The organism is Tsukamurella sp. NPDC003166, assembly GCF_040611135.1.
GTDB lineage: Bacteria > Actinomycetota > Actinomycetes > Mycobacteriales > Mycobacteriaceae > Tsukamurella.
In genome coordinates this window covers 1-113,389 of sequence record NZ_JBEXNL010000006.1, presented here as the reverse complement: position 1 = coordinate 113,389, position 113,389 = coordinate 1, and the positions used below count along the sequence as shown (strand labels likewise).

At 70.6% G+C, this 113,389-nt stretch carries 110 protein-coding genes, 1 pseudogene and 1 riboswitch (1 of these 112 cut by a window edge); of the genes and pseudogenes, 83 read left to right on the top strand and 28 right to left on the bottom strand.

The genetic code is table 11. From position 1 onward, the window contains the following. From ABZX10_RS09560 to ABZX10_RS09505, 12 genes are all read left to right on the top strand, one after another. On the top strand, positions 1–85 hold the 3' end of the coding sequence (locus tag ABZX10_RS09560) for an FtsQ-type POTRA domain-containing protein (protein WP_355537858.1). It extends 620 nt beyond the left edge of the window; only the last 85 of its 705 coding nucleotides appear in the window; its start codon lies off the left edge, out of view; its stop codon occupies positions 83–85. Positions 86–264: 179 nt separating this feature from the next. After that, positions 265–1,428: a cell division protein FtsZ gene (gene ftsZ / locus ABZX10_RS09555; protein WP_355537855.1), complete on the top strand. Its 1,164-nt coding sequence runs from the start codon at positions 265–267 to the stop codon at positions 1,426–1,428. 70 nt (positions 1,429–1,498) lie between these two features. Further along, positions 1,499–2,248 carry a peptidoglycan editing factor PgeF gene (pgeF, locus tag ABZX10_RS09550; RefSeq protein WP_355537852.1) on the top strand — a complete coding sequence of 250 codons (750 nt, stop codon included), beginning with the start codon at positions 1,499–1,501 and terminating at the stop codon, positions 2,246–2,248. A gap of 156 nt (positions 2,249–2,404) precedes the next feature. Next, complete coding sequence (locus ABZX10_RS09545; RefSeq protein ID WP_355537849.1) at positions 2,405–3,082, top strand: cell division protein SepF; 678 nt, start codon at positions 2,405–2,407, stop codon at positions 3,080–3,082. A gap of 22 nt (positions 3,083–3,104) precedes the next feature. Then, entirely contained in the window at positions 3,105–3,395 is a 291-nt protein-coding gene (locus ABZX10_RS09540; RefSeq protein WP_355537846.1) for a YggT family protein, read from the top strand. Between the two features lie 163 nt (positions 3,396–3,558). Then, positions 3,559–4,389, top strand: coding sequence for a DivIVA domain-containing protein (locus ABZX10_RS09535; RefSeq protein ID WP_355537843.1), 831 nt, complete (start codon positions 3,559–3,561; stop codon positions 4,387–4,389). Between the two features lie 34 nt (positions 4,390–4,423). Continuing rightward, on the top strand, positions 4,424–5,062 hold the full coding sequence (locus tag ABZX10_RS09530) for a hypothetical protein (RefSeq protein ID WP_355537840.1): 639 nt from the start codon (positions 4,424–4,426) through the stop codon (positions 5,060–5,062). Between the two features lie 237 nt (positions 5,063–5,299). After that, entirely contained in the window at positions 5,300–8,464 is a 3,165-nt protein-coding gene (gene ileS, locus ABZX10_RS09525) for an isoleucine--tRNA ligase (protein WP_355537837.1), read from the top strand. Positions 8,465–8,515: 51 nt separating this feature from the next. Further along, entirely contained in the window at positions 8,516–8,767 is a 252-nt protein-coding gene (locus ABZX10_RS09520; RefSeq protein WP_355537834.1) for a type II toxin-antitoxin system prevent-host-death family antitoxin, read from the top strand. Then, positions 8,764–9,156, top strand: a complete 393-nt coding sequence (locus ABZX10_RS09515) for a PIN domain-containing protein (protein ID WP_355537831.1) — start codon at positions 8,764–8,766, stop codon at positions 9,154–9,156. The genes ABZX10_RS09520 and ABZX10_RS09515 overlap by 4 nt, the downstream gene beginning before the upstream one ends. A 3-nt stretch (positions 9,157–9,159) precedes the next feature. Next, positions 9,160–10,539: a DNA polymerase IV gene (locus ABZX10_RS09510; protein ID WP_355537828.1), complete on the top strand. Its 1,380-nt coding sequence runs from the start codon at positions 9,160–9,162 to the stop codon at positions 10,537–10,539. A 246-nt stretch (positions 10,540–10,785) separates the two neighbouring features. Then, a complete protein-coding gene (locus ABZX10_RS09505) occupies positions 10,786–11,328 on the top strand; it encodes a DUF4190 domain-containing protein (protein WP_355537825.1) in 543 nt (180 codons plus the stop codon). A 27-nt stretch (positions 11,329–11,355) separates the two neighbouring features. On the opposite strand, the gene ABZX10_RS09500 is transcribed toward ABZX10_RS09505, so the two are convergent. Together ABZX10_RS09500 and ABZX10_RS09495 are read right to left on the bottom strand one after the other, a co-directional pair. Then, positions 11,356–12,984 (bottom strand): DUF222 domain-containing protein, encoded by a 1,629-nt coding sequence (locus ABZX10_RS09500; protein WP_355537822.1) that lies wholly within the window; start codon positions 12,982–12,984, stop codon positions 11,356–11,358. 108 nt (positions 12,985–13,092) lie between these two features. Continuing rightward, complete coding sequence (locus ABZX10_RS09495) at positions 13,093–13,485, bottom strand: SRPBCC family protein (RefSeq protein WP_355537819.1); 393 nt, start codon at positions 13,483–13,485, stop codon at positions 13,093–13,095. A 65-nt stretch (positions 13,486–13,550) separates the two neighbouring features. Here ABZX10_RS09495 and ABZX10_RS09490 point away from each other — a divergent pair, with 65 nt between their 5' ends. Further along, the gene (locus ABZX10_RS09490) at positions 13,551–14,714 is read left to right on the top strand and encodes a CoA transferase (protein WP_355537816.1); all 1,164 of its coding nucleotides are present in this window, start codon (positions 13,551–13,553) and stop codon (positions 14,712–14,714) included. Continuing rightward, a complete protein-coding gene (locus tag ABZX10_RS09485; protein ID WP_355537813.1) occupies positions 14,711–15,883 on the top strand; it encodes an acyl-CoA dehydrogenase family protein in 1,173 nt (390 codons plus the stop codon). Before ABZX10_RS09490 ends, ABZX10_RS09485 begins: the two co-directional genes overlap by 4 nt. Before the next feature lie 70 nt (positions 15,884–15,953). Here ABZX10_RS09485 and ABZX10_RS09480 read toward each other — a convergent pair whose 3' ends face one another. Then, on the bottom strand, positions 15,954–16,898 hold the full coding sequence (locus ABZX10_RS09480; protein WP_355537810.1) for an asparaginase: 945 nt from the start codon (positions 16,896–16,898) through the stop codon (positions 15,954–15,956). Between the two features lie 103 nt (positions 16,899–17,001). Between ABZX10_RS09480 and ABZX10_RS09475 the strand changes: the two genes are divergently transcribed. Next, complete coding sequence (locus ABZX10_RS09475; RefSeq protein ID WP_355537807.1) at positions 17,002–17,499, top strand: hypothetical protein; 498 nt, start codon at positions 17,002–17,004, stop codon at positions 17,497–17,499. Between the two features lie 39 nt (positions 17,500–17,538). Here ABZX10_RS09475 and ABZX10_RS09470 read toward each other — a convergent pair whose 3' ends face one another. Next, complete coding sequence (locus ABZX10_RS09470; protein ID WP_355537804.1) at positions 17,539–18,549, bottom strand: hypothetical protein; 1,011 nt, start codon at positions 18,547–18,549, stop codon at positions 17,539–17,541. Here ABZX10_RS09470 and lspA point away from each other — a divergent pair. The 12 genes from lspA to ABZX10_RS09410 all read left to right on the top strand — a co-directional run bounded on the left by lspA (position 18,548) and on the right by ABZX10_RS09410 (position 33,477). Beyond that, entirely contained in the window at positions 18,548–19,126 is a 579-nt protein-coding gene (lspA, locus tag ABZX10_RS09465) for a signal peptidase II (RefSeq protein ID WP_355537801.1), read from the top strand. The two genes, ABZX10_RS09470 and lspA, sit on opposite strands and share 2 nt — an antisense overlap. Continuing rightward, complete coding sequence (locus tag ABZX10_RS09460; protein ID WP_355537798.1) at positions 19,119–20,045, top strand: RluA family pseudouridine synthase; 927 nt, start codon at positions 19,119–19,121, stop codon at positions 20,043–20,045. The genes lspA and ABZX10_RS09460 overlap by 8 nt, the downstream gene beginning before the upstream one ends. Continuing rightward, a complete protein-coding gene (locus ABZX10_RS09455; RefSeq protein WP_355537795.1) occupies positions 20,042–20,695 on the top strand; it encodes a hypothetical protein in 654 nt (217 codons plus the stop codon). The genes ABZX10_RS09460 and ABZX10_RS09455 overlap by 4 nt, the downstream gene beginning before the upstream one ends. Before the next feature lie 83 nt (positions 20,696–20,778). After that, positions 20,779–22,146, top strand: coding sequence for a DUF1731 domain-containing protein (locus ABZX10_RS09450; protein ID WP_355537792.1), 1,368 nt, complete (start codon positions 20,779–20,781; stop codon positions 22,144–22,146). A gap of 79 nt (positions 22,147–22,225) precedes the next feature. Continuing rightward, complete coding sequence (locus ABZX10_RS09445; protein ID WP_355537789.1) at positions 22,226–22,858, top strand: TetR/AcrR family transcriptional regulator; 633 nt, start codon at positions 22,226–22,228, stop codon at positions 22,856–22,858. Further along, a complete protein-coding gene (locus ABZX10_RS09440) occupies positions 22,855–24,585 on the top strand; it encodes an ABC transporter ATP-binding protein (protein WP_355537786.1) in 1,731 nt (576 codons plus the stop codon). The genes ABZX10_RS09445 and ABZX10_RS09440 overlap by 4 nt, the downstream gene beginning before the upstream one ends. A gap of 32 nt (positions 24,586–24,617) precedes the next feature. Then, a complete protein-coding gene (locus tag ABZX10_RS09435; protein ID WP_355538223.1) occupies positions 24,618–26,411 on the top strand; it encodes an ABC transporter ATP-binding protein in 1,794 nt (597 codons plus the stop codon). A gap of 274 nt (positions 26,412–26,685) precedes the next feature. Then, positions 26,686–27,750 (top strand): IS110 family transposase, encoded by a 1,065-nt coding sequence (locus ABZX10_RS09430; protein ID WP_355537783.1) that lies wholly within the window; start codon positions 26,686–26,688, stop codon positions 27,748–27,750. A gap of 115 nt (positions 27,751–27,865) precedes the next feature. Then, the gene (locus ABZX10_RS09425) at positions 27,866–29,122 is read left to right on the top strand and encodes a protein kinase (protein WP_355537780.1); all 1,257 of its coding nucleotides are present in this window, start codon (positions 27,866–27,868) and stop codon (positions 29,120–29,122) included. A 78-nt stretch (positions 29,123–29,200) separates the two neighbouring features. Next, a complete protein-coding gene (gene dnaE, locus ABZX10_RS09420) occupies positions 29,201–32,764 on the top strand; it encodes a DNA polymerase III subunit alpha (RefSeq protein WP_355537777.1) in 3,564 nt (1,187 codons plus the stop codon). Positions 32,765–32,803: 39 nt separating this feature from the next. Next, positions 32,804–33,046 carry a CopG family transcriptional regulator gene (locus ABZX10_RS09415; protein WP_355537774.1) on the top strand — a complete coding sequence of 81 codons (243 nt, stop codon included), beginning with the start codon at positions 32,804–32,806 and terminating at the stop codon, positions 33,044–33,046. Then, positions 33,043–33,477: a PIN domain-containing protein gene (locus ABZX10_RS09410; protein ID WP_355537771.1), complete on the top strand. Its 435-nt coding sequence runs from the start codon at positions 33,043–33,045 to the stop codon at positions 33,475–33,477. Before ABZX10_RS09415 ends, ABZX10_RS09410 begins: the two co-directional genes overlap by 4 nt. A gap of 5 nt (positions 33,478–33,482) precedes the next feature. Here the strand turns inward: ABZX10_RS09410 and ABZX10_RS09405 are convergent, their stop codons facing one another. Continuing rightward, positions 33,483–33,734, bottom strand: a complete 252-nt coding sequence (locus ABZX10_RS09405) for a hypothetical protein (protein ID WP_355537768.1) — start codon at positions 33,732–33,734, stop codon at positions 33,483–33,485. A 71-nt stretch (positions 33,735–33,805) separates the two neighbouring features. On the opposite strand from ABZX10_RS09405, the gene aroC reads away from it, so the two are divergent. From aroC to ABZX10_RS09385, 4 genes are read left to right on the top strand one after another with little or no spacing between them, the layout of a single operon-like run. Further along, on the top strand, positions 33,806–35,020 hold the full coding sequence (gene aroC / locus ABZX10_RS09400) for a chorismate synthase (protein ID WP_355538220.1): 1,215 nt from the start codon (positions 33,806–33,808) through the stop codon (positions 35,018–35,020). After that, entirely contained in the window at positions 35,020–35,637 is a 618-nt protein-coding gene (locus ABZX10_RS09395) for a shikimate kinase (protein WP_355537765.1), read from the top strand. Before aroC ends, ABZX10_RS09395 begins: the two co-directional genes overlap by 1 nt. Before the next feature lie 3 nt (positions 35,638–35,640). Beyond that, positions 35,641–36,753 carry a 3-dehydroquinate synthase gene (gene aroB, locus ABZX10_RS09390; RefSeq protein ID WP_355537762.1) on the top strand — a complete coding sequence of 371 codons (1,113 nt, stop codon included), beginning with the start codon at positions 35,641–35,643 and terminating at the stop codon, positions 36,751–36,753. Positions 36,754–36,786: 33 nt separating this feature from the next. Further along, positions 36,787–37,278: a hypothetical protein gene (locus ABZX10_RS09385; RefSeq protein WP_355537759.1), complete on the top strand. Its 492-nt coding sequence runs from the start codon at positions 36,787–36,789 to the stop codon at positions 37,276–37,278. Positions 37,279–37,282: 4 nt separating this feature from the next. Here the strand turns inward: ABZX10_RS09385 and ABZX10_RS09380 are convergent, their stop codons facing one another. After that, on the bottom strand, positions 37,283–37,948 hold the full coding sequence (locus tag ABZX10_RS09380; protein ID WP_355537756.1) for a TetR/AcrR family transcriptional regulator: 666 nt from the start codon (positions 37,946–37,948) through the stop codon (positions 37,283–37,285). A 109-nt stretch (positions 37,949–38,057) separates the two neighbouring features. On the opposite strand from ABZX10_RS09380, the gene ABZX10_RS09375 reads away from it, so the two are divergent. Genes ABZX10_RS09375 through nusB form a run of 5 tightly spaced genes read left to right on the top strand, consistent with a single transcriptional unit; the run spans position 38,058 to position 41,312 of the window. Then, positions 38,058–38,510 carry a nitroreductase/quinone reductase family protein gene (locus ABZX10_RS09375; protein ID WP_355537753.1) on the top strand — a complete coding sequence of 151 codons (453 nt, stop codon included), beginning with the start codon at positions 38,058–38,060 and terminating at the stop codon, positions 38,508–38,510. Between the two features lie 41 nt (positions 38,511–38,551). Then, a complete protein-coding gene (locus tag ABZX10_RS09370) occupies positions 38,552–39,088 on the top strand; it encodes a YceI family protein (RefSeq protein WP_355537750.1) in 537 nt (178 codons plus the stop codon). A 35-nt stretch (positions 39,089–39,123) separates the two neighbouring features. Further along, positions 39,124–40,224, top strand: coding sequence for an aminopeptidase P family protein (locus ABZX10_RS09365; RefSeq protein ID WP_355537747.1), 1,101 nt, complete (start codon positions 39,124–39,126; stop codon positions 40,222–40,224). Between the two features lie 14 nt (positions 40,225–40,238). Beyond that, on the top strand, positions 40,239–40,802 hold the full coding sequence (gene efp, locus ABZX10_RS09360) for an elongation factor P (RefSeq protein ID WP_355537744.1): 564 nt from the start codon (positions 40,239–40,241) through the stop codon (positions 40,800–40,802). Beyond that, positions 40,803–41,312 (top strand): transcription antitermination factor NusB, encoded by a 510-nt coding sequence (gene nusB, locus ABZX10_RS09355; protein ID WP_355537741.1) that lies wholly within the window; start codon positions 40,803–40,805, stop codon positions 41,310–41,312. It begins immediately after the preceding gene. 5 nt (positions 41,313–41,317) lie between these two features. Here nusB and ABZX10_RS09350 read toward each other — a convergent pair whose 3' ends face one another. Beyond that, the gene (locus ABZX10_RS09350) at positions 41,318–43,282 is read right to left on the bottom strand and encodes an FAD-dependent oxidoreductase (protein WP_355537738.1); all 1,965 of its coding nucleotides are present in this window, start codon (positions 43,280–43,282) and stop codon (positions 41,318–41,320) included. Between the two features lie 102 nt (positions 43,283–43,384). On the opposite strand from ABZX10_RS09350, the gene pyrR reads away from it, so the two are divergent. From pyrR to ABZX10_RS09275, 15 genes are all read left to right on the top strand, one after another. Beyond that, on the top strand, positions 43,385–43,972 hold the full coding sequence (gene pyrR, locus ABZX10_RS09345; protein WP_355537735.1) for a bifunctional pyr operon transcriptional regulator/uracil phosphoribosyltransferase PyrR: 588 nt from the start codon (positions 43,385–43,387) through the stop codon (positions 43,970–43,972). Next, on the top strand, positions 43,969–44,925 hold the full coding sequence (locus ABZX10_RS09340) for an aspartate carbamoyltransferase catalytic subunit (protein WP_355537732.1): 957 nt from the start codon (positions 43,969–43,971) through the stop codon (positions 44,923–44,925). Before pyrR ends, ABZX10_RS09340 begins: the two co-directional genes overlap by 4 nt. A gap of 52 nt (positions 44,926–44,977) precedes the next feature. Further along, a complete protein-coding gene (locus ABZX10_RS09335; RefSeq protein WP_355537728.1) occupies positions 44,978–46,291 on the top strand; it encodes a dihydroorotase in 1,314 nt (437 codons plus the stop codon). A gap of 62 nt (positions 46,292–46,353) precedes the next feature. Beyond that, on the top strand, positions 46,354–46,782 hold the full coding sequence (locus ABZX10_RS09330; RefSeq protein WP_355538217.1) for a transporter: 429 nt from the start codon (positions 46,354–46,356) through the stop codon (positions 46,780–46,782). Then, positions 46,779–47,915 carry a glutamine-hydrolyzing carbamoyl-phosphate synthase small subunit gene (carA, locus tag ABZX10_RS09325; RefSeq protein WP_355537725.1) on the top strand — a complete coding sequence of 379 codons (1,137 nt, stop codon included), beginning with the start codon at positions 46,779–46,781 and terminating at the stop codon, positions 47,913–47,915. Before ABZX10_RS09330 ends, carA begins: the two co-directional genes overlap by 4 nt. Beyond that, positions 47,915–51,244: a carbamoyl-phosphate synthase large subunit gene (gene carB, locus ABZX10_RS09320; RefSeq protein ID WP_355537722.1), complete on the top strand. Its 3,330-nt coding sequence runs from the start codon at positions 47,915–47,917 to the stop codon at positions 51,242–51,244. Before carA ends, carB begins: the two co-directional genes overlap by 1 nt. Then, positions 51,241–52,035: an orotidine-5'-phosphate decarboxylase gene (pyrF, locus tag ABZX10_RS09315; RefSeq protein WP_355537719.1), complete on the top strand. Its 795-nt coding sequence runs from the start codon at positions 51,241–51,243 to the stop codon at positions 52,033–52,035. Before carB ends, pyrF begins: the two co-directional genes overlap by 4 nt. 24 nt (positions 52,036–52,059) lie before the next feature. After that, positions 52,060–52,542 (top strand): cation:proton antiporter regulatory subunit, encoded by a 483-nt coding sequence (locus ABZX10_RS09310; protein WP_355537717.1) that lies wholly within the window; start codon positions 52,060–52,062, stop codon positions 52,540–52,542. Next, complete coding sequence (locus ABZX10_RS09305) at positions 52,539–53,750, top strand: cation:proton antiporter (RefSeq protein ID WP_355537714.1); 1,212 nt, start codon at positions 52,539–52,541, stop codon at positions 53,748–53,750. The genes ABZX10_RS09310 and ABZX10_RS09305 overlap by 4 nt, the downstream gene beginning before the upstream one ends. Positions 53,751–54,065: 315 nt before the next feature. Further along, complete coding sequence (gene mihF, locus ABZX10_RS09300) at positions 54,066–54,380, top strand: integration host factor, actinobacterial type (protein ID WP_068569137.1); 315 nt, start codon at positions 54,066–54,068, stop codon at positions 54,378–54,380. A gap of 7 nt (positions 54,381–54,387) precedes the next feature. Further along, positions 54,388–54,984: a guanylate kinase gene (gene gmk, locus ABZX10_RS09295; protein WP_355537710.1), complete on the top strand. Its 597-nt coding sequence runs from the start codon at positions 54,388–54,390 to the stop codon at positions 54,982–54,984. Positions 54,985–55,032: 48 nt separating this feature from the next. Further along, on the top strand, positions 55,033–55,305 hold the full coding sequence (gene rpoZ / locus ABZX10_RS09290) for a DNA-directed RNA polymerase subunit omega (protein WP_068520856.1): 273 nt from the start codon (positions 55,033–55,035) through the stop codon (positions 55,303–55,305). 12 nt (positions 55,306–55,317) lie between these two features. Continuing rightward, complete coding sequence (gene coaBC, locus ABZX10_RS09285; RefSeq protein ID WP_355537705.1) at positions 55,318–56,556, top strand: bifunctional phosphopantothenoylcysteine decarboxylase/phosphopantothenate--cysteine ligase CoaBC; 1,239 nt, start codon at positions 55,318–55,320, stop codon at positions 56,554–56,556. Between the two features lie 43 nt (positions 56,557–56,599). Further along, complete coding sequence (gene metK / locus ABZX10_RS09280; protein ID WP_355537702.1) at positions 56,600–57,823, top strand: methionine adenosyltransferase; 1,224 nt, start codon at positions 56,600–56,602, stop codon at positions 57,821–57,823. Positions 57,824–57,837: 14 nt separating this feature from the next. Next, positions 57,838–59,829, top strand: coding sequence for a primosomal protein N' (locus tag ABZX10_RS09275; RefSeq protein ID WP_355537699.1), 1,992 nt, complete (start codon positions 57,838–57,840; stop codon positions 59,827–59,829). Positions 59,830–59,838: 9 nt separating this feature from the next. On the opposite strand, the gene ABZX10_RS09270 is transcribed toward ABZX10_RS09275, so the two are convergent. Continuing rightward, positions 59,839–60,516 (bottom strand): TetR family transcriptional regulator, encoded by a 678-nt coding sequence (locus tag ABZX10_RS09270; protein WP_355537696.1) that lies wholly within the window; start codon positions 60,514–60,516, stop codon positions 59,839–59,841. Positions 60,517–60,579: 63 nt separating this feature from the next. On the opposite strand from ABZX10_RS09270, the gene ABZX10_RS09265 reads away from it, so the two are divergent. Then, complete coding sequence (locus ABZX10_RS09265; RefSeq protein ID WP_355537693.1) at positions 60,580–61,152, top strand: ester cyclase; 573 nt, start codon at positions 60,580–60,582, stop codon at positions 61,150–61,152. 19 nt (positions 61,153–61,171) lie between these two features. Then, positions 61,172–62,992, top strand: a complete 1,821-nt coding sequence (locus ABZX10_RS09260; protein ID WP_355537690.1) for a neutral/alkaline non-lysosomal ceramidase N-terminal domain-containing protein — start codon at positions 61,172–61,174, stop codon at positions 62,990–62,992. A 9-nt stretch (positions 62,993–63,001) separates the two neighbouring features. Here ABZX10_RS09260 and ABZX10_RS09255 read toward each other — a convergent pair whose 3' ends face one another. From ABZX10_RS09255 to pdhA, 3 genes are read right to left on the bottom strand one after another with little or no spacing between them, the layout of a single operon-like run. Further along, the gene (locus ABZX10_RS09255) at positions 63,002–64,312 is read right to left on the bottom strand and encodes a dihydrolipoamide acetyltransferase family protein (RefSeq protein WP_355537687.1); all 1,311 of its coding nucleotides are present in this window, start codon (positions 64,310–64,312) and stop codon (positions 63,002–63,004) included. Further along, positions 64,309–65,313 carry an alpha-ketoacid dehydrogenase subunit beta gene (locus tag ABZX10_RS09250; protein WP_355537684.1) on the bottom strand — a complete coding sequence of 335 codons (1,005 nt, stop codon included), beginning with the start codon at positions 65,311–65,313 and terminating at the stop codon, positions 64,309–64,311. Before ABZX10_RS09250 ends, ABZX10_RS09255 begins: the two co-directional genes overlap by 4 nt. A gap of 3 nt (positions 65,314–65,316) precedes the next feature. Further along, positions 65,317–66,441, bottom strand: a complete 1,125-nt coding sequence (pdhA, locus tag ABZX10_RS09245) for a pyruvate dehydrogenase (acetyl-transferring) E1 component subunit alpha (RefSeq protein ID WP_355537681.1) — start codon at positions 66,439–66,441, stop codon at positions 65,317–65,319. A gap of 151 nt (positions 66,442–66,592) precedes the next feature. Between pdhA and ABZX10_RS09240 the strand changes: the two genes are divergently transcribed. Beyond that, positions 66,593–67,081 (top strand): Lrp/AsnC family transcriptional regulator, encoded by a 489-nt coding sequence (locus tag ABZX10_RS09240; RefSeq protein ID WP_355537678.1) that lies wholly within the window; start codon positions 66,593–66,595, stop codon positions 67,079–67,081. A gap of 116 nt (positions 67,082–67,197) precedes the next feature. Here ABZX10_RS09240 and gdhA read toward each other — a convergent pair whose 3' ends face one another. Beyond that, a complete protein-coding gene (gene gdhA / locus ABZX10_RS09235) occupies positions 67,198–68,541 on the bottom strand; it encodes an NADP-specific glutamate dehydrogenase (protein WP_355537675.1) in 1,344 nt (447 codons plus the stop codon). A 52-nt stretch (positions 68,542–68,593) separates the two neighbouring features. Continuing rightward, the gene (locus ABZX10_RS09230) at positions 68,594–69,652 is read right to left on the bottom strand and encodes an alpha/beta hydrolase (protein ID WP_355537672.1); all 1,059 of its coding nucleotides are present in this window, start codon (positions 69,650–69,652) and stop codon (positions 68,594–68,596) included. 149 nt (positions 69,653–69,801) lie between these two features. Between ABZX10_RS09230 and def the strand changes: the two genes are divergently transcribed. From def to ABZX10_RS09215, 3 genes are read left to right on the top strand one after another with little or no spacing between them, the layout of a single operon-like run. After that, on the top strand, positions 69,802–70,341 hold the full coding sequence (def, locus tag ABZX10_RS09225) for a peptide deformylase (RefSeq protein ID WP_355537669.1): 540 nt from the start codon (positions 69,802–69,804) through the stop codon (positions 70,339–70,341). Next, positions 70,341–71,276 carry a methionyl-tRNA formyltransferase gene (locus ABZX10_RS09220; protein WP_355537666.1) on the top strand — a complete coding sequence of 312 codons (936 nt, stop codon included), beginning with the start codon at positions 70,341–70,343 and terminating at the stop codon, positions 71,274–71,276. The genes def and ABZX10_RS09220 overlap by 1 nt, the downstream gene beginning before the upstream one ends. Continuing rightward, positions 71,273–72,631, top strand: coding sequence for a transcription antitermination factor NusB (locus ABZX10_RS09215; protein ID WP_355537663.1), 1,359 nt, complete (start codon positions 71,273–71,275; stop codon positions 72,629–72,631). Before ABZX10_RS09220 ends, ABZX10_RS09215 begins: the two co-directional genes overlap by 4 nt. 15 nt (positions 72,632–72,646) lie before the next feature. On the opposite strand, the gene ABZX10_RS09210 is transcribed toward ABZX10_RS09215, so the two are convergent. Both ABZX10_RS09210 and ABZX10_RS09205 read right to left on the bottom strand, forming a co-directional pair. Then, the gene (locus tag ABZX10_RS09210; protein WP_355537660.1) at positions 72,647–73,573 is read right to left on the bottom strand and encodes a DUF559 domain-containing protein; all 927 of its coding nucleotides are present in this window, start codon (positions 73,571–73,573) and stop codon (positions 72,647–72,649) included. A 118-nt stretch (positions 73,574–73,691) separates the two neighbouring features. Further along, complete coding sequence (locus tag ABZX10_RS09205) at positions 73,692–74,615, bottom strand: hypothetical protein (protein ID WP_355537657.1); 924 nt, start codon at positions 74,613–74,615, stop codon at positions 73,692–73,694. Positions 74,616–74,817: 202 nt separating this feature from the next. On the opposite strand from ABZX10_RS09205, the gene rpe reads away from it, so the two are divergent. From rpe to ABZX10_RS09175, 6 genes are all read left to right on the top strand, one after another. Continuing rightward, positions 74,818–75,495, top strand: coding sequence for a ribulose-phosphate 3-epimerase (rpe, locus tag ABZX10_RS09200; RefSeq protein ID WP_355537654.1), 678 nt, complete (start codon positions 74,818–74,820; stop codon positions 75,493–75,495). Positions 75,496–75,497: 2 nt separating this feature from the next. After that, positions 75,498–76,484 carry a bifunctional diaminohydroxyphosphoribosylaminopyrimidine deaminase/5-amino-6-(5-phosphoribosylamino)uracil reductase RibD gene (gene ribD / locus ABZX10_RS09195; protein ID WP_355537651.1) on the top strand — a complete coding sequence of 329 codons (987 nt, stop codon included), beginning with the start codon at positions 75,498–75,500 and terminating at the stop codon, positions 76,482–76,484. Positions 76,485–76,546: 62 nt separating this feature from the next. Continuing rightward, positions 76,547–76,705, top strand: a riboswitch (FMN riboswitch). A 55-nt stretch (positions 76,706–76,760) separates the two neighbouring features. Next, positions 76,761–77,393: a riboflavin synthase gene (locus ABZX10_RS09190; protein ID WP_355537648.1), complete on the top strand. Its 633-nt coding sequence runs from the start codon at positions 76,761–76,763 to the stop codon at positions 77,391–77,393. A gap of 2 nt (positions 77,394–77,395) precedes the next feature. Continuing rightward, positions 77,396–78,643: a bifunctional 3,4-dihydroxy-2-butanone-4-phosphate synthase/GTP cyclohydrolase II gene (locus ABZX10_RS09185; protein WP_355537645.1), complete on the top strand. Its 1,248-nt coding sequence runs from the start codon at positions 77,396–77,398 to the stop codon at positions 78,641–78,643. Further along, the gene (ribH, locus tag ABZX10_RS09180) at positions 78,640–79,119 is read left to right on the top strand and encodes a 6,7-dimethyl-8-ribityllumazine synthase (protein WP_355537642.1); all 480 of its coding nucleotides are present in this window, start codon (positions 78,640–78,642) and stop codon (positions 79,117–79,119) included. The genes ABZX10_RS09185 and ribH overlap by 4 nt, the downstream gene beginning before the upstream one ends. After that, positions 79,116–79,562 carry a 6,7-dimethyl-8-ribityllumazine synthase gene (locus tag ABZX10_RS09175; RefSeq protein WP_355537639.1) on the top strand — a complete coding sequence of 149 codons (447 nt, stop codon included), beginning with the start codon at positions 79,116–79,118 and terminating at the stop codon, positions 79,560–79,562. The genes ribH and ABZX10_RS09175 overlap by 4 nt, the downstream gene beginning before the upstream one ends. Before the next feature lie 9 nt (positions 79,563–79,571). On the opposite strand, the gene ABZX10_RS09170 is transcribed toward ABZX10_RS09175, so the two are convergent. After that, the gene (locus ABZX10_RS09170; protein WP_355537636.1) at positions 79,572–80,546 is read right to left on the bottom strand and encodes a histone-like nucleoid-structuring protein Lsr2; all 975 of its coding nucleotides are present in this window, start codon (positions 80,544–80,546) and stop codon (positions 79,572–79,574) included. 63 nt (positions 80,547–80,609) lie between these two features. On the opposite strand from ABZX10_RS09170, the gene ABZX10_RS09165 reads away from it, so the two are divergent. Beyond that, a complete protein-coding gene (locus tag ABZX10_RS09165; RefSeq protein WP_355537633.1) occupies positions 80,610–81,062 on the top strand; it encodes a PH domain-containing protein in 453 nt (150 codons plus the stop codon). Positions 81,063–81,066: 4 nt separating this feature from the next. Here the strand turns inward: ABZX10_RS09165 and ABZX10_RS09160 are convergent, their stop codons facing one another. From ABZX10_RS09160 to ABZX10_RS09120, 9 genes are all read right to left on the bottom strand, one after another. Then, positions 81,067–82,554 carry an aldehyde dehydrogenase family protein gene (locus tag ABZX10_RS09160; protein ID WP_355537630.1) on the bottom strand — a complete coding sequence of 496 codons (1,488 nt, stop codon included), beginning with the start codon at positions 82,552–82,554 and terminating at the stop codon, positions 81,067–81,069. After that, on the bottom strand, positions 82,551–84,131 hold the full coding sequence (locus ABZX10_RS09155; RefSeq protein ID WP_355537627.1) for a GMC family oxidoreductase N-terminal domain-containing protein: 1,581 nt from the start codon (positions 84,129–84,131) through the stop codon (positions 82,551–82,553). Before ABZX10_RS09155 ends, ABZX10_RS09160 begins: the two co-directional genes overlap by 4 nt. Positions 84,132–84,269: 138 nt before the next feature. Then, positions 84,270–85,733, bottom strand: coding sequence for an oligopeptide:H+ symporter (locus ABZX10_RS09150; RefSeq protein ID WP_355537624.1), 1,464 nt, complete (start codon positions 85,731–85,733; stop codon positions 84,270–84,272). A 37-nt stretch (positions 85,734–85,770) separates the two neighbouring features. Further along, positions 85,771–86,778: a hypothetical protein gene (locus ABZX10_RS09145; RefSeq protein WP_355537621.1), complete on the bottom strand. Its 1,008-nt coding sequence runs from the start codon at positions 86,776–86,778 to the stop codon at positions 85,771–85,773. A 38-nt stretch (positions 86,779–86,816) separates the two neighbouring features. After that, positions 86,817–87,413, bottom strand: a complete 597-nt coding sequence (locus ABZX10_RS09140) for an AAA family ATPase (protein WP_355537618.1) — start codon at positions 87,411–87,413, stop codon at positions 86,817–86,819. Continuing rightward, positions 87,410–87,793, bottom strand: a complete 384-nt coding sequence (locus tag ABZX10_RS09135) for a hypothetical protein (protein WP_355537615.1) — start codon at positions 87,791–87,793, stop codon at positions 87,410–87,412. The genes ABZX10_RS09140 and ABZX10_RS09135 overlap by 4 nt, the downstream gene beginning before the upstream one ends. Before the next feature lie 96 nt (positions 87,794–87,889). Next, positions 87,890–88,531 carry a DUF4352 domain-containing protein gene (locus ABZX10_RS09130; protein WP_355537612.1) on the bottom strand — a complete coding sequence of 214 codons (642 nt, stop codon included), beginning with the start codon at positions 88,529–88,531 and terminating at the stop codon, positions 87,890–87,892. A 259-nt stretch (positions 88,532–88,790) separates the two neighbouring features. After that, a complete protein-coding gene (locus tag ABZX10_RS09125) occupies positions 88,791–89,237 on the bottom strand; it encodes an NADAR family protein (RefSeq protein WP_355537609.1) in 447 nt (148 codons plus the stop codon). 4 nt (positions 89,238–89,241) lie between these two features. Next, on the bottom strand, positions 89,242–89,574 hold the full coding sequence (locus ABZX10_RS09120) for a hypothetical protein (protein ID WP_355537606.1): 333 nt from the start codon (positions 89,572–89,574) through the stop codon (positions 89,242–89,244). Positions 89,575–89,763: 189 nt separating this feature from the next. Here ABZX10_RS09120 and ABZX10_RS09115 point away from each other — a divergent pair, with 189 nt between their 5' ends. The 11 genes from ABZX10_RS09115 (at position 89,764) to ABZX10_RS09065 (ending at position 103,341) form a co-directional block, all read left to right on the top strand. After that, entirely contained in the window at positions 89,764–91,635 is a 1,872-nt protein-coding gene (locus tag ABZX10_RS09115; protein ID WP_355537603.1) for a DUF2075 domain-containing protein, read from the top strand. A gap of 77 nt (positions 91,636–91,712) precedes the next feature. Then, positions 91,713–92,669, top strand: a complete 957-nt coding sequence (locus ABZX10_RS09110) for an HNH endonuclease signature motif containing protein (protein ID WP_355537600.1) — start codon at positions 91,713–91,715, stop codon at positions 92,667–92,669. 84 nt (positions 92,670–92,753) lie between these two features. Next, entirely contained in the window at positions 92,754–93,113 is a 360-nt protein-coding gene (locus ABZX10_RS09105) for a hypothetical protein (RefSeq protein WP_355537597.1), read from the top strand. A 99-nt stretch (positions 93,114–93,212) separates the two neighbouring features. Further along, positions 93,213–94,871, top strand: a complete 1,659-nt coding sequence (locus ABZX10_RS09100) for a long-chain fatty acid--CoA ligase (RefSeq protein WP_355537594.1) — start codon at positions 93,213–93,215, stop codon at positions 94,869–94,871. A 59-nt stretch (positions 94,872–94,930) separates the two neighbouring features. Then, positions 94,931–96,100: a hypothetical protein gene (locus ABZX10_RS09095; protein ID WP_355537591.1), complete on the top strand. Its 1,170-nt coding sequence runs from the start codon at positions 94,931–94,933 to the stop codon at positions 96,098–96,100. A 52-nt stretch (positions 96,101–96,152) separates the two neighbouring features. Then, the gene (locus ABZX10_RS09090; protein ID WP_355537588.1) at positions 96,153–96,470 is read left to right on the top strand and encodes a hypothetical protein; all 318 of its coding nucleotides are present in this window, start codon (positions 96,153–96,155) and stop codon (positions 96,468–96,470) included. Between the two features lie 87 nt (positions 96,471–96,557). Beyond that, positions 96,558–98,552 (top strand): excinuclease ABC subunit UvrC, encoded by a 1,995-nt coding sequence (gene uvrC / locus ABZX10_RS09085; protein WP_355537585.1) that lies wholly within the window; start codon positions 96,558–96,560, stop codon positions 98,550–98,552. Next, positions 98,549–99,616, top strand: coding sequence for an SLC13 family permease (locus ABZX10_RS09080; protein WP_355537582.1), 1,068 nt, complete (start codon positions 98,549–98,551; stop codon positions 99,614–99,616). Before uvrC ends, ABZX10_RS09080 begins: the two co-directional genes overlap by 4 nt. A 112-nt stretch (positions 99,617–99,728) precedes the next feature. Continuing rightward, on the top strand, positions 99,729–100,769 hold the full coding sequence (locus ABZX10_RS09075) for an iron ABC transporter substrate-binding protein (protein WP_355538214.1): 1,041 nt from the start codon (positions 99,729–99,731) through the stop codon (positions 100,767–100,769). A 44-nt stretch (positions 100,770–100,813) separates the two neighbouring features. Continuing rightward, positions 100,814–102,295 (top strand): iron ABC transporter permease, encoded by a 1,482-nt coding sequence (locus ABZX10_RS09070; protein ID WP_355537579.1) that lies wholly within the window; start codon positions 100,814–100,816, stop codon positions 102,293–102,295. After that, positions 102,292–103,341: an ABC transporter ATP-binding protein gene (locus ABZX10_RS09065; RefSeq protein ID WP_355537576.1), complete on the top strand. Its 1,050-nt coding sequence runs from the start codon at positions 102,292–102,294 to the stop codon at positions 103,339–103,341. The genes ABZX10_RS09070 and ABZX10_RS09065 overlap by 4 nt, the downstream gene beginning before the upstream one ends. A 3-nt stretch (positions 103,342–103,344) precedes the next feature. Here ABZX10_RS09065 and ggt read toward each other — a convergent pair whose 3' ends face one another. Then, positions 103,345–105,318, bottom strand: a complete 1,974-nt coding sequence (gene ggt / locus ABZX10_RS09060) for a gamma-glutamyltransferase (protein ID WP_355537572.1) — start codon at positions 105,316–105,318, stop codon at positions 103,345–103,347. A 94-nt stretch (positions 105,319–105,412) separates the two neighbouring features. Then, on the bottom strand, positions 105,413–105,886 hold the full coding sequence (locus ABZX10_RS09055) for a M15 family metallopeptidase (protein ID WP_355537569.1): 474 nt from the start codon (positions 105,884–105,886) through the stop codon (positions 105,413–105,415). 76 nt (positions 105,887–105,962) lie between these two features. On the opposite strand from ABZX10_RS09055, the gene rapZ reads away from it, so the two are divergent. From rapZ to ABZX10_RS09015, 8 genes are all read left to right on the top strand, one after another. Then, on the top strand, positions 105,963–106,868 hold the full coding sequence (gene rapZ, locus ABZX10_RS09050; protein WP_355538211.1) for an RNase adapter RapZ: 906 nt from the start codon (positions 105,963–105,965) through the stop codon (positions 106,866–106,868). Continuing rightward, the gene (yvcK, locus tag ABZX10_RS09045) at positions 106,865–107,812 is read left to right on the top strand and encodes a uridine diphosphate-N-acetylglucosamine-binding protein YvcK (RefSeq protein WP_355537566.1); all 948 of its coding nucleotides are present in this window, start codon (positions 106,865–106,867) and stop codon (positions 107,810–107,812) included. Before rapZ ends, yvcK begins: the two co-directional genes overlap by 4 nt. 177 nt (positions 107,813–107,989) lie before the next feature. Continuing rightward, positions 107,990–108,973, top strand: coding sequence for a DNA-binding protein WhiA (whiA, locus tag ABZX10_RS09040; RefSeq protein ID WP_355537562.1), 984 nt, complete (start codon positions 107,990–107,992; stop codon positions 108,971–108,973). Between the two features lie 115 nt (positions 108,974–109,088). Then, positions 109,089–110,105, top strand: a complete 1,017-nt coding sequence (gap, locus tag ABZX10_RS09035; RefSeq protein ID WP_355537559.1) for a type I glyceraldehyde-3-phosphate dehydrogenase — start codon at positions 109,089–109,091, stop codon at positions 110,103–110,105. Beyond that, positions 110,105–111,337, top strand: a complete 1,233-nt coding sequence (locus tag ABZX10_RS09030) for a phosphoglycerate kinase (RefSeq protein ID WP_355537556.1) — start codon at positions 110,105–110,107, stop codon at positions 111,335–111,337. The genes gap and ABZX10_RS09030 overlap by 1 nt, the downstream gene beginning before the upstream one ends. Before the next feature lie 2 nt (positions 111,338–111,339). After that, entirely contained in the window at positions 111,340–112,122 is a 783-nt protein-coding gene (tpiA, locus tag ABZX10_RS09025) for a triose-phosphate isomerase (protein ID WP_355537553.1), read from the top strand. Positions 112,123–112,190: 68 nt separating this feature from the next. Beyond that, the gene (secG, locus tag ABZX10_RS09020) at positions 112,191–112,427 is read left to right on the top strand and encodes a preprotein translocase subunit SecG (protein WP_355538208.1); all 237 of its coding nucleotides are present in this window, start codon (positions 112,191–112,193) and stop codon (positions 112,425–112,427) included. A 131-nt stretch (positions 112,428–112,558) separates the two neighbouring features. After that, the gene (locus ABZX10_RS09015) at positions 112,559–113,002 is read left to right on the top strand and encodes a limonene-1,2-epoxide hydrolase family protein (protein WP_355537550.1); all 444 of its coding nucleotides are present in this window, start codon (positions 112,559–112,561) and stop codon (positions 113,000–113,002) included. 47 nt (positions 113,003–113,049) lie between these two features. Here ABZX10_RS09015 and ABZX10_RS09010 read toward each other — a convergent pair. After that, a pseudogene (locus tag ABZX10_RS09010) lies at positions 113,050–113,389 on the bottom strand (hypothetical protein); the annotation flags it as partial.

Here is a 113,389-nt window from a genome sequence, read left to right as displayed (position 1 = left end):
CAAGACCGCGGCGCTGCGCATGGTGCTCACCCGCCCCGGGCACGAGTTCACCGTGATCGATCCGGACATGCCGACCACCCGCTGAGTGTGCTCTTCCGCTCACCGAGAACGTTTTTCCCCGACACGCCCGCGCGGTTACGAGTCAACTGCCGTACCGCCCTCTACCTTGGTTTCAGACCAGCTACTTGACATAACTTTAAGCCTTCTGTTGAGGTTTAGGGTTCGTCTCGAAGCACAGACTTCACACCCAGGGGAAGGCGAAACATGACCGCCGCGCACAACTACCTCGCCGTCATCAAGGTCGTCGGCATCGGCGGCGGCGGCGTCAACGCCGTCAACCGCATGATCGAGCAGGGGCTCAAGGGCGTCGAGTTCATCGCGATCAACACCGACGCCCAGGCGCTCATCATGAGCGACGCCGACGTCAAGCTCGACGTGGGTCGCGACTCCACCCGCGGCCTCGGCGCCGGCGCCGATCCCGAGGTGGGCCGCAAGGCCGCCGAGGACGCCAAGGACGAGATCGAGGAGCTCCTCAAGGGCGCCGATATGGTCTTCGTCACTGCGGGCGAGGGCGGCGGCACCGGCACCGGCGGCGCGCCCGTCGTCGCGAGCATCGCCCGCAAGCTGGGCGCGCTCACCGTCGGTGTCGTGACCCGGCCCTTCACCTTCGAGGGGGCGCGCCGCGGGAAGCAGGCCGAGACCGGTATCACGTCGCTGCGCGAGTCGTGCGACACGCTCATCGTGATCCCGAACGACCGGCTGCTGCAGCTCGGCGATGTCAACGTCTCCGCGCTCGACGCGTTCAAGAGTGCCGACGAGGTGCTCCTCAACGGCGTTCAGGGCATCACCGACCTGATCACCACGCCGGGCCTGATCAACGTCGACTTCGCGGACGTCAAGAGCGTCATGTCGGGTGCGGGTAGCGCCCTCATGGGCATCGGCTCGGCGCGCGGCGAGGGGCGCGCCCTCAAGGCGGCCGAGGCCGCGGTGAACTCGCCGCTGCTGGAGACCTCGATGGAGGGCGCGCACGGCGTGCTCATGTCCATCGCGGGCGGCAGCGATCTCGGCCTGTTCGAGATCAACGAGGCCGCATCGCTGGTGCAGGGCGCCTCGCACGAGGACGCGAACATCATCTTCGGCACCGTCATCGACGACAACCTGGGCGACGAGGTGCGGATCACCGTCATCGCCGCGGGCTTCGACGGCGGGGCTCCGGCGCGCCGCCCCGTGACCCGCATCGGCGGACAGCACACGGCCCCCGAGCAGCCGGCTGCCGCCGAGCCGGAGGACGCGCGCCGGGGCAACCCGTTCGGTGCCCGTCCGGCCCGCGCCAACGACCCGTTCTCGGCGACCCCCGGGGGCCGCGAGTCCCGTTCGGACGACGACTTCGACCTCGACGTCCCGTCGTTCCTGCAGAACCGGCGCTGACCGGCCGCGTGACCACCGCCACTGACGGCGCTCCCGGTTCGTCCGGGGGCGCCGTCAGTAGTCTTGGGACATGACTGATCCCGCGAACACTCCTGTCGCCACGAATCGGGTCCGCCGGGTGACCACCACCCGCGCCGGGGGCGCTTCGAAGGCCCCGTACGACTCCTTCAACCTCGGTGACCACGTCGGCGACGATCCTGCGGCCGTCGCGCTGAACCGGCTCCGCCTCGAGCGCGAGATCGGTGTCGCCCCGGGGCACGTGGTGTGGATGGAGCAGATCCACAGCCGCACCGTCACCGTCGTCGACGGTCCGCGGGCCGAGCCGGTCGAGGCGACCGACGCGATCGTGACGACGGTGCCCGGGCTGGCCCTGGCGGTGCTCACCGCGGACTGCGTGCCGGTCCTGCTTTCCGACGACGAGGCGGGCGTACTGGCGGCCGTGCACGCGGGGCGTGTGGGCGCGCGGATCGGCATCGTGCCGAGGGCCGTCGAGGCGATGGTGGAGCTGGGCGCGCGGCCGGAGCGGATCGGTGCCTTCCTCGGGCCGGCCGCGAGCGGCGCGAGCTACGAGGTGCCCGCCGCAATGGCGGCCGACGTCGAGGCGCACCTACCCGGGAGCCGCTGCCGCACGGACAAGGGGACTGCCGGGCTGGACCTGCGCGCAGGGATCCGGCGTCAGCTGCAGGGGCTCGGGGTGAGCGCCGTCGCGCAGGATCCGCGCGACACGATCTCGGATCCCACCTTGTTCTCGCACCGGCGCGGCGCCCCCACGGGGCGCCTGGCATCGGTGATCTGGATCGACGAGAACGGCGGGTCCTGAGGTCGGCGATGCGGCGACGAATCACATCGATGGAATTCGGATCGGCGTGTGTGCGTGTCGGAACCGCGATTCGCGCGTGCAGCCCACTAATCTCACTTCCATAACGACAGTCACAACCGTCACACCAGCCCATGCAGGCGCCGAGGAAGGGCAAAGATGAGCACTCTGCACAAGGTCAAGGCGTACTTCGGCATGGTTCCGCTGGATGCGTACGACGACGGATACGTCGACGAGGGCACGCCGCAGCCGCGCGGCCGTCGCGGCCTCGACGACGAGTTCGACGACTACCGCTCGGACTACCGCGGCGACCGCGGCTACGCGTACGACGGCCGTCGCGCCGACGATTACGACGGCTACCAGCCGACGTACGACGAGGGCTACGCCGGCCGCGGCGCCGCGTACGACGACTACGACCGCGGTTACCGTGAGCCCGCCCGCGCCGAGGCTCGGCTGCCGCGCCTCGAGCCGCTGCGGGACAGCTCGCGCTCCATCTCGACGTCCACCCGGGGCGCGCTGGCGATGGACACCCGTGCCGACGTGCTGAGCCAGGAGAACCCGATGTCCCGCATCACCACGCTGCGTCCCACCTCGTACGAGGAGGCGCGCACGATCGGTGAGCGGTTCCGCGACGGCATCCCGGTGATCATGGATCTGACGGCCATGGACAACGCCGACGCCAAGCGTCTCGTCGACTTCGCGGCCGGCCTGACCTTCGCGCTGCACGGCTCCTTCGACCGCATCACCACCAAGGTGTTCATGCTGGCCACCGCCGATGTGGACGTGACGGCCGAGGACCGGGCGCGGATCGCGGAGACCGGCTTCTACAACCGCTGACGGATTCGGGCAGACTGTACCGGTGCAAGCATTCTGGCTCGTCGTCCTCATCCTCCTCTCGGTCTTCTGGGGCCTCCTGACCGTTCGCCTGGTGATCGAGTTGGTGAAGTCCTTCGCCCGGGAGTGGTTCCCGAAGGGGATCGTGGCGATCGTGCTCGAAGGGGTGTTCACCGTCACGGATCCGCCGCTGAAGGCGCTCCGGAAGATCATTCCGACGGTGCCGCTCGGCCAGGTCCGGCTCGATCTGGCCTTCATCGTCCTGTTTCTCCTGGTGGCGATCGCGCAGAGCGTGGTCGGCAGCCTGGCCGCGTAGACGTCGACAGAGCCATCAGTGCATGATGAATCGGACATTTCATCGCGTGATTGTTGGGTGATGAGGAACAAACGGGTCTGGTGTGACAGGATGTGCACTAGTTACAGTGTTGGTCCGAGTGACTTGAGATCTGTCGAGCAGCCGAATTGAGGGGAAACGACCTATGAAGCTGACACCCGCCGATGTGCGGAACGTGGCGTTCAGCAAGCCGCCGATCGGAAAGCGCGGCTACAACGAGGACGAGGTGGATCAGTTCCTCGATCTGGTCGAGACCGAGCTCGCTCGGCTGATCGACGAGAACAACGATCTGCAGCAGCGCAACTCCGAGCTGGAGCGCGAGCTCGGCGAGGCCCGCGCCGGTGGCGGCGAGCAGCCGTCGGCCGGCAACACGGTCGCCTTCGCCGCGCCCGCTGCGAACACCCCGGCCGTGCAGGAGCCCGTCGCTCCCGTCGCCGCGGCCGCTACGCCGGCCACCACCGAGGAGGCGCACGTGCGCGCCGCCAAGGTGCTCGGCCTCGCGCAGGAGACCGCCGATCGCCTCACGAACAACTCGCGCTCCGAGGCGGAGAAGCTCGTCTCGGATGCGCGTGCCCAGTCGGAATCCATGGTCGCCGACGCGCGCCAGAAGGCCGACGCCATGGTGGCCGACGCGCGCCAGCGCTCGGACGCCCTGCTCGCCGACGCGCAGACGCGGTCGGAGAACCAGCTGCGCCAGGCGCAGGAGCGCTCCGACTCGCTGCAGGCCGAGGCAGAGCAGAAGCACACCGAGATCATGACCACCATCAACCAGCAGCGCACCGTGCTGGAGGGTCGGATCGAGCAGCTCAAGACCTACGAGCGCGAGTACCGCACGCGCCTCAAGACCTACCTCGAAGGTCAGCTCGAGGAGCTGCAGTCGCTGCGCAGCGCCGCCCCGGTCGATCACGGCCAGGGTCGCGGTGGCGACTTCAATGATCCCGGCAACGCGGCCGGCGGCAACCAGCAGTACAAGTAGGGCTGGGACCGGCCGGTACTAAGGCGGAGTTCTCATGCTGCTAGCCGCTCTGGGGGCGACGGTCATCGGGTTCATCCTGCTGATCGTCGCCCTGATCACGGCCAACCTCTGGCTCGCCATCGCGTGCGTGGTGGTGTCGGTGATCGGCGTCGTCCTCCTGCTCGGCGACGTCCTCACCTACCGTCGCGGCGAACGGGACAAGGCTGACAAGGCCTCCGGCGAGGCATCCGGCAAGCGTCGCGGTACAGCGTCCGACGGGGGCTGGAGCCCGGGGGACCGGGCCGCGGATGACACGGACGACGCCGAGGGCCCAGTGGTGGCGACCGCACCGGCCGCGAGCGCATCGGACGATTCCGAGGCCGCGGAACCGGTGGACGACGCGGCGCGAGAGGCCGGCACCGTCGGGCACGAGGAGTTCGGGCGGCACGACGGCCCGGACGACGATGCGCGTCCGACGGCACAGTTCGCGGTGGGGCCGCTCAGCGGGCCCACCGGGTGGGAGCACGAGTCGCCCGCCGACACCGACGACGAGAGCACCCGCGGGCTGTTCGCGCCCGGGAAGTACGACCCGGACATGACCGACCAGATCCCGCAGATCCGGATCGATCAGGCGTGGGGCACCGAGTGGACGCCGCCCCAGCAGCCGGAGTCGGACGATCCCGACAAGAAATGATCTTGCACGATTCGCTATCCTCAGCGGTAGCACTGCGTTGATCCGGCCATCACCGGGGAGCATCCGGAAGAACGGGCGCACGCCCCAGTAGAACCGGACGGGTGGGCCCGTCACAGCCCTGTTGAAGTGGCGTGGCCCCGGAGAAATCGGGGAGGCGCAAGCGGGGTGGTACCGCGGAGCTCGGCCACAGGCCGGGAGTCGTCCCCGTGCTGGTAGTAGACGGCACGAGGAGTCACGATGAGTGAGAAGCGCCCCTATCCGCTGGTCGACATGACCCGCGACGACGACGCCCCCGCGAAGGCGGGCACCCCGTCGTTCCCCGACCTCGAGGAGCGCGTCCTCGCGTACTGGTCGGAGAACGACACCTTCCGGAAGTCGATCGCGAACCGCGACGGCGCGGACGAGTTCGTCTTCTACGACGGTCCGCCCTTCGCCAACGGCCTGCCGCACTACGGCCACCTCCTGACCGGGTACGTCAAGGACCTCGTCCCGCGCTACCAGACGATGCGCGGCAAGAAGGTCGACCGCCGGTTCGGCTGGGACACCCACGGGCTGCCCGCCGAGCTGGAGGCCGAGCGTCAGCTCGGGATCAAGGACAAGTCCGAGATCGAGACCATGGGCGTGGCGAAGTTCAACGACTACTGCCGCACCTCGGTGCTGCAGTACACGGAGGAGTGGCGCCAGTACGTCACCCGCCAGGCCCGCTGGGTGGACTTCGACAACGACTACAAGACGCTCGACCTGGACTTCATGGAGTCCGTGATGTGGGCGTTCAAGACCCTCCACGACAAGGGCTTGATCTACCAGGGCTACCGCGTGCTGCCGTACTCCTGGTACGAGCAGACGCCGCTGTCGAACCAGGAGTCCAAGCTCGACGACGCCTACAAGATGCGGCAGGACCCGGCGGTCACCGTCGGGATGCCGCTGCGCACCAAGGGCACCTCCCTGGAGGAGCTCGACGGTGTCGAGGCGCTGATCTGGACCACCACGCCGTGGACGCTGCCGTCCAACCTCGCGATCGCCGTGCATCCCGACCTGGACTACGTGCACGTCACCGGCCTCGACGGGAAGGACTACCTGCTGGCCGAGGCGCGGCTGGGCCACTACGCCCGCGAGCTGGGCGAATCGCCGGAGATCAAGGGCCGGTACAAGGGCCGCCAGCTGGAGTACGCGACCTACGAGCCGCCGTTCGACTTCTTCGCCGGCCACCCGAAGGCGCACGTCACGCTGCTCGCCGACTACGTGACCACCGATTCCGGCACGGGCGTGGTGCACCTCGCGCCCGCCTTCGGTGAGGAGGACATGGACCTCGCCACCGGCAAGTACGGCATCGAGGTCGTGCAGCCGCTGGACCCGGGCGGCAAGTTCACCTCCGCGGTGCCGCCGTACGAGGGCCTCCAGGTCTTCGACGCGAACCCGGTGATCGCCAAGGATCTCAAGGCCAAGGGCCGGCTGTTGCGCCACGAGACCATCGAGCACAGCTACCCGCACTCCTGGCGCTCGGGCCAGCCGCTGATCTACATGGCGGTGCCGTCCTGGTTCGTCGAGGTCACCAAGATCATCCCGCGCATGCTGGAGCTGAACCAGGACATCACCTGGAACCCCGCGCACATCCGCGACGGCCAGTTCGGCAAGTGGGTCGAGGGCGCGCGCGACTGGAACATCAGCCGCAACCGCTACTGGGGCGCCCCGATCCCGGTGTGGGTGTCCGACGATCCCGCGTACCCCCGTGTCGACGTCTACGGCTCGCTGGACGAGCTGGAGCGCGACTTCGGTGTGCGCCCGACGAACCTGCACCGCCCGTACATCGACGAGCTGACCCGGCCGAATCCGGACGATCCCCGGTCGCCGGAGGACGGGCAGTCGACCATGCGCCGCGTTCCCGAGGTGCTGGACTGCTGGTTCGAGTCGGGCTCCATGCCCTTCGCGCAGGTGCACTACCCGTTCGAGAACCGGGACTGGTTCGACACGCACTTCCCGGGCGATTTCATCGTCGAGTACAACGGGCAGACCAAGGGCTGGTTCTACAACCTGCACGTGCTGGCGACGGCGCTGTTCGATTCCGCCGCGTTCCGCACGGTCGCGGCGCACGGCATCGTGCTCGGCCACGACGGTCTCAAGATGTCCAAGTCCAAGCGGAACTACCCGGACGTCAACGAGGTGTTCAACCGCGACGGCTCCGACGCCATGCGCTGGTTCCTCATGGCCTCGCCCATCCTGCGCGGCGGCAACCTCGTGGTCACGGAGCAGGGCATCCGGGACGGCGTGCGGCAGACGCTGCTGCCCCTGTGGAACGCGTACTCGTTCCTGCAGCTGTACGCGGAGAAGCCGGCGGTGTGGCGCACGGACTCGCAGGACGTGCTGGATCGGTACATCCTCGCGAAGCTCGCACAGACCCGCGACGCCATGACCGAGGCGCTCGACACCTGCAGCATCGCGGACGCCTGCGAGGAGCTGCGCCTGTTCGTCGACGCGCTGACCAACTGGTACGTGCGCCGCTCGCGGGCGCGGTTCTGGGACGGTTCGGACGACGGTGCCTTCGACACGCTGTACACCGTTCTGGAGACCACGTGCCGGCTCGCGGCACCGCTGCTCCCGATGGCCACCGAGGCGATGTGGCGCGGCCTCACGGGCGGCGAGTCGGTGCACCTGACCGACTGGCCGTCGGCGTCGGACCTGCCCGCCGATCCCGAGTTGGTCGCCGCGATGGACGAGGTCCGGGACGTGTGCTCCGTCGCCTCGTCGGTGCGCAAGGCGAACAAGCTGCGCGTGCGCCTGCCGCTGCACTCGCTGACCGTCGCCGGTCCCGACGCGGAGAAGCTCGCTCCCTTCGCCTCGATCATCGCCGACGAGGTCAACGTCCGGGAGGTCACCGTCTCGCCCGACGCCGATCAGTACGGGCGGGTCGAGATCGCGGTCAACGCCCGCGCGGCGGGCCCGCGCCTGGGCAAGGACGTGCAGACGGTGATCAAGGCCGTGAAGTCCGGCGACTACACCGTTTCCGACGGTGTGGTGACGGCCGCCGGGATCGCGCTGCAGGACGGCGAGTACACCCGCAAGCTGGTCGCCGCCGCGCCGGACTCCACCGCCGAACTGCCCGACGGTGCCGGGCTCGTCGTGCTCGACCTGTCGGTCGACGCCGAGCTCGAGGCCGAGGGGTGGGCCAAGGACCGCATCCGCGAGCTGCAGGAGGCCCGACGGTCCGCCGGGCTCGACGTGAGCGACCGGATCGCCCTGGTCCTCGACGTGCCCGAGGAACACCGTGCGGCCGCCGAGCAGCACCGGGACCTCATCGCGGGTGAGGTGCTGGCCACGTCGCTGGAGTTCGCTTCCCTGGACGGTGCTGCGCCCGACAGTGTGGATCTGGGCGATGGTGTCCGAGGCCGGCTCACCAAGGTCTGACCTGCGAAAACGCTTGTCGCCCACTGTAGCGATCTGCGCTACAGTGGGCTCATGGCTCGGGTGATCGCGCAACGCGAGTTGCGCAACGACAACGCGGCGGTGATGAAGTCCGTCGAGGCGGGGGAGTCCTTCGTGGTCACCCGGAACGGGACTCCGGTCGCCGAGCTGCGCCCCGTCGCCTCCGGGCGGCGGATGTTCGTGCGCCGAGCGGAGCTGCGGGAAGCGCTCGGCGGCGGCGTGCACATCGACGCCGCGGCCTTCCGGGCCGATGTGGATTCCCTGGCCGATCAGGAGCCGTGGTGACCGCTCCCGGTCTGCTGGACACGTCCGTGCTGATCGCGATGCCGGAGGTGATCGACGCGATGCCGGAGGTCACTGCGATCGCGGCGATCACGGCGGCCGAGCTCGCTGCTGCTCCGCATCTCACATCGGACCCGATGGAGGCCGCGCGCCGGCAGCTCCGGCTGCAGGAGGTGACTGCGGTGTTCGAGCCGATCCCGTTCGACGCCACTGCAGCAGCGAGTTACGGGCTGGTCGCCGCAGCCGCGTTCCGTCGCGGGCGAGCGCCTCGTCGCCGTCTCGCCGACCTGCTGATCGCCGCGACCGCGCACGCGCACGGGCTGGACGTCTACACGCGGAATCCGGACGACTTCGCGGGGCTCGACGACCTTCTGCGCGTCGTCGCGGTGTAGTCCGTGACCGACGACCGCAGCCACCGCTGGGTGCTCCACTTCGACATGGACGCCTTCTTCGCGTCCTGCGAGCAGCTGACCCGGCCCACCCTGCGCGGGCGTCCCGTGCTCGTGGGCGGGCTCGGTGGCCGCGGCGTGGTCGCCGGCTGCTCGTACGAGGCGCGCGTCTTCGGTGCGCGCTCGGCGATGCCGATGCACCAGGCGCGCCGGCTCGTCGGTGCGTCCGCCGTCGTGCTGCCGCCGCGCGGGGCGCTGTACGGGACGGTCAGTCGGCGCGTCTTCGGAGCCGTGCGCGGGCTGATCCCGGTCGTCGAGACGCTGTCCTTCGACGAGGCCTTCGGCGAACCCGCCGAGCTCGCCGGGGCGTCCTCGTCGGAGGTGGTGGCCTTCGCGGAGGAACTGCGCGCCCGGATCCTGGCGGAGACGGGGCTCGTCGCCTCCGTCGGCGCGGGGGCCGGCAAGCAGGCCGCGAAGATCGCTTCCGGGCTCGCGAAGCCCGACGGGGTGTCCGTCATCCCGCCCGCCGCGCAGGAGTCGATGCTGTACCCGCTGCCCGTCCGCAAGCTCTGGGGGATCGGCCCGGTGGCGGGGGAGCGGCTGTCCCGCTTGGGGATCGACACGATCGGTCAGTTCGCCGCGATGAGCGAGGTCGAGGTGGTCTCGGTGCTGGGCGCCACGCTGGGCCCGGCGTTGCACCGGCTCGCGCGGGGCGAGGACGATCGGCCCGTGGCGGTGAACGGCGAGGCGAAGTCGATCAGCGCCGAGCACACCCTCGAGACCGACGTGACCACGATGAACGCCCTCCGCCGCGAGATCGACCGCAGCGCCGAGCACGCGCTGCGCCGGCTGCGGCGCGACGGGCGCGGGGCGCGCACCGTCGTGCTCAAGCTGAAGCGGTCGGACATGTCCCTGCTCACCCGGAGTGCCACGCTGCCGTCCGCCACCACCGACGGTGCCGTGCTCACCGCGACCGCCCAGCGCCTCGCCCTCGACCCCATGGAGATCGGCGGCCTGCGGCTCGTCGGCGTCGGCTTCTCGGGGCTGAGCAGCGTCGAGCAGTTCACTCTGTTCGGCGAGGAGGGCGACGGTGCCCCCGACGTCGCCGAGGTCGGTGCCACTGCTCCGGAGCCCGACGTCGAGGAGCCGGATGCCGTCATCGGCTGGCGCCCGGGCATGGACGTGCGGCACCCCGAGTTCGGCCACGGTTGGGTGCAGGGCGCCGGGCACGGCGTGCTGTCGGTGCGGTTCGAGACGCGCACCTCCGGCCCGGGCCGCATGCGCAGTTTCCAGGCCGACGATGCACTGCTCCGCGAGGCTGATCCGCTCGACTCCCTCGACTGGCCCGCCGAGCACCTGCGCGCCGCGGACGGCGAGGACGACTGAGTCCTCGCGGTTGCGCGGCGTTCCCGCGGCAGCCATTCGTTCCCGCGACACTGAGACCTTTCCGCGCGCACCGCGATCCGCTCGTGCGACTGTCAGCACTTCCTGCGATCGCCATGACGATCGCGGGAGCAGCACGGTGTAGCGGGAGTGTCGTCTGATCGGAGGATTCGACGGCGAAACCTTGCGGAAGGGGTGGGGGGCTGTTCACGATTGCGGCACGACAAATCTGCTGAAGGAGAAGTGACTGTGTCGGATACGGCCGCCCAGGTGGGTCGACCGCTGTGGCTCAAGATTCTGCTCGTCGTAGTCGGTGGGCTGGTCGTGGGCGCTGTCGGAGATGTATTCGGGGGAGCTCTGCTTGGATTGGCGAGCCTGCTGATCCTAGTCATCGGCATCCCGGTGGTCATCGTGCGCCACACGCCGGGCGACAGGGTGGCCGTGCCCAAAGGGCCCGCCCACATCGGCTTCACAGACGATGGGCAGCCGATCTATCCGGTGGTGGGATACACGGCGGACGGCGCAGCGGTGACAGCCGACCGCGCGCAGGGAGTCACTGCGCTTGCCGGGCAGACGAATTCGCTCGCGATCGCCGCGCTGGTCTTGGCGTTCGTGTTCTCGCCCGCCGGGATCATCATGGGGCACATCGCTCGCGGGCAGATCCGCCGCAGCGGAGAGGCCGGCGACGGCATGGCGCTCGCGGCGCTCATCATCGGGTACGTGTCCCTCGCGATCTCGATCGCGGTCATCATCGCGGCGATCGCGGCGGTGGGCTCAGCCGGAGGCTTCTGACGCGCACAGTGATCCGGGCGCGCTGAGTCACGCGGCGTGGGCGTCCGGACAGCTGGTCTGCCACGCGGTCTCGGCGTCGTGTTCGGCGAGGAGGGCTTCGAGGATCGGCGGGCCGTGCGGTCCGTCGAGAATGGCGGCGATGTCCTCGTACGTGGTGCCGACGGCGTCGTAATACTGCTGGCGGAGGTCCTCGCGGCGCCAGTGGTCGATGAACTGGGCGCGGCGCTGCTTCCAGCGTTCGACGGCGGCGCGGTGCAGTTCGTCCGCGTGGTGCGTGTGGTTCACGCGATATGCGCGGTTCGGATCGCGGGTGCGTCGCCACCCGGTGCGTCCCGCGTAGTCACCGTCGCTGCCGAGCCCGTCTCGGAGGGTGATGGTCTCCCAGCCGGGGCGGTGATCGCGCTCGGCGGGCGGGACGACCTTCCCGTGATGTGCGTCGCAGACGAGTGTGAGGGTTGTGATGTCGGTCTTGCCGCCTTCGGCCCAGTCGGTCACGTGATGCACCTGGCAGCGCGTCGCCGGTGCGTCGCAGCCGGGCGCGGAGCAGCCGCGTTCGGACCCGTACAGGGCGATGCGCTGATCCGCAGACGCGAGGCGCTTGGTCCGGCCGAGGAACAGGGGCCGGTTCTGGAGGTCCAGGAGCAGTACGTATCGGGGATTGATTCCCATGAGGTTGATGGCGTCGGGGACGGGCATCCGGCCGCCGGTGGCTGTGGTGGCGATACCTGTCTCGGATTCGAGTTGGTCGAGGCGCAGGGTGATGATCGGTTGGCAGGGTACGCCGCGGTGCGAGCCCAGAGCGCCGGATCCGAGGGCGATGCCGAGGGCGTGTTGGAGGGCGTCGTGGCAGCGCTGCGCGGTGGTGCGCTGGTCGTGTTTCGCGGCTTCCCGGACGGCGTCGGCGTCATCGGGGTCGATGGGTGCATCGTGATCGTCGGGGTTGAGGACGCCGGGGCGCGCGAACTTCTCCATGATCGTCTCGAGCAGGGCGCGGCAGGTGGGGTCCACTGCGCCGCTGAGGCCGGACATCAGATCGTCGCCCTGTTTTCCGAGGTGCAGTTCGCGCTTGCGGGCGATGGCGTCGTGGTCGGGTTCGGCACCGTCGGGGTCGATGAGGTCCAGAGCATGCTTGCCCGCCTTCGCCAGGCTCTCCGGTGTCATCGTGGTGGCGGCGGTGACGAGGATGTCTTCGAGGACTTCGATTCCGGGGTCGAGGGTGCGTTTGCCCGCCTCGTGCAGGATCCGGTCGATGACCGCGGCGTGACGTTCGGACACCAGGCCGTCCCGCTGCGCCTGGGCGAGCAGCGGGTAGGAGGGTTCGGGGCTGAAACCGCGCTCGCGGCGGGGGACGCGAGAACGTGCGCCGTGGATCCGGTCGCGGGCTTCGCCGCCGCCGAGGTGCAGTTGCTGCTGCAGGAGTTCCTTGAGGCCGGTGTAGCCGAGTTCATCCGGTACCCGATGTTCCACGCTGGCCTGCGCGATCCGGTTCTGCGCGTACGGGACCTTCCGGGCGGCGGTCTCCAGCCGCAGAAGAGCGTCGAGGGTCTGCTGGGAGGACAGCATCACGGGGTCCGCTCCGGCGAGCATCTCCGCGGCTGATTCGAACGCTTCGAGGGCTGCGTGATAGTCAACTGCTGTGCTGGTCAGCGTGGTCATTGCGCCCCCCTCTTCTCGCCTCCTATTGTACGCGCTGAATCGAACGCGAGCCACCGAATGGAACTATTGTTCTATGTTGGCTATCTGGCGGTGCGCAGTGATTCTCGGTCAGTGAGTCAGCAGATCTCGCAGGCGCTCGAGGTCGGCCCGGACCGTCGCGCAGTCTCGTTCGAACTCTGCGTCGCTCGCGCCGAGCCGCCGGACGGTGAACAGCACCTCGGCCCCGTCGGGGTGGGTGAGCACGCGCAGGGGGTTGTTCACGACGGTGCCGTCGGGCAGCGTGACATCATGGTCGAGCACGCCGAACGGATTGTCCGGCGCGAACCGCACCCGGACCTCGCCCATCGGGGAGTCGGTGAGGAGATCGTCGCCGTCGCGGCGCACGCCGGTCGCGAGGCCTGCGGCCCACGCGACCAGGTTCTCGGGATCGCGCGCGAACTCGTAGACCTCCTCGGCGGGCCGACGGATCACGACGCTGATGTGGCGGGACTCCTCAGTCATCGTTCCACGGTAGTCCCGCCCGGAGCGGGACGGCGGTGGCGTTATCGTGCAGGCATGGGGAATCGATGACTGTGGCACCGATACTCGACGGCATCATGGTCGCGGATTTCAGCCGCGTGCTCGCAGGCCCGCTGGCCACGGTGATGCTGGCGGATCTGGGCGCGGACGTGATCAAGGTCGAGCGACCGGGCGTGGGCGACGACACCCGCCGGTGGGGCCCGCCGTGGACCGCGTCGACGAGCGCGTACTTCGAGTCGGCGAACCGCTCGAAGCGCAGCGTCGAGCTCGACCTGGACGATCCGGACGACCGCGCCGCCGCTCGGGAACTGGTGCGCCGCGCCGACATCCTCGTCGAGAACTTCCGCTCCGGGGCCCTGGGCGACAAGGGATTCGGCTACGACGAGCTCGCGGCGCTCAACCCGCGCCTCGTCTACTGCTCGGTGACCGGATTCGGGTCCGACGGTGGCGCAGCGCTGCCCGGTTACGACTTCCTGGTGCAGGCCGTGGGCGGCCTCATGAGCATCACGGGAGATCCCGACGGCGACCCGATGAAGGTCGGCGTCGCGCTGGTCGACGTGCTCACCGCGAAAGACGCCGTCGCAGGGATACTGGCCGCCCTCTACGAACGCGAACGGTCGGGACTCGGGCAACACGTCGAGGTCAATCTTCTGTCTTCCCTGCTCGGTTCACTCGCGAACCAGGGCGCGAACTTCCTCGCGACGGGTCAGTCGCCGTCGCGGTTGGGCAACACGCACCCGTCCATCACGCCCTACGAGACCCTGCGCTGCCGCGACGGGCTGCTGGCCGTGGCGTGCGGGAACGACGGCCAGTTCGCTCGGCTCGCGGCCGCCGTCGGGGCCGCCGGACTGGCGCACGACCCCCGGTTCGCCACCAACCCGGAGCGCGTGCGCCACCGCGCGGACCTGCGCCGCGCGCTGGAGGAGCGCCTCGCAGACGAGGACGCCGAGGAGTGGGTGGGCCGGCTGACCGCCGCCGGAGTACCGGCCGGCACCGTCGGCGACATCGCGTCCGGCTTCGCGCTCGCCGAACGGCTCGGACTCGCCCCGCGGATCCCGGTGGGCGGCGGCGCGATCGACCAGGTGCGCAACCCGATCGGTTTCTCACGCACGCCCGTCACCGACTACCGCCGGCCCCCGACCCTCGGCGAACACAACGACGCCGTCCGCACAGAACTGCACACCCCCGACGAGAGCAGGAACCACTCATGAGCACGCCCGCACCCCTCGACCTGGCCGGCATCGACGACCTGCTGTCCGACGACGAGAAGGCCGTGCGCGCGTCCGTGCGGCAGGCCTGCACCGAGCGCGTCCTGCCCCATGTAGCGGACTGGTTCGAGGCCGGCGCGATCGACGACCCGCGGGCCCTCATGCGCGATCTCGGCTCGCTGGGCGTGCTGGGCATGCACCTCGAGGGCTACGGCTGCGCGGGCATGTCCGCCAGCCACTACGGCCTCGCCTGCCTCGAGCTGGAGGCGGTGGATTCCGGGCTGCGCTCAATGGTCTCGGTGCAGGGATCGCTCGCCATGTTCGCCATCTGGCGCTGGGCGAGTGAGGAGATCAAGCAGCAGTGGCTGCCGCGCATGGCGGCCGGCGACGCGATTGGCTGCTTCGGTCTCACCGAACCCGACCACGGCTCGGACCCCGCGAACATGCGCACCCGGGCCCGCCGCGACGGCGACGACTGGGTGCTCACGGGCCGGAAGATGTGGATCACCAACGGATCCATCGCCGACGTCGCCGTCGTTTGGGCGCAGACCGACGAGGGGATCCGCGGCTTCGTCGTCCCGACGGACACGCCCGGCTTCTCCGCGCCCGAGATCAAGCACAAGCTCTCGCTGCGCGCCTCGGTCACCAGCGAGCTCGTCCTCGACGACGTCCGCGTGCCGGACACGTTCGCCTTCCCGGAGGTCCGGGGCCTGCGCGGGCCGCTGAGCTGCCTCAACGAGGCGCGCTACGGCATCATCTGGGGCTCGCTCGGCGCGGCGCGCTCTTCCCTCGAGGCGGCGCTGAGCTACTCGATCCAGCGCGAGCAGTTCGGCCGTCCGCTCGCGGGATTCCAACTGACGCAGCAGAAGCTGGCGGACATGAACCTCGAGTACACGAAGGGACTGCTCCTGGCGCTGCACCTCGGCCGCCGCAAGGATGCGGGCACGCTGCACCCGTCGCAGGTCAGCCTCGGCAAGCTGAACAACGTCCGCGAGGCCCTGGAGATCTGCCGCACGGCGCGAACGATCCTGGGCGCCAACGGCATCTCCCTGGAGTTCCCGGTGATCCGGCACATGAACAACCTGGAGTCCGTGCTCACCTACGAGGGCACCGTCGAGATGCACACCCTCGTCATCGGCCAGGCGATGACCGGGGTCCCCGCCTTCCGCTGACCCGCGCTGGCCCGCACGTCCGACGGTGCGCCGGCCCGCAGGTCCGCAGGTCCGCAGGTCCGACGGCCGGCTACCGGCCCAGGTACGCCTCTATCCACCGCGGACCGACGCCGGCGGCCAACAATGCCAGGAGCACGATCCGGGCCTGCCCGGGGCGCAACCGCCGGGAGAGGATCGCGCCGGCGGACACCATGTCCGCAGCGCCGCCTCCGCCTCCGTACGCCGCGTCGACCGGTCCGGCGACTATCCGCGTTGACACCACGACGACGACCCCGCCGTCGATCGCGCGGCGCACGGCGTCGGCGAGCTCCACCGTCGTGTTGCCGCTGCCGGTGCCGACCAGCACGATCCCCCGGGCGCCCGCGGCGACGGCGGCGTCGACCAGGGCACCGTCGGCCCCCGGATAGGAGGCGACGACGTCGACCCGGACGTCCGCGATCGGCGCGTTCTTGGCCAGCAGTCGGTGCGGCGCCGTCCCGGCCAGCTTTGCGACGGGCAGGCCGCCCGAGAAGGGCTGGGGCGCCGTCGTCGAGACCTTCGCGAGCCCGCGCACCGTCTGCACCTCCCCGGCGAAGGACAGCAGCACCCCGAGCCCGCGGTACGCGGGGTCGGCGGCCACGGCGATCGCGCCCGCGAGGTTCGCCGGGCCGTCGGCGTCCGGCGAGTCGGCGGGGTGCTGGGCCCCCGTGAACACCACGGGCCGCGGGTCGGCGTGCGCGAGGTCGACCAGGAGCGAGGTCTCCTCCATGGTGTCGGTGCCGTGGGTCACCACCACGCCGGCCACGTCGGGCGAGGACAGCGCCTCTGTGACGGCCGCGCGGATGGCGTCGAGCTGGTCCAGCGTCAGCGCCGACGAGTCGGCCCGGACCACGTCGCGCACCGTCACGGTGACACCGGCGACCTCCCCGGCCGACCCGAGCAGGTCCGCGCCGGAGTCGGCGGCGACCGCGGCGCCGGAGTCGTCGTGGCGGCTGGCGATGGTGCCGCCGGTCGCGAGCACGATCACGTCAGGCATGCGTGCAGCATCGCACGCTCCGCGCAGGGCGCGGCGCCGGACCGCGCATCGTTTGGCATAGTGGAGGCGGCGAAGCAGCGGCCGAACGGAGGTGAACTTCTCGATGCGCGGACGGGTCTTCATGGCCCCCGTCGCGGTACTCCTGGGCCTGGCCTGCGGTGCGTGCGGCGGGCAGAACGCCGAATCACGGTCGAGCGGACCGTCGGTCGCGTCGGTCGAGGTGACCGAGGCACCGTCGACCACGCCGGACCGCGCACCGTCGACCCAGCAGCTGGAGGAGATGCTCTCCCGCGCGATCGACCCGAAGGTGCCGCTGGAGCAGAAGATCCTGCTGGTCCAGGGCGCCACGACCGCAGACGGCCCGCTGTTCGACGAGCTCGTCAAGCTCCGGACCGACAATCCCACCGTCAGCTGGCACATCAGCAAGCCGGTGCTGGAGCAGCCGGGCGTCGCCAAGGCGCAGTTCTCCGTGCTCATGGGCGGTACCAACCAGCTGGCCTACGCCACGCTCGTCTTCGACGACGGCCGGTGGAAGCTGCAGAAGTCCTACGCCTGCCAGATGATCATGCAGGTCGGGCGCGACTCGCCCTCCTGCCACTGACCTCCCCGACGCCGCGCCGTCCGACGTCGGGCTCGGCGACTACTTCGGGTCGAAGCGGTACACGCTGCCCGTCCGCTGGACGAGCTTCTTCGCGGGGTCGTCGCCCACCAGCGTCCGGCCGCCCTGCAGCTGCACCCCGCCCGTGCCGAACGCGCGGGCCGGATCGAGCCGGACCGTGCCGTTGCCCTCGGACGTGTAGCTCTCGACGGTCAGCGTGGTGCCGCTGCCCGGAACCCGGAACACCGAATCGTCGGGCGACTCGTCCACCTTCGCGGTGAGCTCGGGTCGCTCGATGGTGCCGCCCAGCGTCACGGTCATGGTCTGGGTCAGGTTGCTGTCGGCGCGGATGCTCCTCGTCGCGGTCCAGGTGGCGCCGATCCCCACCGGTTCCGCGGGGAGCGGGACGAGGCGCAGGAAGGTCTGCAGCAGCGCCTGCTCGAACGCGGACTGCGCGTCGGCGGACACCCCGGGCGGCGCCGCGATGACGAACGAGCGCACCTCGCCGGTCGGCGCGAACCGCACCCGCCCGACGGTGCCGGCCTCGACCTCGAGGGCCTTGGTCGTCGCGGGGTCGGTGGAGGTCGGGGCTCCGAAGAAGACGTAGACGTCGAGCGGGTCGCCGCACGTGGGCTGCACGACCATCGGCAGCGTCACGTCGCGGTTACCGCCGGAGGGCTGCTCGCCGGACACCTGGGACACCTGCAGCGAATTCGTGAACAGCGCGTACTGGGCGACGGCCGTCGGACGCACCGTCAGCGCGCTCTGCGCGCCCGTGCCGGCCCCGCCGAGCACGACCTTCGCCTGCGGAACGTCGACGGTGACCGCCGTCCCCGGCAGCGTCGGCGGTGTGTTCGTGCACCCGGCGGTCGTGGCGGGCGCGGCGACCGACTGCCGGGCAGCGGCGGACGACGACGCCGCGCCGCCCCCGGAATCGGTACCACCGCACCCCGCCAACGCGGCGCCCAGCGCCACCGTCGAGGTCAACACCACTGGGACCAGCCGCAACCGTCTGCCATGCACACCGCCACCGTAGTGGATGATGGAGGGCATGGATTCTCCCGCAACCGCACGCCCGAGCTGGTATCGGAACCCGCGCATCCTGTTGGCGGTGGTCGCGGTCGCAGTGCTGCTCATCGATCTCGGCGCCAAGACCTGGGTCGTGCGGAACATGAGCTACGGCGAGAAGATCGAGGTCCTGGGGCCCTTCAGCCTGATCTTCGTCAAGAACCCCGGCGCAGCCTTCTCGATGGCCACCGGCTACACCTGGATCCTCACGATCATCGCGGTGTGCGTCGTGGTGTGGATCGTGCGGATGGGGGGCAAGCTCACCTCGATCCCGTGGGCCATCGGCCTCGGACTGGTCCTGGGCGGCGCCCTCGGCAACCTCACCGACCGGATCTTCCGCGCGCCCGGCGTCTTCCGCGGCCACGTCATCGACTTCTTCTCCGTCGGCGACTGGTTCCCGGTGTTCAACACCGCCGATTCGGCGATCAGCTGCGCCGCGGTGCTGCTGATCGCGCTCACCCTGTTCGGCAAGGACCCCTACGAGGGCTTCGGTCAGAAGCAGCCCAAGGACGACGACGCCGCCGAGCCGGTCGCGCACAGCGAGGAGGCCCGCGATGCGTGAGTCCCGCACCATGCCCGTTCCCGACGGCCTCGACGGGCTCCGGGTCGACGCCGGCGTCGCCCGCCTGCTGGGCCTCTCGCGCTCCGTCGTCACGGATCTCGTCGTCGAGGGCTCCGTCACGCTCGACGGTGCCGTGGTCGGCAAGTCCGACAAGCTCCGCGCCGGCGCGCTCCTCGACGTGACTCTGCCGGAGCCCGCGCGGCCGCTGGAGATCGTGGCCGAGCCGGTCCCCGGCATGACCATCATCTACTCGGACGACGACATCGTCGTCGTCGACAAGCCCGTGGGCGTCGCCGCGCACGCGTCCGTCGGCTGGACGGGTCCGACGGTGATCGGGGGCCTCGCCGCCGCCGGCTTCCGGATCTCCACCTCGGGCGCGCCCGAGCGGCAGGGGATCGTGCACCGCCTCGACGTGGGCACGTCCGGCGTGATGGTCGTGGCCGTGTCCGAGCGCGCGTACACGGTGCTCAAGCGGGCGTTCAAGCAGCGCACCGTCGACAAGCGCTACCACGCGCTGGTGCAGGGCCACCCCGACCCGATGTCGGGCACCATCGACGCGCCGATCGGCCGGCACCGCAGCTCCGACTGGAAGTTCGCGGTCACCAAGGACGGCAAGCCGTCGATCACGCACTACGACACGATCGAGGCCTTCCAGGCCGCGACGCTGCTCGACGTGCACCTCGAGACGGGGCGCACGCACCAGATCCGGGTGCACTTCGCGGCGCTGCACCACCCGTGCTGCGGCGACCAGACCTACGGCTCGGATCCGGTGCTCGCGAAGAAGCTGGGGCTCGACCGGCAGTGGCTGCACGCCCGCACCCTGGGCTTCACCCACCCCACCAAGGGGGAGTACGTGGAGTTCACCTCGCCCTACCCGGACGACCTGCAGCACGCCCTGGACGTCCTGCGCGACGCGTGATCAGGTCGCTGACCGGCTGGGCCGCGCTGGTCGCGGTCGCGCTGGGTCTTGCGTTCTGGCTCGGCTCCGCCACGCCGGTGCGGGTCGCCCGGCTCGACGGCGAGCGGCTCGGCCCGCAGTCCGGCCAATCCGTGGCCGAGTACCTGGGGCAGGCGCGTGCGTCGCTGGCGGCGGCCCCGGCGGGCGAGCGCCGCTGGGCGCTGGTCTCGCCGGCCGCGCCGTGGTCCGCCGACGACGTGTGGACTCGGCTCGGCTCACTCGACCGGATCGGCCGGGTGCTCGTGCGCGTGTCGATCCCGGGCGTCGCGACCCCCACGGCGACCGTGCCGCCCGGCCAGAGTGCCGAGGGCGTCGCCGCGGTGCCGGAGCTCGCGGCCCTCGCCATGCCAGGGCTCGCCGCGCCGGGGCCGCGCGGCGTCGCAGTGGCCCGCGTGAGCGCCGCGCGCCTGCGGGCCGGCGTTCCCGCCGTCGTCGGCGTGGCGGTGCTCGGCTCGGGCGACGCACTGCGCGCGGTAGCGGGGCGTCCCGGGGTCCGGTCCGTGCAGGTCATGCCGGACGACGGTGCCCGGTTCGGCCTCTCCGCCCTCCTGCCGTCCTCTACCGACCTCGCGACCCCCGGCCCCGACGATCGTCCGGTACCCCGGGCGTGAGTCATGCGATCCATCTCACGATGTGAGAGTTCTCTCCGTGATCGTGCAGGGAATCCGCGCTGTGGCGAACTAGCGTCGGAGGCATGTCAACCGTGCATCGCACCCGAGGATTCATCGCCCTTCCGGCGCAGGCGCTGTGGGACGTGCTCGTCGACCTCGAGCGTCTCCCGCGCTGGCAGCCCTTCGTCGTCTCGGCGTCGCTGCGCGACCCGGTCGCGCTCGGCGCTCGTCTCGACTGGATGCCCGACCTGCACGGCTCCTGGATCCACCGCCGGTTCGCACCGCCTGCGACGGTGACGGAGTTCGCGCCGGGGCGCGCGCTCGCGATCACGCAGGAGGAGCCGGCCGGCACCACGACCCTCCGCTGGACGCTGACCCCGCAGGACGGCGGCACCGTCGTCGAGCAGACCGTGACGGCGGACGGTGCCTCCGGGCCGCTCTTCGACCGCCTGGTGGCGCGGAGGTTCGCCGCCGACGCGGATACGAGCCTCGCGCGTCTCGCGATCCTCGCGGGGCCGCCGCGGACCGAGGACCCGCTCAACGTGGTCATCGCGGGCGGCACCGGCGCGCTCGGGCGGCGGATCGCGGCCGACCTGGTGCGCCGCGGCCACGCCGTCACGATCCTCACTCGCTCGATCCGCGCCGATGTCCCGTACCCGCAGGTCACGTGGGATGGGCGCACCGTAGGCGCGTGGGCCGCGGTACTGGAGGCGCCGAACACCGCCGTCATCAACCTCGCCGGCAAGCTCGTGGACTGCCGCCCGACCGCCGCGAACATCGCCGCGCTCACGGCGAGCCGCGTCGACGCCACGCGCGCCCTGGTCGAGGCGGCCCGGGGCCGCGGCGTCGCGCGCTGGGTGCAGGCGAGCACGACCGCGATCTGGAGTGACGCGGGGGAGCGGTGGTGCACCGAGGACACTCCGCTGCCCGAGCCTGGCCTGCCGCAGATGACCGGCGTCGCGCGCCCGTGGGAGGACGCCGCCGCCGACGCGGAGACCGCACACCTGACCGTTCTGCGGACCTCGATCGTGCTGGACACCGACTCGCCCGCGATGGCGAAGATGGTCGGCGTCACGAAGGCCTTCCTCGGCGGCAGCCTCGGCGACGGACGACAGTGGTTCAGCTGGATCCACCGCGACGACTGGCTCGCGATCGTCCGTTCGGGCCTCGGGATCGAGCCGGGGGTCGACCTGCCCGACGGGGTGGTCGTCGCCGCAGCGCCGTACCCCGTCCGCAACGCCGACCTCATGGCCGCGCTCCGCCGCCACCTGCGGCGGCCGCCCGCGCCGCCCACGCCCGCCCCGATGCTCGCGCTCGGCGCGATCGGGATGCGCAGCGACCCCGCCCTCGGCCTGACGGGTCGGCACGCCACCTCGACGGTGCTCCCCGCCGCCGGATTCGTCTTCCGGCACCCGCATCTCGACGGCGCACTGTCCGACCTGCTGGGCTGAATCGGGACGGATCGGACACCGGTTCGCGCTGCGCGAAAACCAGTTGTGAGTGGGCGCTCACTTCTGTAACCTCACAGTCGTGCACGCGGCTAACGGCTCTCGGACGCGCGCGCCGCATCTGCCCCAGGACGAGCGGCGTGCGGCGCTCATCGATGCGACGCGGGACGCGCTGCTCGAGCACGGCACCGTCCCCACCACCAAACAGATCGCCGCGGCCGCGGGCGTCGCGGAGGGCACGATCTTCCGCGTCTTCGAGTCCAAGGAGGCGCTGCTGGACGCGGTCGTGCGTGAGTCCTTCGTGATAGGCGACCTGTTCGACCGGATCGACGCGATCGACCCGGTGCTTCCGCTGCGCGAGCGGCTGTACCTGTTCGTCGAGGTCCTGCAGAGCAGATTCCAGCAGATGTTCGGACTGATGGCCGCGCTCGGCATGGTCTCGCCGCCCCACGTGCAGGACGAGGGCTCGCGACGCCGTGCGCAGGAGGAGGGGCCTGCGCTGGTGGAGCGTCTGGCCGGAGTGATCGGCGATGACGCCGACCAGCTCAGCGTCCCGCCGCACGAGGCGATCCATCTGCTGCGACTGCTCACCTTCTCCGGCAGCCACCCCCACATCAGCCACGGGGACGTGCTCTCGCCCCGCAGCATCGTCGACGTCCTGCTCGACGGAATCTCAGCCACCTCAGCCCCCGCCGCCGGAAGGACCACTCCGTGACCCTGATCCGCCTCGTCGCCGCGCACCTGCGGCACCGGCCCTGGCTGCTCGCGGTGGCCGTGTTCCAACTCGTCAGCGTCATCGCGAACCTGGTGCTGCCCAGTATCAACGCGAAGATCATCGACCTCGGCGTCACGCCCGGCGACACCGGCTACATCTGGCGCATGGGCGCGATCATGCTGGGGATCACCCTGATCCAGATGATCGCGGCGGGCGGTGCCACCTATTTCGCCGCCCGCAGCTCCATGGCCTTCGGCCGGGACACCCGACGTTCCCTGTTCGGCGCGGTCAGCCGGTTCTCGGGACGCGAGGTGTCGAAATTCGGTGCGGCGTCCCTGATCACGCGCACCACTAACGACGTTCAGCAGGTGCAGCTGCTGGTCCTGATGTCGCTGTCGATGATGATCCAGGCGCCCTTCATGGCGGTCGGCGGCGTCTTCATGGCCATCCGGGAGGAGGCGGGTCTGGCCTGGCTGATGGTCGTGGCCGTGCCGGTGCTCGGCGCCGTTCTCGGCGTGGTGATCGCGAAGATGATCCCCGGCTTCCGGCTCGTTCAGACCCGGCTCGATGCCGTGAACCGTGTTCTCCGGGAACAGCTCACGGGCGTCCGCGTGATCCGGGCCTTCGTCCGTGAGCCCGTCGAGCTCGACCGGTTCGACGATGCCAACACCGCGCTCACGGACGCCTCGGTGCGGGTGATGCGGCTGATGGCGATCATGTTCCCGTGGGTGATGCTGGTGCTCAACCTGTCCACGGTCGCGGTCTGGTGGTTCGGCGCGCATCTCATCGCAGACGGTTCCGCGCAGATCGGCTCCGTGACCGCCTACATGCAATACATGATGCAGATCCTCATGTCGGTGATGATGGCCACGTTCATGGTGATGATGGTTCCGCGCGCCTCCGTCGCCGCGGACCGCATCACCGACGTGCTGTCCACGCCGCCCACCGTCGCACCGCCGGAGCACCCGGATCCGCTGCCGGCCATCACCGGCACCGTCGAACTCGACCAGGTCACGATGTGCTATCCGGGCGCGGCGCAGCCCGTGCTGCGCGACGTGGATCTGACTGCGCGACCGGGGGAGACGGTGGCGATCATCGGGTCGACCGGCTCCGGCAAGACCACCCTGATCAACCTGCTGGCACGGTTGTTCGACGCCACCGGCGGCGCGGTCCGCTACGACGGCGTGGACGTCCGCGAGCTGCGGTCGGATGCGCTGTGGGGCCATGTCGGCCTCGTGCCGCAGCGCGCCTACCTGTTCAGCGGCACCGTCGCCTCGAACCTGCGGTTCGGCAATCCCGACGCGACCGACGACGACCTCGCGGAGGCGCTGCGGATCGCGCAGGCCGCCGACTTCGTCGCGGAGCTCGGCGGTCTCGACGCACCGATCGCGCAGGGCGGCACCAATGTCTCGGGCGGGCAGCGCCAACGGCTCGCGATCGCCCGCGCGCTCGTCGCGAAACCCGCGATATACCTGTTCGACGACAGCTTCTCGGCGCTCGACCTGACGACCGACGCGAAGCTGCGCGCGGCCCTGCGGCCCTACACCCGCGACGCGACCGTCTTCATCGTGGCGCAACGCATCTCGACCATCGCGGGCGCGGATCAGATCATCGTTCTCGAGGACGGCGCGGTCGTCGGCCACGGCACGCACGCCGAGCTCCTCGAGACCTGCCCGACCTATCAGGAGATAGCCGGCAGCCAGGCGACGGCGGGGAGTGCGGCATGACGCGACCGGGAGGGCGGACGGCGGCCGCCGCGATGGCGGGGGCGCCCAACCAGAAAGCCATGACCTTCTGGCCGTCGCTGAGACGGCTGCTGGGGCGGATGCGCGAACAGCGCGCCGCGATGACGGCGGCGATCGTGCTCTCGGTCGGCTCGGTCACCGCCGCCGTGCTCGCACCCAAGGTGGTGGGCACGGCCGTCGACGCGATCTACGACGGCTTCCGCTCGCAACTGCGGCACGGACCGGGCATCGACTTCCACCGCGTGGGAACGATCCTGGTCTGGGTGATCGTGCTGTTCGTGGCGAGCGCGGCCCTCCAGTACGTGCAGGGCTACCTCCTCAACGGGGCCGTGCAGCGGGTCATGTACGCGCTCCGCCGCGAGGTGGAGGAGAAGCTGAACCGGCTGCCGCTGAGCTACTTCGACGGACAACCCCGCGGTGAGCTGCTCTCGCGGGTGACCAACGACATCGACAACCTCGGCCAGTCGTTGACCCAGGCGCTGAGCCAGCTCATCGTCTCCGCGTTCACGGTGATCGGCGTGCTCGTCATGATGCTCGTCGTCTCGCCGCTGTTGACGGCCGTCGCCGTCGTCGTGATCCCGTTGATCGTGGTCTTCGCGGGCCAGATCATGAAGCGCAGCCAGAAGCACTTCGTGGCGCAGTGGAAGTCCACGGGCTCGCTCAACGCCCAGGTGGAGGAGGCCTTCACCGGACACGATCTGGTCACCGTCTACGGCCGTGGGGGCGCGCTGGAGGAGCGCTTCGCCGCCGAGAACGACGCCCTGATGCACGCGAGCTACCGCGCGCAGTTCCTCTCCGGCCTCGTGATGCCGATCAGCATGTTCGTCGGCAACCTGCAGTACGTGGCCGTGTGCGTGGTCGGTGGTCTGCGGGTCGCCGGCGGCGGGATGAGCCTCGGCGATGTCATCGCCTTCATCCAGTACTCCCGCCAGTTCACCCAGCCCGTGACGCAGATGGCGTCGATGGTGAACATGCTCCAGTCGGGCGTCGCCTCCGCCGAACGGGTCTTCTCGATCCTCGACGCGGAGGAGCAGGTCGCCGACCGGCCGGGCGCGCTGCCGGAGCCCACGCGCGGCCGCGTCGCCTTCGAGGACGTCTCCTTCGGCTACCGGCCCGGCGAACCGCTCATCGAGGGCATGAACCTCGTCGCGGAGCCCGGGCGGACCGTCGCGATCGTCGGGCACACGGGCGCCGGCAAGACGACCCTGGTCAACCTGATCATGCGGTTCTACGAGCTCAGCGGCGGGCGGATCACGATCGACGGCGTCGATATCGCCGAGGTGGAGCGGGCCGATCTCCGTCGCAGGATGGGCATGGTGCTGCAGGACACCTGGCTGTTCGAGGGCACCATCATGGACAACATCCGGTACGGGCGTCTCGACGCGACCGACGAGGAGGTGTACGCCGCAGCGCGGGCAACCTTCGTGGACCGGTTCGCCCACTCCCTACCGGACGGCTACCAGACGGTGCTCGACGACGAATCGGGCAGCGTCTCGGCGGGCGAGCGGCAGCTGATCACCATCGCCCGCGCCTTCCTCGCGGAGCCGGCGATCCTCATCCTCGACGAGGCCACCAGTTCCGTCGACACGCGCACCGAGGTGCTGCTGCAGCAGGCCATGCACGCCCTGCGGGCCGACCGGACCAGTTTCGTCATCGCGCACCGGCTCTCGACCATCCGGGACGCGGACGTCATCGTCGTGATGGATCACGGGCGCATCGTCGAGCAGGGCTCGCACGAGGAGCTCCTCGCCGCCGGCGGGCACTACGCCGATCTGTACCGCGCGCAGTTCGAGGGTGTCGAGATCTGACTGTGAGGATGGATCTGCCACCTCGATGTGCCTGCAGGATCGGCGTTTCGGTGGTGGGCTGTAGCTGACGATCCTCGGATGTGACCCTTGATCTGACTGGCCGTGGTGCCCTTGTCGCGACTTGTCCGTTCGGGGATTGTCGGCACCGGCCCGGTCGGAGCGACTGGCCTGATCAGGAGCTTGACCGACCGCGGTGTTGCAGCGCCGCGATCGTGTCCCGTCACAGTCCCGCCGTGACTCCTCCCGGACCGGAACCACCTATTGGTCCCACCGGATGTTGGAGGAACGCATGACCAGTCTGACGGAAATCGTGGATGTCGTCATCGGAGTCGACACGCACGTCGAAACACACACCGCCGCCGCGGTGCACGCACGCACCGGCGCGGTGCTCGATCAGATCACCGTCGCCACCACCGTCGACGGCTACCAGCAGCTGCTCGACTTCGCCGACGGGCACTCACAGCTGCGGGCCTGGGCGATCGAAGGGACCGGCGGCCACGGCGCGGGCCTGACCCGCGCACTCGCGGTGCGCGAGGAGCTGGTGATCGAACTCGACCGCCCCGAACGAGCGCAACGACGGCACGGCGCGAAATCCGACCCACTGGACGCGATCCGCGCCGCCCGCGAAGCGCTGTCCCGGCCCGAACTGGGAACACCCCGTGCGGCAGGAGACCGGCAAGCATTGTCGGTGCTACTCGCGGCCCGCCGCTCCGCCGTTGACGGCTACACCGTTGCGATGCGGCAACTGTTCAGCCTGGTCATCGCCGCACCTGAGCCGCTCCGGGAGATCCTGCGCGGACGCCCGCTGCCGGAGATGGTGGCCATCGCCGCGAAGCTCCGCACTCGCACCAGTTGGGACACAGAAACCGCCGCCACCGCAACAGTGCTCAAGACGCTCGCACGTCGAGTGCAGACACTGCGGAAGGAAGCCGACGAGCACGAAAAGCAGATCCTCGCGATCGTCAAAGCCTGGCGGCCGGACCTCCTCGCGCAACTCGGCGTCGGCCCGATCGTCGCCGCCACGCTCTTATGCGCCTGGTCACATCCCGGCCGGGTCCGATCCGAAGCGGCGTTCGCAATGCTCGCCGGCGTCGCACCGATCCCCGCCAACAGCGGGCAGGTCACCACCCGCTACCGCCTCAATCGGCACGGCGACCGCCAGGTCAACCGTGCTCTGCACACCATCGTCCTGTCCCGGCAACGCTACGACCAGGCCACCCGTGACTACACCTCCCGCCGCACCGCACAAGGCAAGACCCCGCGCGAGATCAAACGCTGTCTCAAGCGCTACATCGCCCGCGACCTCTACCGCCTCCTAGAGCACCCTTCGACTACTTGACACCCATAGGAGCGTCGCGCCGGTCCGCGAACAGGTCGTTGCCAAGGTTGTTGCAAGTGCGCGCGTTAGGCTGGTGACCGAGAAGAACGGACGATGAGGGACAGAAGCGACGGACATGAGCGATGAACTCGTACCCGGGACGGTGATCGGCGGCTACCGGATCGAGCGGCGCCTCGGCTCCGGCGGCATGGGGTCCGTTTACCTGGCCAAGCATCCCGAGCTGCCGCGCTACGACGCGCTCAAGGTCCTGGGTGCGGGCTACTCGGGCGACGATGCCTTCCGCAAGCGGTTCCTCCGCGAGGCGGAGCTGGCAGCGCGGCTCGATCATCCGAACGTGGTCACCATCTACAACCGTGGCACCGAGGGGGCGCGCCTGTGGATCGCGATGCAGTACGTCGAGGGCGACGACTGCTCCGTCCTGCTCAAGCGCACCCCGACGGGCCTGCCGCCCGCGGTCGCGGTGGAGATCGTCGGCCAGATCGGGCGCGGTCTGGACCGTGCGCACCGCGCCGGGCTCCTGCACCGCGACATCAAGCCGGCCAACATCCTGGTCACCGCCGTGGACGACGACGGCGACGACGGGGACGAACGCCGCGCGCTGCTCACCGACTTCGGCGTGGCCAAGGGCGGTGAGGACACCTCGCAGTTGACGGCGGTCGGCACCGTCCTCGCGACGCTGGCCTACGCCTCGCCGGAGCAGCTGTGCGGCGAGGAGCTGGACTCGCGGTCGGATCAGTATTCGCTGGCAGCCACCTTCTTCCATCTGGTCACGGGCAAGGTGCCGTACACCGGCGCCAGTACCGACGCGGTGATCGACGCGCACTTCAACGCCCCGCCGCCGCGGATCTCGCAGATCCGCGAGGGGGTGCCGCCCGCGGTCGACGCCGTGGTCGCCCGCGGCCTGGCGAAGACCCCCGCCGAGCGATTCGCGACATGCAAGGAGTTCGCGAACGCGCTGAAGTCGGCGATGGCGGCCCCCGTCGCGCGTCCCGCGCCGCGGCAGGTGCCACGCCCCGCGCCCGGGTACGTCCCGGGCCCCGGCCACCCGTCGGGGCCCCAGCAGCCCGCGACCGCGGGGCGCCCGGCCCCGCCGGTGCAGCGCACCGTCGCACCCGGTATCCGGGGGCAGGCGAACCGGCCGAGCTACCCGATGGCGCGTCCGCAGCAGGCCCCGTCGCCGCAGCCGTTGTACGGTGCGGGCGCGCCCTCCGGGGCCGTGCCCAGGCCGTCGGCGCCCCGCCCGCCGGTCGGTCGCGACCAGCCCGCGAAGGCCCCGGCGCAGGGTGTGATGTCGCCCGGCGTACTGGTGCTCGTGGGAGTGGCGGTAGTGGCGTTGCTGGTGTTGATCCTGGTCATCGTCCTCGCCTCATGATCCGTCCGAGCCTGTCGGTGGGACCGCCTACACTGCGTAATGACAGCGATGAGATTCTCCACCGGAGGTGAGTAGCCCATGACGTCCGCCGCCGGCTCGTTCGTCCATCTGCACAACCACACCGAGTACTCGATGCTCGACGGCGCGGCCAAGGTCGATCCGCTGTTCGCGGAGGCCCAGCGGCTGGGCATGACGGCGGTCGGCATGTCCGACCACGGGAACATGTTCGGCGCGTCGGATTTCTACAACACCGCGAAGAAGTACGGCATCAAGCCGATCATCGGCATCGAGGCCTACATCGCGCCGGAGTCGCGGTTCAACACCAAGCGCGTCAAGTGGGGCGATCCGTCGCAGAAGGGCGACGACGTCTCGGGCTCGGGCGCGTACACCCACATGACGATGGTGGCGGAGAACGCCACGGGCCTGCGGAACCTGTTCAAGCTGAGCTCGCTCGCGTCGATCGAGGGCCAGCTCGGCAAGTGGTCCCGGATGGACGCGGAGATCATCGCCGAGCACGCGTCGGGCATCATCGCCACGACGGGCTGCCCGTCGGGCGAGGTGCAGACCCGCCTGCGGCTCGGGCACGAGCGGGAGGCGTTGGAGGCCGCCGCGAAGTGGCAGGAGATCTTCGGCAAGGAGAACTTCTACCTCGAGCTCATGGACCACGGTATCGACATCGAGCGCCGGGTCCGCGAGGGTCTGCTGAACATCGGCCGGCAGCTGGGCATCAAGCCCCTGGCCACGAACGACTGCCATTACGTCACGAAGGACAAGGCGGAGTCGCACGGCGCGTTGCTGTGCATCCAGACCGGTAAGACCCTGTCCGACCCCACTCGGTTCCAGTTCGACGGTGACGGCTACTACCTCAAGTCCGCCGAGGAGATGCGCGAGCTGTGGGACTCGCAGGTCCCGGGCGCCTGCGATTCGACGGTCGAGATCGGAGAGCGGGTCCAGTCCTACGCGGAGGTGTGGGAGCACAAGGACCGCATGCCGCGGTTCCCGGTGCCCGAGAACCACACGCAGGAGTCCTTCCTGGAGTCGGAGGTCATGGACGGGCTGAACCGTCGTTTCCCCGACGGTCCGCCCGCGGACTACGTCGAGCGTGCCAAGTACGAGCTGTCCGTCATCAACGAGATGGGCTTCCCGGCGTACTTCCTGGTCGTCGGCGACCTGATCGCGCACGCGCACGAGGTCGGCATCCGCGTCGGCCCGGGCCGTGGCAGCGCCGCCGGTTCGCTGGTGGCGTGGGCGCTGGGCATCACCAACATCGACCCGATCCCGCACGGCCTGCTGTTCGAGCGGTTCCTCAACCCCGAGCGCGTGTCGATGCCCGATATCGACATCGACTTCGATGATCGTCGCCGCGGCGAGATGATCACCTACGCCTCGGAGAAGTGGGGCTCGGACAAGGTGGCGCAGGTCATCACGTTCGGCACCATCAAGACCAAGGCCGCCATCAAGGACTCGGCCCGCGTCATCTACGGCCAGCCCGGCTACTCGATCGCCGATCGCATCACGAAGGCGCTGCCGCCGCCCATCATGGCCAAGGACATCTCGGTCAAGGGCATCACGGACCCGGCGCACGAGCGGTACAAGGAGGCCGTCGAGGTCCGCCAACTGATCGAGACGGATCCGGACGTCAAGAAGATCTACGACATGGCGCTCGGCCTCGAGGGCCTGATCCGCAACGCTGGCGTGCACGCCTGCGCCGTGATCATGTCGTGCGACCCGCTCACCGACGCCATCCCCGTGTGGAAGCGCGCGCAGGACGGCGCGATCATCACCGGCTGGGACTACCCGTCCTGCGAGGCCATCGGCCTGCTGAAGATGGACTTCCTGGGCCTGCGCAACCTCACCGTGATCGGTGACGCGCTGGACAACATCAAACACAACCGCGGCGTCGACCTCGACATGGACCAGTTGCCGCTCGACGACGAGACGACGTACGAGCTGCTGCAGCGGGGAAACACCCTCGGCGTCTTCCAACTCGACGGCGGCCCCATGCGGGACCTGCTGCGCCGCATGCAGCCCACCAAGTTCGAGGACATCGTCGCCGTCGGCGCCCTCTACCGGCCCGGCCCGATGGGCATGAACGCGCACAACGACTATGCGGATCGCAAGAACGGCCGGCAGCAGGTCAAGCCGATCCACCCGGAGCTCGAGGAGCCGCTCAAGGACATCCTGGCGGACACGTTCGGCCTGATCGTGTACCAGGAGCAGATCATGCACATCGCGCAGAAGGTCGCCGGGTACAGCCTCGGCCAGGCCGACATCCTGCGCCGCGCGATGGGTAAGAAGAAGAAAGAGGTCCTCGACGAGGCCTACGGCGGGTTCCAGCAGGGCATGCTCGACAACGGCTTCTCGCAGGCCGCGATCACCGCGCTGTGGGACACGGTGCTGCCCTTCGCCGGCTACGCGTTCAACAAGTCGCACGCCGCCGCCTACGGCCTGGTCTCGTACTGGACCGCCTACCTCAAGGCGAACTACCCGGCCGAGTACATGGCAGCGCTGCTGACCTCCGTCGGTGACGACAAGGACAAGGCGGCCATCTACCTCGGTGACTGCCGTCGCCTGGGGATCACCGTGCTCCCGCCGGACGTCAACGAGTCCTTCCATGCGTTCACCTCGGTCGGCGAGGACATCCGCTTCGGCATGGGCTCGGTGCGCAACGTGGGTGAGGGCGTGGTCGCGTCGATCGTCCGGACGCGGGAGGAGAAGGGCGCCTACACCTCCTTCTCCGACTACCTCGCCAAGATCGAGGTCGCCGCGTGCTCCAAGAAAGTCACCGAATCCCTCATCAAGGCGGGCGGTTTCGACTCGCTCGACCATCCCCGCAAGGGCCTGCTCCTGGTGCACGCCGACGCGATCGAGTCGGTGCTCTCCACGAAGAAGGCCGAGGCCGTGGGCCAGTTCGACCTGTTCGGGTCGATGGGGGAGGACGACGGTGCCGCCGGCCCCATCGACGACGTCTTCACCATCAAGGTTCCCGACGAGGAGTGGGAGGGCAAGCACAAGCTCGCCCTCGAACGCGAGATGCTGGGCCTGTACGTGTCCGCGCACCCGCTCGACGGGGTGGAGCACGTGATCGGCGCGCAGACCGACACCGCGATCCCCGCGATCGTCGAGGGCGACGTCAAGGACGGGACCCAGGTCACCGTCGGCGGCATCCTGCAGTCCGTGAACCGGCGCGTGAACAAGAACGGCGCTCCGTTCGCGTCCGCGCAGATCGAGGACCTCTCCGGTGGTATCGAGGTGTTCTTCTTCCCGCAGGCGTACGCGGCCTACGGCGCGGAGGTCGTCGAGGACGCGGTGGTGCTCATCAAGGCCCGGGTGAACTTCCGGGACGACAAGGTCACCCTGATCGCGAACGACATCGCGCCCATCGATCTGTCGCAGATCGGTGTCGCCAAGCCGCTCTCGCTGACGATGCAGACCAGGGTGTGCACGCAGGACAAGGTCTCCGCGCTCAAACAGGTGCTGCAGCGACACCCCGGCGTCTCGGACGTGCACGTCAAGCTCGTGAGTGGCGACGGCGAGGGGCAGAGCACCACGCTCAGGCTGGCCGACACGCTCCGGGTGAACCCGTCGTCGTCGCTCATGGGCGACCTGAAGGCGCTGCTCGGTCCGAACTGCCTGATCTGAATCTCTCTCCGCGAGTTATGGCGCGGGTACCATAACCATATGGCGCTCAAGCGGACCACAGTGATGCTCGACGAGGACGACCTCGCGTTGATCAAGGCCGCGTCCGCCCGAGAGGGTCGTCCGGAGGCGGAATACATCCGCGATGCGGTCCATCGTGCGGCGCTCCGTACGCGCACATGGGATGAGGACTTGGACATCCCGTCCTTCGACTTCGGAGAGCCGATGACGGCTGATGGCATCAAGCGCGAGATCGCGGACGAGATGAACGCCAGGCACAGGTGATCCTCATCGCCGATACCTCCGGGGTGTTGGCCGCGTTCGCCACCTCGGAGGCGGATCACCTGCGCGCGAGGGATGCGCTCAACGCCGCATCCCTGGTGGTCTTCACGCCGTTGGTGCTTCTCGAGCTCGAAGTACTCGGTGGTCGACGCATCGGCCGGCAGGCGGCGCAGGCCACTGTGGACTGGATTCTCGCGACTGCCGCATCCGGCAGGTTTCGGATCGACTCCGTTTCCGGAGCCGACCTGCACGAAGCGCGGAAGGTGCAGCGGCACTACGCAGGACTCGATCTCGACCTGACGGACGCCGTCAACGTCGTCGTCGCGTCCCGCTGGGACACTGTGGATCTACTGACCCTGGACCGACGAGACGTCCGGGCCATCGTCCCTCTGTCACGGCACGCCGCCTTCCGGCTGCTCCCCGACGATTCCTGAGGCGATCAGGCGCGGGAATGCACCGCGCGGGCGGCCCACCACACGACCACTCCGACTCCGGCCGAAGCCAGGACGGCCGGGGTGAACGACGCCGCGCCGGTGACCAGCGTGAGCATGAGTCCGAAGGCGAGAACGACCAGCGCCGCGACCAGGGCTTCGGCCTTGTGGCGAGGCCACGCGATGCCGAACACGTCGACCGTGCCCCGCTGTGCGCTGGCACGGCCGGCGGAAGTCAAGGATGCGGCGACGGTGGTCATGGTCTTCACCATAGCCTGTGACTGAGTTTTCGGCTACCCGAACTCACGGTCCGGCGGATCGATCTGGGATGATGGAACACGTGTTGCGCTGGATCACCGCTGGAGAATCGCACGGCCCCGCCCTCGTGGCCCTCGTGGAGGGCATGGTCGCGGGCGTCGAGGTCACGTCGTCGGACATCGCCGCCCAATTGGCGCGGCGTCGACTGGGCTACGGCCGTGGTGCGCGCATGAAGTTCGAGGCCGACAAGGTGACCATCCTCGGGGGCGTCCGGCACGGCCTGACGCAGGCGGGCCCCGTCGCCATCGAGATCGGCAACACCGAATGGCCGAAGTGGGAGCAGGTCATGTCGGCGGACCCCGTCGACCAGGAGCTGCTGGACGGCATGGCACGCAACGCGCCGCTCACCCGTCCGCGCCCCGGCCACGCCGATTACTCGGGCATGCTCAAGTTCGGCTTCGAGGACGCGCGCCCGGTGCTCGAGCGCGCGAGCGCCCGCGAGACGGCTGCCCGGGTGGCCGCCGGCACCGTCGCCCGTAACTTCTTGCGCCAGGCGCTCGGGGCCGAGGTGGTCAGCCACGTCATCTCGATCGGTGCGTCGCAGCCGTACGTCGGGCCCACCCCGTCGGCGGCCGACCTGGAGCGGATCGACGCCTCACCGGTGCGCGCCTTCGACGAGGCCGCGGAACAGTCGATGATCACCGAGATCGAGGCGGCCAAGAAGGACGGCGACACCCTCGGCGGCGTCGTCGAGGTCGTCGTCACCGGGCTTCCGGTCGGCATCGGCTCGGTCGCGTCGGGGGAGAGCCGCCTCGACGCGCGGCTCGCGTTCGCGCTCATGGGGATCCAGGCGATCAAGGGCGTCGAGGTCGGCGACGGCTTCGAGACCGCCCGCCGGCGGGGCAGCGAGGCGCACGACGAGATGCTCCCCGACCGGGGCGGGGTGCTGCGCTCGACGAACCGCGCGGGCGGCGTCGAGGGCGGCATGACCAACGGCGAGGAGCTGCGCGTGCGCGTGGCGATGAAGCCGATCTCCACGGTGCCCCGTGCCCTGCGCACCATCGACATGCAGACCGGCACCGAGGCCGTCGCGATCCACCAGCGCAGCGACGTCTGCGCGGTGCCCGCGGCGGGCGTGGTGGCCGAGGCCATGGTCGCGCTCGTGGTCGCGCAGGCGGCGCTCGAGAAGTTCGGCGGTGATTCGCTGGCCGAGACCCGCAGCAACATCGAGCGGTACTCCGAGCAGGTGGCGGCGCGGTTGCAGCGGGTGACGCCCGAGGCGATCTGATGGCCGGCGCGCCTGGTCGTGAGCCGGGCCCTGCAGCCATCCTGATCGGTCCGCCGGGCGCCGGTAAGACCACGATCGGCCGTCGTCTCGCACGCGCGCTGCGCGTCGACTTCCTCGACGTCGACGAGGAGATCGAGCGCCGCGAGGGCCGGTCCATTCCGCAGATCTTCGCGGGCGACGGCGAGCCGGCGTTCCGCGCGATCGAGGAGGAGGTCGTGGCCGATGTCGTGACCCATCACGCGGGTGTCGTCTCCCTGGGCGGCGGCGCGGTGCTCTCCGAGACCACGCGGACGCTACTGCGCAGCTATCAGGTCGTCTACCTCGAGCTCACCGAGGAGGAGGGGATCCGGCGCACCGTCAGCCCCGCGGCGTCGAACCGTCCCCTGCTCAAGGGCGCCGACCCCGAGGCGGCGTACCGCGCCCTGATGGCCCGGCGCACCCCGATCTACCGCGAACTCGCGACGATCCGCGTCTCCACGGTGGGTCGCGCACCGTCGTCCGTCGTCCGGCAGGTGCAGCGGCGCCTGAAGGACACCGCCCCCGGGCGGGAGCGCCGCGGCCCCTGGCCGAAGCTGCCCGCCGTCCTGCGCACGTCCGCCAAGAATCGATCGGAGTAGTAGATGAGCGAGAACCCGGTGAAGGTCCGCGTCGACGCGGGCAGCCCCTACGACGTGGTGATCGGCCGCGGGCTGCTCGACGAGACCGTCGCGGCCGCCGGCGAGGCGACCAAGGCCGCGATCTTCTACCAGCCGACCCTCGCCGAGACCGCAGAGGCCCTGCGGCAGGCGCTGGCGGACAAGGGGATCGACGCGCACCGCATCGAGTTGCCCGATGCCGAGGCCGGCAAGGACCTGCAGGTGGCGGGCTTCTGCTGGGAGGTGCTCGGCCGCATCGGCCTGAGCCGCCAGGACGTGATCTACAGCCTGGGCGGTGGCGCCGCCACCGATGTCACGGGCTTCGTGGCCGCCACGTGGATGCGGGGCGTCCCGGTCGTGCACATCCCGACCACCCTGCTCGCGATGGTCGACGCGGCCGTCGGCGGCAAGACCGGCATCAACACCGACGCCGGCAAGAACCTCGTGGGCTCCTTCCACGAGCCGCGGGCCGTGATCGTCGATCTCGTCACGCTGGAGACGGTGCCGCGCAACGAGATCGTCGCCGGCATGGCCGAGGTCATCAAGACCGGCTTCATCGCCGACCCGGCGATCCTCGAGCTCATCGAGAAGGATCCGCAGGCCGCACTCGACCCCACGGGCGACGTGCTCCCCGAGCTGGTCCGCCGCTCCATCGAGGTCAAGGCCAAGGTGGTCTCCGCGGACCTCAAGGAGTCCTCGCTGCGCGAGATCCTCAACTACGGCCACACCCTCGCGCACGCGCTGGAGCGGCGCGAGCGCTACCGCTGGCGCCACGGCGCCGCCGTCTCGGTCGGCCTCATCTACGCCGCCGAGCTCGGCCGCCTCGCCGGGCGCCTCGACGACGAGACCGCGGACCGGCACCGTCGGGTCCTGGAGTCCGTGGGCCTGCCCACGTCCTACGACGCCGACGCCTTCGGGCAGCTGCTCGAGTACATGGGCAAGGACAAGAAGAACCGCGCCGGCATGCTCCGGTTCGTGGTGCTCGACGGGCTGGCCCGCCCGGGCCGGCTCGAAGCGCCGGACCCGTCGCTCCTCGTCGCCGCCTACTCCGCCGTCGCCAAGGAGGATTCCGCCCCGGGCGGCGCCGTTCTGCTCTGATTCCGGGGCCCGGTGGTGTTCAATCATCGGGTGATGCGCTGGACGACGGTGGCTGCGGCGGCGATCGGCTGTGTGGTTGCGGGCCTGCTGCCCGCGGTCGCGCAGGCCGACACGGGGTGGAACGGCAGGTACTCGCTGATCCGCTCCGCGGCGAGCAAGACCGGCACCAGCCTGGCCGCGCGGCAGTGGGAGCCCGACTTCAGCGATGTGTACACGTTCGCGACATCGTGCGCGAGCGGTACCTGCGTCGCGACCGTCGTCGACGGTCCGCCGGTGAAGAATCCGACGCTGCCCACGCCCGCCAAGTACACCTGGAACGGAACGTCCTGGGTGCACGTCTACGACTGGCAGTGGGACTGCTACATGGGTGAGGGGCGAGAGAAGGTCTACGCCCCTGCGCATTCGGTCGCCGTCTACACCCCGCGCGCCGACGGCACCCTCTCCGGCACCTGGCGCACCGACATCACCGGTGGGCCGTGCGCGGGCTCGGTCGTGATGAACGTCGCCGCCGTACCCGCTCCCTGACGCGTCAGAGCCCCAGCATCTCGACGGTCCGCCCGACCGCGTAGTCGAACAGCGCGTCCGCGGGCTCGAGCGTGTTCGCGAACTGCCCGAACAACTCGAAGCTCACGGCGCCGAACAACTGGGTCCAGGCGATGACACCGAGGGCGAGCTGCGCCGGGTCGCCGCCCGGGGCCACCGCCTCGGCGACGGCGCGCAGCTGCCCGTCGAGCACGCCCGACGGTGCCGGAGCCCCGCCGCGCCCGCACGCCGCGATCCGCGCGAAGACACCCGACGTGCGGATCGCCGCGGCGGTCGTCTCGGCGGGTGCGTGATATCCGGGCACGGGGGAGCCGTAGAGCAGCGTGTACTCGTGCGGATGGTCCAGCGCCCAGCGGCGGACGGCTCGCGCCGCGGCGATCCAACGGTCACGGGGCTCTGCAGCCGCCGAGTCGGCGGCCACCACCGCGTCGCCGAGCGCCTCGTAGGCCTCGGTGATGAGCGTGGTGAGCAGTGCGTCGCGGCTCGGGAAGTAGCGGTACACGGCCGACGAGGCGAGCCCCAGATCGCGCGCGACGGCGCGCAGCGAGAGCGCCGCGGCGCCCACCTCGCGGAGCTGCTCCCGCGCGCTGCGGGTGATCTCGGCGGTCAGTTCGGCGCGGGCGCGCTCGCGGGCGGTCAGGGAGGCGTTCACCCCTCGATCATTGCACTGATCAAAAACGAGAGCACTGCTCTTGACAATGTCGGGACAATGGCGGAGCATTGATTCAAATCAAGAGCAGTGCTCACAGATGGAGGATCTCATGACCGCACCCGCCGCCACCGTCCGTCCCGGCCGGACCGCCACCGCGTGCAACAATACCGTCGCCTGGCTCGCCCGCCGCGGCGTGTCGATCTACGGCAGTAGGGAACTCGCCGTCCGCGGGCGGAAGTCCGGGCAGTGGCGGACGGTTCCCGTCAACGTCCTCACGGTCGACGGTGCCGAGTACCTCGTCGCGGCGCGTGGACTCACGCAGTGGGTGCGCAACATGCGTGCCGCGGGTGCGGGCGAGCTCCGGCTGGGGCGCACTGTCGAGCCCTTCACGGCGGCCGAGATCACGGACCCGGCCGCCAAGGTGCCTGTGTTGCGCGCGTACCTGCGCACGTGGGCGTGGGAGGTCGGCGCGTTCTTCCCCGGCCTGAGCGCCGACAGTTCCGACGAGGATCTCGCCGCGGCCGCGGACCGCTACCCGGTGTTCGTCGTCTCCCGGGGCTGACCGCCGTGCCGGACCGCGCCGGCGCCGGTACCGTCGGAAACGTGAACGCGACCAGGACCATCGATCAGGACACGGGCGAGCTCGAGGTGCACACCGGGGTCGCCGGTCGGTCCGCGCGGCTCGGGCATCGTCTGGTGCTCGTGGCCCGCGCCTGGCAGGCGGTCGTGCAGCTCGACGGTGAGCGTCCCGTCGCGCTCGCCGTGACCGTCCGTGCGGGGGCGCTCGAGGTGGCTTCCGGCGAGGGCGGCCTCACGCCGCTCAGTGCGCCGGAGCGGGCCGTCGCCACGGCGAACGCGCACCGCTCGCTGCAGGTGAAGAAGCATCCGGCGATCGAGTTCACCTCGAGCTCGATCGAGCAGTCCGAGAACGGTTTCCGCGTGGTGGGAGTGCTGACGATCTGCGGCGTCGCCCGGCCGTCCGAGTTCGCCCTGGACTACGAGAGCGGCTCGCCCGCTCCCACCCTCGCGGCGGCGGTCGCGGTGCGCCAGACGGACTTCGGGATCACGCCGTTCTCCCTCATGATGGGCACCCTGCAGGTGGCGGACGAGGTCACGGTGATCGCGCGCGCGACTGTGTGACCGGCGGGCGGGACCTCCGCGATACCGTGGGAGGCATGCCGCAGACGACCACCGACCACGCCCGCCGCCGCGACACCCTCCGCGCCGCGCTGGCGAGCCACGACCCGGCCCTCGAAGCGCTCCTGGTGACAAACCTCGACAACGTGCGCTACCTCGCCGGCTTCACCGGCTCCAACGGCGCACTGCTGGTCGCAGCGGACCCCGCCCGCGACGCGATCGCCACGGACGGCCGCTACCTCACCCAGGTCGCCGAGCAGTCCGGCGACCTCCGGGCCGTCATCGAGCGCGATGTGGCGAAGGCTCTGCTCGCCGAGGCGCGCGAGGCGGGGATCGGCATCGTCGGCTTCGAGGCGGCGGCCCTGAGCTACGCCGACCACGCCCGTCTCTCCGGCGACGGCGCCCCGGCTCTGGTGCCGACGACCCGGCTCGTCGAGACCCTCCGTGAGGTCAAGGACGACGGCGAGATCGAGCTCCTGCGCCGCGCCTGTGCGATCACCGACCAGGCGCTCGCCGCGCTCGTCGAGGAGGGTGCCATCCGTGCCGGTGCCACCGAGCGACAGGTCGCGCGGCGGCTCGAGAACCTGATGTTCGAGTTCGGCGCGGAGGCCGTCGCCTTCGAGACGATCGTGGCCGCGGGCGCCAACTCGGCGATCCCGCACCACCGGCCGACCGACGCCGTGCTGGCGCAGGGCGATTTCGTCAAGGTCGACTTCGGCGCCCGGTACGGCGGCTACCACGCCGATGAGACCCGCACCTTCGTCCTCGGCGAGCCGGCGGCCTGGCAACGGGAGATCTACGACGTGGTGCGCGCCGCCCAGACCGCCGGGCGCGAGGCGCTCGTCCCGGGTCGCGACGTCCGCGCGATCGACGGCGCGGCGCGCGCGGTGATCGAGGCCGCGGGCTACGGCGAGCAGTTCCTGCACGGTCTCGGACACGGCGTCGGCGTGGAGATCCACGAAGCCCCGACGCTGGGCAAACTCGGCAGCGGTACACTGTCCGACGGTGCTGTGGTCACCGTGGAGCCGGGTGTGTACCTCCCGGGCCGTGGTGGAGTCCGCATCGAGGACACCCTTGTGGTCCGTGCGGACGGGCCGGAATTGCTGACCCGCACCACCAAGGACTTGATCGCACTCTAGGAGAATTGACACCCGTGGCATCGACTGCTGATTTCAAGAACGGACTGGTCCTCAACCAGGAGGGCCAGCTCTGGCAGATCATCGAGTTCCAGCACGTCAAGCCGGGCAAGGGGCCCGCCTTCGTGCGTACGAAGCTCAAGAACGTCGTCTCCGGCAAGACGGTCGACAAGACCTTCAACGCCGGCGTCAAGGTCGAGGTCGCCACCGTCGATCGCCGTGACTTCAGCTACCTGTACCACGACGGCACCGACTACGTGTTCATGGACGCCGAGACCTACGACCAGATCAACCTGGACGAGGGCAAGGTCGGCGACGGCGCGAAGTTCCTGCTGGAGAACATGCAGGTCCAGATCTCGATGCACGAGGGCGAGGCGCTGTTCGTCGAGCTGCCGCTGTCGGCCGAGTTCGTCGTCCAGCACACCGATCCGGGCCTGCAGGGCGACCGCTCCACCGGCGGTACCAAGCCCGCCACGCTGGAGACCGGCGCCGAGATCCAGGTCCCGCTGTTCATCAACACCGGCGACAAGCTCAAGGTCGACACCCGTGACGGCGGCTACCTGGGGCGCGTGAACTCCTAAGTGCCCGAGCAGTCTGACAACACCCGCTCCAGCAAGGGCCCGAAGAAGTCCGGTGCCCGCCACCGCGCGCGCAAACGCGCCGTCGACCTGCTGTTCGAGGCGGAGGCGCGCGGCGTCACCGACCTCGACGGCCTGCTGGCCGAGCGCCGGCAGCTCGCCGCGGACGACGCCGCGGTCGCCCCGGTGTCCGACTACACGGCGACGCTGGTCACCGGTGTCGGGGTGGACGGTGACCAGATCGATTCGGTGATCTCCTCGCACCTGACGGGCTGGACGCTCACCCGTCTGCCCGCCGTCGACCGCGCGATCCTCCGGATCGCCGTGTGGGAGCTGTTCAACGCCGTCGACGTGCCCCCGGCCGTGGTGGTGGACGAGGCGGTCGAGCTTGCGAAGGAGCTCTCGACCGACGAGTCGCCGACCTACCTCAACGGCGTTCTGGGCAAGGTCGCCACGCTGGCGCCGCAGGTCCGGGCCGCCGCCGCGGCCCGGCCCGCCGACCGCTCGGAGTAGTCCCGCTACCCCGTGAGGCGCGCGGCCAGGGCCCGTGCATTGCGGAGCGCGAGGGCCTGCACGATCCCGATGGGGTGGACCCCGCTCGCGGTGGGCAGCATCGAGGCGTCGGCGATGACGACGTTCGGAACGTCCCACAGCGCGCCCTCGGGGTTCGCCGCACCGCGGCGCTCCGAGGAGGCCATCCGGGCCGTGCTCATCGGGTCGGTCGCGCCGAGCGCGATCTCGCCCACCCCGTACCCCGCGGCGTGCGAGCGCTGGAGGAACTCTTCGAGGGGCCGGTCGCCGGGAACGTAGTCGCCGCCGCGCTGCTGGCCGGTGAAGATCCGCCGCGCGCCCGCCGCCTCGAGGATCCGGACCGCCGTGTCGACGCCCGTGCGCAGGTGCGCGCGGTCCGCCTCCGCCAACTCGTACCGCACCGAGGGCTCGCCGGCGGCGTCCACGACGACCTCGCCGGCGCCGCGGTCACGGAGCATCACACGCACCATCGACAAGTGCGGGAGCTGGCGCATCACGTTGAGGTGCTCGACGGGGTTGCGCCACGGCACGAAGCTGGACGCCAACGCCGGCGTCAACGGGATGGTCTCGTACCGGACCCCGAAGCCCCTGCCGTCGAGGTCCGCGTGCGCGTCGCTGAACCTCGTGGAGGGCAGGCCCGACCACGGGTCGATCAGGTCGGCGAACAGGCCCACCGCCGTCGCGGTGGGGTGCAGGTGCAGGTGTTTGCCGACGTGCGAGCCGCCGATCCCGGACCGCCTCAGCAGTGCGGGGGTCTCGAATCCGCCGGCGGCCACGACGACGGCGCTGCACTTGACGGTGAGCCATGAGCCGCCGGACGTGCGCGCGATCACCGTGCGGGCCCGGCCGGCCTGCGTCTCGATGGACCGGGCCTGCGCGCCCGTCACGATGCGCGCGCCGCGCTTCTCCGCGTCGCGCAGCCACGTGCGTCCCGCATCCTGCTTCGATGCGATCCGGCTGGCCGGCCCCCACCGGCCGTCGGCCTCGTCGTCGTCCGCCAGGCCGACGGTGCGCACGCGCAGGTCGAGTTCCCGGCAGGCCTTCTCGAGGAGCACGTCCCGCGACGACGGTGCGCCGACCCCGTCGGTGACCCCCGAGCGCTGCCAGACCTCGTCGAGGGCGGCGTCGAACGAGGGCCCGGTGTCGATGCCGCGCTCCGCCCAGTCGGCGCGCACCTCGTCCGGGATGCGGTAGTACCCGCCGTGTGCGATGACGGTGCCGCCGCCGAGGCAGCGCGCCGAGAGCAGATAGGACTGTGCGTTCTCGGTCCAGAACGGCCCCCGCGCATAGAGCTGGGCGAGGTTGTCGAGATCGGAATCGCCCGCCTCCGTGGGGGAGACGTAATCGCCGCGTTCGAGGACGAGCACGTCGAGGCCGGCCTCGGCGAGCGCGGCGGCGGCGACGGCGCCGCCCGCACCGGACCCGATCACGACCACGTCGCACGCCGTGGACGCGTCGATCTCGTACCGGGTGGGGGAGAGCGGCCGCAGTGCCCGCATCGCCCGGGCCCGCGGCTTCTTCATCGGCGCCTGCCGCGGATAGCCGATCGCGGCCATCAGTTCGGCGCCCGGCCCGTGCTGGCCGTCGGTGCCGCCGGCCGCGTAGTACGACAGGAGCGCGACATTGCGCAGCCGCTTGAACAGCATCCGCTTCTGGACGAACCGCGACCGGGACAGGTCGATCAGGACCCGCTCGCGCTCCGCCGCCGTCAGGTCCACGAAACGCTGCCCGCGGGTGCCCAGCACCGTGGCGCAGAACACGCGGTTGTCGAAGAGGGACAGTGACTGCGAGAGGGTGTTGCCGTCGCTGTCGCGAGGGCTTCGATCGGCATAGGAGACGGCCACGTCACCGGCGCGCAGATCGCTCGCCGAGGGGATGGCCACACCGTCCCCCGGGGCGAACGTGTCGACGATCGCGGAGAGCGTCGCGCGCTGCCTGGTCGACAATTCCATGACCTGAACGTACTGGTATGCTTCGTGGTGCATCAAGGCATCCTTTGAAGTCCGTCCCGAGAGGCGGAGCGAGCCGTCCGGAGAGGCGGAGAAGGAGGTCACGTGGCTCGGGAACTCATGTCCGCGGCCGATGTCGCCAGGACGGTGGCACGGATCGCGCACCAGATCATCGAGAAGACGGCCTTAGACACCGAATCGGGTGACGGCACCCCGAATCCTCGCGTCGTCATCTTCGGCATCCCTACGCGCGGTGCGGTTCTCGCCGCCCGGCTGGCCGCGCACATCGAGGAGTTCTCCGGCGTGGCGGTGCCCGTCGGCCACCTCGACATCACCCTGTACCGCGACGATCTGCGGCACAAGCCGCACCGTCCCCTCGAGCGCACCACGGTGCCGCCGCAGGGGGTCGACGGTGCCCTCGTCGTCCTCGTCGACGACGTGCTGTTCTCGGGCCGGACGGTGCGCGCCGCACTGGACTCGTTGCGCGACATCGGGCGCCCCGCCGCGGTGCAGCTCGCGGTCCTCGTGGACCGCGGTCACCGGCAGCTGCCGATCCGCGCCGATTACGTCGGCAAGAACATCCCCACCTCCCGCCAGGAGGACGTCCAGGTCCGCCTGCTGGAGAAGGACGGCGAGGACTCCGTGGTGATCTCGGAGCTGCCCGAGGCGGGTTCGACGGGGGGTGAGTCGTGACCAAGCACCTGCTGTCCGCGGCGGATCTGTCGCGCGCGGAGGCCGAGGAGATCCTCGACGAGGCCGACCGGTTGCAGCAGGCGCTGCTGGGCCGGGAGGTCAAGAAGCTGCCCACCCTGCGGGGCCGCACCGTCATGACCGTGTTCTACGAGAACTCCACCCGCACCCGCGTGTCCTTCGAGGTCGCGGGCAAGTGGATGAGCGCGGACGTGATCAACGTCTCCGCCTCCGGCAGCTCGGTCGCCAAGGGCGAGTCGCTCCGGGACACCGCGCTGACCCTGCACGCGGCGGGCGCCGACGCGCTGATCGTCCGGCATCCGGCATCGGGTGCGGCGCAACAGATCGCGTCGTGGACGAACTCGGCCGCCGCCCTCGGCGGCCTGCCCGGGCCGGTCGTGATCAACGCCGGTGACGGCATGCACGAGCACCCCACGCAGGCCCTGCTCGACGCGCTGACGCTGCGGCAGCGGCTCGGCCACCTGGAGGGCCGTCGCGTCGTCATCGTCGGTGACGTGCTGCACAGTCGGGTCGCGCGGTCGAACGCGCTGCTGCTGTCCACGCTCGGCGCCGAGGTCGTCCTGGTGGCGCCCCGCACCCTGCTTCCGGTGGGAGTGGAGACCTGGCCCGTCACCGTCGCGGACTCGCTGGAGGCGGAACTGCCCGGCGCCGATGCGGTGATGATGCTGCGGGTCCAGGCCGAGCGGATGAACGGCGGTTTCTTCCCCAGCGAGCGCGAGTACTCGGTCCGCTTCGGGCTGAACGCGCAGCGCGCGGCCCTGCTGCCCGAGCACGCGGTCGTGCTGCACCCCGGCCCGATGCTCCGCGGCATGGAGATCGGCTACTCGGTGGCGGACTCCGCTCAGGCTGCGATCCTGCAGCAGGTGAACAACGGCGTGCACGTACGCATGGCGGTGCTGTTCCATCTCCTTGCCAAAGAGGGGGGTGCGGAATGACGGCGGCTCGCTCCGGTGCCACCCACTCCTCGCGGACCGAAGGATGTCCCGAATGAGTCTGCTGCTCAAGAACGTCCGCCCGTACGGCGAGGGCGATCCGGTCGACGTCGCGATCGCCGGCGGCGAGATCACCGCCATCGCCGCCGATCTCACACCGGCGGCCGGCGCGGAGGTCGTCGACGGTGGCGGCCGGATCCTGCTGCCGGGTTTCGTGGACCTGCACACGCACCTGCGTGAGCCCGGCCGCGAGGATACCGAGACGATCGAATCCGGCTCCGCCGCCGCGGCGCTCGGCGGCTACACCGCCGTCTTCGCCATGGCCAACACCAGCCCGGTCGCCGACTCCGCCGTCGTCACCGATCACGTGTACCGGCGCGGCCAGGAGGTCGGCCTGGTCGACGTGCACCCGGTGGGCGCCGTCACCGTCGGCCTGAAGGGCGAGAAGCTGGCCGAGATGGGCATGATGGCCGCCGGACCGGGTCGCGTCCGGGTGTTCTCGGACGACGGTGTGTGCGTGTCGGATCCGCTGCTCATGCGGCGGGCGCTGGAGTACTCCGCCTCGCTCGGCGTGGTGATCGCACAGCACGCGGAGGAGCCGCGCCTGACGAAGGGCGCGGTGGCGCACGAGGGGCCCGAGGCCGCGCGTCTCGGCCTCACCGGGTGGCCGCGGGCCGCTGAGGAGGCGATCGTCGCCCGCGACGCACTGCTGGCCCGCGACGCCGGCGCCCGCGTGCACATCTGCCACGCCTCGACGGCGGGCACCGTCGAACTGCTGAAGTGGGCCAAGGGGCAGGGCGTGGCGATCACGGCCGAGGTCACCCCGCACCACCTGCTGCTCGACGACTCACGACTGGCCACCTACGACGCCGTGAACCGGGTGAATCCGCCGCTGCGTGAGGCGTCCGACGTGGCCGCGCTGCGGAAGGCACTGCGCGACGGCGTGATCGACTGCGTCGCCACCGACCACGCTCCGCACGCGGACCAGGACAAGTGCTGCGAGTTCGCCGCGGCCCGCCCCGGCATGCTGGGCCTGGAGACGGCGCTCGCGATCGTTGCGCAGGTCTCGGTGGAGACCGGCGACCTGACCTGGCGCGATGTCGCGCGGGTGATGAGCGAGCGGCCCGCGGAGATCGCGCGCCTGGACGATCAGGGGCGGCCGATCGGCGTGGGGGAGCCGGCGAACCTGACGCTGGTCGACCCCGACCTGGGCTGGACGGTGCAGGCGGACGATCTCGCGAGCCGTTCTCGCAACACGCCCTTCGCGGACCTGAGCTTCCGCGCGAAGCCGGTGCTCACCGTGCTCCGCGGCCGGATCACCGCACGCGACGGGGTGGCCGCGCAGCCGGGGACCGAGGTGCGGGCGTGATCCTCAGCGACATCGTGACGTTCCTGATCGTGCTCGGGGTGCTCGCGGTCCTGTTCTCGCTGATGATGCTGGGCTGGCGCCGCCGCGGGCAGCGTCAGGCAGCCGCGGTCGGTGAGATCCCGACCACCCCCGAGCAACTGCGCGACCTGGTCTTCGGGCCGGTGTCGGGGGTGTACGTGGGCAGCACCGTCGCGCCGCACTGGCAGGACCGGGTCGCGGTGGGCGACTGGGGGTACCGCGCCACCGTGAACCTGAGCCGGTACGCCGACGGCTACCTGATGGAGCGCGGCCGCGGCAATCCGATGTGGATCGCGGACGACCGCATCGTCGAGGTCCGCCGCGCCTCGAAGCTCGCGGGCAAGGTCATGCCCGGCGACGGCCTGCTGGTCCTCCGCTGGGAGCTGCCCACCGGCACCGTCGTCGACACCGGGTTCCGTGCCGATGACAAGACGACGTATCGAAAACTGATGGACAAGAGGGAAACGGAATGACTGCTCAACTTTCGACCGCGCTACTGGTTCTGGAGGACGGCACCGTCCACCGCGGTGTGGAGTTCGGCGCGGTCGGCCAGACCCTCGGTGAGGCCGTCTTCTGCACGGCCATGACCGGGTACCAGGAGACGCTCACCGACCCGTCGTACGCGCGGCAGATCGTGGTGGCCACGGCCCCGCAGATCGGCAACACGGGCTGGAACGACGAGGACGACGAGTCCCGCGGCGACAAGATCTGGGTCGCCGGTTACGCCGTGCGCAATCCCACCCGCCGCGTGAGCAACTGGCGCGCCAGCGGCACCCTGGAGGGTGAGCTGGTGGACCAGGGCGTCGTCGGCATCGCCGGCATCGATACCCGCGCGCTGGTGCGCCGCCTGCGCGACCACGGCTCCATGCGCGCCGGGGTCTTCTCCGGGGAGGCGCTGGCGCCCGAGGCCGAACTCCTCGACCGGGTGCGCGCGCAGCCGTCGATGAAGGGACAGAACCTGATCGGCGAGGTCTCGACCACGGAGTCCTACACCATCGAGCCCGACGGTGACGCCCGCTTCACCGTCGTTGCCGTGGACCTCGGCATCAAGACCAACACCCCGCGGATGTTCGCCGAGCGCGGCATGCGGGTGCACGTCGTGCCCTCGACCATCACGCTCGACGAGGTGCGCTCCTTCAATCCGGACGGCTTCTTCCTCTCCAACGGCCCCGGCGATCCGGCGACCGCGGAGCACGAGGTCGAGCTGACCCGCGGCGTGCTGGACGCCGGCCTGCCGCTGTTCGGCATCTGCCTGGGCAACCAGCTGTTGGGCCGCGCCTTCGGCCTGCAGACCTACAAGATGAAGTTCGGCCATCGCGGCATCAACATCCCGGTGGTCGAGGACTCGACCGGCCGGATCTCGATCACCGCGCAGAACCACGGCTTCGCCCTCGAGGGGGAGCGCGGCGCCGAGTTCGAAACTCCGTTCGGCCGCGGGCGCGTCAGCCACGTCTGCGCCAACGACGGGGTCGTGGAGGGCGTCGAGCTCCTCGACGGCCGAGCCTTCTCCGTGCAGTACCACCCGGAGGCCGCGGCCGGCCCGCACGACGCCGCCTACCTCTTCGACAAGTTCGCCAGCATCATGAGCACCACGGGAGAGAAGTAATGCCGCGCCGCACAGACATCCAGCACGTCCTGGTGATCGGCTCGGGGCCGATCGTGATCGGCCAGGCCTGTGAGTTCGACTACTCCGGCACCCAGGCGTGCCGCGTACTGCGGGCCGAGGGCCTGCGCGTCTCGCTGGTGAACTCGAACCCGGCGACGATCATGACGGACCCCGAGTTCGCCGACGCCACCTACATCGAGCCCATCACCCCCGAGTACATCGAGAAGGTCATCGTCGCCGAGCGCGACAAGGGATTCCCGATCGACGCGGTCCTCGCCACCCTCGGCGGCCAGACGGCGCTCAACGCCGCCGTCGGGCTGCACGAGCAGGGCATCCTCGACAAGTACGGCATCAGCCTCATCGGCGCCGACTTCGACGCCATCCAGCGCGGTGAGGACCGGCAGAAGTTCAAGGACATCGTCGCCAAGATCGGCGGTGAATCCGCCCGCTCCAAGGTCTGTTTCACGCTCGACGAGTGTCTGGAGACGGTGGCCGACCTCGGCTATCCGGTCGTCGTCCGCCCGTCGTTCACCATGGGCGGCCTCGGCTCCGGTATGGCCTACGACGAGGCCGACCTGCTCCGCATCGCCGGCGCGGGCCTCGCGGCTTCGCCGACGGCGAACGTGCTCATCGAGGAGTCGATCCTCGGCTGGAAGGAGTACGAGCTCGAGCTCATGCGCGACGGCCGTGACAACGTGGTGGTCGTCTGCTCCATCGAGAACGTCGACCCCGTCGGCGTCCACACCGGTGACTCGGTCACCGTCGCGCCGGCGATGACGCTCACCGACCGCGAGTACCAGATCATGCGCGACCAGTCGATCGCCATCCTCCGCGAGGTCGGCGTCGACACCGGCGGCTGCAACATCCAGTTCGCGCAGGACCCGCGCGACGGCCGGCTGGTCACCATCGAGATGAACCCCCGCGTCTCGCGCTCCTCGGCGCTGGCGTCCAAGGCCACCGGCTTCCCGATCGCCAAGATCGCCGCGAAGCTCGCCGTGGGCTACACGCTGGACGAGATCCTCAACGACATCACCGGCGAGACCCCGGCGTGCTTCGAGCCGACGCTCGACTACGTCGTGGTCAAGGCGCCGCGGTTCGCCTTCGAGAAGTTCCCCGGCGCCGACGACACGCTCACCACCACGATGAAGTCGGTGGGCGAGGCGATGAGCCTGGGCCGCAGCTTCGCCGAGGCCTTCGGCAAGGTGATGCGCTCGTTGGAGACCAAGCGACAGGGATTCTGGACGGGCGCGCCGGTCGAGGGCACGCTCGAGGAGCTGCTGCAGGAGATCACGGTCCCCAAGGACGGCCGGTTCTACCTGATCGGCCGGGCCTTCGAGCTGGGAGCCACCGTGGAGCAGGTCTTCGCCGCCACCGCGATCGACCCCTGGTTCCTCGAGGAGATCAAGGCCGTCATCGACCTCGGCACGCAGGTCCGCGACGCGGACCTGACGCCGGACCTGGTGCGGCTGGCCAAGACCCACGGCTTCTCCGACCTGCAGATCGCCGAGCTCCGGGGCGTGAGCGAGGACGAGATCCGCGCCTACCGGCACGAGCACGGCGTGCGGCCGGTCTACAAGACCGTCGACACCTGTGCCGCCGAGTTCGAGGCGAAGACCCCGTACCACTACAGCAGCTACGAGCTCGACCCGTCGGCCACCAGCGAGGTCGCGCCGCAGACCGAGCGGCCCAAGGTGCTCATCCTCGGCTCGGGCCCCAACCGCATCGGCCAGGGCATCGAGTTCGACTACTCGTGCGTCCACGCCGCGCTCACGCTGAGCGAGGCCGGCTACGAGACCGTGATGATCAACTGCAACCCCGAGACGGTCTCCACCGACTACGACACGGCCGACCGGCTCTACTTCGAGCCGCTGACCTTCGAGGACGTGCTCGAGGTCTACCACTCGGAGCAGCGCTCCGGCGAGGGCGGCCCGGGCGTCGTCGGCGTCATCGTGCAGCTCGGCGGCCAGACCCCGCTCGGCCTCGCCGCACGCCTCAAGGCCGCGGGCCTGCCCATCGTCGGTACCTCGCCCGAGGCCATCGATCTCGCCGAGGACCGCGGCGAGTTCGGCCGCGTCCTCACCGAGGCGGGCCTCCCGGCGCCCAAGTTCGGCACCGCCACCACCGCCGACGGTGCCCGCGAGGTCGCGTCCGGCATCGGTTACCCGGTGCTCGTGCGCCCCTCGTACGTGCTCGGTGGTCGCGGCATGGAGATCGTCTACGACGAGCAGGCGCTGCTCGATTACATCTCGCGCGCAACCGAACTCGCGCCCGACCGGCCCGTCCTGGTGGATCGGTTCCTCGAGGACGCGGTGGAGATCGACGTCGACGCCCTGTGCGATGCCACCGGCGAGGTCTTCATCGGCGGCATCATGGAGCACATCGAGGAGGCGGGCATCCACTCCGGCGACTCGGCGTGCTCGCTGCCGCCCACCACGCTGGGCCGCGCCGATATCGACGCGGTGCGCACCGCCACCGAGGCGCTCGCCCGCGGTATCGGTGTGCACGGCCTGATGAACGTCCAGTACGCGCTCAAGGACGACGTGCTCTACGTGCTCGAGGCGAACCCGCGGGCCTCCCGCACCGTGCCCTTCGTCTCGAAGGCCACGGCGGTGCAGCTGGCCAAGGCCTGCGCGCGGGTCATGCTGGGGCAGACGATCGCCGAGCTGCGCGAGCAGCAGATCCTGCCCGCGCAGGGCGACGGCTCGCAGATGCCGATCGACGCGCCGGTCTCGGTCAAGGAGGCCGTGCTGCCGTTCAACCGGTTCCGCCGCGCGGACGGCACCGGCGTCGACTCGCTGCTCTCGCCCGAGATGAAGTCCACCGGCGAGGTGATGGGCGTGGACCGGGACTTCGGTACGGCCTTCGCCAAGTCGCAGACCGCGATCAGCGGCTCGCTGCCCGCCACCGGCAAGGTCTTCGTCTCGGTCGCGAACAAGGACAAGCGCTCGCTGATCTTCCCGGTCAAGCGGCTGGCCGATCTGGGCTTCACGATCGTCGCCACCGAGGGCACCGCGGACGTGCTGCGCCGCAACGGCGTCCGGGCGGAGACGGTGCTCAAGCACTCCGACGTGATTCCCGAGGGCGAGCAGTCCATCGTCGAGAAGATCAAGGCGGGCGAGATCGGCCTGATCATCAACACGCCCTACGGCAACGCCGGACCGCGCGTGGACGGCTACGAGATCCGCACCGCCGCCGTCCAGGCGTCGGTCCCGTGCGTGACCACGGTGCAGGGCGCCTCCGCGGCGGTCCAGGGCATCGAGGCCGCCCTGCGCGGGGGGATCGGCGTCAAGAGCCTGCAGGACATGCACGCGGCCCTGGTGAACCTGTGACCTTCGCGCAGCGGGTCGCCGCCGCTGCCGCCGACCGGGGGCGGCTCGTCGTCGGCATCGACCCGCACCCGCCGCTGCTGGCGGCGTGGGGCCTGTCCGACGACGCCGCCGGCGTTCGCGCGTTCGGCCTGCGGTGCGCGGAGGCCTTCGCCGGCGAGGTCGGCTTCGTCAAGCCCCAGGTCGCCTTCTTCGAGCAGTTCGGCGCAGCCGGCATGCTCGCACTGGAGGAGGTCATCGCTGCCTGCCGGGAGGCGGGCGCCGTCGTCATCGCGGACGCCAAACGCGGCGACATCGGTTCCACCATGGCCGGGTACGCCCGCGCGTGGCTGCAGGACTCACCGCTCGCGGCCGACGCGGTCACCCTGTCGCCGTACCTCGGTTACAGCTCGCTCGCGCCGGCGATCGACGCGGCGCGCGCCGCCGGGCGCGGGGTCTTCGTCCTCGCCCGCACCTCGAACCCCGAGGGGGCGCAGGTCCAGGCCGACGGTGTCGCGCAGCGCATCGTCGACGATGCCCGGGCCGACAACGCGGACGGGACCGGCACCGTCGGGCTCGTCGTGGGTGCCACCCGCGAGCACGGCCTGCACCTGGACGGCCTGGGCGGCCCGGTCCTGGCGCCCGGCCTCGGCGCGCAGGGTGCGACCCCGGCGGACCTGGCGGCGATCTTCGGCGCCGGAACGACGGTGCTGCCCAACTCCTCTCGACAGGTGCTCGCCGCCGGGCCCGATGCCGGTGCGCTGCGCTCGGCGGCGCTGTCCGTGCGGGATGAGGTGGAGCGCGCCCTGGCCTGACCGATCGGGTCTATGGTCGGATCCGTGAACGTCGATGTGACACCGCTGCCGGGCATCGGAGTGCGTAAGGACTTCGAACTGACCACAGGCAGGAGGGTGGGGGTCGTGGCGCACCGGGACGGCACCGTCGAGCTGTTCCTGTCGGAACGGGACGATCCCGACGCCTGCGCGGCCCAGGTCCCGCTGACCGGCGAGGAGGCGAGCGTGCTCGCCAACCTCCTGGGTGCGCCGCAGTTGGTCAATCAGCTGCGTGCGGAGCAGCGCGAGCTCGAGGGCATCAACACCCGGCAGCTGCCGATCGTCGCCGGTTCGCCCTATGACGGGCGGACCCTGGGGGAGACCCAGATGCGGACGCGGACGAAGGTCTCGCTCGTCGCGGTGATGCGCGCCGGTGAGGTGCAGCCCTCGCCCGGGCCGGAGTTCGTGTTCACCGCGGGCGATCTCCTGGTCGTGGTCGGAACCACGCAGGGCATCGAGGCCGCCGCGCAGATCCTGACGAACGGGTGACCCTCCACCTCGACGAGAACACGGTCGCCCTGATCGAGCTCGGTGCGATCTTCTTCGCCCTGGGGTTCCTGGGCCGGGCCGCGAGCAGGTTCGGGATCTCACCCATCCCGCTGTACCTGATCGGCGGCCTCGCCTTCGGCGTCGGCGGCGTGATCCCGTTGGGGGAGGCCTCCGACTTCAGCCACGTCGCCGGCGAGATCGGCGTGGTCCTCCTGCTACTCATGTTGGGGCTGGAGTACACCGCGGCCGAGCTGATCACCGGGATGCGGCAGTCCTGGCTGGCCGGTGTGCTGGACATCGTGCTCAACGCGACCCCCGGCGCGATCGTCGCGCTCGTGCTCGGCTGGGGGCCCACCGGGGCGCTGGTCCTGGCCGGCGTCACCTACATCTCGTCGTCGGGCATCGCGGCCAAGGTGCTCAGCGACCTCGGTCGGCTGGGCAACCGCGAGACGCCGGTGGTGCTCTCGGTACTCGTGTTCGAGGATCTGGCGATGGCGGTGTACCTGCCCATCCTCACGGCCATCCTGGCCGGCCTCGGTCTCGTGGGTGAGGTGGAGGCCGTGACGATCGCGGTGGTCGTCGTGGGGGTCGTGCTGATCTCGGCGGTGCGCTACGGACACCGGGTGTCCGCGCTGGTCTACAGCGAGGACCGCGAGGTCTTCCTCCTGGGGTTGATCGGCGCGGCGCTCCTGGTGGCCGGTGTCGCGTCCGCGCTGCAGGTCTCCGCCGCTGTGGGGGCGTTCCTCCTCGGCATCGCGATCTCGGGCTCGATCGCGCACGAGGCGACGCGGCTGCTGGAGCCGCTGCGGGACCTGTTCGCGGCGCTCTTCTTCGTGGTCTTCGGCCTGAACACCGATCCGCGGTCGATCCCGCCCGTGCTGGGGTGGGCCGTGCTGCTCGCGGCGGTCACCACCGTGACGAAGATCGCCACCGGGTGGTGGGCCGCCGGCCGCATCGGCGTCCGGCGCCTGGGTCGGGCGCGCGCGGGTGCCGCACTCGTCGCCCGCGGCGAGTTCTCGATCGTCATCGCCGGCTTGGCCGTCTCCGCGGGTGCCGTCGACGGGCGGCTGGCGGCCCTCGCGACCACCTATGTGCTGATCATGGCGGTGCTGGGACCGATCATCGCTCGGGTGGTCGAACCCGTCGTGCGGCTCGGCGAGCGGACGGTCCGGCGGGTCCGCTCGGACGCGGCATCGTCGACGGGGTGACCGGAACCGTCCGACACGCCCGGGCACGCCGGGATCCGCAGGTATTTTCGCAGGTCACATGAGTTTCACCCGTCACATCGAAAAATTGCGGTCGGTACGGTCCTACCGATCTGAAAGCATTGTGGGGCAACGATTCTCGATTGCAACACTGGTGATCGGACGGTGACCTCGCCGCCGTCGGCGAGTATCGCCTACATCACCGCCAAACCGCAGGTGAGAGGGGGGTGGGGTTCCCATGGCGAGCGAAACGTGGGTACCGTCGCAGGAGTCGCAAGTACGCGGCAAAGACGTACGTACATCGAAGACGGAGGAATCGTGGCCCTTCCCCAGTTGACCGACGAGCAGCGTGCCGCTGCTCTGGAGAAGGCAGCTGCCGCTCGCCGTGCCCGCGCTGAGCTGAAGAACCGGCTCAAGAGTGGCACCACCACCCTGCAGCAGGTGCTGAAGGACGCGGAGGCCGACGAGGTCATCGGCAAGATGAAGGTCTCGGCCCTGCTCGAGGCCCTGCCCAAGGTGGGCAAGGTCAAGGCACAGGAGCTGATGACCGAGCTGGAGATCGCCCCCACGCGCCGCGTGCGCGGTCTGGGCGACCGGCAGCGCAAGGCGCTGCTCGAGAAGTTCTCCGCCTGACACATCAGTGTCCGGAGTAGTTCCCGCAGGCCGGAGGGGCCGACTGGTTGTACTGGTCGGCCCCTCCGCCGTCGGTAAGTCATCGGTGGTCGGCAGGCTCCGCAGCGAGGTGCCCGACCTGTTCTTCTCGGTGTCCGCCACCACGCGCGATCCGCGCCCCGGTGAGGTGGACGGCCGGGACTACCACTTCGTCGGCGATCGCGGCTTCGACCGTCTGATCGCGGACGGCGACCTGCTCGAGTGGGCGGAGATCCACGGCGGCCTGCAGCGGTCGGGCACGCCCGCACGGCCCGTGTACGAGGCGCTCGACGCCGGACGCCCCGTCCTCGTCGAGGTCGACCTCGCGGGTGCCGCCAGCGTGAAGGCGGCGTTGCCCGAGGCGCTAACGGTGTTCCTGAGCCCCCCCAGTTGGGACGAGCTGGAGCGCCGGCTGCGCGGACGGGGCACCGAGAGCCCGGAGAAGATCGCGCGCCGGCTCGAGACCGCGAGGGCCGAGATGGCCACCCGCGACGACTACGACGCCGTCGTCGTCAACGACGACTTGGACCGCGCGGTGGGTGACTTGGTATCCTTACTGGTCGGCCCCGAATCGCCCCGAGCGTAGACTGGCCGGAGAAGCGAATTTCGTGAAGATCCGTAACGTAGGAGACGCGTGAGCACCACCACTGAGACCGTGTACGACCAGCCGCTCGGCATCACCAACCCGCCGATCGACGAGCTGCTCGAGCGCACCTCCTCGAAGTACGCCCTGGTGATCTACGCGGCCAAGCGCGCGCGTCAGATCAACGACTACTACAACAGCCTCTCGGACGGCATCCTCGAGTACGTCGGCCCGCTCGTCGAGCCCGGCCTGCACGAGAAGCCGCTGTCGATCGCGATGCGCGAGATCCACGAGGATCTCCTGGAGCACACCGAGGGCGAGTGAGCTAACAGCGACATGATCATCGTCGGCGTCGGCGGCGGCATCGCCGCCTACAAGGCGTGCGCAGTGGTCCGGCACTTCACGGAGCGCGGGCACGAGGTGCGGGTCATCCCCACCGAGTCCGCGCTCAAGTTCGTGGGCGCCGCCACGTTCGAGGCGCTGTCCGGGAACCCGGTGCAGACGTCGGTCTTCGAGTCGGTCCCCGACGTCCCGCACGTGCGCCTCGGTCAGCAGGCCGACCTCGTCGTGATCGCGCCGGCCACCGCCGACCTGATGGCGCGCGCCGCGCAGGGCCGGGCCGACGACCTGCTCACCGGCACCCTGCTCACCGCGCGGTGCCCGGTCGTGTTCGCCCCGGCGATGCACACCGAGATGTGGGAGCACCCCGCCACCCGCGCCAACGTCGCGACCCTGCGGGAGCGGGGCGCCGTCGTCATCGAGCCCGCGTCCGGCCGGCTGACCGGCAAGGACACGGGAGCGGGACGGCTGCCCGAGCCCGACGAGATCGGTGCGCTCGCGGACGTCCTGCTGGAGCATCCGGGCGCGCTGAACCGGGACCTCGAGGGGCGTACGGTCGTCGTGTCCGCCGGCGGCACCAAGGAGGCGCTCGACCCGGTTCGCTACCTCACCAATCGCAGCTCGGGCAAGCAGGGCTATGCGCTGGCCCGGCTCGCGGCGCAGCGCGGCGCCCGTGTCGTCCTCGTCGCGGGCAACACCGTCGGCCTGGCGGATCCGCCCGCGGTCGAGGTGGTGCGCATCGCCTCCGCACTCGACCTGCAATCCGCGATGGCCGAGCACGCCGCCGCGGCCGATCTCGTGATCATGGCCGCCGCGGTCGCGGACTACCGCCCCGCGGAGGTCGCCACCACCAAGCTCAAGAAGGGCGCCGACGGCACGAGCGTGGCGCTCGAATCGATCACGATGGTCGAAAACCCGGACGTGCTCGCCGGCCTGGTCGCCGCTCGGCGTGACGGCGGGTTGCGGGCCGACGCGGTCATCGTCGGATTCGCGGCCGAGACGGGCGACGCCGGCGGCACGGTCCTGGACTACGGCCGGGCCAAGCTGCAGCGCAAGGGATGCGACCTCCTGGTCCTCAACGCGGTGGGCGACGGCCGTGCCTTCGAGGTCGACGAGAACTCCGGCTGGTTGCTGGGGGCGGACGGCGGCGAGAGCGCGCTACCGCTCGGATCGAAGTCCGCCATGGCGGCGCGCATACTGGACGCGGCGTCCGCCCGGCTGGGCTCCGCCCACTAGATTTCTTCTGACATCGCAAACTCCATCGAGAGGACCTTCGACAGTGGCTTCCGGATTCGCCAATTCCGCCCATCGCCTGTTCACCAGCGAGTCGGTCACCGAGGGGCACCCGGACAAGATCTGTGACGCGATCTCGGACTCGATCCTCGACGCGCTGCTCGCGGAGGACCCGGCGTCGCGCGTCGCCGTCGAGACGCTGGTCACCACGGGTCAGGTGCACGTCGCGGGTGAGGTCACCACGTCGGCGTACGCGGACATCCCGCACATCGTGCGCGACAAGGTGCTGGAGATCGGGTACGACAGCTCGGCCAAGGGCTTCGACGGCAACTCCTGCGGCGTGAACATCGCCATCGGGGCGCAGAGCCCCGAGATCGCGCAGGGCGTGGACCGCGCCTACGAGCACCGCGTCGACGGCGCCGTGGACGAGATCGACGCGCAGGGCGCGGGCGATCAGGGCCTGATGTTCGGCTACGCGTGCTCGGACACGCCCGAGCTGATGCCGCTTCCGATCTCGCTGGCGCACCGCCTCTCGCGTCGGCTCACGGAGGTCCGCAAGAACGGCACGCTTCCCTACCTGCGGCCCGACGGCAAGACCCAGGTCACCATCGAGTACGCCGGCGAGCAGCCGGTGCGGCTCGACACCGTCGTCATCTCCAGCCAGCACGCGGCCGACATCGACATCGACGCGATGCTGACCCCGGACCTGCGCAGCCACGTGCTCGACTCGGTGATCGCCGAGCTGAACCTGCCGAGCCTGGACACCTCGGACGTGCGGCTGCTGGTGAACCCCACCGGCAAGTTCGTGCTCGGCGGCCCGATGGGCGATGCGGGCCTGACCGGACGCAAGATCATCGTCGACACCTACGGCGGCATGGCCCGTCACGGTGGCGGCGCGTTCTCCGGCAAGGATCCGTCGAAGGTGGACCGGTCGGCCGCGTACGCGATGCGGTGGGTGGCGAAGAACGCCGTCGCGGCGGAGCTCGCGGAGCGGATCGAGGTCCAGGTCGCGTACGCCATCGGCAAGGCGGCCCCGGTCGGGCTGTTCGTGGAGACCTTCGGCACCGAGAAGATCGACCCGGCGAAGATCCAGCAGGCGATCACCGAGGTGTTCGACCTGCGCCCGCGCGCGATCATCAACGAGCTGGACCTGATGCGCCCGATCTACGCGCCGACGGCGGCGTACGGCCACTTCGGTCGCACCGATATCGATCTGCCGTGGGAGCACACCGACCGGGTGGACGCGTTGCGCACCGCGGCGGGCCTCTGACAGAGCCCACCGGCGTGAGCGGACCCGGTCCCGCCGAGGCGGCCCAGGCCGCCGTCGAACTCCCGATCGCCCGGGTGCTTCCTCTCCTGCAGGTCAGTCACCTCGATCGGGAGTTCGACTATCTGGTCCCGCCCGAGCTGGCTGCGACCGCGCAGCCGGGCGTCCGGGTCCGCGTCCGCTTCTCCGGCCGACTGGTCGACGGCTATCTGCTCGAGCGGCTCCCACGCACCGAGCACGAGGGCAGGCTCGCCCCGCTGGTCCGGGTCGTCTCACCGCTGCCGGTGCTGACGCCGCCGGTGCTGCGGCTGGTCACCGAGGTCGCCGCACGCTACGCGGGGACCCGCGCCGACGTGCTCCGGCTCGCGATCCCGCCTCGGCACGCCCGCGTCGAGAAAGCGCTCCTGGAGCAGGAGGCCGCCGGGCCCGCGTCGGTCGTGGCGCCGGACGGTGCGCTCGCCGAGTACACCCACGGCGTGCAGTTCGCCGCGGCGGCGGTCGGCGGCCGATCGCCGCGTGCGATCTGGCAGGCGTTGCCCGGTGAGGACTGGGCGGCGCGGCTCGCCGAACTCACGGCCACCGTCGTGGCCGCCGGCCGCACGGCCCTGCTCATCGTCCCGGATCAGGCGGACCTCGACCGTCTGGCGGCGGCGTGTGCCCAGCTGGATCCCGCGGTGCTGGCGGCGGGGCTCGGGCCGTCGGCGCGGTACCGGCGCTGGCTCCTCGCGCGGCTCGGCCGCGCCCGGGTGGTGATCGGCACGCGCAGCGCAGCCTTCGCACCCCTGCCCGACCTGGGCCTCATTGCGCTGTGGGACGACGGGGATGAGTCGCTGGTCGAGCCCCGCGCGCCCTATCCGCACACCCGCGAGGTGCTCGCGCTGCGTGCCCACCAGGAGAACGCGGCGCTCGTGATCGGCGGTTTCGCCCGGACCCCGGAGTCGCAGGCCCTGGTGGACGCGGGGTGGGCCGCGGAGATCACGGCGCCGCGCGAGCTGGTGCGGCAGCGCTCGCCGCGGATCGTGGGCGTGGCGGACTCCGACACGGCGCTCGCGCGCGATCCGCTGGCGCGCTCCGCGCGATTGCCCGCGGCCGCGTTCGCCGCGGCGCGAGCGGCGCTGGACGCGGGCAGTCCAGTGCTGGTCCAGGTACCCCGTCGGGGCTACGCGCCCGCGCTGTCCTGCGATCGGTGCCGGACGCCCGCGCGGTGCCGACGGTGCCACGGCCCGCTCGAGCAGGCGTCCGGCGGGGCGCTCCGCTGCCGATGGTGCGCGCAGGCCGACGCCGCGTACCGGTGCCCGGCGTGCGGCGGGACCACGATGCGGGCGGTGATCGTGGGTGCGATGCGGACGGCCGATGAACTCGGGCGCGCGTTCCCGGGCGTGGTCGTGACGACCTCGGGCGGGGAGTCCGTGCTGACCGAGACGACGGCGGACCGTCGGATCGTGGTGGCCACGCCGGGCGCCGAGCCCGTGGTGGAGGGCGGCTACGGGGCGGCGCTCCTGCTCGACGGCTGGCTGCTGCTGGGCCGGGCCGACCTGCGGGCGGGGGAGGAGACGTTGCGCCGATGGATGAACGCCACGGCGCTGGTCGCCGCGGACGGCACGGTGGTGTGCGGCGCGGACGCGGGTATCCCCGCCGTGCAGGCGCTGATCCGGTGGGACGCGGCGGGTTTCGCCGCGTCCGAGCTCGCCGAGCGGGCCGAGGTGGGTTTCCCGCCCGCCACGCACCTCGCGGCGCTCGACGGTGCTGAGGCCGACGTCCTCGCCCTCGCCGAGGCGGCCGCGCTGCCCGACGGTGCCGAGGTGCTCGGCCCCGTCGACCTGCCGCCCGGCGTGCGGGTCCCGGGCGCGCCCGACGACGGCCCGCCGCCGCAACGGCTCCTGGTCCGGGTGGCGCGGCGCGACGGCCGGGCCCTGGCGCGGGCACTGTTCCTGGCCCAGGTGGGTCGGAGCCTGCGCCGTGAGGGGGATCCCGTGCGGATCCAGATCGATCCGCTGCGGATCGGATAGACGGGCGCGTCAGCGTCGCGGCAGCCTCGCCTCGACGGCGCTGATCGACAGGCCGATCATGTACTCGAACTCGGCGTCCGCGTCGAATCGTGCGAGGTCGGCGGCCACGGACTCCACGGCCGGCAGGCCGCACGCGGCCAGCCCGGCCCGGCGCCGCTCGATGGCCTCGGCGTCGGTCATGCCGAACGTGGGCGCCGCCTCGAACTCGCGGAGCAGGGTGCCGATCAGCGCGGCCAGCTGCGCCCGCATCAGGTGCACCGCCTCGGCGGGGTCGAAGCCCGCCGCGAGGAGCACCTCGAGGATCGACTGGGTGGGCGCGAGGGCCGCCACCGACTGCACCTGCCGCGTGAGCACGAGTGTCGCGGCCCTGGGGTGTGCCTGCGCGGCGGTGCGGAAGGCGAGCGCCACGCCCGCGAGATCGGCGCGGAGGTCGCCGGTGGGTACGTGCACGACGATCGAGCTGAGGATGTGCTCGGCGACGGCGTCGAGCAGGTCCTCCTTGTCGCGGACGTGGTTGTACAGGCTCTTCGGGTCGACGGACAGGTGTCGGGCGATCGATCGCATCCCGACCTCCGCGACGCCGTGCTCGTCGATGAGTGCGAGCGCGGCGTCGACGACGGCGGCGCGACTGAGCCGCGGCGCGCCCAGGGCGGGGCGCCCGCGACGGGGAGGCGGCGGACTGCTCATGAGGACATCATCCCCCATGTTTGCCATATCTATTTAACCCACTGTGTGGGTAAAATGGCGAGCATGATCGCCCACAGCTCCCGCTTCGTGATGCCGCCCGCGTCCGTCCTCCGTGCCCGCGAGAAGCTCGTGCTCGACCACTTCCACGACGAGGTGCGCCAGGACTGGGACGCCACGCTGTCGACGTTCCCGCATCCGCACTACGAGCTCGTCGCCCAGATGACGGTGCACGACGGTGACGCGGAGGTGCGGGACTACTACGCCGACACCCGCATCGCGTTCCCCGACCAGGACCACGAGCTGATCGCGCTGCGGCACAGCGTGGACGCGGTCATCGTCGAGTTCTGGCTGCTCGGCACCCAGCGCGGGCCGCTCGGCGCGATCCCGCCCACCGGCGCTCGGCACCGCACGCGGATGACCGCGTACTTCGTGTTCGACGAGCAGGAGAACCTCGTTGCCGAGCGGATCTACTTCGATCAGCTGACGATCCTCCGGCAGCTGATCGCCGGGCTGAACCTGCGGACACCGTCGGGCCTGATCACGCTCGGCAGGGTGCTGTTCGGGGCTCTGCGCATGTCCCGCGGCGAGCCGGATCCCCGGCTGGTCCGGACCAGGCCGCCTACGCTCGACGGATGACGCGCACTAGCCTGGCGGCGTGAGCGGAACAGGATTCCACGCGGGCTGGGCGAAGACGGACATCACCGGCGAGCCCTGGGGTGTGGGTCTGATGGGCTACGGGATGCCGGGGCAGCGCGGACGGGGCCTGCTCACCCGGCAGTGGGCCCGCGCCTTCGTCGTCGCGACCTCCTCGCATCGGGTGGCCCTCGTCGTCGCGGACATCGGCATGTTCTTCCAGGCGGCGGTCGACGAGATCACCGATCGCCTGGCGATCGCGACCGGCGGCCGGTTGACCGCCGAGAACGTCGTCCTCACGGCGACGCACACGCATTGCGGTCCCGGCGGTCACGGCCGGCACCGGCTCTACAACATCACGACCCTCGGGCACCATCGCCGGACCTTCCACCGCCTCGTCGACGGCGTGGTCCGCGCCGTCCTCGACGCCGAGGCCGCGCTCGCGCCCGCGGACCTCTCGCTCGCCCGCGGCGAGCTGCACGACGCCTCCGTCAACCGCAGCGCGACCTCCTTCGACCGCAACCCCGACCGTGACCGGCTCCCCGGGCGGATCGACCCCGCGGTGACCCTGCTGCGCATCGAGCGCGACGGCGAGCTCCGCGCGGCGATCGACTGGTTCGCGGTGCACTGCACCTCCATGGGCAACGGCAACCGCCTGATCAGTTCCGACAACAAGGGCCGGGCGGCGTCGGCGTGGGAGGCGCAGGAGCGTGATCGCCTGCCGGATTTCGTGAGCGCGTTCGCCCAGACCAACGCCGGCGACATGTCGCCGAACCTCGGTGGCAGCGCCGGACACGGCCCCACCGATGACGAGCGCGACAACACCGCCGAGATCGGCCGCCGCCAGCTCGAGGCGGCCCGTGCCCTGGCCGCGGAGCAGGGCCGGCCGCTGGCCCCCGTCGTCGACCACCGGCTCACCTACGTCGACTTCGGTGCCGCGCAGACCGCCTCGGGCCCCACGGGCCGTGCCGTCCTCGGCGCGGCGTTCGCGGCGGGCACCTCCGACGGGCTGGGCGCGACGGTCTTCCAGCAGGGGCTGGGCAACCGGGTCGGCGCGATCAGCCGGGCGCTGTACCGGCACGACCCGGTCCTCGCGGCCCAGCAGGCGCCGAAGGAGATGCTGCTGCCGGTCGGCAGGCTGGGCTGGGTGCAGGAACGCCTGCCGGTGCAGCTGATCCGGCTGGGTGGGCTGCGCCTGCTGTGTCTGCCCATGGAGGTCACGGTCATGGCGGGCGCGCGGCTGCGGGATGCGGTCGCCGACGCGGCGGGTACCGCCGCGGGAGACGTGCTGGTCCAGGGCTACGCGAACGGGTACGGCCACTACCTGACGACGCCCGAGGAGTACGACGCGCAGCGGTACGAGGCCGGGGCCACCGTGTTCGGCCGCAACCAGCTGGCCGCGGTGATTCAGACGGCGTCCCGGCTCGCGGCCGACCTCGCCGCCGGCCGGCCCAGTGAGCCCGGTACGCCCCCGGCGCGGCAGCGCGCGGGGAGGTTCGGGTCACCGTCGGGCTCGACGGTGTTCAGTCGGCCCCGCCCGGTGCGGGTGGCGGCCGTGCGCACGCCGCAGCCGGGCGGGCGGCTCACCGTCGACTTCGACTGCCCGCACCCGAACCGCGTGATCCCGGACAGCTACGCCCGCGTCGAGCGGCGCGACGGGGAGCGCTGGGTCCCGATCGCCGACGACGACTCGCCCGAGACGGAGATCTCCTGGGAGCGAACCGGAACCGCGTTCGTGGCGACGGTGGCCGTCGACCTCGGCGGGCGCGCCGGGCAGTACCGGGTGGGCTACGCCGAGGCCGTTCCCGGCCGGTACACGTGGGCGCACGTCCGGGTTCACTGAGCGCCCGGCTCAGAGGTGCGCGAGAGCCCTGACCGGGTCCTCCACGTAGTCCGCGAACAGCCGCAGGAAGCCACCGGCCTCGCCACCGTCGCACACGCGGTGATCGAAGGAGAGCGATACCTGTGCGACCTTGCGGACGGCGATCGCGCCGTCGACCACCCACGGCCGGTCGATGATCCGGCCGATCCCCAGGATCGCCGCCTCCGGGTGGTTGATGATCGGCGTGGAGCCGTCGACGCCGAACACGCCGTAGTTGTTGAGGGTGAAGGTGCCGCCGGTGAGCCGGCCCGGCGGCAGCTTCCCGTCGCGGGCGAGCGCCGTGGTCTCCGAGAGCCGCTGTGCCAGTTCCACCGTGGTCAGGGTGTCCGCATCGGCGAGCACCGGCACCACCAGTCCGCGTGGGGTCTGCGCGGCGATCCCGAGGTGCACGCGACCGTACTGGATGATCTGCCGGCGCGCGAGATCGACGGACGCGTTGAGTTGCGGGTAGCGGCGCAGCGTCGCCACGGTGAGGCGGGCGAGCAGAGCGAGCAGGCTCACCCGGTCCGACCCGGGCAGCGCCGCGTTCATCGCCGCCCGCGCGGCCAGTAGCTCGGTGGCGTCCACGTCGACCCACGTGGTGGCGTCGGGGATCTCGCGGCGGCTGGTGCTCAGCTTGTCCGCCACGGCCTTCCGGATGCCGTTGAGGGGGATGTGGACATCGCTGCGGGTACCGGCCGTGGACGCTGCCGTGGGCGCTGGTGCCTCGCGCTCGGCGAGTGCGGCGTCGACATCGGCCCGCCGGATCACGCCGCCCACGCCCGAGGGTCGCACCGTCGCGAGATCCAGACCGTGCTCGCGGGCCAGGGCGCGCACGACGGGGGAGATGACCCGCACGGCCGAGGGCGTCGACGGTGCCGGGGCGGGCGCAGCCGCCGGGCCCGGCGACGCCGGTTCGACGGTGCGGCTCGCCGGCGCGGTCCGCCGCCGCCGGCGGGCGGGTCCGTCGGCGCTGGTGCCGTACCCGATGAGGACGTTGCCGGAGGCACCGTCGGTGCTCGGGACATCGGGTGTGCGGACCGGGGTCTCGGAGCTCGCCATGCTGTCCCGGACGGCGATCAGCGGCTCGCCGACGCGCAGGACATCGCCGGGGCCGCCGTGCAGTGCGATCACGGTGCCCGCGTAGGGGACCGGCACCTCGACCGCCGCCTTGGCGGTCTCCACCTCGACGACCACCTGGTCGACGGTCACGGTGTCGCCCACGGCGACCCGCCAGGACAGGATCTCGGCCTCGGTCAGCCCCTCGCCGAGGTCGGGGAGTCGGAACACCTTCTCGCTCATGCGGACACCGTCCAACGGGGGTCCACCTGATCGTCCCACTGCAGCCGGTCCACGGTGTCGAGGATCCGGTCCACGCCGGGCAGGTGCAGGCGTTCGAGCTTCGGCGGGGGATAGGGGATGTCGAGGCCGCTCACGCGGAGCACGGGTGCCTGCAGGTGATGGAAGCATCGCTCCTGCACGCGGGCGGCGATCTCGGCGCCGACGCCGGCGAAACCCTGCGCCTCCTGCACCACCACGCACCGGCCCGTGCGCCGGACCGAGGCGGTCACCGTCGCGTCGTCGAAGGGCACGAGCGTGCGCAGGTCGATCACCTCGAGCGAGCGCCCGTCCTCGGCGGCCGCCTTCGCGGCGTCGAGCGCGACCCCGACCGACGGGCCGTAGGAGACGAGCGTCGCGTCGGTCCCGGCCCGCCGTACCTCCGCGCTGCCCAGCGGCTCGCCGATCGTGAGATCGCTGTCCTCCGAGGCGAAGTAGAGCCGCTTGGGCTCGAGGAAGACGACGGGGTCGGGGTCGTCGATCGCGCGGCGGAGCAGCGTGTAGGCGTCGCCGACCGTCGCGGGCGCGGCCACCTTCAGCCCGGGCGTATGGACGTAGTAGGCCTCGCTCGAATCGCAGTGGTGCTCGACACCGCCGATGCCGCCCGCGTAGGGGACGCGGATCACCATCGGCACGGTCAGCGCGCCGCGAGTCCGATTGCGCAGCTTGGCCACGTGGGAGACGATCTGCTCGAACGCGGGGTAGGCGAAGGCGTCGAACTGCATCTCGACGACGGGCTTGAACCCCGCCATGGTCATGCCGACGGCGAAACCGATGATCCCCGACTCGGCGAGCGGGGTGTCGAAGCAGCGGTCGGCGCCGAACTCGCGGGTCAGACCGTCGGTCACGCGGAAGACACCGCCGAGCGTGCCGACGTCCTCGCCGAACACGACCACGTTCGGATCGGCGGCGAGCGCGTCCCGCAGGGCGGTATTGAGTGCCTGGGCCATGTTGTGACGCGGCATGTTTCAGTCCTCCCGGGAAGCTTCTGCGGCGGCGAGCTCCGCCTCGACGAGTGCCTGCTGCTCCCGCAGTTGGGGTGTGGGCTCGGCGTACACGTGCCGGAACAGGTCCGCGGGATCGACGGGGTGGTCCTCGTTCATCCGCTCCCGCAGGTCCGCGGCGGCGGCCTCGGCCTCGTCGGCCACCGCGGCGACGAAGGCGTCGTCGATGCGGCCCCGCGCCCGCAGGTGCGTCTCCAGCCGCGTGATCGGGTCGCGGCGGACCCACTCCTCCACCTCTGCGGTCGTGCGGTAGCGGGTCGCGTCGTCGGCGTTGGTGTGCGCGTCGATCCGGTACGTGTGGGCCTCCACGATGACGGGCCCGTTGCCCGAGCGGACGAAGTGCGCGGCCTCCTGCATCACGCCGAGCATCGCGATCGGATCGTTCCCGTCGACCTGTTCGGAGCCGATGCCGTAGCCGACGCCCTTGTGCGCCAGGCTCGGTGCGGCGGTCTGCCGCGAGAGCGGAACGCTGATCGCGAAGCCGTTGTTCTGCACCAGGAACACCACCGGCGCGTGGAACACTGCGGCGAAGTTGAGGGCCTCGTGGAAGTCGCCCTCGCTGGTACCGCCGTCGCCGCACAGGGCGAGCGCGATCGTGTCGGTGCCGCGCAGGTGCTCGCCGTGCGCCACGCCCGCGGCGTGGAGCAACTGCGTGGCGAGCGGGGTGCACTGCGGCGCCGTGCGCAGGGCCGCCGGGTCGTAGCCGCAGTGCCAGTCACCCGCGAGCAGCGTCAGGACCTGGACGGGGTCCACGCCGCGGGCGGTGAGGGCCACGGAATCGCGGTAGGTCGGGAACAGCCAGTCGGTGGGGCGCAGGCACATCGCCGCCGCGATCTGGCAGGCGTCCTGCCCGTGCGACGACGGGTACACCGCGAGGCGGCCCTGTTTGGTCAGTGCCGTGGCCTGCGCATCGAACCGCCGCCCGAGGACCATCCGCCGGTACATCTCGATCATGCGGTCGTCGTCGGGGTGCGGATAGCGCGCGTGCGAGTCGGTGAGCGCGCCGGCCTCGTCGAGGTACTGGACGGGTGTGTCCGCCGGAAGGAACTTCCGGTACCTCGGCTCGCCCGCGACATCGGTGGTGGTCACATCGTCCTCCGTTCTCGGCCTGTGATGACGGTCTCACCGATGGACGGAGTTCTGACGATCGTCCGAAATCCCGAGACGATCGTCATACGTTGGTGATGAGATCGGACCATGTGTCTGAGATGGTGTCGGCGAGCGGGACGGGGATGGACGGATGGCGGACGGTTCCGGGGAGTCCCGGCTGGACGAGTACGACCGGCGCATCCTGCACGTCCTCGCCGAGGACGGGCGGATCTCCATGCGCGCCCTCGCGGAGCGCGTGCACGTCTCCCGCGCCAACGCCTACGTGCGGGTCGAACGCCTCGAGCGCGAGGGGGTGATCCGCGGCTACGGCGCCCGCGTCGACCACGGTCGGGCGGGTCTCGGGACCTCCGCGTACATCGGGCTCTCGATCCGTCAGGACACGTGGAAGCAGGTCGCCGCGCACCTGCGTGAGCTGCCCTATGTGGAGCACTTCGCGCTGGTGGGCGGCGACTTCGATGTGCTGGTACTGGTCCGCACCCCGGACAACGCCGCCCTCCGCGACGTCGTGCTCGTCGGATTGCAGGCACTCGGCGGGGTGCGCGCCACGCGCACCTGGCTCGTCTTCGACGAGGCCGACGGCGCCGGTGCGCCGGGGCCGGGGGACGGCACCGTCGGGTAGCGACCGGGACCGGTCGTGCCCGTGCTGCGCGCACGGCACCGTCGGACCGGCCCGGAGCGCCGAACGGCCCGGCCACCGCAGGGGTGACCGGGCCGTTCGGTGAGGCGGTGCGGGGTCTAGACGACGCCCATCGCGAGCATCGCGTCCGCGACGCGGATGAAGCCGGCGATGTTGGCTCCGGTCACGTAGTCGCCGGGGGAACCGTACTCGTCGGCCGTTTCGAGGCAGCGGTCGTGGATGCCGCGCATGATGTGCGCGAGGCGGTCCTCGGTGTAATCGAAGGACCACGAGTCGCGAGAGGCGTTCTGCTGCATCTCCAAGGCGCTGGTGGCCACGCCGCCGGCGTTGGCGGCCTTGCCCGGCGCGAAGGCCACGCCGGCATCGGAGAACAGTCGCACGGCGTCCGGGGTGCAGGGCATGTTCGCGCCCTCGGCCACGTACGACGTGCCGTTCTTGATCAGCCGGTCGGCGGCGTCGCCGTCGAGCTCGTTCTGCGTGGCGCAGGGGAGCGCGATGTCGCAGGGCACGTCCCAGACCGACCCGCCCGGCACGAAGATCGCGCCGCGCTCGGCCGCGTAGACGTCGATCCGCTCACGGCGGCGCTCCTTGACGTCCTTGAGCAGCGAGAGGTCGATGCCCTTCTCGTCCACCACGTAGCCGGAGGAGTCGGAGCAGGCCACGACCGTGCCGCCGAGCTGCTCGACCTTCTCCGTGGCGTACACGGCCACGTTGCCGGAGCCCGACACCACGACGCGCTTGCCCTCGAAGGACTGGCCGCGGGTCTTGAGCATCTCGTCGAGGAAGAAGACCGCGCCGTAGCCGGTGGCCTCGGTGCGGACCTGCGAGCCGCCCCAGGTCAGGCCCTTGCCGGTGAGCACGCCCGACTCGTAGCGGTTGGTGATGCGCTTGTACTGCCCGAACAGGTAGCCGATCTCCCGGCCGCCCACGCCGATGTCGCCGGCGGGGACGTCGGTGTACTCACCGATGTGCCGGTACAGCTCGGTCATGAACGACTGGCAGAAGCGCATGATCTCGCCGTCGCTGCGGCCCTTCGGATCGAAGTCCGAGCCGCCCTTGCCGCCGCCGATGGGCAGGCCGGTCAGCGAGTTCTTGAAGATCTGCTCGAAGCCCAGGAACTTGACGATGCCGAGGTACACCGACGGGTGGAACCGCAGGCCGCCCTTGTACGGGCCCAGCGCCGAGTTGAACTCGACGCGGAAGCCGCGGTTGAGCTGGACATTGCCCTTGTCGTCCTGCCACGGCACCCGGAAGATGATCTGGCGTTCCGGCTCGCACAGTCGGCGGATGACGGCCGCGTCGACGTACTCGGGGTGCTTGGTGACCACCGGGGCGAGGCTCTCGAGGACCTCTTTCGCGGCCTGGTGGAACTCGGTCTCACCTGGATTCCGGCGCAGCACTTCGCTGTACAGCTCGTCCAAGGTGGTTTCAGCGTGCGCCATCACACGTCCCTTCTCCTCATTGTCCGAAGTGTCGGACAATTGCCCGGACAGTCTATTTGCCCCCGCGTGGGCGGAATTCATCGGCGTATCCCAAGATCGACTTCTGGACCACGGGCCAGTAGCGGTTCTGGGACTGCGAGGGCAGGTAGATGTTGTGGCCCGCGCCGGGGAGCAGCACCGCGGTGCCACGGCCGCCCTTAGCGGTGAGGGCACTGATGAACCCCTCACATCCCGCCGGCCGGACGATGCGGTCAGCAGTGCCGTTGTAGCACGTCACCGGCACCTTCGGGTTGATGTTCTGGATCGGGTCGGCCACCGCGAACTGTTGCGGGAACTCGTCCGGCAGGCCCAGGAACAGCCGGGTGTTGACGTTGCCGTCCGCCACCGCGCGGCGCATGTCGAGGACGCCGCCCATGGACACCACCGCCGCGGGCGTCACCGCGGGAACGCTGCCCATGGCGCCGGGCGTCAGGATGGATCGCGCCGCCGCCCACACCGCGAGCTGACCGCCCGCGGAGTGTCCGGCCACGACGACGTCGTTCAGGTCGAGGTTCGGGGCGTGCAGGGCCTTGACGGTCTGCAGGAAGTCGATGGCCGCGGCCGTGTCGGTGAGGGTGGTCGGGTAGCCGCCGCCCGCGCCGATCCGTCGGTACTCGACGTTCCAGACGGCCACACCGTGCGAGACGAGCGACCGCGCCATCTCCGACATCGACCCCGCCGCGGACGGGGTGCGCCAGCCGCCGCCGTGCAGCAGCACGACGACGGGGATCTGCGCGGGTAGCTCGATCGTGGTGCGCGCGCTGAGCGGGCCGCCGGAGGGGTTCTGCTGGATCGCCGGGTTGGTGGGCAGATACAGCTCGCCGTAGTTCTGCTCGGGGTCCGACACGCCGTCCGGCACCGTGTACACGATGCGCTGCGGTTGCGTGACGGGGAACTTGCCGACGAGCGACGCGGGGTTCACCGGCGGGTACGTGATCGACGGTGCCGCCGGCGCGGTCGATGACGGGGCACCGGGCGCACCCTCGTGGGTAGGGGTGCACCCCGTGCCGATCAGCACGGAAAGGCATACGGCGGCGCCGATCAGCGGCCGCCGGGCGCGCGCGAACTGCACGTCGACCCTCTCTCGCCCGGCGGGGCGGTTCTGTGGCGTTTTCTTCAAGCGAATCCTAAGGCAACCCTGCCTCACGTCCTAGCGCGGGCGCGTCGATGTGACCTCCGGGCCGCGCGCCCACTGGCCGATCGGGGCTGGATAATGGGGGGATGAGCGTGCTTCCCATCCGCATCTATCCGGACCCGGTCCTGCGTACCCCTGCGGACGAGGTGACGGTCTTCGACGCCGATCTCGCCCGGTTGGTGGACGACATGATCGACACGATGCACCACCACAGCGGTGCGGGCCTCGCCGCGCCCCAGGTGGGGGTGAGCAAGCGCGTGTTCGTCTACGGCTGCGGCGGTCGCGAGGGGCACATCGTCAACCCCGTCTGGCGCGCCGTCGGCGAGGAGATGCAGACGGCGGCCGAGGGCTGCCTGTCGATCCCCGAGGTCCGCGGGGAGTGCACGCGCCACATGACCGTGATCGCCGAGGGGGTCGACGTCACCGGCGCCCCGGTGGTCCTCGAGGGCACCGAGATCCTCGCGCGCTGCATCCAGCACGAGACCGACCACCTCGACGGCGTGCTCTACCTGAGCCGGCTCGAGCCCGAGGAGCGCAAGGCCGTCATGCGGGTCATCCGCAGGTCGCCGTGGTTCACCGACCCCGCCGCGACGCTCGCGGCCGGGGCGGCGGGAGGCCGCGCCTGATGCGGCTGCTGTTCGCGGGAACGCCGGAGCCGGCCGTCCCGGCGCTGCGCGCCCTGCTCGCGTCGGACCACGAGGTGGTCGGCGTGCTGACCCGCCCCGACGCCCGCTCGGGTCGTGGCCGCGGCGTCCGGCGCTCACCGGTCGGGCAGGTCGCCGACGAGGCGGGGATCCCCGTCCTGACCCCCGCGACCCTGCGCGATCCGGAGGCGCGGGCCGCGATCGTGGCGCTGGCACCGGACTGCTGCCCCGTCGTCGCCTACGGCGGGATGATCCCGCCGGACCTGCTCGACGTGCCCACGCACGGCTGGATCAACCTGCACTTCTCGTTGCTCCCGGCGTGGCGTGGCGCCGCCCCGGTGCAGGCCGCCCTCGAGGCGGGGGACGAGCTGACCGGCGCGTCCACCTTCCGCATCGAAGAGGGTCTCGACACCGGCCCCGTGTTCGGGGTGCTCACCGAGCGGATCCGCCCGGACGACACCTCGACGGTGCTCCTCGCGCGCCTCGCGGAGTACGGCGCGGAGCTGCTCACGCGGACCGTCGACGGCGTGGGAGCGGGTGCGCTGCAGGCGCAGCCCCAGTCGCCCGACGGGGTCTCGCACGCCGCGAAGGTCACCGTCGACGGTGCGCGGGTGCGGTTCGACCGCCCCGCGGGTGCCGTGGACCGGCACATCCGGGCCATGACCGACGCGCCCGGTGCGTGGGTGCCCCTCGGCGATGCGCGGCTCAAACTCGGGCCCGCCGTCGTCGATCCCGAGGCCGAGCGCCTGGCCCCCGGCGAGCTGCGCATCACCAAGCGTGAGGTCCACGTGGGTACCGCCACGGCGCCCCTGCGGCTCGGCACGGTTCAGCCGCCCGGCAAGAAGTCCATGCCCGCCGCCGACTGGGCGCGGGGAGCGCGCATCGAGTCCGGCACGATCCTCGGAGGCGACCAGTGACCGATCCCGCCCGCCGCGCCGCGCTGCAGACCCTCGCCGCCGTCCGCGAGCGCGGCGCGTACGCCAACCTCGTGCTGCCCGGGCTGCTGCGCGATGCCCGGCTCAAGGGGCGCGACGCGGCCTTCGCGACCGAGCTCACCTACGGCGCCTGCCGGGCGCAGGGCCTGCTCGACGCGGTGATCGAGAATGCCTCGGGGCGTTCGGTTTCCGATATCGACGGTCCCGTGCTGGACGCGCTACGGCTCGGCGTCTACCAGCTGCTGCGCACCCGGGTCGGCGCGCACGCCGCCGTGTCCGAGACCGTGGACTCGGTGAAGGAGAGCTCGGGCCGCGGCGCATCGGGGTTCGCGAACGCGGTGTTGCGCAAGGTGTCCCGCGACGACGAGGACACGTGGGTCACCCGTGTCGCGCCGCCCGCGGCGGAGGACCTGCTCGGGCACCTGGCGATGCAGTACGCGCATCCGCGGTGGATCGCGGAGGCGTTCTGGGAGTCTTTGCGCGCGAACGGGATCAGGTCCATGGGGCAGCTACAGGCGCTGCTCGCCTCCGACGACGCCCGCCCGCCCGTGCACCTCGTCGCGCGGCCGGGCGAGATCTCCGCCGACGAGCTGGCGCTCATCGTCGAGGGCGAGGTCGGCAGGCTGTCTCCGTACGCGGTGTACCTCCCCGGCGGCGATCCCGGCGCGCTCGAACCGGTCCGGGACGGCCTCGCCGGCGTGCAGGACGAGGGCTCGCAAGTGGTGGCCCGTGCCGCGGCGGTGGCGCCGCTCGAGGGGCCCGACGACGGCCGCTGGCTCGACCTGTGCGCGGGCCCGGGCGGTAAGGCCGCGTTGCTCGGCTCGCTCGCCGCGATCGACGGTGCGCGGGTGGATGCGGTGGAGCCCGCCGAGCACCGAGCGGAGCTGGTGCGCAAGGCGGTGCGCGGGTTACCCGTGGAGGTGCACGTCGCGGACGGCCGACGGTCCGGGCTGGAGCCGGGATACGACCGGGTGCTCGTGGACGCGCCGTGTTCCGGCATCGGCGCGCTGCGCCGGCGGCCCGAGGCGCGCTGGCGCAAGCAACCCTCCGACGTCGCGGACCTGACGGTGCTGCAGCGGGAACTGCTCGCCGCGGCCGCCGCGCTGACGCGCCCGGGCGGCGTCGTGCTCTACGCGACCTGTTCCCCGCACGTGGCCGAGACGCTCGGCATCGTCGGCGACGACGACCTGCTCGCGACCGCCGGGCTCGAGCGGATCGACACCCGCCCGCTGGTCCCGGACACCGACCTGCCCCTCGGCGACGGCCCCCACGTCCAGCTGTGGCCCCACCTGCACGGCACCGACGGCATGTTCTTCCAGGCCCTCCGCAAGCTCTAACCGAATTGAACGACGTTACGGGTGAGCCTGACCTGCGGTTTCTGTCACCGTAACGTCGTTCAATCGGTGAATGGCCGGGAGCTTCAGTGGCGGAGTGGTGGGCGACGGTCCGCGCCAGCCCCGCGTCCGTAGCTCGTGGGCGACGCGGTCGAGGAACGTTGCTCGGCCGCTCAGCAGCATCGGCGAGGTCACGCGGATGATCGACCACCGTTGATAGGTGATGGCGTTCCATCGGGCGATGTCGATGCGCTGTTGTTCCTTCGAGCGGTGATAGCCGCCGTCGTACTCGATGGCGACGCGGTATCGAGCCGAGCCGAGGTCGACGTGGAACGGGGTCCCGGGCACGGGTTGCTGGGAGCGGAAGAAGTCGAGGCCCGACCGGTGGACGACGAGCCGCGAATAGGTCTCCCAGGGGGAGTGCGCTCCGGTGCTGGCCTCGTCGAGTACCTCGCGGACGCGGTTCGCGCCGTACAGACGCGGGTGCGTGTCGAGGTATGCCATGACCGCCGACTTGGTCGTGAGTGACTGCCCCTGCCGGTCGATACGGATGAACTGGTCGAGGCCGACGATCTTCTCGTCTCCCTCGGCGAATCTCGCCAGGTCCACGGCTGTGCGAACGATCGACGTTGCGAGCCGTCCCGATGTTTCGACGATGTCGGCCGCCGGAAGGTGGCCGCAGCGCATCACGACGCCCTTCCGCTTGCCTTGCACCGGGAGCCAGATCTCCGGTCTGTGCCCGGCGGCGTAGTCGGCGCCGTGTAGTTCGGCCGCGCTCCATCCGGCGAAGACCAGGCCCGGATACGCCAGCTGTAGCGCGTCCCGGACCTCGTCGGCTGACGGACCCCCGGCGCCGTCGTGCCGGATCCCCCGGATCACCGAGGAGGACTCCTCCCGGATCGCGTGTTCGGTCCGACCGTCCCGCAGGTCCCGTGTGCGTCCCATCATATGAATTGGACGCACCAGGTGGTCGAACGGATCCCTCCCCAATCAATTGAACGACGTTACGGAGGATCCGACCTGCGGTTGTGCCCTCCGTAACGTCGTTCAATTGGGATGGGCATCAGGCCTTGAGGACGCCGCCCTTGGTGAACTCCTGAGTCAGCGCGCCGCCGGGGCCGGGCTTGGCGTCGTCCTTCGGGTAGCCCATCCCGAAAGCGCCGCCACCCTTGACCCACTGATCCTTGATCTTGCCGGAGACGACGTGCGCGCCGTGCTCGGGCGACCACACGATCGAGCCGTTCTGGAAGTCGTTGTAGGCACCGGCGACGGAGCCGGCGGTGGGGCCGCCCACGGAGAGCTCGCTCATGAGCGGTGCGCCGAGCTTGCCGGTGGGTCCGCCTTCCTTGAGGTAGAGGTCGCGGATCGCGCCGGTGACGCCGGCGGCCTTGCCGCCGTTGACCTTCGGGTTCCAGTAGATGGTGCCGTTGGTGAACTCCTGCACCTTGCCGCCGGCCGCGTCCTTCTCGACGCCGAGCGGCTGGCCGTACTTCTTCTGCCCGCCGTCCTTGGTGAAGGTGTCGTTGATCGCGCCGGTGACGGCGAACTTCAGCGGCTCGTCGGGCTTGGTGTCGGTCGCGGCGGCCGTGGACGTCGCAGCCTGGCCGGCGAGGAGCTGACCGAGGAGCTTCTGTGCGTTCGGATCGCTGCCGAACATCTTGACCAGCGTCGCGACGTCGGTGGTGGGAAGCTGCCCGGTGGCGAGGATCTGCTGGACGCCGGGGATCTTGGCGAGCTCGGTCAGCGCGGGCTGTGCCGACGCGGGAACCGCATTGGCGGTCGAGACGAGCGGGGTGGTGGCAACAGCGGGAGCGGCTGCGGCAGCAGCAGCCGGAACCGCAGCTGCGGGAACCGCCGGCGCGGCGGGCGCTGCAGGGGTCACCGGGACGGCCGGAACAGCGGGGTCGGCGAGGGCGGGCCCCGCGGCGAGGAACGTGGCGGCGGCGACGGCCACGAACGTGGTCAAGGTGGTGCGTGCGATCCGCATGACGACCTCTCAACAATCGACGGCACGAGAGTTACCCGTGTGACTAATGATGCTGATGTTACTGAAGTGATCATTCGAATTCAATGAGGCTCGACTGTGGCGCGTCGCGGTAGCTGCGCGCCTTCGTGCGGCCCATCCGTACCGGGGCGAAGCGGTGCGCGCATCGACAGTCTCCTGACCCGGACCGCATACAATGCTGCGCATGTCCACGCCGATGATCGCGCCGTCCATCCTGTCCGCCGACTTCGCCCGACTCGGGGCGGAAGTGGAGGCCGTGGGCGGACCGGAGGGCGCCGACTGGGTGCACGTCGACGTCATGGACAACCACTTCGTGCCGAACCTCACGCTGGGCCTGCCCGTGGTCGAGAGCCTGCTCAAGGCGACCACGATCCCGCTCGACTGCCACCTGATGATCGACGATCCCGCGCGTTGGGCGCCGCCGTACGCCGAGGCCGGCGCCTACAACGTCACCTTCCACGCCGAGGCCACCGACGACCCGGTCGCCGTCGCCAAGGACATCCGCGCCGCGGGCGGCAAGGCCGGCCTCGCGATCAAGCCAGGCACCGCCTTCGACCCGTACATCGAGATCCTCAAGGACTTCGACACCCTGCTGGTGATGAGCGTCGAGCCCGGCTTCGGCGGCCAGTCCTTCATCGCGGAGGTCCTCGACAAAGCCCGCACAGCCCGCCGCCTCGTCGACTCCGGCGAGCTGCGCCTCCTCGTTGAGATCGACGGCGGCATCAACGCCGACACCATCGAGCAGGCCGCGGCCGCGGGCGTCGACTGCTTCGTGGCCGGCTCGGCCGTCTACAACGCAGCCGACCCGGCCGAGGCCCTGCGCAAGCTCCGCGCCCAGGCTGCCGCGACGCCGCGCGCCTGACGGTGGACCTGCAGTCCGCACTCGCGCTGGCCGTCGAGGAATCGACGGCCGCCCGCGGGATCAGCTCGCCCAACCCGCCGGTGGGCGCCGTGATCCTGGCGGCCGACGGCACCGTCGTCGGACGGGGCCGCACGGCCCCGGCGGGCGGTCCGCACGCGGAGGTCGTGGCGCTGGCGGAGGCCGGCGACGCCGCGCGCGGCGGCACCGCCGTCGTCACGCTCGAGCCCTGCGACCACACGGGCCGCACCGGGCCGTGCACGCAGGCGCTGATCAGGGCCGGTATCACCCGCGTCGCGTACGCGGCGGCCGATCCCAACCCCGTCGCCGCCGGGGGCGCGCACACGCTCCGCGCCGCGGGCATCGAGGTGCAGCACCTCGATGTCGCGCCGTGGCCGCTCACCGAGTGGCTCTTCCGGCAGCGGCACGGCAGGCCGATGGTCACCGTCAAGCTCGCGGCCACCGTCGACGGCCGGATCGCCGCCCCGGACGGGACCAGTCAGTGGATCACCGGGCCCGCGGCGCGGGAGCGCGCGCACGCCGAGCGCGCGCAGCTCGACGCGATCATCGTGGGTACGGGCACCGTCCTCGCCGACGACCCGGCGCTCACGGCACGGCGTCCCGACGGTGCGCCGTATCCGCACCAGCCGACCCGGATCGTCCTCGGGGAGCGGGACCTCCCCGCCGCCGCGAGAGTGCTGACCGGTCCCGGCGCCGTGCGCCACGTCCGCAGCCGCGACCCGCGGGCAGCGCTCGAGGCGGCCGGGGACGCGGTGAACGTCCAGGTCGAGGGCGGTTCGACGGTGCTCGGCGCCTTCTTCGGCGCGGGCCTGGTCGACCGGGTGCAGGCGTACATCGCCCCCGTGCTGCTCGGCGCCGGACTGCCGGCGATCACGATCCCCGGCGTCGATACCCTCACCGACGCCACCCGATTCCACCTGGCGTCCGTCGACCGGCTCGGCGAGGACGTCCTGCTGACCCTTTTGCGCTGAGCTTGCGTTCGCCGTGAGCCCAATACTTGGGGCCGGAGCCGGTGAGTGCTACCTTCGGAAGCGGAAGTTCTCAGGGCGGGGTGCGATTCCCCACCGGCGGTGATGGACTCCGGGCGATCCCGGTGTCCGAGCCCGCGAGCGCCCCGCCGCGAGGCGGGGGTCAGCAGATTCCGGTGCGATCCCGGAGCCGACGGTCATAGTCCGGATGAAAGAGAACTGCACGGGTCGATCCCGTGTCGTCGTGCCGCCCTGAGACCGAAGTGGCAGGAGCGGCGAATGTTCACCGGCATCGTCGAAGAACTGGGCGTGATCACCGCCCGCGAGGATCTTCCGGATGCGGCCCGGTTCACGGTTCGGGGCGAGCTCGTGACCTCCGATGCGAAGCACGGCGATTCGATCGCGGTCAACGGCGTCTGTCTCACCGTGGTCACGGTCGAGGGCGGAGCGTTCACCGCCGATGTCATGGAGGAATCGCTGCGCCGCAGCTCGCTGAGCAAGCTCGGCCCGGGTGACCGGGTCAACCTCGAGCGCGCCGCCGCCGTGAACTCGCGCCTCGGCGGGCACATCGTGCAGGGCCACGTCGATGGAACCGGTTCCGTCCTGAGCCTGAGTCCGTCCGAGCACTGGACCGTCGTGCGGCTCGCCCTCCCGGAGCAGCTGGCCCGCTACGTCGTCGAGAAGGGCTCCATCACCATCGACGGGGTCTCGCTCACCGTCTCGGCCCTCGGCCAGGGCGTGACCGGCGACGACGCGCAGCACTGGTTCGAGGTCTCGCTCATCCCCACGACCCTCGAGCTCACCAACCTCGGCGGGGCCGAGCGCGGCACCGTCGTCAACCTCGAAGTGGACATCGTCGCGAAGTACGTCGAGCGCCTGACCGGATTCGGCGGGCGCGAGGAGGAGAAGTAGCCATGACCAGAATGGATTCGATCGAGCGCGCCATCGAGGACATCGCCGCCGGCAAGGCGGTCGTGGTGGTCGACGACGAGGACCGGGAGAACGAGGGCGACCTCATCTTCGCCGCCGAGAAGGCGACGCCCGAGCTGGTGGCCTTCATGGTCCGCTACACCTCCGGCTACCTGTGCGTGCCGCTCGACGGCGCCACCTGCGACAAGCTCGGCCTGCCGCCGATGTACTCCACCAACCAGGACAAGCACGGCACCGCGTACACGGTGACCGTCGACGCCAAGGCCGGGGTGGGCACGGGCATCTCGGCCGCGGACCGGGCCACGACGATGCTGAAGCTCGCGGATCCCGCCTCGACCGTCGACGACTTCACCCGCCCCGGGCACGTGGTGCCGCTGCGCGCCAAGGAGGGCGGCGTGCTGCGCCGCCCCGGCCACACCGAGGCCGCCGTCGACCTGGCCACCCTCGCCGGACTCGCGCCCGCGGGCGTGATCTGCGAGATCGTCTCGGAGAAGGACCCGGGCGGCATGGCCAAGTCGGAGGAACTGCGCGTCTTCGCCGACGAGCACGGACTCGCCATGATCTCGATCGCCGACATGATCGCGTGGCGCCGCAAGCACGAGAAGCACGTCGTGCAGGTGGCCTCCGCGCGGATCCCCACCCGCTACGGCGACTTCCAGGCCGTCGGCTACACCTCGATCCACGACGACGTCGAGCACGTCGCGCTGGTCAAGGGCGACGTCACCGCCGACGGCGGGGCGGATGTCCTGGTCCGGGTGCACAGCGAGTGCCTCACCGGCGACGTCTTCGGCTCGCTGCGCTGCGACTGCGGCCCGCAGCTCGACGCCGCCATGGAGATGGTGGCGCAGGAGGGCCGCGGCGTCGTGCTGTACATGCGCGGACACGAGGGGCGTGGCATCGGCCTCATGCACAAGCTGCAGGCCTACCAGCTGCAGGACGGGGGAGCGGACACCGTCGACGCGAACCTCCAGCTCGGCCTCCCCGCCGACGCCCGCGACTACGGCCTCGGCGCGCAGATCCTCGTGGACCTCGGCATCACGTCGATGCGCCTGCTCACCAACAACCCGGCGAAGCGCGTCGGCCTCGACGGCTACGGCCTGCAGATCACCGAGCGCGTCGCCATGCCGCTGCGCGCCAACGCGGAGAACATCCACTACCTGCGCACCAAGCGCGACCGCATGGGTCACGACCTGCGGGACCTCGACCACTTCGACCAGGGAGGTACCGCGTGAGCGGCGCTGGAATCCCCGACATCACGCTCGACGGTGCCGCCGACCTGCGGCTCGCCATCGTCGCGTCCCGGTGGCACGACACCGTCTGCGCGGCGCTGCTCGCGGGAGCGATCCGCACCGCCGAGGCGGCGGGCGTGCGGCAGGTCACCGTCGAGCGGGTAGCGGGCGCCGTCGAGCTGCCCGTCGTCGCGCAGGAGCTGACGAAGACGCACGACGCCGTTGTCGCGCTGGGCGTCGTGATCCGCGGCGGGACCCCGCACTTCGAGTACGTCTGCGACGCGCTCACCGCGGGCCTGCTGCGCGTCTCCCTCGACGCGGGGGTCCCCGTCGGGAACGGCGTGCTCACCACGAACACGGAGGCCGAGGCGCTCGACCGCGCCGGGCTGCCGGGCTCGGCCGAGGACAAGGGCGAGCAGGCGGCGTCGGCTGCGCTCGACACGGCGCTGACCCTGCGCAAGCTGCGGGGCCGGCGATGAGTCGCATCGCCCTGGTCCAGGCCACGTGGCACCGGAACATCGTGGACCGGGCGCGGGACGGGTTCATCGAGGAGTGGGCCCGTCTCGGGCACGACGGTGCCGAGGTCGACGTGTTCGAGGTGCCCGGCGCCTACGAGATCCCGCTCGCGGCGAAGCGGCTCGCCACCACCGGGCGCTACGCGGGGATCGTCGCCGCGGGTCTCGTGGTCGACGGCGGGATCTACCGGCACGAATTCGTCGCGACGGCGGTCATCGACGGCCTGATGCGCGTGCAGCTCGACACCGACGTCCCGGTGTTCTCCGTCGTGCTCACGCCGCACCACTTCCACGAGCACGACGAGCACACCGCCTATTTCGAGCGGCACTTCGTGGGCAAGGGCGCCGAGGCGGCCCGCGCTGTGGACGCGACACTGGCGCTGCACGCGAGCCTGCCTACGGCGTGATCGCACCTGTCAGTGGTGCGCCTCGTCGTACGCCGAACGCACCGCGGCGGGCACGCGGCCCTTCGTACTGACCTCGATGCCGTTGGCCCTCGCCCACGCGCGGACCGCTGCCGGTTTCGGGGCATCGGAGGGAGGTCGCTTCCCGCCGGTCACGGGTTCCGACGGTGCGCCGGCGCTCTCGCCGGGCATGCTCCCGCGTGCGACCGCGTGGGCGGCGCCGAGGAACCGGTAGGTCCATTCCTCGGCCAGTTTCCTGGTCTCGCAGAAGATGATCGGCACCGTCGGGTAGGCGATCTGCAGCTCGGCGATTCCGTCGGTGACGGCCGCCGGGCGCATCCACTGCTGCTTGAACACCTGCGAGTACCGCTCCTCGACCACTACCGCTGCGTGGGGCAGGGCCGCCAGATCCGCCATCTGGAAGCGCAGGCGCCCCTTGATCATCGAGCTGATCAGGTCTTCGAGTCCCTTTCGCTCCACGGCGGCATGGATGGCGCCGTCATCGGCGAGCACGGCGTAGTCGCCCGAGGCGAGCGCCTGCTTCGTGACGCTCACCTGCTGGGTCTTGAAGGTGTATCCGTAGCGTTCGCGACTGTCTGCCACGATCCGCAGGTCGATCACGCCGGCAGCTCGGGCGGTCGGCACCGCGACGTTCGGCCGGGCCTTCTTCTGCGTGCGAGGCGCCTGCCAGAACACCATCTGCCTGCCTCGCGCTCGGGTGAAGACGATCTGCGAGCGGTTCTCCCGCGCGCGGTCGGCGATGACGTCGATGGCGGCGCCCCGTCCGGCGCAGGATCGCAAGGGGATGCGCTCGACGACCTCGGGATCGGCCGGCCACTCGGAACGGTCCACCGGATAGCAGAACAGGGCTATGGTCCGCGGCCAGGTGTCGGACGTGCGGAAAACGCGACCCTCGCCCAGCGGCACCCAGATCAGGTACCTCAGCGACGAGTCCGGATCCGGGTTGATCGCGACCACGAGCTCCATAGCCGCAGGCTACCGGCCACACCGGCGGGCGGCGGTGGGGACATCGGTAGGATCGACTGCGTGATGACCGACGCCACCACACAGCCCGTGCTCGACGTGACCCCGCGCAAGATCAAGCTGTACGCCTGGGTCCTCGCCGGGGTCCTGGTCGTCGGGCACACCGCGGTGGCGCTCCTGCTCAAGGCCGGCGGGAACACGGGGCTCACGTTCCGGACCTCGGACCAGGCGGGCATGATCCTGATCGGCGCGGTCCTGGCGAGTGGGGCGCTCCTGTTCACGCGGCCGCGCCTGCACCTCGGCCCGGACGGGGTCACCGTCCGGAACCTACTGAACGCGAACACCTACCCGTGGGACGTGGTGCAGGGATTCACCTTCCCCGAAGATTCCCAATTCGCGCACCTCGATCTGCCGCACGACGAGTTCGTCGCGATCTGGGCCATCCAGGCCCGCGACGGCGAACTCGCGGTGCAGGCGCTGCACCGTGCGCGCGAGATCGCCGCCGCCTACCGGGCCTGAGCCTCTACTCGATCGTGCCGCCGCGGCCGTGCAGCAGCGTCATCAGCTGCGTGAGCTGACCCTCCTGCGCCGCAGTGCGGGCGAAGCTCGTGAGGTTCAGCAGCGGGTTGAACCGCTTGCGGGCGATGCCCTTGGCGTAGGTGAACTCGCGGAGGCCGTCGGCGCCGTGGATCCGGCCGAAGCCCGACTCGCCGACGCCGCCGAACGGGATGTTCGGCACGCCCGCGAAGGTGATGATGCCGTTCACCGCGGCCATGCCGGACCGGATCTTGTCCGCCAGCTCCATGCCCCGGGCCTTGGAGAAGACCGTCGCCGCGAGGCCGTACTTCGTGGCGTTGGCGAGCTCGACGGCCTCGTCCATGGTGTCCACCTTGGCGACGGTCACCGTCGGTCCGAAGGTCTCCTGCGTGACCGCGATCGAATCCTCCGGGACGTCCACGAGCACCGTCGGCTGGACGAATCGTTCGCCGACGGCGTCGACGCCCCCGACGAGGGCCCGGCCGCCCCGGGCCAGGGCGTCCTCGATGTGCGACTTGATGATCGGCAGCTGGCTGGGCATGGTGATCGGGCCGATCTTCGAATCGTCCGAGTCGTTCGCCGTGACCTCACGGGCCTTCGCGACCAGTTTCTCCAGGAACGGGTCGTAGACGTCCTTGTGCACGTAGACGCGTTCGACGCCGACGCAGGTCTGGCCCGCGTTGGCGAAGGCGCCCCAGGCGGCGGCGTCGGCGGCGGCGTCGAGGTCGGCGTCGCGGTCCACGAGGAAGGCGTCCTTGCCGCCGGCCTCGATCACCACCGGCGTCAGCGTTTCGGCGCAGGCGGCCATGACCTTCTTGCCGGTGTTGGTCGAGCCGGTGAAGGCCACCTTGTTCACGCCGGAGGTGCACAGCGCGTTGCCGGTCTCGCCGAGGCCCGTCACGGTCTGCAGCACCGGGCGCCCCACGGCCTCCTCGAACGTGCGGGCCAGCCAGACGCCCACGCCGGGGGTGTACTCCGAGGGCTTGAAGACCACCGCGTTGCCGGCGGCGAGCGCGTAGGCGATCGAGCCCATCGGGGTGAAGACGGGGTAGTTCCACGGCCCGATCACGCCCACCACGCCGAGCGGGTGGTAGCGCACCGTCGCCGACTGGTTCGCCATGACCAGGCCCGAACCGACCCGACGGGGGCCGAGCACCTTCTTGGCATGCGACGCGGCGTAGCCGAGGTGGTCGATGCCGAGCGCGGCCTCGAGGAGCGCGTCGCCGTGCGGCTTGCCGGTCTCGTCGTGGACGATCTGCGCCAGCTGGTTGATGCGGCGGGTGATCACGCCCTTCCACGTGTTCAGGGCCTTCTTGCGGCCCTCGAAGCCGATCTCCTGCCACCAGTCGGCCTGCTCACGGGCCCTGGCTACGACGGCGTGCACGTGGTCGGCGGAGTGGACGGGGTACGACTCGACCACGTCGCCGGTGCGCGGGTTCAGGGAGTCGAAGGTGGTGGTGTTGGCTGCGGTCATGCTGACTTCCTGATCTCGTCGGCCGCCTTCTCGGCGATCATGATGGTGGGGGCGTTCGTGTTGCCGCGGGGAACCTTCGGCATGACGGAGGCATCGATGACGCGCAGTCCCTCGACGCCGCGGACCCGCAGCTGCGGATCGACGACGGCATCCTCCCCGGAGCCCATCGCGCACGTGCCCACGGGATGGAAGAGCGTCTGCGTGTAATCGGCGACGAGCGTACGGATCTCGTCCTCCGACGGGGACTCGCTGATGTGCCAGGGCTTGCCGAGGTAGCGCGCGATCGGTCCCTGCGCGGCGAGCTCCATCGTCGCCTTCACTCCGGCCACCAGCGCGTCGAGGTCCTCCGAGCTGTCGAAGTAGTTCGGCTCGAGCCGAGGCTTGAAGTCGGGGTTCGCGGAGCGCAGCCGGAGCGTTCCCCGGCTCTGCACGTCCACCAGCGTCGGGCCGAGCATGACGCCCCGACGGTGCGTCTCGTGCAGCAGATTGTCGTAGACGCCCGCCGGCATCACATGGAACTGCAGGTCCGGGTGCTCGAGATCCTCGCGGGAGCGGAAGAAGCCGCCCGCCTCGGCGCCGTTGGACGACAGCGGCCCCGTGCCGGTGAGCTTCCAGCGTAGGAGGTTTCCGACGTTCTGCGTCTCGAGTAGATCGTAGGTGCCGTGCGTGTCGTAGTCGACGGGGACCATGGGATGGTCGTGCAGGTTCGCGCCGACGCCCGGGAGGGCGGCGCGCACGTCGATGCCGTGCTCGGCGAGGTGCTCGGCGGGGCCGACACCCGACAGCATGAGCAGCTGCGGGGAGTTGATCGCCCCGCCGGAGAGGATCACCTCGCGGCGGGCCCGCGCGGTGTGATCGGCGGCGTGCTGCCGGAAGAGCACCCCCGAGGCGCGGTCACCGTCGAACTCGATGCGCCGCGCGGTGGCACCCAGCGCGACCGTCAGGTTGGGGCGCGAGCGCGCCGGCTCGATGTAGGCCTTGTCGGTCGACCACCGCCGACCGTTCTTACAGGTCACCTGGTAGAGGCCGGCTCCGTCCTGGGACTCGCCGTTGAAGTCGTCGGTCGGCTTCAGGCCCCACGAGACCGCGGACTCGACGAAGGCCGTCGAGAGGGGGTGGGTGAACCTGCGGTCCTCGACGTGCAGCGGACCGTCTGTGCCGTGCAGGGGGCCGCCGAGGCGGGTGTTCCCCTCCGCCTTGACGAAGTACGGCAGGACGTCGTCGTGCGACCAGCCCTGCGCCCCGTGATCCCGCTCCCAGGCGTCGTAGTCCGCATGATTGCCGCGGATGTAGATCATCGCGTTGAGCGAGGAACAGCCGCCGAGCGCTTTCATCCGCGGCCAGTACGCCGGGCGGTCGTTCAGGTGCTTCTGCGGTGTGGTGGTGTAGTTCCAGTCCCACTTCGTCTTGAACATCGCGGAGAAGGCGAGGGGGATGTGGATCTCGTCCGCGTCCGCCTCGCCCCCGGCCTCGAGGAGCAGGACGGAGACGCCCGGATCCTCCGACAACCGGGCCGCCATCACGGCTCCCGCGCTCCCGGCCCCCACCACGATGTAGTCGTATTCGTCCGCCGGCAATGCCGCTCCTCGCGTCGTTCCAATGTGTGCGGACGAAGTTACTCGCAAGTCTCGTAACGTGCAGGCAATGGTGTGACGGACGGTGAGCAGGTTCGACGGTGCCGGGTGGTCGCCGTGCGGTTGGGGCGTGGGACGCAGTCACGCCACGGCGGGCGCGAGGCGTTTGATCATCGGGGAGAGGGCCACGACGATCAGCCCGATCGCGATGGCTGTGCCGCCGAGGACCAGGAAGTACGGCGCCTCGTCGTCCTGGTCGTAGAAGGTCGCGAGCCGGCCGGCCAGGGCGGTGCCGAGGCTGATCGAGAGGTAGTTCAGCGCCACCATCTGGGTGGAGAAGGCGCGCGGCGCGAGCTTGGTGGACACGCTCAGGCCGACGGGGGAGATGCACAGCTCGGCGAGCGCGAAGATGAGCATGATGCCGAGCAGGCCGATCAGCGGCGCCGTGTTGGTACCGGCGGGCATGAGGAGGAAGGCCAGGAACGCCACGCCGATCCCGACGGTGCCGATCGCGAATTTGATCGGTGTGCTCGGCTGGCGCGGTCCGAGCGTCGTCCAGAGCGCGGCGAAGACCGGCGCGAAGATGAGGATGTAGACCGGATCGACGGACTGGACCCACGACGCCGGGAACTCCCAGCCGCCGAGGCTGCGGTCGAGCCGCTCGTCCGCGTAGACGGCGACGAAGGTGAACATCTGCTGGAACAGCGCCCAGAAGGCGGCCTGGGAGAGGAACAGCGGGATGAATGCCTTGACGCCGTTGCGCTCGGCACCGTCGACGCGGGAGCTGCGGAGCAGGAAGACGAAGTAGCCCAGGGACACCGCGGCGACGGCGAGAATGACCGCATCGACGAGGTTTCCCGCCGTGATCACTCCGGTGACGATCAGCACGAAGACAACCGCGAGGACTGCGGCCGTGCCCACGGCGACTCGCTGGATCTCGCTGCGAGAAGCGGGGTTCGGCACCGTCTGGCTGATCGGCGGCAGCATCCTACGGGTCAGCGAGTACTGGAACAGCCCGAGCGCCATGCCGACCGCGGCGAGGCCGAAGCCCCAGTGGAATCCCTGCGTGTCCTGCAAATAGCCGGTGAGCAGTGGGCCGATGAACGCACCGAGGTTCACGCCCATGTAGTAGAGCGAGAAGCCGGCGTCACGGCGGGTGTCGCCGGCCTCGTAGAGATCGCCGACGACCTTGGTGGCGTTGCCCTTCACTCCGCCGGCGCCCAGGGCGACGAGGACGAGGCCGATCCCGACGCCGGCTGCGCCGGGGATCACCGCGAGCGCGATGTGGCCCGCCATCACGAGGCACGCCGAAGAGAACAGGGCGCGTTCGGCGCCCAGCAGTCGGTCGGAGATCCACGCGCCGGCCACCGTCGAGAGGTAGACGAATCCGCCGTAGGCGCCGACGACGCCGAGCGCGGTGGTTTTGTCGAAGCCCAGGCCGCCCTGTGCGGCCGAGTAGTACAGGTAGTACGCGAGGATCGCCTGCATTCCGTAGAACGAGAAGCGCTCCCACATCTCGACACCGAACAGGTTGACCAGCGGGAGTGGGTGGCCGAAGAAGCGGGTGTCGGGCTTGTAACCCGCCGGGCTGTGAGGATTGCTCATTGCCCGATGAAACCACGCCGTGGTCGCCTGGCGTGGCTCAGCGCAGCAGGTTGGTCCGCGCCACCTGTTCCCGGAGGAAGTGGAACTGGGTGTCGAGGCTGACCTGCAGGTCGCGCAGTTCGTCGGCGTGGCCCTGGAATCGCCGGGCGTCGGCCTCGTTGCCGACGGCGTCGCGGTAGAGCTGGTCGAGCAGCTCGCGGTGCGCACCGGTGGTGGTGCGGTCGAGCAGCTGCAGGTCGTTCAGCAGTCGTTCGACGGGGCGGAGCTCGCCCAGGTACTCCGCGAGCGCCGCGACGTGATCGCGCAGGGCGTTCTCCGCCATGCGCGCGGCGTGGGTGTATTCGTCGACGTGCTGGGCCAGGGCGTGGGACACGGACGACTCGCCCGACGGCCGCGGCGTGTCGGTGCGCATCCGCCAGACGCGATAGGCGCGGTGGCTGATGTCCTGCAGCGTGGCGTCGAGGTTGATGCGGACCCGGTGCTGGTCGAGGATCGGGTTGTGCCACGCCGGTGACCGGCGGATCTCCTCGGTGAGCAGCACCGCGAGGCCGACCAGACGGGTCTCCACGCGGGTGTCGCCGGGCTCCGCATCGGGGTTCCACGCCGGCATCCGGTCGGCCTGGAAGGGCCACGGGTTCGCCGCCAGCCGTGCCTGCTCGCGTTCCTCGAGGTCGCGCTCGTGGGCGTGGCGCCGCCAGGCCTGATAGCCGGCGACGCCACCGCCGCTCAGGAGCAGCGCGACGATCCCGCCGGTCATCGACTCGGCGACCGCCGTGCCGACGATGAAGGCGATGACGACGAGGGTGACCCACAGCCCTGCCTTGAGACTCGGTTCGGGCACCGCGCTGCGGGCGGACGTGAGGTACGCCGGGTTGTTGCTGGCGGTGTACCGGCGGAACGCGTCGTCGATGGTGCCCGGACGTAGTCGCTGCAGGTAGTGGGACGCATCCCGCGCCGCGATCTGCGCCTGTTCCCGGCCGATCGGCACCGCGTCGGCGGCAGCGATCACCCGCGCCGCGAGTTCCTGAGGGACTGTATCCGCCATCTCGAATCTCCTCCTGTCTCTCCGAATGCACCGGCGTTTCAGGCGTCCCGGCCGCCGCGCGTCGCGCACAGTGTGGTGAGCTCCGTGGGGGTCCACGACGGCCATCGGGCGGGGCTGAGCGGCTGTCCTTGCGCGAACTCCGCAGCGATGACGGGTCCGCTGTTACTCGAGTTGTCGTAGAACGTCGCCGTCGTCGACAGGCGGGTCGCCTCGCTCACCAGGGCCCACAGCCGGCGGTACCGGTCACGGATCTTCTCCTCGGGGACGGCGTGGCCGCCTGCGGCGGCGCGATGCGCGACGCGGTGAACCGATAGCTCCTCAGGAACCATGACGACGTGGAGGTGCACGTCGAATCCCTGCGTGAGCGCGGAGCGGATCAGGTCGACCTTGGAGGGATGGGAGAAGACTGTTTCGGCGATGAAGGAGTCGCCTCGCGCCAACAGTCGTTCGCGCGTGGCGCTCGCGATGCGCGCGGCCTCGTAGGAGTGTTCCTCGGCTGCTTCCGGCCAGCGGGCCTTCGCGATGACGTCTGCGTTCACGAACGGCAGACGCCCCGAGCTCGGCGCGAGAACGAGTTCGATGAAGGTCGATTTCCCCCCGCCGTTGGGGCCCACGACCAGTTCGAGGCGGCTCACGGCGCGGGCTGCTCGGCGACGATCCGCTCGGAACCGTCAGGGTGGTACTCGACCAGCCGGCCTTCGTCATCGAGTGCGACGGTGACGATGCCCCGCCCTGCGAGGACGGCCCCGAAGTCCACGTTCCGCAGTCGGTCGCGAATCCCGACGCGGACCTCGGCGTTGTACACCTTGGATTCCGCCGCATCGAGTTCGTCCACTGCGAGCATCCCGGCGAGAGCCGCTTCCACGCGGCTGCGAGCCGCCGTCTCGTGGATGGAGAATTCGCGCCCGACTCGTGCCCAGTGGTTGATCTGCTCGGCAGTCGATCGTCCCTCCTGCGCGCTCACTGCCCGGGCGCTCTCGTAGACGTCGTCGGCGATGCGGGTGGGGTGCGGCATGACGGCTCCTGTGTCGATGATCCTGTAGCACTATGCTACGTCGCATCGGACGGTCCGGCCACCCCGATTCCCGGGGCGGCCGGACGCGCCATCGAGCTACTTCAGCGTCACCTTCGTGCCGCCCGAGAACATCGAGTCGTGCAGTTCGATGCTGGCCGGGGAGGCGTCCTTGGGCATGTCGAAGACGACCTTGACCTGGACGGTGTTGCCGGGGTTGATGTTGTCCCACACCGGCACATCGGAGTCGCCGAGCGCGATCTGCGCCATCGAGTCGGACTCGAAGGTGCGGCCCTGCGCGTCCTTGAGCTTCTGCGAGCTGGGGGAGAAGCTCTGCGGCTTGGTGCCGATGTTCTTCACCGTCATGGAGACGACGACGAACTGGCCCTGGGCCTTCTTCGCCAGGTACGGGTTGTCACCGACCTCGCCGAGGCCGGCCTCGACGCCGGTGACCACGAACTCGAACTTGCCGTCGCGGACGGCGGTGTTCAGGCCGGGCGTCTTCGCGGCGGTCGGAGCCGCGCTCCCGCCGGCGGTTGAGCCCGCATCGTCTTTCTTTCCGCCGCCGGTGGCGACGGCGATGATCACGATGACGGCGATCACGGCCAGCACGATCCACGGCCACCTGCGCTTCTTCTTGGCGGGCGGTGCCGGCGGGGCGGGGTACGGGTAGGGCTGACCGGGCGTGTGCTGACCCGCGTTGGGCTGGCCGGGCTGCAGCGGGAAGGGCTGCTGAGACATGATGAATCCTCATTTCCAGAGATGGGGGAATCGCCGATCGGCGGGAAGTGCCGAACGGCGGGGAGCGGAGCCGTTGCCGGCTCGGGTGATCAGGTGACGACGGTGCGCCGAAAGCAGACCGTCAGGATCGGTGACTGTGAGCGTCGATCAGAATGCTTGTGCGTGCGGTCAATTCATCCTCCCCAGGACCTGATGGAAGAAGCATCGCATCGACCACTGACAAGTTTTCGCATCGTCCTCGACCGAAATCGGTAGCTGCTCAAAGGAATAGGAGGTGGCGGAGACGTTCGCGCATCAGGAGCACACCGAGGGCGTTCCCGCCGTCGAAGTTCCGGTGCGTGTCACACGTGCACGACCCCCACACCTGGTCGTGCCAGGTGTTGCCTTCGATCAGGGTCGCGCCACCAGTGGCGGCGAGCCGACGGGCGAGTGAGGCATCGTCGAACTTGGCGGCCAGCACGTCGGCCATGGCGTCGAACCGAACGCGGTCCCAGTCGTCGACGAGGATGACCGAGCGGCCGATCCGTTTTGCCTCCGCAGGTGTCGGCGCGGTTCTGATCTGCTCGATGCTGTGTTCGTCCGTGGTCTTCGCGGACATGAAAGCGTGCTCGGCCGTGGGGAACTCCTGTCCGCGGAACAGGACTCGCGCCGGATAGAAGTTCGAGAGGAAGAAGTGCTTCCCTCGGAACGAGTCGATGACTCTCATCGCGTCAGTCGTCCCGTCCGCAGAGTTCTTCAGGGCAACCGTGCCAGGTGTTGACCGCTTCGACGATCGCCCGGGCCGCGAGCAGCGGCGGGTACGCCTCGGCGAGGTCGGTGAACTTCCGGATGCACCGCTCGACGTGGTCGTCGAAGAACGCGCACGTCTCGATCAGGCGGAACTCGTCCGCTACGCATTCGAGGACCCGGCGGTGCGGGACGAGGCGGGAGAACCAGCTCTCCACCTCCTCGACAGTGAGCGCGCAGTCCGGGTTGCCGCACTCGCACGGGTACAGCGGCGGCGAGACCTCGATGACGGTGGACGATGAGTGGCTCGTAGGCATGGGAACTCCTTGTGGTTCAGGTGGCGCGGTCGCCCGCGGCCGGCCCCGAGTGCGACCAGCCGTACAGAATGAACCGACCCACTGACAAGTTCTCCGATCGCGGTATTCTCAGGACAGCGGTTCGACGGAACTCCCGCCCAGGGCAGATCCCCTCCGCACGATCATTCGTGCTGCCCTGGGGGATTCGACGTGGCGCTGTTGCGGGTCACCGCGAACCGACTGCTCGAGGAGTACACCTCGGAGTCGCTCGTGGAGAAGCTGCTGGAACGCATGTTGTTCGAACGCGGAATCACTGTGGGCGAGGCCGAGCGCAGGTCGTGGGGCAACAGCCTGCCGTCGTTCGCCGCCGATCTGCGGCACGGCGGGCTCGGCGATGTCGAGCTCCTCATCGAGTACAAGCTGCCGCTGTCCTCCCGCCGCGCTGACGTCGTGCTCGCGGGGGTTCACCCCGCGACCGGAGCGCCGTCGTACGTGGTGGTCGAGCTCAAGCAGTGGTCGTCGGCGTCGGCGTTCGAGGGCGATCCGGCACTGGTGACCGTGCCGCACCTCGGCGGGCCGATCTCGCACCCCGTCGCGCAGGTCGCCGGCTACTGCGAGTACATCGGCGACTTCGCCCGAGCGCTGCGGGATCAGCCGGACCCGCTGGCGGGAGTGGCGTACCTGCACAACGTGCACGACCCCGGCGCGGTCGCCGACCTCGCCGACTACCCGGCGACGGTCGCGGGGCGGATGTTCACCGGCGCGGACACCGACGCGATGCTCGACTACCTTCGGACGCGACTGAAGCCGGGGGCACCGTCGGGCTACGCGGCGGACCTCCTGCTGAACTCGCCTGCCGCGCCATCGCAACAGCTCCTGGCGGTGGCGGCGGAGGAGGTACGCGAGCGTCAGGTCTTCCACCTGCTCGGCAACCAGCGGCTCGCCGTCGACCTGGTGCTGCACGATGTCGAGCGGGCCCGCGCGGCCGACACCAAACGGGTACTCGTGGTCACGGGCGGGCCCGGGAGCGGGAAGAGTGCGATCGCGCTCGCGGTTCTCGGTGATCTCGCCCGACGGGGCCGGACAGTGCTGCACGCCACCGGGTCCCGCTCGTTCACCACGACGCTGCGGCAGGTCGCGGGGGCGCGGGCGCCGCGCGTTCAGGCGATGTTCAAATACTTCAATCAGTTCGTCACCGCGGACCGCAACGGGCTTGACGTGCTGATCCTCGATGAGGCGCACCGTATTCGGGAGACCTCGGCGAACCGGTACACCCGCGCCGCTGATCGAACGGGGCGGCCGCAGGCGGACGAGTTGATCGCCGCAGCTCGGGTGCCGTTGTTCCTCCTCGACGAGCACCAGGTGGTACGCCCCGGCGAGCTCAGGTCGCTGAGCCAGATCCGCGCGTACGCGGCGTCGTTGGGGCTCGAGACGGTGCACGTACGACTGGACGACCAGTTCCGGTGCGGCGGCAGCGACCGATACGTCGAATGGGTTCTCGATCTCGTCGGGCTGGGGGAGCGCGCGCCGTGGACGTGGACGGGCGACGAGGGCTTCGAGGTCCGCGTCGCGGAGACGCCCTGGGAATTGGAGCGGATCCTCGGTGAGCAACGCGACAAGGGGTACTCGGCGCGGATGACGGCAGGCTACTGCTGGCCGTGGAGCGACGCGACTCCGGAGCGGACTCTGGTGCCGGACGTGGTGATCGACGACTGGGCGCGCCCCTGGAACTCCAAGTCCGACAGGCGTATGGGGGAGATCCCGCCGTCGCAGCTGTGGGCGACGGAGCCGGGCGGTTTCGGGCAGGTGGGCTGCGTTTACACCGCCCAGGGCTTCGAATACGACTGGAGCGGCGTGATCCTCGGCCCCGACCTCGTCTGGCGCGGTGGCCGGTTCACCGTGCGGCGGGATCAGAACCGCGACCCCAGTCTGAAGTCGAAGAAGAACCTCACCGACGTGCGCTTCGACCTGCTGATCCGCAACACCTACAAGGTGCTGCTCACTCGCGGCATGGTCGGCACCGTCTTGTACTCCACCGACGAAGAGACCCGCGAGGCGCTGCGGCGCCTCGTGCAGCACTAACGAAACGAGCTCGGCCCGACAGGCTTCCGCACAGGACACGCCTCCACCCGATGCGAACCCTGAAGGGCGCATGGGCAATGACGGCATGGATCTTCTCGGTCTCCTCCGCTCACCCGGAGAACCTGAGCTACGGATTCACCAAGGGGTATTGGGACACTCCCGATCACCGCGACGTCGAGGAGGGTGATGAGCTGTATTTCTGGGTGGCTGGAGGCGGCTCGCTCAGTGGGGTCGCAATCGCGACGAGTGACCCACAGCCGATCGCTCGGCCCGGCCGTCCTCAGCTCGAGGATCTCGAGCCGGTGTGGGGTGGTACACGGCTGTACAAGGATCGGATCTACCTTGAGCCGTACTCGACGGCGCCGATCGAATCGCCGACGGCGGGACAGCTCCTCCGTGCGCTCGGCTACTCCGAGACGGAGACGGTCCGCCTCCGGCAGCCTTTCGCAATCAGTGACGAGCGCGCACTCTCCTTCCTCCGGAGCTGCTTCCACATCTCAGCGGTCGATCTCGTCACAGTCGGGTCGGCCGCGTCCGGCGACGACTATCAACGACGGGAGCACCGCCGCTCAGTGTCCGAGAGGGTTGAGCGCGTTGGACAGGCGACGTTCCGAAAGAACGTGATGGCCGCCTATGCGGGACGTTGCGCCGTGACCGGTGAGGCCGTTGAAGAGACCCTCGAGGCCGCTCACATCCTCGACTACGGGAGCCACGCGATCAGTGACCGGTGGAACGGAGTTCTTCTCAGGGCGGATATCCATCGGCTGTTCGACGCCCGGCTGTTGCAGATCGATGCCACGGGTGGACTCGAGTTCGACACTTCGCTGGAAGCAACCGCCTACTGGCACTTACGGGAACGGACGGCGTTCGTCCCGCGGGACGCGGCCAAGGCGAAGCGTGCAGGCGCATTCGCGCAGAGGATCGCGTTGGACGCGATCGCGGCGCACGATCCCCCGCGGGTGAATCAGCCGCCGCGCGCATCCACGACCGGCGTGGCACGACGTGCAGCCGAGCGCCGTCTCGGGGGAGCTTGAACCGAGGCCCTGGTCGATGAGCTCTTCGTCCGGTCGGGGCAGGGGCCGTGGTACCCGTTCGGACGGGTTTTCGCCCGCGCCGCAATGAACGCCAACGAACCGATCGCTTCCGTCGTTTCCGGTCCCCACACCGTCCGGCGCAAGGGGCGCGCCACCGCTGCTTCCTTCCATCCCGACGAGGTGCTGTTCCCACTCGAGGCCGTCACACCTGCCCGGTGGCCCGACGGTGCGCTCGCCGGGACCTGGGTGCTCCTCTACCGCGACGACGGCGCGGCGATCCGACTGGAGGTGTCCCAACCCGCCGGTTTCGACAGTGACACCGGGCAGTTCACCGGCTGGACGGTGCGTGTCCTGCTCGACGACTGGCGCCCGGGCGATCGGCGCCGTCCGCCCTCGGGCATCGGTGCCGGGCTCGACCTGCAACTGGTGCGCTCGGTCGCATGATGGGCCGGGCGTGCAAGAACGGCCCGCGCGGGCAGGAGCGGCCGCACAGGCTCTGTCAAACCGGGGCGCGCACCGTCGGGCATGGGGTAGTGATGGTCCATGCCCGAACCGATCCTGCCCCTGGCCTCCACGATGCAAGACGAGCAACTATCGCTCGCGACCCTCCTCAAACACGCCACCACCTGGTACGCGGACGCCGCGGAGGTAGCCACGTGGACGCCGGAGAAGACGACCCGGATGAGCTTCCGGGAGATGGGGCGCGACGCGGCCCGGCTCGCGCACGCGCTGACGGCACTCGGCGTGGTGCCGGGGGACCGGGTGGGCACCTTCCAGTGGAACAACAACGAGCACATGACGGCGTACGTCGCCATTCCGGCGATGGGCGCAGTGCTGCACACGATCAACATCCGCCTGTTCCCCGAGCAGATCACCTACATCGCCAATCACGCCGCGGACCGCGTGATCATCACCGACGGCAGCCTGATCCCGCAGCTCAACGCGGCGATCGGCGGCATGACCACGATCGAGCACGTCGTCGTGGTCGACGGCGACAAGGGCCTGGTCGAGGCGCCTCAGGGGGTGCAGCTGCACGACTACCGTGAGCTGCTCGACGCGCAGGGCGACGAGTACGACTGGCCGGACATCGACGAGCGCGCCGCCGCGGCGGCCTGCTACACCTCCGGCACTACCGGCGACCCCAAGGGCGTCATGTACAGCCACCGCAGCATCTGGCTGCACTCCACCGCGGTCTGCGCCAGCTACGGCCTGGGGATGGGCCCGAACGACACGGTGCTGCCGATCGTGCCCATGTTCCACGCGATGAGCTGGGGCACGCCCTTCGGTGCGTTGATGTCCGGTGCCTCGCTGATCCTGCCCGACCGCTACCTGCAGCCCGAGCCCATGGTCCGCCTCCTCGCTGAGGAGAAGCCGACGATCTCGGCCGCGGTCCCGGCGGTCTGGATCGGCATCGTCAACCACCTCGACAAGCACCCGCAGGACATCACCCACCTCCGGCACATCGCGTGCGGCGGCTCGGCGGTCCCGCTCAGCCTCGCCCAGGCGCTGGATCGGCACGGCGTGCCGATCGTCCAGGCCTGGGGCATGACGGAGACCTCCCCACTGGCGAGCATCGCCTGGCCGCCACGGGGCGTCACCGGCGACGACGCCTGGGCCTACCGCAACACGCAGGGCAGGTTCCTCCCGGGCGTGCAGGGGCGACTCGTCGACGACCTGGGCGAGGTCGTTCCCGCCGACGGCGTCTCCCAGGGCGAGGTGCAGGTGCGCGGCCCCTGGATCACGGGCAGCTACTACAGTCCCGAGGGTGCCGAGCCCGTGGGCGCGGACAAGTTCGAGGGCGGGTGGCTGCGCACCGGTGACATCGGCAAGGTGACCCAGGACGGCTACGTGACCCTCGTGGACCGGTCCAAGGACGTCATCAAGTCCGGCGGCGAGTGGATCAGCTCCGTCGAGCTCGAGAACGAGGTCATGGCCCACCCCGCGGTGCTCGAAGCGGTGGCCATCGGCGTACCGGATCCGAAGTGGGACGAGCGTCCGCTGGTCGCGGTCGTCCTCCACCCCGATGCTCAGGTCACCATCGCTGAGCTGCGAGAACATCTCACCGGGAAGTTCGCGAAGTGGCAGATTCCGGATAACTGGGCGTTCATCGCCGAGGTTCCGAAGACCTCCGTCGGCAAGTTCGACAAGAAGGTTCTGCGGGCGCAGCACGCGGGCGGCGGCCTGGACGTGCGCAGCGAATAGCGAGTCGGACAGGCGTGTCAAAACATCAAGGGTTGACATGATGATGCATTCTGAAAGGCGTGCTCGAACAGTCTGATGATCCGCGCTGGGTCGCCGCTGCCAATTGGGCGGCGGCCGGCGGTTTCGGCGTGGGCGCGATCGCGCAGCGCGAGGGGGTTACCCGGATCGACGCGCTGTTGGCGATCATCGAGGAATGGCGCCGGGCCCCGGACCTGTTCACGCGGTCGCCCGCGATCGCGGTTCCGGTAGGGGTCGAGCAGTGTCCGGACTGCGGGATCTGGTTCTCCGATGTGGATGCGCACAGCCTGGTGCACCGCGGCCCGGGCGTCCGCGAGCCGCACGATTCCGTGCCGGACGGGACGCGGCGCACCGTCGGGACCGCCGGGCATGGGACGCGTCCCCGACGGTTCCGGGCCCCGGTTCCGGAGGCCGGGCCGGATCCTCGGCGCATCCGGCACGGGTCCCCCCTCGCCGAACCGCCCGAGGGCGCGCCCTGGAGCACCTGGGCGGAGGCGGCGAACTGGGCGGCGGCCAACGGCCTCGGTCCGAGCCGCCTCGCCGACCGCGTGGGCAGCGACGCCGCGTCGGTCACCGTCGCGATCATCGACGCCTGGAGTCACGACCCGGCCTCGTTCACGGTGCCCGCTGCGGTCAACGTGCCGGGCGGCGCGCTGAAGCAGTGCCCGGCGTGCGGCCTGTGGTTCGCGAGCGTCGACAACCACATCGCGGCGCACGGTCGGATCAGTGGGGCGCGGCGCGGCTCGGTACCGGTGCCGGAGCTGTGGAACCTCCGGGCCGACCACGACGGGCACGCCGCGCCGCGCACCGCCTTCGAGCACGCAATGGAACGGGCCGGCCACCTCGACCACTACCTGGAATTGCGGAGGTCGGTGCTCGAGCATCTCAGCCCGCCGCAGTTCCGCAGCCGCATCGACGCCTCGCAGCGGCGCGTGACGGAGATCCTGCGCCTGATCTCGAGCGACCGCGGCTACGAGGCGGCCGTGGGTGAACTCCTCGTATCGCGGCCGGGGTTGCTGTTCGACGACGGCGACCGCGTGCAGTGCCACCTGTGCGGTCTGTGGATGGCGATGATCACGCCGCATCTGGGGGTCCACGACATCGCGGCCACCGGCTATCGCGAGCGATTCGACCTCGCGGAGGACGATCCGTTGGTCTCGCGGAGCATGCTTCCCGGGGCTCACAGCAGAGGTCGCCGATCCCGCAGGTGATCACCAGGTAGCCCGATGCCGGCGTCCAGCAGCGCAGGTCAGGATCTTCCGCATGACCACGATGAAGATGAAGAAGTTGATCGGATCAGCACTCCTGGGCGCCACGATCGTCGGCGGCGTCGCGTCTGTCGGAGCCGGCGTCGCGTCGGCCGATCCCGGACCGAACTGGAACATCCAGCACGACCACCGCGGCGACCGGCCGGTCAACCGTCCCATCGACAACCGCTGGCACCCGCGGACGAACGGTGAGGACCCGAACTGGCGGCCCGGCCCCGTCTTCCACCAGGGCGGATGGCACCAGCCGGTCTGGGACGCCGGGCGGCACCACTGGGGCTTCTGGCTCGGCCCGATCTGGATCCCCATCGGCTGACCACCTGAGGCGGACGATGCGCGTCTGCGGACGCGGCTCGGACCACCACCCACCGAACCTGTCGGCCACCCGTCCTAATCTGGACGGGTGGCCGATCCGCAGAGTTACCGTCCCGCACCGGGCACCATTCCCACGCAGCCCGGCGTGTACAAGTTCCGGGACAAGCACGGCCGCGTCATCTACGTGGGCAAGGCGAAGTCGCTGCGCAGCCGCCTGAACTCCTACTTCGCCGATGTCTACGGACTGCACCCGCGCACGCAGCAGATGGTCACCACCGCGTCGTCGGTCGAGTGGACGGTGGTGGGCACCGAGGTCGAGGCGCTGCAGCTCGAGTACAACTGGATCAAGGAGTTCGACCCGCAGTTCAACGTCCGCTACCGGGACGACAAGACGTACCCGATGCTGGCGGTCACCCTTAACGAGGAGTATCCGCGGCTGTACGTCTACCGCGGGCCGCGGCGCAAAGGCGTGCGGTACTTCGGCCCCTACAGCCACGCCTGGGCCATCCGAGAGACGCTGGACCTGCTGCTCCGCGTCTTCCCCGCACGGACCTGCTCGGCGGGAGTGTTCAAGCGGCACAGCCAGATGGGGCGCCCCTGCCTGCTCGGCTACATCGACAAGTGCTCGGCGCCGTGCGTGGGTCGCGTCACGGCCGAGCAGCACCGCGACATCGTCCTGGACTTCTGCGACTTCCTCGCCGGCCGGACGGACAACCTGATCAAGCAGCTCGAGACCGACATGCTCACGGCCAGCGAGGAGCTGGACTTCGAGCGCGCCGCGCGCCTGCGCGACGACGTCTCCGCGCTCCGCAAGGCCGTCGAGAAGCAGGCCGTGGTGCTCGGCGACGGCACCGACGCCGATGTCGTCGCCTTCTCGGCCGACGAGCTCGAGGCCGCGGTACAGATCTTCCACGTCCGGGGCGGCCGGGTCCGCGGCCAGCGCGGGTGGGTGGTCGAGAAGCCCGGCGATGCGGAGCAGAACGAGCACGCGGAGCTGCTGGAGCAGTTCGTCACCCAGTTCTACGGCGAGGAGGCCGAGCGGGCGAAACAGTCGGGGGAGGACGCGCCCAACCCGGTGCCGCGCGAGGTCCTCGTCCCCGTGCTGCCGGACGACGCGGACGAGCTGCAGGACTGGCTCTCCGGGCTGCGGGGCGCCCGCGTCTCGCTGCGGATCCCGCAGCGCGGCGACAAGCGCACGCTGATGGAGACCGTGGAGCGCAACGCCGTCGAGGCACTGCACCAGCACAAGCTCAAGCGCTCGGGTGATCTCACGGCCCGTTCGGCGGCCCTGCAGGGCCTGCAGGACGCGCTGGATCTGGACGAGGCGCCGTTGCGCATCGAGTGCGTGGACATCAGCCACATCCAGGGTTCCGACGTGGTGGCATCGCTGGTCGTCTTCGAGGACGGACTGGCCAAGAAGTCGGACTACCGCCACTACGGCATCAAGGAGGCCGCGGGCGACGGTCACAGTGACGACGTCGCGTCGATCGCCGAGGTCACCCGTCGGCGCTTCCTGCGACACAAGTCCGACGGCGGTGCCGGCACCGCGGCGACCGACCCGGTGGCGGACTCGGGGGACGGTGGAGACCTGGCCCCGGAGGCGGCGATCGACCCGCAGACGGGGCGGCCCCGCCGGTTCGCGTACCCGCCGAACCTGTACGTGGTCGACGGTGGCGCGCCCCAGGCCGCGGCCGCGCAGGAGGTGCTCGACGAACTCGGCGTCACCGATGTCGCGGTCGTGGGCCTCGCCAAGCGGCTCGAGGAGGTGTGGGTGCCGGGCGAGGACGACCCCGTCATCCTGCCGCGCAGCTCCGACGCGTTGTTCCTGCTGCAGCGGGTGCGCGACGAGGCTCACCGGTTCGCGATCTCCTTCCACCGCAGCAAGCGGTCGAAGCGGATGACGGTCAGCGCGCTGGATGCGATCCCCGGCCTCGGTGATACGCGCAAGGCCGCGCTCATCAAGCATTTCGGGTCCGTGGCGAAACTGCGGGAGGCGAGCCTGGAGGACATCGTCGAGGTCCCCGGGATCGGGCTCACGACCGCGCGCACCGTGCTCGACGGCCTGCGTACCGACAGCGCGTGAACGTGCCTGGCGTGGTGGCGCAGGTCGCCCCTGTCCTCGTCTTCCTGCTCGCGATCACGGTGGTCGCCGAGGTCGCGCAGCTGGCAGGCGTGTTCGACGCGCTCGGGGTGCTGGCCGCCCGGCTCGGCCGCGGCCGGGTGCTGTTCATGTGGCTGTGGGTGGTGCTGGTCGCGTGCGCTGCCACCGTCGTCCTGAGCCTGGACACGACGGCGGTGCTGCTCACCCCGGTGGTCCTCGCGGCCGCCCTCCGCCTCGGGATCGCGCCGTTGCCCTTCGCGATGACCACGGTGTGGCTGGCGAACACGGCCTCGCTGCTGCTGCCGGTGTCCAACCTCACCAACCTGCTCGCCGTCTATCACCTCGACGGCGGCGTGCGGGCGTACCTCGCGCTGTCCTGGCGGCCCGCGCTGGCCGCGATCGCGGTCACCGTCGCGCTGCTGTGGTGGCTGCACCGCCGTGCGCTGCGCGGCACGTACGCGGTGCCCGCGCACGAGCCGCCGCCGGACCGGGTGCTGTTCCGCGTCGCCGCTGCGGCCTGCGCCGCGCTCGGGCCCGCGTTCGCGCTCGGCGCCCCGCCCTGGGCCGCGGCGACGGTGGCGGCGGTGGTTCTGGCCGGCACGCTGGCGGTCCGGCAGCCGCGGCGGCTCCGCGAGGTCGTGGTGCCGTGGCGGATGGTCGTGGTGCTCGTAGCCGTGTTCGCCGTGCTCCAGACGGCGCTGCGTTTCGGCCTGGAGGACGTCCTGAGGTCGGTCGCGGGGGCGGGCGCGGCACCGTCGGACCTGCTGCGGCTGGCGGGGGTCGGGGCCCTCGCCGCGAACGGCGTCAACAACCTGCCGGCCTACCTCGCCCTCGAACCCGCCGCGGCGGGAGAACCCGTGCGGCTCATGGCTCTCCTGATCGGCGTGGGAGTGGCGCCGGTCGTCACGCTGTGGGCGTCCCTGGCCACCCTTCTGTGGCGGGAGCGGTGCACCCGCGCGGGGGTGCGGATCTCCGCCCGCCGGTTCGCGTCCCACGGCGTGCTGCTCGCCGTTCCCGCGACGGTCGCCGCGGTCCTGGTTCTCTGACGCGTCAGGTATGCCCGGTTGCTCCCGATCTCGTCACGCTTAGTGTAGCGTCGCCTTACTCCCGCCCGCCGTGAGTGATTTCGTTGCACAAGAAAAGGATTCGACGATGTCGTTGCGCACGCGTACCACCCTGGCCGCCGCACTGGTGGCGGTGGCCTCCCTCACGATCACCTCCTGCGGCTCGAGCGGCGACGGTGCGGCACCGTCGAGCTCCGGCGCCGCGGGCGGCGACCTGACGCTCTACAACGCCCAGCACGACACCCTCGCCAAGGAGTGGGTCGCGAAGTTCACCGAGCAGACCGGCATCAAGGTCACGATCCGGCAGGGCAAGGATTCCGAACTGGCGCAGCAGATCATCGCCGAGGGCGACCGCTCGCCCGCGGACGTCTTCCTCACCGAGAATTCGCCCGCGATGACCCAGGTCGAGAACAAGGGCCTGTTCGCCGACGTCGACCCGGCGACCCTCGCCCAGGTGGCGGGCGGCCTCAAGCCGTCCACGGGCAAGTGGACCGGCATCGCCGCCCGCTCGACGGTGCTGGTCTACGACAAGCGCAAGGTCACCCCCGAGCAGTTGCCGAAGTCGATGACCGACCTCGCGAGCCCGGAGTGGAAGGGACGCTGGAGCGCGTCGCCGTCGGGCGCCGACTTCCAGGCCATCGTGTCGGCGTACCTGCAGCTCAAGGGCGAACAGGCCACCAAGGACTGGCTCGCCGCGATGAAGGCGGGCGCGAAGGAGTACAAGGGCAACGGCGCCGCGATGAAGGCCGTCAACGCCGGTGAGGTCGACACCGCGCTCATCTACCACTACTACTTCTACGGCGATCAGGCCAAGACCGCCGAGAACTCCGCCAACGTGGGCACGCACTACTTCCGCAACCAGGATCCGGGTGCCTTCGTGTCGATCTCGGGCGGCGGCGTGCTGAAGTCCTCGAAGAAGCAGGCCCAGGCGCAGCAGCTGCTGAAGTTCATCACCTCCAAGACCGGCCAGGAGGTCCTCGAGAAGGGCACCTCCTTCGAGTACCCCGTGGCCTCGGGCGTCCCGGCCAATCCGAAGCTGGTCCCCATGGCCGACCTGCAGGCGCCGACCGTCGACCCGGCCAAGCTCAACGGCCCCGAGGTCGTGAAGCTGATGACTGAGGCGGGCCTGCTCTGAGGCTGCTCACCCTCGCGGCCGCCGCCATCGCGGCGGTCGCGGCGGTGCCGCTGGGCTTCGTCGTCTACACCACGATCGACACCGGCTGGTCGGAGTCGGTCCGGCTGGTCTTCCGGCCCCGCGTCGGCGAACTGCTCATCAACACCGTGCTGCTCACGCTGGTGGCCGTGCCGCTGAGCGTGGTCGTCGGCGTGGGCGGCGCGTGGCTGGTCGAGCGGACCTCGCTGTGGGGCCGTCGCGCGTGGTCGCTCCTGCTGGCAGCGCCACTCGCGATCCCCGCCTTCGTCGGCAGCTACGGCTGGGTCTCCGCGATCCCGTCGCTCGGCGGACTGTGGTCGGGCGTGCTCATCGCGGTGCTGTTCTACTATCCGCTCGTCTACATCCCGGTCGCCGCGGCGTTGAGTCGACTCGACCCCGCCCTCGAGGAGTCCGCGGCCGCGCTCGGCCTCGGGCGGTGGGCGGTGTTCGTCCGGGTCGTCCTCCCGCAGCTGCGGCTGGCGACCCTCGGCGGGGCCGTGCTCGTGGCGCTGCACCTCCTCGCGGAGTACGGCGCCTTCGCCATGATCCGGTTCGACACCTTCACCACGGCGATCATGGTCCAGTACCAGTCGACCTTCAACGGCGCCGCGGGATCGATGCTCGCCGGCGTGCTGGCTCTGCTGTGCCTGCTCCTACTCCTCGCCGAGGTCGCCGCCCGGGGGCGGGCCCGGTACGCGCGGGTCGGGTCCGGGGCGGTCGCGAAACCCGCCCGGATCCCGTTGGGCGGGTATCAGATCGGCGCGCAGCTCGCGCTGTTCACCCTCGTCGCCGCAGCGCTGGGCTTGCCACTGTGGTTCGTCGTGCGTTGGACGGTGCGCGGCGCCGCGTCGACGGTGCCGGCCGACCTGATCGACGCCCTCGGCACCTCGCTGGGGTACGGCGCGGTCACCGCGGTGGTCACCGTCGCCGCCGCGTTCCCGCTGGCCTACCTCGCCGTCCGTGAGCCGAACCGGATCACCCGCACTCTGGAGGCATCCACGTACGTCAGCAGCGCGATGCCGGGCATCGTCATCGGGCTGGCGCTGGTCACCGTCTCGATCCGCGCGGTACCGGACCTCTACCAGAGCGCGACGGTGCTGGTCCTCGCCTACGTGCTGCTCTTCCTGCCGCGCGCCGCCGTGGGCCTGCGGGCGGGCCTGGCGCAGGCGCCGGTCTCGCTGGAGGAGGCGGCCCGCGCTCTCGGCGCGCCGCCCCCGATCGCCTTCGCACGCATCACCCTCCGCCTCACCGCGCCCGCGTCGGCGGCGGGCGCGGCCCTCGTCTTCCTCGCCGTCACCAACGAGCTGACGGCGACGCTGATCCTGGCGCCCAACGGAACCCGCACCCTCGCGACCGAGTTCTGGGCGCGCAGCAGCGAGATCGACTATCCCGGCGCCGCGCCCTACGCCATGGCGATGGTGCTCCTGTCGCTGCCCACCACCTACCTGCTGTTCCGCCAGTCCCGACGGGCCGCCGGACGCACCACCCGGACGAGAGGAGCCGCATGAGCGCCGAACTCGCCCTGCGCGGTCTCACCAAGCGCTACGGCGCCGACACCGTGCTGCGGGACGTCGACCTGACGGTGGCAGCGGGCTCGATCACCGCCGTCGTCGGGCCCTCCGGTTCCGGGAAGACGACGCTGCTCCGGCTCGTCGCGGGCTTCGCTCGGCCCGACGCCGGTAGCGTCCGGCTCGGCGACCGCGAGCTCGCCTCGGACACCGCGTGGGTCGCGGCGCACCGACGCGGCGTGGGCTACGTGGCGCAGGACGGCGCGCTGTTCCCGCATCTGTCGGTGGCCCGCAACATCTCGTTCGGCCTCGGTCGGTCGCCGCTGCCGGCCCGGCGCCGGGAGGTCGCCCGCCGGGTCGACGAGCTGCTCGCGATGGTGTCGCTGGACCCGGTTCTGGCGCGCCGATTTCCGCACGAACTGTCGGGCGGGCAGCAGCAGCGCGTCGCGCTCGCGCGCGCCCTCGCCGGCCGGCCGCGGATCATGCTCCTCGACGAGTCCTTCTCCGCCCTCGACGCGGGCCTGAGGGTCGCGACCCGCGCCGCCGTCGCGGAGGTGCTCGGCGCGGCCGGGATCACGACGGTGCTCGTCACCCACGACCAGGCCGAGGCGCTCTCGTTCGCCGACCAGGTCGCGGTCCTGCGCGATGGCGTCCTCGCGCAGGTCGGCCCGCCGGCCCGGGTCTACGCGCGTCCCGACTCCGAGGTCGTGGCCCGGTTCCTCGGCGACGTCGTGCTGCTCGACGGTGTCGTCGACGGCACCGTCGCCGACACCCCGCTGGGGCGGATCCCGCTGGCGGAGGGCGCCACCGGTACCACGGGCGCGACGGGGACTGTACTGCTCCGGCCCGAACAGATCCGGATCGCGGGGGAGGGGGCGCTCGCCACCGTCACCCGGGTGGAGTTCTTCGGTCCCGACGCGACGGTCACCGTGGCGCTGGGCGACGGGACCGTCGTCGTCCTCCGACACCCGAGCACCGAGCTGCCCGTCGCCGGCGACAGGGTGGCGCTCCGTGTGGTCGGCTCTGCGGTGCCGCTGACGACCTGAGCGTCAGCTGCCGCCGAGCACGACTCCCTCGCGGCGCGGGTCGGCACCGCCGGCGTACACATCGCCCTGCTTCACGATCGCCGACAGTCCCGAGACCTGTGGCGCGAGGTTGAGCTGATGACCGAGTGCCCGGAGCTGCTCGACGACCTTCCGCCCCTCGTCGGTCGCCAGGGCGGGATGGGCGCTGTCCACGTTGGTCTTCGGCGAGTTCGCGGCGCCGAAGTTGACCATGCCCACCGCCTGCTGCGGATTCAGCTGCCAGTCCGTGAGGCCGATGATCGTCTTGATCACGAACTGGATGATCACGGCGCCACCGGGGGATCCGAGCGCACCGAGCACGTCCCCGCGGCCGCCGTCGGCGCCTCGGGCGAACAGGATCGTCGGCGACATCGAGCTGCGTGGCCGCTTGTTCGGCTGCACCCGGTTCGCGACCGGTTGCCCGGTGGAATCGACCGGCTCCGCGGAGAAGTCGGTGAGCTGGTTGTTGAGCAGGAAGCCGTCGACCATGTGGTACGAGCCGAAGGCCGACTCGACGGTGGTGGTCATCGACGCCAGGTTGCCGTACTTGTCGAGCACCGTGATGTGGCTGGTGCCGTGCTCCGGCGTGGTCGTGACGCCCGGTGTGGCGGTGGGGAACTCACCGGGTTTGGCGGTGCCCATCGTCTTGTTCCGATCGATCAGCTGGGCGCGGCCCGCCAGGTACGCGGGGTCGACGAGCGCGGCGGGCGAGCCGCCGGGCAGGGGGATGAAGTCGGGGTCGGCGATGTACTTGTCGCGGTCCGCGTACGCGAGCCGCTCGGCCTCGGAGACGAGGTGGATCGCCTCGGCGGTCGGGATGCCGCCGTCGGGACCGGGGTCCGCGCCGTGCACGGCGGCCGGTCCGAGCTTCGACAGGTCGAAGGAGTTCAGGATGCCGAGCGCCTGCGCGACGGTGATCCCGCCCGATGACGGTGCGGGCATGCCGCACAGCTCGCGGTCGCGGTACGGGGTGCAGACGGCGTCACGGATCTTCACGGCGTACTTCGCGAGGTCCTCCGTCGTCATCGTGCCCGCGGTGCGGCCACCCGTGGTGTCGTGCACGGACGCCACGATCGCGTCGGCGATCGCTCCGGTGTAGAACGCCTTCGCGCCCTCGGCGGCGATGGCGCCCAGGGTCTTCGCGTACGCGGGGTTCGTGAGCTTCACCCCCGCCTTCTTCGGCGCACCGTCGGGCTCGAGGAAGTACGCCTTGAGGTCGGCGTCGTTCACGAAGTTCTTCGCCTCGTCCGAGATCGCGCCGGCCAGGCGCGGGCTGATCTCGAACCCGTCGTCGGCCAGCTTCACGGCCGGGTCGAAGAGCTCGCGCCAGGTCTTGTTGCCGTGTTCGCCCTGGACCGCCTCGAGCAGGCGGAGCGCGCCGGGAACGCCGACCGCCCGGCCCGACGACCGGGCGTCGGGCTTCGGCGTCGTCCGGTCGGTGGGCGAGATCCAGCGCAGGTAGTTCTCGTCGGCGCTCGCGGGCGCCGTCTCCCGGCCGTCGTAGGCCTGGACCTTCTTCGTTTTCGCGTCGTAGTAGAGCAGGAAGGCGCCACCGGCGATGCCCGACGACTGCGGCTCTACGAGCCCGAGCACCGTCTGCGCGGCCACGAGCGCGTCGGCGGCGGTGCCACCCTTCGCCAGCACCTCGCAGGCGGCCTTCGTGGAGATCGGGTTCGCGGTCGCCACCGCGTAGTCCTTGGTGTGCGTGACCGGTAGGCCGGAGCGGTAGCCGGACGAGCCCTCGGGATTCGTGCTGATGTCCCGCGGACCGTTCGGCGACGACGTGGCCGAGGGCTGGTACATGGTGCCCGCCGCGCCGGTCGCGTCGCAGCCGCCCGCCGCGATCGTCACCGACGACGGTCCGCCGGACGGGCCACCGTCCGACCCGGACGTTCCGCACCCCGCCACGGCGAGGGGGATCACGAACGCGGCTGCCGCCGCCGACCTGAGACGGAACATGGAGTCCTCCAAGGAGTGAAGATCATCGCAACCTAACACCGGCCTGTGAGTGGTGCGAAGGGTTCGGCGAGACCCAGCGGAGGTTCGGCGGTCGTCAGCGGATGGAGGCGTCGGGCACCGTCGGCGGGCATTGGCCGCCGGCGGAGGTGGCCAGCTCGAAGTGCCACCACTCGTTGCCGAAGGTGCGGCACAGGCCCCACCTGTTCCCGTTCGCCTGCAGCCACGCCGCGCCCTGCCAGGGGCCGACGTCCACGGCCGCGCCGCGCACGTGTGTGGACTCGGCGGGCGGCAGCACCCACCGGCGGGCCGCGGTCGTCGAGCCGTACTGCGCGACGCCCTGGTTCCACAGTGCTTCCTGCTGCGCCCACGAGCGCTTCCCGGACGTGACGCTGAGCACGACGCCCTCGGCGGCCGCAGCCCGGTACGCGGCCGAGTACGCCTGCGCGAGGCCGGGATCGAGCCCGACGGTGCCCGGCACGGTGTCCGCCGATGCGGCGGGCGCGACCAGCACGGACGCCGCCGCGGCGAGAGCGGTGGCGAGGAGCACGACGGTGTGAGGGCGCGGCACGTCTGAAGACTCTAGGCTGGTCGGCAGGACCACTGAGCGACGAGGAGGGGCCGTGCGCCCGACCGGGGACCGGGAGATGAGAGCGGAGGAGCGGACCGTCGGCGAGCACCGCAGCGACGGCCCGATGGACGTTCTGCTGGTGACCGGGCTGTCCGGCGCGGGCCGCGGCACGGCCGCGAAGGTCCTGGAGGATCTCGGCTGGTACGTCGCCGACAACCTGCCGCCCGCGCTGATCAGCAACATGGTCGACATCTCGCTGGCGGACGAGTCGCGGATCCATCGGCTGTGCATCGTCACGGACGTCCGGTCGCGCACCTTCACGGGCGACTTCGCGAACATCCGGCGCGAGTTGCAGGGCAAGGACATCGAGCCGCGGGTACTGTTCCTCGACGCCTCGGACGAGACGCTGATCCGCCGGTTCGAGCAGGTGCGGCGCAAACATCCGCTCCAGGGCAGTGGCACGCTCGCCGAGGGCATCGCGGCCGAACGCCGGATCCTGCAGCCCATCCGGTCGACGGCCGACCTCGTACTGGATACCTCGAACCTGTCGGTGGCCCGGCTGCGTGAGACGATCGAGAACGCCTTCCGCACGCTGCGCTCCGGGACGATCACCGTCACCGTCGAATCCTTCGGCTTCAAGAACGGGATCCTGCTCGACGCGGACATGGTGCTGGACGTGCGGTTCCTGCCGAACCCGTTCTGGGTGCCGGAGCTGCGGCCGCTCAACGGCCTCACACCCGAGGTGTCCGGGTACGTGCTGGGGCAGAGCGGGGCGTCGGAGTTCCTCGACACCTACGCGAAGCTGCTCGACCCGCTGCTCGACGGCTACCGCCGGGAGGGCAAGACCTACCTCACGGTGGGCATCGGCTGCACCGGTGGCAAGCACCGCAGCGTGGCCATGACGGAGGAGCTCGTGCGCCGGCTGTCCGGCAAGCCGGGCATCGAAGTGCGTGCGGCGCACCGGGATCTGGGGCTGGAATGACTACAGCGTTGAAGGTGGCCTCGCTCGGCGGCGGCCACGGACTGTTCGCCACCCTGCGTGCGGCCCGTGCACTGGACGCCGAGATCACCGCGATCGTCACCGTCGCCGACGACGGCGGATCGTCCGGTCGGCTGCGGGGGGAGTTGGGCATCATTCCCCCGGGGGACCTGCGGATGGCGCTCGCGGCGCTCATGCCCGATGACGACCGTGGCGAGTTCTGGGCCGGCATCCTGCAGCACCGCTTCGGTGGCGGCGGCGCGATGGCCGGTCATCCGGTGGGGAACCTGTTACTCGCCGGGCTGTGCGAGGTGCTGGGCGACCCCGTCGAGGCGCTGGACGCGATCGGGGACCGGTTCGGGGTACAGGGCAGGGTGCTGCCGATGGTGCCCGGCCCGCTGCGGATCGAGGCCGATGTGACCGGGCTGGAGGACGATCCGCGCCTCTCGCGCGTTATCCGCGGCCAGGTGGCCGTCGCCGTGACGCCGGGCCAGGTACGGCGAGTGCGGCTGCTGCCGCCGCACCCCGAGGCGTGCGTCGACGCGGTCGAGGCGATCATGGCCGCCGACGTCGTGACTCTGGGGCCCGGATCGTGGTTCAGCTCCGTCATCCCGCACGTCCTGGTCCCCGAGCAGCTCGACGCTCTGCGGCGCACGTCGGCGCGTCGCGTGCTCATCCTCAACCTGGCGCCCGAGCCGGAGGAGACCGGCGGGTACTCGCCGGAGCGGCACCTGCACGTGCTCGCCGCGCACGCTGAGGGCCTGAAGTTCGACGACATCATCGTCGACGCCGCGACGGTGCCGCCGGGCACCGAGCGCGAGCACCTGATCCGCGCGACCGCGCTGTTCGGCGCCCGTCCGCACTTCGTCGACGTGGGGGTCCCCGGATCGCACCAGCACGACCCGGTCTCCCTGGCGCGCGGGCTGCGGGCGGTGTTGGACACCTGACCCGATGCGGATCCCGGAGCAGTCGCGTCCTCCGACCGGACCAATTCTGCGGAGAACCGCCACGTCGCGAGGGGCCGCGGACAGCGGGCTTCGCCGCCGTCACCGTTGCTCCCGGTAATGGCCTACAGTGAATGTCTCTTCACACAATCCGTACTCGAAGCCCGGAAGGACGGCGTAGTGGCGCTCACATCCCAGGTCAAGGACGAGCTCAGTCGGCTCTCCATCAACCAGGTGAGCGCGCGTCGCGCAGAGGTCGCCTCGCTCCTGCGGTTCGCGGGCGGCCTGCACATCCAGGGCGGACGGGTGATCGTCGAGGCCGAGGTGGACATGGGGATCACTGCCCGCCGCCTCCGCAAGGAGATCCTCGATCTCTACGGCTACAACTCCGATGTGCACGTCCTCAGCGCCGGCGGGTTGCGCAAGGCCGCCCGATACATCGTCCGCGTGGTCAAGGACGGCGAGGCCCTCGCGCGGCAGACCGGCCTGCTGGACATGCGCGGCCGCCCCGTCGTCGGCCTGCCCTCGCAGATCGTGGGCGGCTCGGTGCACGACTCGGAGGCCGCCTGGCGCGGCGCCTTCCTCGCCCACGGTTCGCTCACCGAGCCGGGGCGCTCCAGCGCGCTCGAGGTCTCCTGCCCCGGGCCCGAGGTCGCGCTCGCCATCGTCGGCTGCGCGCGGCGCCTCGGCGTCACGGCGAAGGCCCGCGAGGTCCGTGGTGCGGACCGCGTCGTCGTCCGCGACGGGGAGGCGATCGGTGCGCTGCTGACCCGCATGGGGGCCAACGACACCCGCCTGGTGTGGGAGGAGCGGCGCATGCGGCGCGAGGTCCGCGCCACCGCGAACCGTCTGGCGAACTTCGACGATGCCAATCTCCGGCGGTCCGCCCGGGCCGCCGTGGCCGCGGCCGCGCGCGTCGAGCGTGCGCTCGAGATCCTCGGCTCGGACGTGCCCGATCATCTCGCCCAGGCGGGATCGCTGCGCGTGCAGCACCGTCAGGCCTCGTTGGAGGAGCTCGGCCAGCTCGCCGACCCCCCGATGACCAAGGACGCCGTCGCCGGCCGGATCCGGCGGTTGCTCTCGATGGCGGACAAGCGGGCCGCCGCCGACGGCGTGCCGGACACCGAGTCCGCGGTCACCGCGGACATGCTCGACGAGGGCTGAACAGGCCGGAACGGGCACGAACGGGGCCGATCGGACACCGTCGACAACCGAGCGGGGAGGGTGCTCCGGAGCTACCGTTGACGGGCAGGCATTCCTCACCCGAAGGAGCACCACTGTGACTGTTCGTGTAGGCGTCAACGGGTTCGGCCGGATCGGCCGGAACTTCTTCCGGGCGGTGGCTGCCCAGAAGGCGCTCGGTACCACCGACATCGAGATCGTGGCGGTCAACGACCTCACCGACAACGCCACCCTCGCCCATCTCCTGAAGTTCGACTCGATCCTCGGCCGGTACGACGCCGACGTCGTGGCCGATGGGGACACCATCCGGGTCGGCGATCAGGTCATCAAGGCTCTGGAGGTGCGCGAGGGGCCGTCGGCGCTGCCCTGGGGCGACCTCGGCGTCGACGTGGTCATCGAGTCGACGGGCATCTTCACCGCCCGTGACAGGGCGAAGGGGCACCTGGATTCCGGTGCCAAGAAGGTCATCATCTCCGCGCCCGCGGCCGACGCCGACATCACCATCGTGATGGGTGTCAACGACGACAAGTACGACGGCAGCCAGGACGTCATCTCCAACGCCTCGTGTACCACCAATTGCCTCGGGCCGCTGGCCAAGGTGGTCAACGACGAGTTCGGCATCGTCAGCGGGCTGATGACCACGGTCCACGCGTACACCCAGGACCAGAACCTGCAGGACGGCCCGCACAAGGACCTGCGCCGCGCCCGCGCCGCCGCGATCAACGTGGTGCCGACGTCCACGGGCGCGGCCAAGGCCATCGGCTTGGTGTTGCCCGAGCTCGCGGGCAAGCTCGACGGCTACGCGCTGCGCGTGCCGATCCCCACCGGATCGGTCACCGATCTCACCGTCGAGCTCGAGAAGAAGGCCGGAGCCGACGAGATCAACGCTGCGATGAAGGCCGCCGCCGAGGGCGCGCTGAAGGGCATCCTCAAGTACTACGACGCCCCGATCGTCTCCTCCGACATCGTCACCGACCCGGCCAGTTCGATCTTCGACGCGGGTTTGACCAAGGTGATCGGCGATCAGGCTAAGGTCGTGTCCTGGTACGACAACGAATGGGGCTACAGCAACCGCCTCGTGGACCTCACTGATCTGGTAGGTAAATCGCTCTGATGACCGTTTCCACACTTTCCGACCTGCTGTCCGAGGGCGTCGAGGGCCGCACCGTGCTGGTCCGCAGCGACCTGAACGTGCCGCTCGACGACAACGGTGTGATCACCGACGCGGGCCGCATCACCGCCTCGGTGCCGACCCTCAAGGCGCTCGCCGAGGCGGGCGCCAAGGTGATCGTCACCGCGCACCTGGGCCGCCCCAAGGGCGCACCGGACCCGAAGTTCTCGCTCGCGCCCTTGGCGAAGGAGCTCGCGGAGCGCCTGGGCCGCAACGTCCAGCTCGCCGGCGACGTGGTGGGGCAGGACGCCCTCGCCCGCGCGGAGGGCCTCACCGACGGTGACGTGCTCCTGCTGGAGAACGTGCGTTTCGACCCGCGCGAGACCAGCAAGGACGACGCGGAGCGCGAGGCGCTCGCCCGCGACCTCGCCGAACTCGTCGACGTCTCCTCGCACGCCGGTGAGGGAGCCTTCGTCTCCGACGGCTTCGGTGTGGTGCACCGCAAGCAGGCCTCCGTGTTCGACGTGGCGAAGCTGCTCCCGGCGTACGCCGGCGGCCTCGTCGAGGCCGAGGTCCGGGTGCTCGCGCAGCTCACGGAGAACCCGTCGCGCCCGTACGCCGTGGTGCTCGGCGGCTCGAAGGTCTCCGACAAGCTCGGTGTGATCCGCGCGCTGGCCCCCAAGGTCGACACCCTGGTGATCGGCGGCGGCATGGCCTTCACCTTCCTCGCGGCGCAGGGCTACTCCGTGGGCACCTCGCTGCTCCAGGAGGACCAGATCGAGACCTGCAAGCAGCTGCTCGAGGAGTTCGGCGACGTGCTGCACCTGCCGGTCGACGTCGTGGTCGCGGACGCCTTCGCCGCCGATGCCGCGTCGAAGACGGTGGCTGCGGACGCGATCGAGGACGGCTGGATGGGCCTGGACATCGGCCCGGAGTCCGCGCGGCGCTTCGGGGCCGTGCTGACCGAGGCGAAGACGGTGTTCTGGAACGGTCCGATGGGCGTCTTCGAGTTCCCGGCTTTCGCCGCCGGTACCAAGGCCGTCGCGGAGTCCGTCATCAGGGCCACGTCGGGCGGCGCGTTCACCGTCGTCGGCGGCGGGGATTCGGCGGCCGCCGTGCGCACGCTCGGCCTCGACGAGGACGGCTTCAGCCACATCTCGACCGGCGGCGGCGCGTCGCTGGAGTACCTCGAGGGCAAGGAGCTCCCGGGGCTGCAGGTCCTGGAAAGGGGCTAGTCATGAGTCGCAAGCCGCTCCTCGCCGGCAACTGGAAGATGAACCTCAACCACCTCGAGGCGATCGCGGTGGTCCAGAAGCTGGCGTTCACCCTGCCGGACAAGTACTTCGCGCACGTCGACGTGACGGTCATCCCGCCGTTCACCGATCTGCGCTCGGTGCAGACCGCCGTCGACGGTGACGACCTGAAGATCACCTACGGCGCGCAGGACCTCTCGCCGCACGACTCCGGCGCCTACACCGGCGACATCTCCGGCGCCTTCCTGGCCAAGCTGGGGTGCACCTACGTGGTGGTCGGGCACAGCGAGCGCCGCACGATCCACGGCGAGACGAACGAGATCGTCCTCGCCAAGACCAAGGCGGCGCTGCGGCACGGGCTCACGCCCATCGTGTGCATCGGCGAGGGCCTGGACATCCGCGAGCAGGGCACGCACGTCGCGTACAACGTGGAGCAGCTCAAGGGCTCCGTCGCCGGTCTCACCGCCGACGAACTGGCCAAGATCGTGATCGCCTACGAACCCGTCTGGGCGATCGGAACGGGCAAGGTCGCCACCCCGCAGGACGCGCAGGAGGTGTGCGCGGCGGTGCGTGCCACGATCGCCGAGCTCGGCGGCGCCGAGGTCGCCGCGGGGATCCGTGTGCTGTACGGCGGCTCGGTGTCGAGCAAGAACGTCGGCGAGCTCGTCGCCCAGACCGATGTCGACGGTGGCCTCGTGGGCGGCGCCTCGCTCAAGCCGGACGAGTTCGCCGCGCTGAGCGCGATCGCCGCCGGCGGACCGCTCTGACGCGGGCGCGCCGAGCGCCCTGACCGTCGACCGACGACCGGAAGGTACACTGGATCCTCGTGGAAACATTGCAGCTGGTGCTGAAGATCGCCATCCTCGTGCTGAGCCTGCTGCTGGTGGTGCTCGTCCTGCTCCACCGTGGCAAGGGCGGCGGCCTGTCGTCGCTGTTCGGCGGCGGTGTGCAGTCATCGCTCTCGGGCTCGTCGGTGGTGGAGAAGAACCTCGACCGGGTCACGATCTTCGTCGGTGTCGTCTGGACCGTGTGCATCATCGGCGTCACACTGAGCATCAAGCTCAGTTCCTGACGCGATCGACCGAACGCGGACGGCGCCCCGAACCCCACGGTTCGGGGCGCCGTCGTCGTTCTCGCGACCGATGCAGTATCTCCGCCCTCGGGCGGACGACGCGGGTGCCTCGGGTCGGTACTGTCGGCCCCATGACTGAGGCGGTTCTACGCGATGAGCAGGCGACGGTGCTGGAGTTCCTCGCGGACATGGCGGACGGGCGGGCGGAGGACGCCGTCGCCGCATTCGCCGATGACGTGGTGTACACGAACGTCGGCCTGGCCACCCTGCGGGGCCGCGACCGAGCGGGCCGCGTGATCCGCCTGCTCGCCAGGCCCGGGCTCGGGTTCGGCGTGGAGGTCACCTCCATCGCGTCCGACGGTGCCGTGGTCCTCACCGAGCGCATCGACGAGCTGCGAGTGGGTCCCTTGGCCGTCCGGTTCTGGGTGTGCGGCCGGTTCGATGTGCGCGACGGCCGCATCGCGGTGTGGCGCGACTACTTCGACAACGTGGACGTGTTCAAGGGCCTCGTGCGTGGCGTGCTGGCGCTGGCGATCCCCGCTGTGCAGCGGAAGATGACACCGCTGCAGCGCTGAACCGTCTTCCTGTCGGGGCTGATTCCTCGGACACGCTGCGCTTCCGCTCAGTAGGGCGGCGGTCCGTCGAACGACGGGGCCGGGCGCGGCGTCGGCAGGCCGATGACGCGCATGATGCCGTCCTCGACTTTGCTGGCTCCTGTGTTTCGACGTTCATGTTCTGCTTCGAGGGCCGCGATGTTCGCCTGGCGGAGTCGTTCTCGGCGGGCGTGTTCGCGTTGGAGGCGGGTGCGACCGCCGGGCCGCGTCTGCTCCCCTGCTCCGTGCGGCGCTCCCGATGGTGTTGTGGGGGTGTCCCATTGGATGCGGGTGAGGTCGGGGAAGAGGGTGAGCATGATGCCGGTGGGGTCGACGATGTAGCGCCGTCCGTCGGGTGATGTCCAGAGG

Excerpts from the sequence above, each read along its gene's own strand:
- ABZX10_RS09190 (WP_355537648.1), top strand. The coding sequence starts at position 76,761 with ATGTTCACCGGCATCGTCGAAGAACTGGGCGTGATCACCGCCCGCGAG.
- ABZX10_RS09150 (WP_355537624.1), bottom strand. The coding sequence starts at position 85,733 with ATGAGCAATCCTCACAGCCCGGCGGGTTACAAGCCCGACACCCGCTTC.
- yvcK (WP_355537566.1), top strand. The coding sequence starts at position 106,865 with ATGACTACAGCGTTGAAGGTGGCCTCGCTCGGCGGCGGCCACGGACTG.
- ABZX10_RS09430 (WP_355537783.1), top strand. The coding sequence starts at position 26,686 with ATGTTGGAGGAACGCATGACCAGTCTGACGGAAATCGTGGATGTCGTC.
- ftsZ (WP_355537855.1), top strand. The coding sequence starts at position 265 with ATGACCGCCGCGCACAACTACCTCGCCGTCATCAAGGTCGTCGGCATC.
- ABZX10_RS09165 (WP_355537633.1), top strand. The coding sequence starts at position 80,610 with ATGACCGACGCCACCACACAGCCCGTGCTCGACGTGACCCCGCGCAAG.
- ABZX10_RS09480 (WP_355537810.1), bottom strand. The coding sequence starts at position 16,898 with ATGCCTGACGTGATCGTGCTCGCGACCGGCGGCACCATCGCCAGCCGC.
- gdhA (WP_355537675.1), bottom strand. The coding sequence starts at position 68,541 with ATGGCGCACGCTGAAACCACCTTGGACGAGCTGTACAGCGAAGTGCTG.
- def (WP_355537669.1), top strand. The coding sequence starts at position 69,802 with ATGAGCGTGCTTCCCATCCGCATCTATCCGGACCCGGTCCTGCGTACC.
- carB (WP_355537722.1), top strand. The coding sequence starts at position 47,915 with ATGCCGCGCCGCACAGACATCCAGCACGTCCTGGTGATCGGCTCGGGG.
- ABZX10_RS09460 (WP_355537798.1), top strand. The coding sequence starts at position 19,119 with ATGCGTGAGTCCCGCACCATGCCCGTTCCCGACGGCCTCGACGGGCTC.
- ABZX10_RS09545 (WP_355537849.1), top strand. The coding sequence starts at position 2,405 with ATGAGCACTCTGCACAAGGTCAAGGCGTACTTCGGCATGGTTCCGCTG.
- ABZX10_RS09255 (WP_355537687.1), bottom strand. The coding sequence starts at position 64,312 with ATGAGCGAGAAGGTGTTCCGACTCCCCGACCTCGGCGAGGGGCTGACC.
- rpe (WP_355537654.1), top strand. The coding sequence starts at position 74,818 with ATGTCCACGCCGATGATCGCGCCGTCCATCCTGTCCGCCGACTTCGCC.
- ABZX10_RS09130 (WP_355537612.1), bottom strand. The coding sequence starts at position 88,531 with ATGTCTCAGCAGCCCTTCCCGCTGCAGCCCGGCCAGCCCAACGCGGGT.
- ABZX10_RS09470 (WP_355537804.1), bottom strand. The coding sequence starts at position 18,549 with ATGCCCTCCATCATCCACTACGGTGGCGGTGTGCATGGCAGACGGTTG.
- aroC (WP_355538220.1), top strand. The coding sequence starts at position 33,806 with ATGGAACACGTGTTGCGCTGGATCACCGCTGGAGAATCGCACGGCCCC.
- ABZX10_RS09110 (WP_355537600.1), top strand. The coding sequence starts at position 91,713 with ATGACGGCATGGATCTTCTCGGTCTCCTCCGCTCACCCGGAGAACCTG.
- rapZ (WP_355538211.1), top strand. The coding sequence starts at position 105,963 with ATGAGAGCGGAGGAGCGGACCGTCGGCGAGCACCGCAGCGACGGCCCG.
- ABZX10_RS09100 (WP_355537594.1), top strand. The coding sequence starts at position 93,213 with ATGCCCGAACCGATCCTGCCCCTGGCCTCCACGATGCAAGACGAGCAA.
- dnaE (WP_355537777.1), top strand. The coding sequence starts at position 29,201 with ATGACGTCCGCCGCCGGCTCGTTCGTCCATCTGCACAACCACACCGAG.
- ABZX10_RS09535 (WP_355537843.1), top strand. The coding sequence starts at position 3,559 with ATGAAGCTGACACCCGCCGATGTGCGGAACGTGGCGTTCAGCAAGCCG.
- ABZX10_RS09250 (WP_355537684.1), bottom strand. The coding sequence starts at position 65,313 with ATGCCGCGTCACAACATGGCCCAGGCACTCAATACCGCCCTGCGGGAC.
- coaBC (WP_355537705.1), top strand. The coding sequence starts at position 55,318 with ATGATCATCGTCGGCGTCGGCGGCGGCATCGCCGCCTACAAGGCGTGC.
- aroB (WP_355537762.1), top strand. The coding sequence starts at position 35,641 with ATGAGCGAGAACCCGGTGAAGGTCCGCGTCGACGCGGGCAGCCCCTAC.
- ABZX10_RS09405 (WP_355537768.1), bottom strand. The coding sequence starts at position 33,734 with ATGACCACCGTCGCCGCATCCTTGACTTCCGCCGGCCGTGCCAGCGCA.
- ABZX10_RS09120 (WP_355537606.1), bottom strand. The coding sequence starts at position 89,574 with ATGCCTACGAGCCACTCATCGTCCACCGTCATCGAGGTCTCGCCGCCG.
- tpiA (WP_355537553.1), top strand. The coding sequence starts at position 111,340 with ATGAGTCGCAAGCCGCTCCTCGCCGGCAACTGGAAGATGAACCTCAAC.
- ABZX10_RS09145 (WP_355537621.1), bottom strand. The coding sequence starts at position 86,778 with ATGGCGGATACAGTCCCTCAGGAACTCGCGGCGCGGGTGATCGCTGCC.
- ABZX10_RS09350 (WP_355537738.1), bottom strand. The coding sequence starts at position 43,282 with ATGGAATTGTCGACCAGGCAGCGCGCGACGCTCTCCGCGATCGTCGAC.
- ABZX10_RS09520 (WP_355537834.1), top strand. The coding sequence starts at position 8,516 with ATGGCTCGGGTGATCGCGCAACGCGAGTTGCGCAACGACAACGCGGCG.
- ABZX10_RS09090 (WP_355537588.1), top strand. The coding sequence starts at position 96,153 with ATGACCACGATGAAGATGAAGAAGTTGATCGGATCAGCACTCCTGGGC.
- ABZX10_RS09015 (WP_355537550.1), top strand. The coding sequence starts at position 112,559 with ATGACTGAGGCGGTTCTACGCGATGAGCAGGCGACGGTGCTGGAGTTC.
- ABZX10_RS09490 (WP_355537816.1), top strand. The coding sequence starts at position 13,551 with ATGACTGTGGCACCGATACTCGACGGCATCATGGTCGCGGATTTCAGC.
- ABZX10_RS09125 (WP_355537609.1), bottom strand. The coding sequence starts at position 89,237 with ATGAGAGTCATCGACTCGTTCCGAGGGAAGCACTTCTTCCTCTCGAAC.
- ABZX10_RS09105 (WP_355537597.1), top strand. The coding sequence starts at position 92,754 with ATGAACGCCAACGAACCGATCGCTTCCGTCGTTTCCGGTCCCCACACC.
- ABZX10_RS09175 (WP_355537639.1), top strand. The coding sequence starts at position 79,116 with ATGAGTCGCATCGCCCTGGTCCAGGCCACGTGGCACCGGAACATCGTG.
- ABZX10_RS09475 (WP_355537807.1), top strand. The coding sequence starts at position 17,002 with ATGCGCGGACGGGTCTTCATGGCCCCCGTCGCGGTACTCCTGGGCCTG.
- ABZX10_RS09170 (WP_355537636.1), bottom strand. The coding sequence starts at position 80,546 with ATGGAGCTCGTGGTCGCGATCAACCCGGATCCGGACTCGTCGCTGAGG.
- ABZX10_RS09210 (WP_355537660.1), bottom strand. The coding sequence starts at position 73,573 with ATGGGACGCACACGGGACCTGCGGGACGGTCGGACCGAACACGCGATC.
- ABZX10_RS09425 (WP_355537780.1), top strand. The coding sequence starts at position 27,866 with ATGAGCGATGAACTCGTACCCGGGACGGTGATCGGCGGCTACCGGATC.
- ABZX10_RS09500 (WP_355537822.1), bottom strand. The coding sequence starts at position 12,984 with ATGACCACGCTGACCAGCACAGCAGTTGACTATCACGCAGCCCTCGAA.
- ileS (WP_355537837.1), top strand. The coding sequence starts at position 5,300 with ATGAGTGAGAAGCGCCCCTATCCGCTGGTCGACATGACCCGCGACGAC.
- ABZX10_RS09270 (WP_355537696.1), bottom strand. The coding sequence starts at position 60,516 with ATGAGCAGTCCGCCGCCTCCCCGTCGCGGGCGCCCCGCCCTGGGCGCG.
- ggt (WP_355537572.1), bottom strand. The coding sequence starts at position 105,318 with ATGTTCCGTCTCAGGTCGGCGGCGGCAGCCGCGTTCGTGATCCCCCTC.
- ABZX10_RS09240 (WP_355537678.1), top strand. The coding sequence starts at position 66,593 with ATGGCGGACGGTTCCGGGGAGTCCCGGCTGGACGAGTACGACCGGCGC.
- lspA (WP_355537801.1), top strand. The coding sequence starts at position 18,548 with ATGGATTCTCCCGCAACCGCACGCCCGAGCTGGTATCGGAACCCGCGC.
- ABZX10_RS09160 (WP_355537630.1), bottom strand. The coding sequence starts at position 82,554 with ATGACCGCAGCCAACACCACCACCTTCGACTCCCTGAACCCGCGCACC.
- ABZX10_RS09330 (WP_355538217.1), top strand. The coding sequence starts at position 46,354 with ATGATGCTGGGCTGGCGCCGCCGCGGGCAGCGTCAGGCAGCCGCGGTC.
- ABZX10_RS09375 (WP_355537753.1), top strand. The coding sequence starts at position 38,058 with ATGACCGCACCCGCCGCCACCGTCCGTCCCGGCCGGACCGCCACCGCG.
- ABZX10_RS09335 (WP_355537728.1), top strand. The coding sequence starts at position 44,978 with ATGAGTCTGCTGCTCAAGAACGTCCGCCCGTACGGCGAGGGCGATCCG.
- ABZX10_RS09220 (WP_355537666.1), top strand. The coding sequence starts at position 70,341 with ATGCGGCTGCTGTTCGCGGGAACGCCGGAGCCGGCCGTCCCGGCGCTG.
- ABZX10_RS09435 (WP_355538223.1), top strand. The coding sequence starts at position 24,618 with ATGGCGGGGGCGCCCAACCAGAAAGCCATGACCTTCTGGCCGTCGCTG.
- ABZX10_RS09530 (WP_355537840.1), top strand. The coding sequence starts at position 4,424 with ATGCTGCTAGCCGCTCTGGGGGCGACGGTCATCGGGTTCATCCTGCTG.
- ABZX10_RS09485 (WP_355537813.1), top strand. The coding sequence starts at position 14,711 with ATGAGCACGCCCGCACCCCTCGACCTGGCCGGCATCGACGACCTGCTG.
- ABZX10_RS09030 (WP_355537556.1), top strand. The coding sequence starts at position 110,105 with ATGACCGTTTCCACACTTTCCGACCTGCTGTCCGAGGGCGTCGAGGGC.
- ABZX10_RS09185 (WP_355537645.1), top strand. The coding sequence starts at position 77,396 with ATGACCAGAATGGATTCGATCGAGCGCGCCATCGAGGACATCGCCGCC.
- pgeF (WP_355537852.1), top strand. The coding sequence starts at position 1,499 with ATGACTGATCCCGCGAACACTCCTGTCGCCACGAATCGGGTCCGCCGG.
- ABZX10_RS09385 (WP_355537759.1), top strand. The coding sequence starts at position 36,787 with ATGCGCTGGACGACGGTGGCTGCGGCGGCGATCGGCTGTGTGGTTGCG.
- ABZX10_RS09365 (WP_355537747.1), top strand. The coding sequence starts at position 39,124 with ATGCCGCAGACGACCACCGACCACGCCCGCCGCCGCGACACCCTCCGC.
- ABZX10_RS09065 (WP_355537576.1), top strand. The coding sequence starts at position 102,292 with ATGAGCGCCGAACTCGCCCTGCGCGGTCTCACCAAGCGCTACGGCGCC.
- ABZX10_RS09205 (WP_355537657.1), bottom strand. The coding sequence starts at position 74,615 with ATGCGGATCGCACGCACCACCTTGACCACGTTCGTGGCCGTCGCCGCC.
- ABZX10_RS09395 (WP_355537765.1), top strand. The coding sequence starts at position 35,020 with ATGGCCGGCGCGCCTGGTCGTGAGCCGGGCCCTGCAGCCATCCTGATC.
- ABZX10_RS09265 (WP_355537693.1), top strand. The coding sequence starts at position 60,580 with ATGATCGCCCACAGCTCCCGCTTCGTGATGCCGCCCGCGTCCGTCCTC.
- ABZX10_RS09450 (WP_355537792.1), top strand. The coding sequence starts at position 20,779 with ATGTCAACCGTGCATCGCACCCGAGGATTCATCGCCCTTCCGGCGCAG.
- ABZX10_RS09415 (WP_355537774.1), top strand. The coding sequence starts at position 32,804 with ATGGCGCTCAAGCGGACCACAGTGATGCTCGACGAGGACGACCTCGCG.
- ABZX10_RS09495 (WP_355537819.1), bottom strand. The coding sequence starts at position 13,485 with ATGACTGAGGAGTCCCGCCACATCAGCGTCGTGATCCGTCGGCCCGCC.
- ABZX10_RS09135 (WP_355537615.1), bottom strand. The coding sequence starts at position 87,793 with ATGCCGCACCCCACCCGCATCGCCGACGACGTCTACGAGAGCGCCCGG.
- carA (WP_355537725.1), top strand. The coding sequence starts at position 46,779 with ATGACTGCTCAACTTTCGACCGCGCTACTGGTTCTGGAGGACGGCACC.